Annotated in this window: 116 protein-coding genes and 1 pseudogene (2 of these 117 only partly in view); 56 read left to right on the top strand and 61 right to left on the bottom strand. The window is 63.3% G+C overall.

The features are described from left to right. The 4 genes in view from LB516_RS12985 to LB516_RS13000 are tightly spaced (at most 41 nt apart) and all read left to right on the top strand, a layout consistent with a single transcriptional unit that may run on beyond the window. A protein-coding gene (locus LB516_RS12985) for a branched-chain amino acid ABC transporter permease (RefSeq protein WP_140617461.1) crosses the window boundary here: on the top strand, nt 1–681 show its 3' portion. It extends 303 nt beyond the left edge of the window; only the last 681 of its 984 coding nucleotides appear in the window; its start codon lies off the left edge, out of view; its stop codon occupies nt 679–681. Next, entirely contained in the window at nt 681–1,385 is a 705-nt protein-coding gene (locus LB516_RS12990) for an ATP-binding cassette domain-containing protein (protein WP_140617462.1), read from the top strand. The genes LB516_RS12985 and LB516_RS12990 overlap by 1 nt, the downstream gene beginning before the upstream one ends. Before the next feature lie 2 nt (nt 1,386–1,387). Continuing rightward, the gene (locus LB516_RS12995; RefSeq protein ID WP_015319039.1) at nt 1,388–2,089 is read left to right on the top strand and encodes an ABC transporter ATP-binding protein; all 702 of its coding nucleotides are present in this window, start codon (nt 1,388–1,390) and stop codon (nt 2,087–2,089) included. A 41-nt stretch (nt 2,090–2,130) separates the two neighbouring features. Continuing rightward, nucleotides 2,131–3,300 carry a substrate-binding protein gene (locus tag LB516_RS13000; RefSeq protein WP_140661558.1) on the top strand — a complete coding sequence of 390 codons (1,170 nt, stop codon included), beginning with the start codon at nt 2,131–2,133 and terminating at the stop codon, nt 3,298–3,300. A gap of 37 nt (nt 3,301–3,337) precedes the next feature. On the opposite strand, the gene LB516_RS13005 is transcribed toward LB516_RS13000, so the two are convergent. After that, complete coding sequence (locus tag LB516_RS13005; protein WP_224719677.1) at nt 3,338–4,984, bottom strand: acetolactate synthase large subunit; 1,647 nt, start codon at nt 4,982–4,984, stop codon at nt 3,338–3,340. A gap of 93 nt (nt 4,985–5,077) precedes the next feature. After that, nucleotides 5,078–5,980 (bottom strand): LysR family transcriptional regulator, encoded by a 903-nt coding sequence (locus tag LB516_RS13010; RefSeq protein WP_224719678.1) that lies wholly within the window; start codon nt 5,978–5,980, stop codon nt 5,078–5,080. Nucleotides 5,981–6,083: 103 nt separating this feature from the next. On the opposite strand from LB516_RS13010, the gene LB516_RS13015 reads away from it, so the two are divergent. The 3 genes from LB516_RS13015 to LB516_RS13025 all read left to right on the top strand — a co-directional run bounded on the left by LB516_RS13015 (nt 6,084) and on the right by LB516_RS13025 (nt 8,625). After that, nucleotides 6,084–7,073 (top strand): zinc-dependent alcohol dehydrogenase family protein, encoded by a 990-nt coding sequence (locus LB516_RS13015; protein ID WP_140877936.1) that lies wholly within the window; start codon nt 6,084–6,086, stop codon nt 7,071–7,073. A 186-nt stretch (nt 7,074–7,259) separates the two neighbouring features. Then, complete coding sequence (locus LB516_RS13020; protein WP_140617465.1) at nt 7,260–7,559, top strand: zf-TFIIB domain-containing protein; 300 nt, start codon at nt 7,260–7,262, stop codon at nt 7,557–7,559. A gap of 73 nt (nt 7,560–7,632) precedes the next feature. Then, nucleotides 7,633–8,625, top strand: a complete 993-nt coding sequence (locus LB516_RS13025) for a Tim44 domain-containing protein (protein ID WP_140724442.1) — start codon at nt 7,633–7,635, stop codon at nt 8,623–8,625. A gap of 25 nt (nt 8,626–8,650) precedes the next feature. Here LB516_RS13025 and LB516_RS13030 read toward each other — a convergent pair whose 3' ends face one another. After that, nucleotides 8,651–9,748 (bottom strand): lactonase family protein, encoded by a 1,098-nt coding sequence (locus LB516_RS13030; RefSeq protein WP_224719679.1) that lies wholly within the window; start codon nt 9,746–9,748, stop codon nt 8,651–8,653. Between the two features lie 198 nt (nt 9,749–9,946). Here LB516_RS13030 and LB516_RS13035 point away from each other — a divergent pair, with 198 nt between their 5' ends. From LB516_RS13035 to LB516_RS13045, 3 genes are read left to right on the top strand one after another with little or no spacing between them, the layout of a single operon-like run. Further along, nucleotides 9,947–10,498 carry a MaoC family dehydratase gene (locus tag LB516_RS13035; protein ID WP_140877934.1) on the top strand — a complete coding sequence of 184 codons (552 nt, stop codon included), beginning with the start codon at nt 9,947–9,949 and terminating at the stop codon, nt 10,496–10,498. Nucleotides 10,499–10,500: 2 nt separating this feature from the next. Next, a complete protein-coding gene (locus tag LB516_RS13040) occupies nt 10,501–11,661 on the top strand; it encodes a CaiB/BaiF CoA transferase family protein (RefSeq protein ID WP_224719680.1) in 1,161 nt (386 codons plus the stop codon). After that, on the top strand, nt 11,658–12,806 hold the full coding sequence (locus LB516_RS13045) for an extracellular solute-binding protein (protein WP_224719681.1): 1,149 nt from the start codon (nt 11,658–11,660) through the stop codon (nt 12,804–12,806). Before LB516_RS13040 ends, LB516_RS13045 begins: the two co-directional genes overlap by 4 nt. A gap of 9 nt (nt 12,807–12,815) precedes the next feature. Here LB516_RS13045 and LB516_RS13050 read toward each other — a convergent pair whose 3' ends face one another. Further along, nucleotides 12,816–13,655 carry an amidohydrolase family protein gene (locus tag LB516_RS13050; protein ID WP_224595449.1) on the bottom strand — a complete coding sequence of 280 codons (840 nt, stop codon included), beginning with the start codon at nt 13,653–13,655 and terminating at the stop codon, nt 12,816–12,818. Between the two features lie 63 nt (nt 13,656–13,718). Beyond that, the gene (locus LB516_RS13055) at nt 13,719–14,504 is read right to left on the bottom strand and encodes an IclR family transcriptional regulator (RefSeq protein WP_015319051.1); all 786 of its coding nucleotides are present in this window, start codon (nt 14,502–14,504) and stop codon (nt 13,719–13,721) included. A 168-nt stretch (nt 14,505–14,672) separates the two neighbouring features. Here LB516_RS13055 and LB516_RS13060 point away from each other — a divergent pair, with 168 nt between their 5' ends. From LB516_RS13060 to LB516_RS13095, 8 genes are all read left to right on the top strand, one after another. Continuing rightward, nucleotides 14,673–15,992, top strand: coding sequence for an ABC transporter substrate-binding protein (locus tag LB516_RS13060; protein WP_140823454.1), 1,320 nt, complete (start codon nt 14,673–14,675; stop codon nt 15,990–15,992). 124 nt (nt 15,993–16,116) lie between these two features. Beyond that, nucleotides 16,117–17,013: a carbohydrate ABC transporter permease gene (locus LB516_RS13065; RefSeq protein WP_140617471.1), complete on the top strand. Its 897-nt coding sequence runs from the start codon at nt 16,117–16,119 to the stop codon at nt 17,011–17,013. 2 nt (nt 17,014–17,015) lie between these two features. Next, nucleotides 17,016–17,882 (top strand): carbohydrate ABC transporter permease, encoded by an 867-nt coding sequence (locus LB516_RS13070; RefSeq protein ID WP_140617472.1) that lies wholly within the window; start codon nt 17,016–17,018, stop codon nt 17,880–17,882. Nucleotides 17,883–17,886: 4 nt separating this feature from the next. After that, nucleotides 17,887–18,984 carry an ABC transporter ATP-binding protein gene (locus tag LB516_RS13075; protein ID WP_224719682.1) on the top strand — a complete coding sequence of 366 codons (1,098 nt, stop codon included), beginning with the start codon at nt 17,887–17,889 and terminating at the stop codon, nt 18,982–18,984. A 5-nt stretch (nt 18,985–18,989) separates the two neighbouring features. Continuing rightward, on the top strand, nt 18,990–20,102 hold the full coding sequence (locus LB516_RS13080; protein ID WP_140724418.1) for a mandelate racemase/muconate lactonizing enzyme family protein: 1,113 nt from the start codon (nt 18,990–18,992) through the stop codon (nt 20,100–20,102). 9 nt (nt 20,103–20,111) lie between these two features. Then, nucleotides 20,112–20,441: an L-rhamnose mutarotase gene (locus LB516_RS13085; RefSeq protein WP_015319057.1), complete on the top strand. Its 330-nt coding sequence runs from the start codon at nt 20,112–20,114 to the stop codon at nt 20,439–20,441. Further along, nucleotides 20,434–21,510 carry a Gfo/Idh/MocA family protein gene (locus LB516_RS13090; RefSeq protein ID WP_224719683.1) on the top strand — a complete coding sequence of 359 codons (1,077 nt, stop codon included), beginning with the start codon at nt 20,434–20,436 and terminating at the stop codon, nt 21,508–21,510. The genes LB516_RS13085 and LB516_RS13090 overlap by 8 nt, the downstream gene beginning before the upstream one ends. Then, nucleotides 21,507–21,956 (top strand): MaoC/PaaZ C-terminal domain-containing protein, encoded by a 450-nt coding sequence (locus LB516_RS13095; protein WP_181171274.1) that lies wholly within the window; start codon nt 21,507–21,509, stop codon nt 21,954–21,956. Before LB516_RS13090 ends, LB516_RS13095 begins: the two co-directional genes overlap by 4 nt. 11 nt (nt 21,957–21,967) lie before the next feature. On the opposite strand, the gene LB516_RS13100 is transcribed toward LB516_RS13095, so the two are convergent. The 9 genes from LB516_RS13100 to LB516_RS13140 form a co-directional block, all read right to left on the bottom strand. Beyond that, nucleotides 21,968–22,765, bottom strand: coding sequence for an ABC transporter permease subunit (locus LB516_RS13100; protein WP_224719684.1), 798 nt, complete (start codon nt 22,763–22,765; stop codon nt 21,968–21,970). Between the two features lie 2 nt (nt 22,766–22,767). After that, a complete protein-coding gene (locus LB516_RS13105; protein ID WP_224719685.1) occupies nt 22,768–23,628 on the bottom strand; it encodes a 2-aminoethylphosphonate ABC transporter permease subunit in 861 nt (286 codons plus the stop codon). Next, nucleotides 23,621–24,766 (bottom strand): ABC transporter ATP-binding protein, encoded by a 1,146-nt coding sequence (locus LB516_RS13110; RefSeq protein WP_140617479.1) that lies wholly within the window; start codon nt 24,764–24,766, stop codon nt 23,621–23,623. The genes LB516_RS13105 and LB516_RS13110 overlap by 8 nt, the downstream gene beginning before the upstream one ends. A 32-nt stretch (nt 24,767–24,798) precedes the next feature. Next, complete coding sequence (locus LB516_RS13115; protein WP_140724400.1) at nt 24,799–25,827, bottom strand: 2-aminoethylphosphonate ABC transporter substrate-binding protein; 1,029 nt, start codon at nt 25,825–25,827, stop codon at nt 24,799–24,801. 250 nt (nt 25,828–26,077) lie between these two features. Next, entirely contained in the window at nt 26,078–27,091 is a 1,014-nt protein-coding gene (locus LB516_RS13120) for a 2-hydroxyacid dehydrogenase (protein ID WP_224719686.1), read from the bottom strand. 2 nt (nt 27,092–27,093) lie between these two features. Beyond that, complete coding sequence (locus tag LB516_RS13125; RefSeq protein ID WP_224719687.1) at nt 27,094–28,452, bottom strand: aspartate aminotransferase family protein; 1,359 nt, start codon at nt 28,450–28,452, stop codon at nt 27,094–27,096. Nucleotides 28,453–28,525: 73 nt separating this feature from the next. Beyond that, nucleotides 28,526–29,983: a phosphonoacetaldehyde dehydrogenase gene (phnY, locus tag LB516_RS13130; protein WP_224719688.1), complete on the bottom strand. Its 1,458-nt coding sequence runs from the start codon at nt 29,981–29,983 to the stop codon at nt 28,526–28,528. Nucleotides 29,984–30,177: 194 nt separating this feature from the next. Continuing rightward, the gene (gene phnA, locus LB516_RS13135) at nt 30,178–31,434 is read right to left on the bottom strand and encodes a phosphonoacetate hydrolase (RefSeq protein ID WP_224719689.1); all 1,257 of its coding nucleotides are present in this window, start codon (nt 31,432–31,434) and stop codon (nt 30,178–30,180) included. A gap of 24 nt (nt 31,435–31,458) precedes the next feature. Beyond that, nucleotides 31,459–32,658 (bottom strand): 2-aminoethylphosphonate--pyruvate transaminase, encoded by a 1,200-nt coding sequence (locus tag LB516_RS13140; protein WP_224719690.1) that lies wholly within the window; start codon nt 32,656–32,658, stop codon nt 31,459–31,461. A gap of 264 nt (nt 32,659–32,922) precedes the next feature. Here LB516_RS13140 and LB516_RS13145 point away from each other — a divergent pair, with 264 nt between their 5' ends. Beyond that, nucleotides 32,923–33,792, top strand: a complete 870-nt coding sequence (locus LB516_RS13145; protein WP_140617485.1) for a LysR substrate-binding domain-containing protein — start codon at nt 32,923–32,925, stop codon at nt 33,790–33,792. Here the strand turns inward: LB516_RS13145 and LB516_RS13150 are convergent. From LB516_RS13150 to LB516_RS13210, 13 genes are all read right to left on the bottom strand, one after another. After that, nucleotides 33,789–36,266, bottom strand: a complete 2,478-nt coding sequence (locus tag LB516_RS13150; RefSeq protein ID WP_224719691.1) for an FAD-dependent oxidoreductase — start codon at nt 36,264–36,266, stop codon at nt 33,789–33,791. The two genes, LB516_RS13145 and LB516_RS13150, sit on opposite strands and share 4 nt — an antisense overlap. A gap of 82 nt (nt 36,267–36,348) precedes the next feature. Next, nucleotides 36,349–37,137, bottom strand: coding sequence for a DeoR/GlpR family DNA-binding transcription regulator (locus LB516_RS13155; protein ID WP_041163907.1), 789 nt, complete (start codon nt 37,135–37,137; stop codon nt 36,349–36,351). A gap of 99 nt (nt 37,138–37,236) precedes the next feature. After that, nucleotides 37,237–37,464 (bottom strand): FCD domain-containing protein, encoded by a 228-nt coding sequence (locus LB516_RS13160; protein WP_224719692.1) that lies wholly within the window; start codon nt 37,462–37,464, stop codon nt 37,237–37,239. Next, a complete protein-coding gene (doeB, locus tag LB516_RS13165) occupies nt 37,461–38,462 on the bottom strand; it encodes a N(2)-acetyl-L-2,4-diaminobutanoate deacetylase DoeB (RefSeq protein ID WP_140661585.1) in 1,002 nt (333 codons plus the stop codon). The genes LB516_RS13160 and doeB overlap by 4 nt, the downstream gene beginning before the upstream one ends. 5 nt (nt 38,463–38,467) lie before the next feature. Next, nucleotides 38,468–39,646, bottom strand: coding sequence for an ectoine hydrolase DoeA (gene doeA / locus LB516_RS13170; RefSeq protein WP_224719693.1), 1,179 nt, complete (start codon nt 39,644–39,646; stop codon nt 38,468–38,470). 137 nt (nt 39,647–39,783) lie between these two features. After that, entirely contained in the window at nt 39,784–40,776 is a 993-nt protein-coding gene (eutC, locus tag LB516_RS13175) for an ectoine utilization protein EutC (protein ID WP_015319074.1), read from the bottom strand. Further along, nucleotides 40,773–41,765, bottom strand: coding sequence for a hydroxyectoine utilization dehydratase EutB (eutB, locus tag LB516_RS13180; RefSeq protein WP_015319075.1), 993 nt, complete (start codon nt 41,763–41,765; stop codon nt 40,773–40,775). Before eutB ends, eutC begins: the two co-directional genes overlap by 4 nt. A gap of 5 nt (nt 41,766–41,770) precedes the next feature. Next, nucleotides 41,771–42,550, bottom strand: coding sequence for an ectoine utilization protein EutA (gene eutA / locus LB516_RS13185; RefSeq protein WP_015319076.1), 780 nt, complete (start codon nt 42,548–42,550; stop codon nt 41,771–41,773). A 3-nt stretch (nt 42,551–42,553) separates the two neighbouring features. After that, nucleotides 42,554–43,213 (bottom strand): ectoine/hydroxyectoine ABC transporter permease subunit EhuD, encoded by a 660-nt coding sequence (gene ehuD / locus LB516_RS13190; protein ID WP_015319077.1) that lies wholly within the window; start codon nt 43,211–43,213, stop codon nt 42,554–42,556. 34 nt (nt 43,214–43,247) lie between these two features. Beyond that, nucleotides 43,248–43,907, bottom strand: coding sequence for an ectoine/hydroxyectoine ABC transporter permease subunit EhuC (gene ehuC / locus LB516_RS13195; RefSeq protein WP_224719694.1), 660 nt, complete (start codon nt 43,905–43,907; stop codon nt 43,248–43,250). Nucleotides 43,908–44,079: 172 nt separating this feature from the next. Then, entirely contained in the window at nt 44,080–44,931 is an 852-nt protein-coding gene (gene ehuB / locus LB516_RS13200; protein ID WP_015319079.1) for an ectoine/hydroxyectoine ABC transporter substrate-binding protein EhuB, read from the bottom strand. Between the two features lie 91 nt (nt 44,932–45,022). Further along, entirely contained in the window at nt 45,023–45,814 is a 792-nt protein-coding gene (gene ehuA, locus LB516_RS13205) for an ectoine/hydroxyectoine ABC transporter ATP-binding protein EhuA (RefSeq protein ID WP_140617493.1), read from the bottom strand. A 178-nt stretch (nt 45,815–45,992) separates the two neighbouring features. Then, complete coding sequence (locus LB516_RS13210; RefSeq protein ID WP_015319081.1) at nt 45,993–47,378, bottom strand: PLP-dependent aminotransferase family protein; 1,386 nt, start codon at nt 47,376–47,378, stop codon at nt 45,993–45,995. A gap of 83 nt (nt 47,379–47,461) precedes the next feature. Here LB516_RS13210 and LB516_RS13215 point away from each other — a divergent pair, with 83 nt between their 5' ends. The 5 genes from LB516_RS13215 (at nt 47,462) to hutH (ending at nt 53,735) form a co-directional block, all read left to right on the top strand. Then, nucleotides 47,462–47,953, top strand: coding sequence for an Lrp/AsnC family transcriptional regulator (locus LB516_RS13215; RefSeq protein WP_224719695.1), 492 nt, complete (start codon nt 47,462–47,464; stop codon nt 47,951–47,953). 129 nt (nt 47,954–48,082) lie between these two features. Further along, a complete protein-coding gene (locus LB516_RS13220; protein ID WP_224719696.1) occupies nt 48,083–49,573 on the top strand; it encodes an NAD-dependent succinate-semialdehyde dehydrogenase in 1,491 nt (496 codons plus the stop codon). Nucleotides 49,574–49,607: 34 nt separating this feature from the next. After that, on the top strand, nt 49,608–50,987 hold the full coding sequence (locus tag LB516_RS13225; RefSeq protein WP_224719697.1) for an aspartate aminotransferase family protein: 1,380 nt from the start codon (nt 49,608–49,610) through the stop codon (nt 50,985–50,987). An 8-nt stretch (nt 50,988–50,995) separates the two neighbouring features. Next, nucleotides 50,996–52,090, top strand: a complete 1,095-nt coding sequence (locus LB516_RS13230) for an alcohol dehydrogenase family protein (protein WP_224719698.1) — start codon at nt 50,996–50,998, stop codon at nt 52,088–52,090. A gap of 148 nt (nt 52,091–52,238) precedes the next feature. Further along, nucleotides 52,239–53,735, top strand: a complete 1,497-nt coding sequence (hutH, locus tag LB516_RS13235) for a histidine ammonia-lyase (RefSeq protein ID WP_224719699.1) — start codon at nt 52,239–52,241, stop codon at nt 53,733–53,735. An 8-nt stretch (nt 53,736–53,743) separates the two neighbouring features. On the opposite strand, the gene LB516_RS13240 is transcribed toward hutH, so the two are convergent. After that, a complete protein-coding gene (locus LB516_RS13240) occupies nt 53,744–55,186 on the bottom strand; it encodes an NAD(P)-dependent oxidoreductase (protein WP_140661596.1) in 1,443 nt (480 codons plus the stop codon). Nucleotides 55,187–55,448: 262 nt separating this feature from the next. On the opposite strand from LB516_RS13240, the gene LB516_RS13245 reads away from it, so the two are divergent. Together LB516_RS13245 and LB516_RS13250 are read left to right on the top strand one after the other, a co-directional pair. After that, the gene (locus LB516_RS13245) at nt 55,449–57,302 is read left to right on the top strand and encodes an ABC transporter ATP-binding protein (RefSeq protein WP_140715323.1); all 1,854 of its coding nucleotides are present in this window, start codon (nt 55,449–55,451) and stop codon (nt 57,300–57,302) included. After that, nucleotides 57,302–59,191: an ABC transporter ATP-binding protein gene (locus LB516_RS13250; protein WP_181177811.1), complete on the top strand. Its 1,890-nt coding sequence runs from the start codon at nt 57,302–57,304 to the stop codon at nt 59,189–59,191. The genes LB516_RS13245 and LB516_RS13250 overlap by 1 nt, the downstream gene beginning before the upstream one ends. Nucleotides 59,192–59,244: 53 nt before the next feature. Here LB516_RS13250 and LB516_RS13255 read toward each other — a convergent pair whose 3' ends face one another. Beyond that, nucleotides 59,245–60,690, bottom strand: coding sequence for a DHA2 family efflux MFS transporter permease subunit (locus LB516_RS13255; RefSeq protein ID WP_140724334.1), 1,446 nt, complete (start codon nt 60,688–60,690; stop codon nt 59,245–59,247). A 280-nt stretch (nt 60,691–60,970) separates the two neighbouring features. Between LB516_RS13255 and LB516_RS13260 the strand changes: the two genes are divergently transcribed. Then, nucleotides 60,971–61,300, top strand: coding sequence for a hypothetical protein (locus LB516_RS13260; protein WP_015319091.1), 330 nt, complete (start codon nt 60,971–60,973; stop codon nt 61,298–61,300). Between the two features lie 35 nt (nt 61,301–61,335). On the opposite strand, the gene LB516_RS13265 is transcribed toward LB516_RS13260, so the two are convergent. From LB516_RS13265 to LB516_RS13295, 7 genes are all read right to left on the bottom strand, one after another. Next, a complete protein-coding gene (locus tag LB516_RS13265; protein WP_015319092.1) occupies nt 61,336–62,118 on the bottom strand; it encodes an ABC transporter ATP-binding protein in 783 nt (260 codons plus the stop codon). 10 nt (nt 62,119–62,128) lie between these two features. Next, the gene (locus LB516_RS13270; RefSeq protein ID WP_041163526.1) at nt 62,129–62,992 is read right to left on the bottom strand and encodes an ABC transporter permease; all 864 of its coding nucleotides are present in this window, start codon (nt 62,990–62,992) and stop codon (nt 62,129–62,131) included. Nucleotides 62,993–63,020: 28 nt separating this feature from the next. After that, nucleotides 63,021–64,031 carry an ABC transporter substrate-binding protein gene (locus LB516_RS13275; protein WP_140661601.1) on the bottom strand — a complete coding sequence of 337 codons (1,011 nt, stop codon included), beginning with the start codon at nt 64,029–64,031 and terminating at the stop codon, nt 63,021–63,023. A gap of 265 nt (nt 64,032–64,296) precedes the next feature. Continuing rightward, complete coding sequence (hutC, locus tag LB516_RS13280; RefSeq protein ID WP_224719700.1) at nt 64,297–65,028, bottom strand: histidine utilization repressor; 732 nt, start codon at nt 65,026–65,028, stop codon at nt 64,297–64,299. Between the two features lies 1 nt (nt 65,029). Then, on the bottom strand, nt 65,030–66,058 hold the full coding sequence (locus LB516_RS13285; RefSeq protein WP_224719701.1) for a zinc-dependent alcohol dehydrogenase: 1,029 nt from the start codon (nt 66,056–66,058) through the stop codon (nt 65,030–65,032). A gap of 15 nt (nt 66,059–66,073) precedes the next feature. After that, a complete protein-coding gene (hisD, locus tag LB516_RS13290; protein ID WP_224719702.1) occupies nt 66,074–67,396 on the bottom strand; it encodes a histidinol dehydrogenase in 1,323 nt (440 codons plus the stop codon). A 79-nt stretch (nt 67,397–67,475) separates the two neighbouring features. Next, complete coding sequence (locus LB516_RS13295; RefSeq protein ID WP_015319098.1) at nt 67,476–68,249, bottom strand: SDR family NAD(P)-dependent oxidoreductase; 774 nt, start codon at nt 68,247–68,249, stop codon at nt 67,476–67,478. A gap of 304 nt (nt 68,250–68,553) precedes the next feature. Here LB516_RS13295 and LB516_RS13300 point away from each other — a divergent pair, with 304 nt between their 5' ends. Next, nucleotides 68,554–69,837 carry an NAD(P)/FAD-dependent oxidoreductase gene (locus tag LB516_RS13300; RefSeq protein WP_224719703.1) on the top strand — a complete coding sequence of 428 codons (1,284 nt, stop codon included), beginning with the start codon at nt 68,554–68,556 and terminating at the stop codon, nt 69,835–69,837. A gap of 201 nt (nt 69,838–70,038) precedes the next feature. On the opposite strand, the gene msuE is transcribed toward LB516_RS13300, so the two are convergent. Beyond that, nucleotides 70,039–70,599 carry an FMN reductase gene (gene msuE / locus LB516_RS13305; RefSeq protein ID WP_140617612.1) on the bottom strand — a complete coding sequence of 187 codons (561 nt, stop codon included), beginning with the start codon at nt 70,597–70,599 and terminating at the stop codon, nt 70,039–70,041. Nucleotides 70,600–71,306: 707 nt separating this feature from the next. Between msuE and LB516_RS13310 the strand changes: the two genes are divergently transcribed. The 8 genes from LB516_RS13310 (at nt 71,307) to LB516_RS13345 (ending at nt 77,195) form a co-directional block, all read left to right on the top strand. Continuing rightward, nucleotides 71,307–72,278 (top strand): SDR family oxidoreductase, encoded by a 972-nt coding sequence (locus tag LB516_RS13310; RefSeq protein ID WP_224719704.1) that lies wholly within the window; start codon nt 71,307–71,309, stop codon nt 72,276–72,278. A 10-nt stretch (nt 72,279–72,288) separates the two neighbouring features. After that, complete coding sequence (locus tag LB516_RS13315) at nt 72,289–74,001, top strand: HAD-IIB family hydrolase (RefSeq protein WP_140661608.1); 1,713 nt, start codon at nt 72,289–72,291, stop codon at nt 73,999–74,001. Between the two features lie 20 nt (nt 74,002–74,021). After that, the gene (locus tag LB516_RS13320; RefSeq protein ID WP_140617515.1) at nt 74,022–74,207 is read left to right on the top strand and encodes a hypothetical protein; all 186 of its coding nucleotides are present in this window, start codon (nt 74,022–74,024) and stop codon (nt 74,205–74,207) included. Between the two features lie 112 nt (nt 74,208–74,319). After that, complete coding sequence (locus LB516_RS13325) at nt 74,320–74,637, top strand: hypothetical protein (RefSeq protein ID WP_015319105.1); 318 nt, start codon at nt 74,320–74,322, stop codon at nt 74,635–74,637. A gap of 26 nt (nt 74,638–74,663) precedes the next feature. Next, entirely contained in the window at nt 74,664–75,107 is a 444-nt protein-coding gene (locus LB516_RS13330) for a PPC domain-containing DNA-binding protein (protein ID WP_224719705.1), read from the top strand. A gap of 66 nt (nt 75,108–75,173) precedes the next feature. Next, nucleotides 75,174–76,175 carry an ATP-dependent DNA ligase gene (locus LB516_RS13335; RefSeq protein WP_224719706.1) on the top strand — a complete coding sequence of 334 codons (1,002 nt, stop codon included), beginning with the start codon at nt 75,174–75,176 and terminating at the stop codon, nt 76,173–76,175. A 157-nt stretch (nt 76,176–76,332) separates the two neighbouring features. Then, complete coding sequence (locus LB516_RS13340) at nt 76,333–76,851, top strand: ferritin-like domain-containing protein (protein WP_015319108.1); 519 nt, start codon at nt 76,333–76,335, stop codon at nt 76,849–76,851. Nucleotides 76,852–76,919: 68 nt separating this feature from the next. Next, nucleotides 76,920–77,195 carry a hypothetical protein gene (locus LB516_RS13345; protein WP_224719707.1) on the top strand — a complete coding sequence of 92 codons (276 nt, stop codon included), beginning with the start codon at nt 76,920–76,922 and terminating at the stop codon, nt 77,193–77,195. Nucleotides 77,196–77,217: 22 nt separating this feature from the next. On the opposite strand, the gene LB516_RS13350 is transcribed toward LB516_RS13345, so the two are convergent. The 8 genes from LB516_RS13350 to LB516_RS13385 all read right to left on the bottom strand — a co-directional run bounded on the left by LB516_RS13350 (nt 77,218) and on the right by LB516_RS13385 (nt 83,174). Continuing rightward, nucleotides 77,218–77,382 (bottom strand): hypothetical protein, encoded by a 165-nt coding sequence (locus LB516_RS13350; RefSeq protein ID WP_015319110.1) that lies wholly within the window; start codon nt 77,380–77,382, stop codon nt 77,218–77,220. 111 nt (nt 77,383–77,493) lie between these two features. Beyond that, nucleotides 77,494–77,697, bottom strand: a complete 204-nt coding sequence (locus LB516_RS13355) for a hypothetical protein (RefSeq protein ID WP_140661611.1) — start codon at nt 77,695–77,697, stop codon at nt 77,494–77,496. 119 nt (nt 77,698–77,816) lie between these two features. Then, on the bottom strand, nt 77,817–80,096 hold the full coding sequence (locus LB516_RS13360) for a xanthine dehydrogenase family protein molybdopterin-binding subunit (protein WP_224595361.1): 2,280 nt from the start codon (nt 80,094–80,096) through the stop codon (nt 77,817–77,819). Nucleotides 80,097–80,098: 2 nt separating this feature from the next. Further along, on the bottom strand, nt 80,099–81,121 hold the full coding sequence (locus LB516_RS13365; protein WP_140724296.1) for an FAD binding domain-containing protein: 1,023 nt from the start codon (nt 81,119–81,121) through the stop codon (nt 80,099–80,101). A 1-nt stretch (nt 81,122) separates the two neighbouring features. Continuing rightward, nucleotides 81,123–81,743: a (2Fe-2S)-binding protein gene (locus LB516_RS13370; RefSeq protein ID WP_015319114.1), complete on the bottom strand. Its 621-nt coding sequence runs from the start codon at nt 81,741–81,743 to the stop codon at nt 81,123–81,125. A 277-nt stretch (nt 81,744–82,020) separates the two neighbouring features. Beyond that, the gene (locus tag LB516_RS13375) at nt 82,021–82,431 is read right to left on the bottom strand and encodes a DUF427 domain-containing protein (RefSeq protein WP_015319115.1); all 411 of its coding nucleotides are present in this window, start codon (nt 82,429–82,431) and stop codon (nt 82,021–82,023) included. A gap of 213 nt (nt 82,432–82,644) precedes the next feature. Next, nucleotides 82,645–82,818, bottom strand: a complete 174-nt coding sequence (locus tag LB516_RS13380) for a hypothetical protein (protein ID WP_224719708.1) — start codon at nt 82,816–82,818, stop codon at nt 82,645–82,647. Further along, entirely contained in the window at nt 82,815–83,174 is a 360-nt protein-coding gene (locus LB516_RS13385; RefSeq protein WP_224582636.1) for a hypothetical protein, read from the bottom strand. Before LB516_RS13385 ends, LB516_RS13380 begins: the two co-directional genes overlap by 4 nt. 149 nt (nt 83,175–83,323) lie before the next feature. Here LB516_RS13385 and LB516_RS13390 point away from each other — a divergent pair, with 149 nt between their 5' ends. From LB516_RS13390 to LB516_RS13405, 4 genes and pseudogenes are all read left to right on the top strand, one after another. Beyond that, complete coding sequence (locus LB516_RS13390) at nt 83,324–84,394, top strand: YihY/virulence factor BrkB family protein (RefSeq protein ID WP_140617522.1); 1,071 nt, start codon at nt 83,324–83,326, stop codon at nt 84,392–84,394. A gap of 424 nt (nt 84,395–84,818) precedes the next feature. After that, complete coding sequence (locus LB516_RS13395) at nt 84,819–85,871, top strand: HlyD family secretion protein (protein WP_224719709.1); 1,053 nt, start codon at nt 84,819–84,821, stop codon at nt 85,869–85,871. After that, a pseudogene (locus LB516_RS13400) lies at nt 85,868–87,492 on the top strand (DHA2 family efflux MFS transporter permease subunit). The gene LB516_RS13395 and the pseudogene LB516_RS13400 overlap by 4 nt, the downstream one beginning before the upstream one ends. A 91-nt stretch (nt 87,493–87,583) precedes the next feature. After that, the gene (locus tag LB516_RS13405) at nt 87,584–87,748 is read left to right on the top strand and encodes a hypothetical protein (RefSeq protein WP_015319121.1); all 165 of its coding nucleotides are present in this window, start codon (nt 87,584–87,586) and stop codon (nt 87,746–87,748) included. A 57-nt stretch (nt 87,749–87,805) separates the two neighbouring features. On the opposite strand, the gene LB516_RS13410 is transcribed toward LB516_RS13405, so the two are convergent. The 5 genes from LB516_RS13410 to LB516_RS13430 all read right to left on the bottom strand — a co-directional run bounded on the left by LB516_RS13410 (nt 87,806) and on the right by LB516_RS13430 (nt 91,656). After that, entirely contained in the window at nt 87,806–88,237 is a 432-nt protein-coding gene (locus LB516_RS13410) for a hypothetical protein (protein ID WP_023771244.1), read from the bottom strand. 213 nt (nt 88,238–88,450) lie between these two features. Next, on the bottom strand, nt 88,451–89,200 hold the full coding sequence (locus LB516_RS13415) for a metallophosphoesterase (protein ID WP_224683400.1): 750 nt from the start codon (nt 89,198–89,200) through the stop codon (nt 88,451–88,453). Then, nucleotides 89,193–90,002, bottom strand: a complete 810-nt coding sequence (locus LB516_RS13420; RefSeq protein ID WP_015319124.1) for a hypothetical protein — start codon at nt 90,000–90,002, stop codon at nt 89,193–89,195. The genes LB516_RS13415 and LB516_RS13420 overlap by 8 nt, the downstream gene beginning before the upstream one ends. A gap of 286 nt (nt 90,003–90,288) precedes the next feature. Beyond that, a complete protein-coding gene (locus LB516_RS13425) occupies nt 90,289–90,891 on the bottom strand; it encodes a general stress protein (RefSeq protein ID WP_224719710.1) in 603 nt (200 codons plus the stop codon). Between the two features lie 21 nt (nt 90,892–90,912). Then, entirely contained in the window at nt 90,913–91,656 is a 744-nt protein-coding gene (locus tag LB516_RS13430; RefSeq protein ID WP_015319126.1) for a DUF4142 domain-containing protein, read from the bottom strand. Between the two features lie 251 nt (nt 91,657–91,907). On the opposite strand from LB516_RS13430, the gene LB516_RS13435 reads away from it, so the two are divergent. Both LB516_RS13435 and LB516_RS13440 read left to right on the top strand, forming a co-directional pair. Continuing rightward, the gene (locus LB516_RS13435) at nt 91,908–92,162 is read left to right on the top strand and encodes a DUF982 domain-containing protein (RefSeq protein WP_224719711.1); all 255 of its coding nucleotides are present in this window, start codon (nt 91,908–91,910) and stop codon (nt 92,160–92,162) included. A gap of 72 nt (nt 92,163–92,234) precedes the next feature. Next, the gene (locus LB516_RS13440) at nt 92,235–92,552 is read left to right on the top strand and encodes a hypothetical protein (protein WP_224582907.1); all 318 of its coding nucleotides are present in this window, start codon (nt 92,235–92,237) and stop codon (nt 92,550–92,552) included. Nucleotides 92,553–92,581: 29 nt separating this feature from the next. On the opposite strand, the gene LB516_RS13445 is transcribed toward LB516_RS13440, so the two are convergent. From LB516_RS13445 to LB516_RS13460, 4 genes are read right to left on the bottom strand one after another with little or no spacing between them, the layout of a single operon-like run. After that, the gene (locus LB516_RS13445; protein ID WP_140715355.1) at nt 92,582–92,914 is read right to left on the bottom strand and encodes a hypothetical protein; all 333 of its coding nucleotides are present in this window, start codon (nt 92,912–92,914) and stop codon (nt 92,582–92,584) included. 2 nt (nt 92,915–92,916) lie between these two features. After that, a complete protein-coding gene (locus LB516_RS13450) occupies nt 92,917–93,276 on the bottom strand; it encodes a hypothetical protein (RefSeq protein ID WP_140715357.1) in 360 nt (119 codons plus the stop codon). Continuing rightward, nucleotides 93,276–94,496 carry an NRAMP family divalent metal transporter gene (locus LB516_RS13455; RefSeq protein ID WP_015319131.1) on the bottom strand — a complete coding sequence of 407 codons (1,221 nt, stop codon included), beginning with the start codon at nt 94,494–94,496 and terminating at the stop codon, nt 93,276–93,278. The genes LB516_RS13450 and LB516_RS13455 overlap by 1 nt, the downstream gene beginning before the upstream one ends. Further along, a complete protein-coding gene (locus tag LB516_RS13460) occupies nt 94,493–94,897 on the bottom strand; it encodes a hypothetical protein (RefSeq protein WP_140715510.1) in 405 nt (134 codons plus the stop codon). The genes LB516_RS13455 and LB516_RS13460 overlap by 4 nt, the downstream gene beginning before the upstream one ends. 310 nt (nt 94,898–95,207) lie before the next feature. Here LB516_RS13460 and LB516_RS28855 point away from each other — a divergent pair, with 310 nt between their 5' ends. Next, entirely contained in the window at nt 95,208–95,342 is a 135-nt protein-coding gene (locus tag LB516_RS28855) for a hypothetical protein (protein ID WP_263484678.1), read from the top strand. A gap of 4 nt (nt 95,343–95,346) precedes the next feature. On the opposite strand, the gene LB516_RS13465 is transcribed toward LB516_RS28855, so the two are convergent. From LB516_RS13465 to LB516_RS13480, 4 genes are all read right to left on the bottom strand, one after another. After that, a complete protein-coding gene (locus tag LB516_RS13465; RefSeq protein ID WP_181172959.1) occupies nt 95,347–95,574 on the bottom strand; it encodes a hypothetical protein in 228 nt (75 codons plus the stop codon). A 255-nt stretch (nt 95,575–95,829) separates the two neighbouring features. Continuing rightward, nucleotides 95,830–96,048 (bottom strand): hypothetical protein, encoded by a 219-nt coding sequence (locus tag LB516_RS13470; RefSeq protein ID WP_140715361.1) that lies wholly within the window; start codon nt 96,046–96,048, stop codon nt 95,830–95,832. Nucleotides 96,049–96,300: 252 nt separating this feature from the next. Beyond that, nucleotides 96,301–96,525 (bottom strand): hypothetical protein, encoded by a 225-nt coding sequence (locus LB516_RS13475; RefSeq protein WP_015319135.1) that lies wholly within the window; start codon nt 96,523–96,525, stop codon nt 96,301–96,303. Further along, complete coding sequence (locus LB516_RS13480) at nt 96,522–96,788, bottom strand: hypothetical protein (protein ID WP_015319136.1); 267 nt, start codon at nt 96,786–96,788, stop codon at nt 96,522–96,524. The genes LB516_RS13475 and LB516_RS13480 overlap by 4 nt, the downstream gene beginning before the upstream one ends. A 355-nt stretch (nt 96,789–97,143) precedes the next feature. Here LB516_RS13480 and LB516_RS13485 point away from each other — a divergent pair, with 355 nt between their 5' ends. From LB516_RS13485 to LB516_RS13495, 3 genes are all read left to right on the top strand, one after another. Further along, nucleotides 97,144–97,929, top strand: coding sequence for an SDR family NAD(P)-dependent oxidoreductase (locus LB516_RS13485; RefSeq protein WP_224719712.1), 786 nt, complete (start codon nt 97,144–97,146; stop codon nt 97,927–97,929). 126 nt (nt 97,930–98,055) lie between these two features. Continuing rightward, entirely contained in the window at nt 98,056–99,234 is a 1,179-nt protein-coding gene (locus LB516_RS13490; protein WP_140617532.1) for a zinc-dependent alcohol dehydrogenase, read from the top strand. 126 nt (nt 99,235–99,360) lie between these two features. Further along, nucleotides 99,361–99,600: a hypothetical protein gene (locus tag LB516_RS13495; protein WP_015319139.1), complete on the top strand. Its 240-nt coding sequence runs from the start codon at nt 99,361–99,363 to the stop codon at nt 99,598–99,600. A gap of 23 nt (nt 99,601–99,623) precedes the next feature. Here LB516_RS13495 and LB516_RS13500 read toward each other — a convergent pair whose 3' ends face one another. Both LB516_RS13500 and LB516_RS13505 read right to left on the bottom strand, forming a co-directional pair. Next, the gene (locus LB516_RS13500) at nt 99,624–99,971 is read right to left on the bottom strand and encodes a response regulator (protein ID WP_245262903.1); all 348 of its coding nucleotides are present in this window, start codon (nt 99,969–99,971) and stop codon (nt 99,624–99,626) included. Nucleotides 99,972–99,991: 20 nt separating this feature from the next. Continuing rightward, on the bottom strand, nt 99,992–103,102 hold the full coding sequence (locus tag LB516_RS13505; protein ID WP_140617533.1) for a CheR family methyltransferase: 3,111 nt from the start codon (nt 103,100–103,102) through the stop codon (nt 99,992–99,994). Between the two features lie 83 nt (nt 103,103–103,185). Between LB516_RS13505 and LB516_RS13510 the strand changes: the two genes are divergently transcribed. Both LB516_RS13510 and LB516_RS13515 read left to right on the top strand, forming a co-directional pair. Then, the gene (locus LB516_RS13510; RefSeq protein WP_140617534.1) at nt 103,186–103,428 is read left to right on the top strand and encodes a hypothetical protein; all 243 of its coding nucleotides are present in this window, start codon (nt 103,186–103,188) and stop codon (nt 103,426–103,428) included. Between the two features lie 4 nt (nt 103,429–103,432). Beyond that, entirely contained in the window at nt 103,433–104,029 is a 597-nt protein-coding gene (locus tag LB516_RS13515) for a response regulator (RefSeq protein ID WP_015319142.1), read from the top strand. A gap of 144 nt (nt 104,030–104,173) precedes the next feature. Here LB516_RS13515 and LB516_RS13520 read toward each other — a convergent pair whose 3' ends face one another. Beyond that, the gene (locus tag LB516_RS13520) at nt 104,174–104,446 is read right to left on the bottom strand and encodes a hypothetical protein (protein WP_015319143.1); all 273 of its coding nucleotides are present in this window, start codon (nt 104,444–104,446) and stop codon (nt 104,174–104,176) included. A 215-nt stretch (nt 104,447–104,661) separates the two neighbouring features. On the opposite strand from LB516_RS13520, the gene LB516_RS13525 reads away from it, so the two are divergent. The 8 genes in view from LB516_RS13525 to LB516_RS13560 are tightly spaced (at most 23 nt apart) and all read left to right on the top strand, a layout consistent with a single transcriptional unit that may run on beyond the window. Beyond that, nucleotides 104,662–105,768: an NAD-dependent epimerase/dehydratase family protein gene (locus LB516_RS13525; protein WP_224719713.1), complete on the top strand. Its 1,107-nt coding sequence runs from the start codon at nt 104,662–104,664 to the stop codon at nt 105,766–105,768. Further along, on the top strand, nt 105,765–106,844 hold the full coding sequence (locus LB516_RS13530) for an NAD-dependent epimerase/dehydratase family protein (RefSeq protein ID WP_224683408.1): 1,080 nt from the start codon (nt 105,765–105,767) through the stop codon (nt 106,842–106,844). The genes LB516_RS13525 and LB516_RS13530 overlap by 4 nt, the downstream gene beginning before the upstream one ends. After that, nucleotides 106,841–108,133, top strand: a complete 1,293-nt coding sequence (locus LB516_RS13535) for a TIGR04295 family B12-binding domain-containing radical SAM protein (RefSeq protein WP_224719714.1) — start codon at nt 106,841–106,843, stop codon at nt 108,131–108,133. The genes LB516_RS13530 and LB516_RS13535 overlap by 4 nt, the downstream gene beginning before the upstream one ends. Continuing rightward, on the top strand, nt 108,118–109,218 hold the full coding sequence (locus tag LB516_RS13540) for a glycosyltransferase family 4 protein (protein WP_224683410.1): 1,101 nt from the start codon (nt 108,118–108,120) through the stop codon (nt 109,216–109,218). The genes LB516_RS13535 and LB516_RS13540 overlap by 16 nt, the downstream gene beginning before the upstream one ends. Before the next feature lie 2 nt (nt 109,219–109,220). Further along, entirely contained in the window at nt 109,221–110,351 is a 1,131-nt protein-coding gene (locus LB516_RS13545; protein WP_015319148.1) for a glycosyltransferase, read from the top strand. After that, nucleotides 110,348–111,442, top strand: a complete 1,095-nt coding sequence (locus LB516_RS13550; protein ID WP_140724269.1) for a glycosyltransferase — start codon at nt 110,348–110,350, stop codon at nt 111,440–111,442. The genes LB516_RS13545 and LB516_RS13550 overlap by 4 nt, the downstream gene beginning before the upstream one ends. After that, a complete protein-coding gene (locus tag LB516_RS13555) occupies nt 111,439–112,542 on the top strand; it encodes a glycosyltransferase (protein WP_140715380.1) in 1,104 nt (367 codons plus the stop codon). The genes LB516_RS13550 and LB516_RS13555 overlap by 4 nt, the downstream gene beginning before the upstream one ends. Before the next feature lie 23 nt (nt 112,543–112,565). Further along, on the top strand, nt 112,566–112,613 hold the 5' portion of the coding sequence (locus LB516_RS13560) for a UDP-glucuronic acid decarboxylase family protein (protein ID WP_140715382.1). 999 nt of this gene lie beyond the right edge of the window; 48 of the gene's 1,047 nt are visible here — the first part of the coding sequence; it begins with the start codon at nt 112,566–112,568; the stop codon falls past the right edge of the window.

Genomic DNA, 112,613 nt, shown 5'->3' on the forward strand with positions numbered 1-112,613 from the left:
ATCATCGGCTACTTCCTGTTCTTCGGCGGCATCCGCGGCAGCTACTTCACCATCGTCACGCTGGCCATGGGCGTCATCTGCCAGCAGGCGGCCATCTCCTGGAGTTCGGTCACCGGCGGCGACAGCGGCCTGATCGGGATCCCGCCGATCGAATTCGATCTTGGCGGCCGGCATGTCGATCTCAGCCAGGACCTGTCGAGCTATATCTTCGTCGCGGTCATCGTGGCGGTGGCCGTTCTGTCGCTGTGGTCGATCAGCCGTGGCCGCTGGGGCACGGTGCTGACCGCCATTCAGGATAATGAGGTCCGGGCGGCGGCACTCGGCCACAATGCGCCGTTACGGCTGCTCGTCACCTTCATCCTTTCGGCAGCCATCGCCGGGCTTGCCGGCGCGCTCTATGTCTGCATGGCCGGGCTGGTTGCCCCCGATCTGTCCGGACTGCTTCTGTCGACGGAGGTCATTGTCTGGGTGGCGGTCGGCGGGCGCGGCACGCTGCTTGGCCCAGTGCTGGGCGCAATCTTCATCCAGCGCGCACAGCAGACGATCAGCAGCTTCAATCCGAGCCTGTGGCCGCTGCTGCTGGGCTGCGTCTTCGTCATCATCGTCTTTGTCCTGCCGGACGGCATCCTGTCGATCTATGCGCGGCTGAAGAGCCTGTTCAAAGGCAGGAGCCAGGCCTGATGAGCGACGTCCTGCTCCAAGCCGAAAATGTCGGCATCCGCTTCGGAGGGTTGCAGGCCCTCGAAGGATTGAACCTGACGGTCCGCGACAAGGCGCTCTGCTGCATCATCGGCCCGAACGGCGCCGGCAAGAGTACCTTCCTCAACGTGCTGACCGGCACGTTGCGCCCGACCAGCGGCAGCGTCCATTTCCTCGGCCGCGACATTGCCGGCCTGCCGCTGCATCGCATCGCCCGACTCGGCATTGCCCGCAAGTTCCAGATCCCGTCGGTCTTCCCGAGCCTCTCGGTTGAGGACAACCTCAAGGTCGCACGATGGGGTGCCCCCTCCCCGGCGCGGCCAATCGGTGAATTGATGGAACTGGTCGCGCTGACCAATCGTGCTGCCACATTGGCCGGCGAACTGGCGCACGGCCAGAAGCAATGGCTGGAGATCGGCATGGCGCTGGCCATCGAGCCACGGCTGCTTTTGCTCGACGAGCCAACCGCCGGCATGACGCCGCAGGAGACGCTGGCGACGGCCGAAATGCTGCTGCGGCTGAAGGGCGAGTTCTCGATCGTCGCCGTCGAGCACGACATACGCTTCGTGCGGGCGCTGAATTGCGAAACGCTGGTGCTGCACCAGGGTCGCCGGCTTCGCAGCGGTCCCTTCCACGACATCGAGGCCGACGAGATGGTCCGCGACGTCTATCTGGGGAGGCGCTGACCATGCTGCGGACACTTGCCGTGTCGGCCGGCTACGGCCTGCTCCCGGTGCTGAACGGCATCGACCTCGGCGTCGCGGCGGGCGAAGTGGTCGGCCTGCTCGGCCGCAACGGCGCCGGGAAGACAACGCTGCTGCGCGTCATCGCCGGGGGCCTGAAGGCGAGCGGCGGTGCGGTGGTTCTCGGCGACCAGGATCTCACCAACGCCCCGGCCTTCCGCCGCGCGCGGGCGGGCATCGCCCATGTGCCGCAGGGCCGCGGTATCTTCAACCAGCTGACGGTGCGGCAGAACCTGGAAGTCGGCACGCGCGCCGCCAGGGATCGTGGCGACGGCGACATTCCAGCCGACATCTTTGGCTATTTTCCCATCCTTCGCGAGCGCGAGGCGCAGACCGCCGGTACGCTCTCGGGGGGCCAGCAGCAGATGCTGGCGATAGGCCGCGCACTGTGCGGCCTGCCGTCGGTGCTGCTGCTCGACGAGCCTTCGGAAGGCATCCAGCCGAACATCGTGCAGTCGATCGCCGAGCTGGTGCCGCGCATCGCGCGCGAGCGCGGCATCGCCATCGTCCTGGTCGAGCAGAATCTCGATCTCGTCCTTAAGGCGGCGGACCGCTGCCTGGTGATGGAGAAGGGCAGGATCGTGCATGAGGGCACGCCGGAAGCATTCGCCGACGAGACCCTGCTGAAGGACCTCTTGGCTTTGTAAGGCGTGCATGGGGCGCGCCTGGACTGGAAGGGAACACAACAATGATAAACAGAAGAACTGTTCTGAAATCCGGCGGAGCCGCGGCCGCCTTCGCAATGGTCGGCGCGCCGGGAATCCTGCGCGCCGCAGACACGGTCAAGGTCGGGCTGTCGATCCCGATCACCGGGCTGCAGGCGATCCTCGGCGAGACGCTGCTCAACTGCTACAAGCTCGCCGCCGCCGAACTCAACGCCGCCAACGGCATTGGCGGGCGCCAGGTGGAGCTCTTCATCGAGGACAACCAGACCACGACCAAGGGCTCCATCGACAAGGCCCGCAAGCTCCTCAACGAGGACAAGGTCGACGTGATCATGGGAACGATCATTTCGCCCGAGCGCAGCGCCACGCTTTCCGTCACCTCGAAGGCCAAGAAGCTGTTCTTCTACCCGACCAATTTCGAGGGCGGCGAATGCAATCGCTACTTCGTCGCCACCGGACCTATCCCGATGCAGCAGGTAGACCCGATGATGCCGTGGGTGGCCGAAAACCTCGGCAAGACCATCTACATCATGGCGTCCGACTATGCCTGGCCGCAGAAAATGACCGAGGCGATCACAGCCGCCTATGAAAAGGCCGGCGGCAAGATTGTCGGCGCCGACTATTATCCGTTCGGCACCACGGATTTCGGCCCGGCCTTCCAGAAGATCAAGTCGCTGAAGCCCGACGTCGTGTGGTCGATGGTGGTCGGCAACGACGCCGTCACGCAGCTCAAGCAGTATCGCAGCTTCGACATCAAGCAGCCTCTGATCGCACCGCTCGACGAGGTCTTCAACAAGGACGCGCTGCCGCCTGGCGTCGCCGCCGGCACCTACGCGCCGCAGCCCTACTGGATGGCGCTCGACAACCCGGTCAACAAGAAGTTCATCGCGAACTTCCGCGAAAAATTCGGCCAGGAGAAGATGGTCAATGGCATCGGCGAGGCCGGCTATAACGGCCTGCATCTCTACGCGCTGGCGGCGGAGAAGGCCGGCTCGCTGAAGGACGACGATGTGCTCAAGGCGCTGCCGACGATCGAGTTCGATGCGCCACAAGGCAAGATCCGGGTCGATGCCAGCAACAACCACACACTCTGCCATTCCTATGTCGGCAAGGCGGCGGCGGACGGCATCGGCTACGAGATCGTCAAGGATTTCGGCACGATCGCGCCGGTAACGCCTTACTGCAAGCTGTAGGCATCAACCGATCCTGACGGCGGCTTTGCCGCTGCCGTCAGGGTGCCTTTGGCGCCGGCAGTCGCTCTCGCAATTCGTCGACGAGCACCCTGGTGTTTTCGGAATAGTCGATGGGCACCACGACGAGATGCACGCCGCCGCCGGCGAAGGCCTGTTCCAACGCCGGTTGCAGGTCGGCTATCGCGCCAACCCTGGTGCCCCTGGCGCCATAGGCTTCGGCGTATTTGACGAAGTCGGGATTGCCGAAGGTCATGCCGAAATCCGGGAATTCGTCGACAGCCTGCTTCCAGCGTATCATGCCATAAGCGTGGTCTTCCAGCAGCAGGATGACGAGATTGAGCTTGAGCCGGACAGCAGTCTCCAGTTCCTGGCTGTTCATCATGAAACCGCCGTCGCCGCAAATGGCCATGACACGGCGTCGGGGATAGAGCAGTGCCGCCATCATCGCCGACGGCAGGCCGGCACCCATGGTGGCCAGCGCATTGTCGAGCAGCAGCGTGTTGGCCATGCGCGTGCGGTAGTTGCGCGCGAACCAGATCTTGTACATGCCGTTGTCCAGCGCGAGGATCCCGTCGGCCGGCATCACAGCGCGCACATCATGTACGATGCGCTGCGGCGTGAAACGGTCTTCGGTGGCGCGCGCGGCGATGCGGCTCAAAATGCCTTCGCGCAGCGGCAGCAGGGCCTGCGCGTTGGGAATCCTGCCCTCGATGCGGTCCGCCAGCAGCGCCAGCGACGGGCCGAGGTCGCCGACGATCTCGGCTTGCGGGAAATAGACCTGCTCGACATCAGCCGTCTGGTAGCCGACATGAATGACCTTCGGCCCTTTCGCGCCCATGATGAAGGGCGGCTTCTCGACCGTGTCGTGGCCGATGGTGATGATCAGATCAGCCTGCTCGATGGCCTCGTGCACGTAGTCGCGTTCCGAAAGAGCCGCCGTTCCCATGTAGAGCTCGGTGCCGCCGGGCACCGTGCCCTTGCCCATCTGCGTGGTGAAATAGGGAATCTGCGTTCGCAGCACGAACTGGGCGACATCGGGAGTCACGCGCGGCCGTGACGCCGCGGCGCCGAACATCAGCAGCGGACGCTTGGCCTCGATGATCATGCGGGCGGCGCGATCGAGCGCGCCAGCGCTGGCCAGGGGCAATTCGACCGGATGTGTCGGCACCAGCGCGATCGGCTCGCATTCCGCCGCCGCAATGTCTTCCGGCAGTTCGAGGTGCACGGGGCCGGGGCGCTCTTCCTGGGCGACGCGGAAGGCTTCGCGCACCAGCGACGGGATCATCCTGGGCGAGACGATCTGGCGCGACAGCTTGGTCAGCGGCTTCATCGCCGCGACGATGTCGACGATCTGGAAGCGCGCCTGCCGGGACGACAGGATGCCCTTCTGGCCGGTGATCATGATCATCGGCATCGCGCCGAGCAGCGCATAGGCAGAGCCGGTGGTCAAATTGAGCGCGCCGGGGCCAAGTGTTGTGATGCACACACCCGGCTTGCCGGTGAGCCTGCCATAGGTGGCGGCCATGAAGGCCGCCGCCTGCTCGTGGCGCGTCAGGATCAGCTGGATCGACGAGCGGCGGATGGATTCGACGATGTCGAGATTTTCTTCGCCCGGAATGCCGAAAATTCGTTCGACCCCTTCATTTTCGAGGGCCGCCACGAACAGATCCGAACCCTTGGTCATCAACCGTCTCTCCTGCGATGCGCACACCCATCAGCCACCTTCATATGGCACCGGAACGTCACGCCTCAAAGAGCGCAAGCCGTCTGTTGGCGATCACGCCATCATTTTCGGCAAGGCGGCCGCCAATGCGTCGACGGCCAGCCGGACCTTGAGCGACAGATGCGGCGTCCGAAGCCAGAGCGCATGGCAATCGTAGGGATAGCGCGGCTGGTCCGGCAACAGCTCGACCAGCGTGCCGGCCTGGATGCGCTCGCGAGCCAGCCAGTAAGGCAACCACGCCAGCCCCATGCCGTCGACGGCGGCATCGGCGATGGCATCCAGATCGTCGAGCCGCAGCCGGCCGTTTGGGGTTACCTCGAGCGCAGTCTGCCCCTCGCGCGGAAATAGCCACGGCTGAACGATCATGCCGAGCCGGCGGTAGACAATCGCCTGGTGATCGGCGAGGTCCTCGATCCGCCGTGGCTCGCCATGAATTTCAAGATAGGAAGGCGCGGCACAGACGACCATGTCCTGGCGTGCAAGGCGACGCGCGATCACGCCAGCCTTGTCGTTCAGACCGCCGGTCCGGATGGCGAGGTCAAAACCGTCCTCGGTGAGATCGGCGAAGCGGTCGCTGAGCGACAGGTCGAGTTCCAGCATTGGATATTGCCCTGCCAGCTTCAGCAGCACGGGGGTGACGCAGTGGCGCCCGAAATGCGCCGGCATGGTGACACGCAGTTTTCCGCGCGGTTCCGAGAGCTGGTCGGCGGCGAGCGCATCGGCCGCTTCGGCCTCGGCCAGCACCAGGCGGCACCGCTCATAATAGGCGCGGCCAAAATCGGTCAGGCTCTGGCGGCGCGTGGTCCGGTTAATCAGACGCATGCCAAGCCGCTCCTCGAGAAACCGGACATGCTTGCCGACCATCGGTCCGGATAGATCGAGCGCGGTGGCCGCCGCCGCGAACGAGCCAAGATCGACCGCCCTGACGAACACGGCCATGCTTTCCAGCCTATCCATATTCGAAACTCATGGTTTCTACTGCGTAATCCAAACAGCCATTTATCGCACAAAGCTTTCGCGTCATAGCTCATTCAGTGTCAGATATTTTGGAGTGAGCCAAATGGCCCGTATCATTCGCTTCCACCAGCATGGCGGTCCCGAGGTCCTGCGCATCGAGGAGGTCGACCTTCCGCCACCGGGTCCGGGCGAGGTTCAGATCCGCGTCAAGGCGCTCGGCCTCAACCGCGCCGAGGCGCTGCTGCGCGCGGGCAGCTACATTGAGACACCCGTCCTGCCCTCCGGGCTTGGGCTGGAAGCGGCGGGCGTCATCGAGGCAATTGGCGAAGGCGTGATGGGGCTGGCACATGGTGACGCCGTGAGCGTCATCCCGCCGCAATCGATGGTTCGCTGGCCGGCTTACGGTGAGCTTGTCACCTTTCCCGCGGGGCTCATCGTCAAGCATCCGGCGTCCCTCGACTGGCAAACCGCGGCGGCGGTCTGGATGCCGTACCTCACCGCCTACGGCGCCCTGATCGACATCGCCAGGCTGCGCCGCGAAGAGGTCGTCGTCATCACGGCGGCTTCGAGCAGCGTCGGGCTTGCAGCGATCCAGATCGCCAACAGCGTTGGTGCGATAGCAATCGCGGTGACGCGGACATCGGTGAAGAGGCAGGCTCTGCTCGACGCCGGCGCGGCGCATGTCGTGGTCCTTGAGGAAGAGGAACTTGCCGACAGACTGAGCCAGATCGCCGGGCCGCAAGGCGTGCGCGTGGTGCTGGATGCGATCGGCGGGCCGATCTTCGAGCCGCTGACTGCGGCGATGTCGCGAGGCGGCATTCTGATCGAATATGGCGGCCTCAGCAGCCAGCCGACGCCGTTCCCGTTGCCTGCGGTACTGGGCAAGACACTGACGTTGCGCGGCTATCTCGTGCATGAGATCACCGGCAACCCGGAGAAGTTGGAGCCGGCCAAGGCATTCATCCTCGAAGGCCTCGCGGACGGCGCGCTCAGGCCGATCATCGACAGGATCTTTCCCTTCGACCGGATCGTCGAGGCGCATCGCTATCTCGAATCGAACGGGCAGTTCGGCAAGATCGTGGTGACGGTTTGAGCAGCAAATCGCTCTCACCGGCAACATTGCCCCCTTGAAGGCTTCGTCCCGCATTCCTAACTCCCGTGTGCGGGCCGGGCCCCTCTGACTGTCGCTTTGGCGACCGTGATGTCGGACCGCTTCAACGGGCCCGTTTCCATTCCTTTCGGTTAAGTGGGCTCATTACTTTCTGGTTAGGAGCCCCACATGACATCTTCCCTCCTCGGCATGGTTTGCCCCTCCTGCCGCGTCGCCCTCGTGATGAGCGAACGCCAGGGGATCGAGATCGACTACTGTCCGCAGTGCCGCGGCGTCTGGCTCGATCGTGGCGAACTCGACAAGATCATCGAACGGTCCACCAGGGACGCGTCTCCCGCGCCGCAGCCACAGCCGGCGCCATTTGCCCAGCCGCAACACAGCCGGGACCGCGATGGCGACTATTCCCGCTCGCATGGCCACCGCTATCCGAAGCGGAAGAAATCATTTTTCGAAGAGCTGTTCGATTGACCATGAGGCCGGTCTTTCCAAGGCCGGCCCTTTGCCGAAAACGCCCGAAACCACAGCGATAAAGGTCACCCCGATGATTTCCCGCACAAGCCGATTTGTCACCCTCTTTGCCGGCCTGTTCCTTGCATTCTCCATGGTCGCGATCGATCATGCCGAGGCGCGGCGCGGCGGCAGTTTCGGCAGCCGCGGCACACGCACGTTCCAATCGGCACCGCCGACCCGGACCGCGCCGGCGCCGACCGCTCCGGTCGAGCGTTCGATGACACCCAACGCCGGCGTCAACAATGCTGCCCGGCAACCACAGACCGGCCTGCAGAGGCCCGGCTTCATGAGCGGCTTCGGTGGAACGATGATGCGCGGCCTGCTGATCGGCGGCCTGATCGGACTGCTCCTCGGCCAAGGTTTCGGCGGCCTCGCCGGCATGTTCGGATTCCTGCTCCAGGCCCTGCTCATCGGTGGCGCGATCATGCTGGCCATCAGGTTCTTCCGGTCGCAATCCGCGCGTGGCCCCGCGCCCGCGCTCGCCGGCATGGGCGATGCCCAAGCTTCACGGTTCGAGAACCGCGCAACGGCACAGCAGAACACGAGCAGCGCTGGCTCCTTCACAATTCCCGGGTTTGGCGGCGGATCGGGCAGAGGCTACGAGACCACCCGATCCGAAGAGATCACGCTGGCCCAGGCCGACCTTGACGCGTTCCAGCAGCTGTTGACCGATGTCCAGGAAGCGTTCGGGCGCGAAGACCATGCGGCATTGCGCCGGTCGGTCACGCCCGAGATGGTATCCTATCTCTCGGAAGAGCTGGCCGACAATGCCCGGAAAGGTCTCAGGAACGAAGTGTCCGACGTCACCCTGCTGCAGGCCGACATCGCGGAAAGCTGGCGCGAGGATGACCGCGACTACGCCACGGCGGCGTTGCGCTACGAGTCTCGCGACGTGATGCGCGAACGGGCGAGCGGCAAGGTCGTCGAGGGCGACGAAGAGCATCCGACGGAGACGACCGAGTTGTGGACGTTCACGCGCCAGAATGGCTCGACCTGGAAGCTCTCGGCCATCCAAGAGGCTTGAGCCCGGCTAGTCTGCTGGCCGGCGGTCACGCGACGATCTTGACACACATCGGCGTGCCGATCTCGATGCTGCGCCCGGTATTGGTCAGCATGCCGTTGCCGGCGTCGCGGACGAAGATCGAAATGCGGTCGGCATTCTGGTTGGCGGAGAACAGATGGCCGCCCGAAGGCGTCAGCGCCAGGTTGCGTGGCGTGGCGCCTCCGCAAGGGACATAGCCGACAAGACTTAAGCTGCCGGTCTGCTGGTCGACCGCCATGATGACGACGCTGTCGTGGCCACGGTTGCCGCCATAGACGAAACGGCCGTCCGGCGAGATCTGGATATCGGCGCAGTGATTGCTGTCGCGGGCCTCGGCCGGCACCGCCGGCTTGGTGTCGATGATCGATAGCCTGCCGGTCGCATTGTCGAGCGCCATCGACGCGACGGTCGAATCCAGCTCGTTCATGACAAAGACAAAGCGGCCGTTCGGGTGCAAGGCAATGTGACGCGGGCCGGCACCCGGAGGGAGCGCGGACTCTGCGAGCTTCACCAGACTTCCGTCCTGTCCGATCCGATAGGACACCAGCCGGTCGATGCCGAGATCGGCGACGATTGCCGTTCCACCGGCAATGGTTTCGGTGACGCTGTGGGCATGCGAGCGTTCCTGCCGCGCCGCGTTGGGGCCGGTGCCCTTGTGCGAAACGCTGGCCAATGGCGCGGACAGTGCGCCCTCCCCGTCGAAACCATACACGGCCACCGCACGGTCCGGACCACCCTCGCCCATACCGTAATTGGCGACCAGGAGTTTGGTGCCGTCGCGCGTGACGGTATTGTGCGCCGTGATGCTGCCCAGCGAAGGCTGTTTGTTCAAATAGGCGAGCGTGCCCGAGCCGCGATCGAAGCTGTAGGCCGAGACCGTGCCCTCGCGCCAGGTGAAGACTTCCGAATTGGCGTAGATGCGCGAGCCATCCGGTGTCACCGACAGGAAGGTAGGGTTGTCGACATTATTCGTCTCGGCCAGCTTTCTTGTTTGCAGCGTTTCCTCGTCGAAGCTGTAGACACCAAGGCCGACGCCTCGCGCACTCTGAAAATAAGGCGCTTCGCGGTTCAGGCTGCCGACGAAGACCAGACAGGCTTTGCGCATGTTTTCCCTCCCTGCCCGCCGGTGCTCAGTACCGTGGGACCGCCAAAATTTCGCTTGTCCTCGCTTGCAACGCAACCCCATATGTGAAAATAGTATTTACAAAAGAAGATTGACGGGAGGAGACGTCGTGCACCCAGGCGCTTTGAAGCGTGCTCGAATGGCTGGATGGGCGCTCTCGCGAGCCCGGTGGACTACGCCATGAGCGATTTCGCGCCAACCGTTGGCGTTGTCTCGACGCATCCCAGGAATATGCCTGCCGATCATGCCGCCCTCCCGGTGTGGAACGCCGAGAACTGGTTCTATGAGGACTGGCCGGTCGGCCAGAAAATCCGCTCGCTGCGTCGCACCATGGCCGAGGGCGACAGTCACCTTTTCAACGCACTGGTGCTCGACATCCATCCTTACGTGCAGGACCAGATGTTTGCCGAGAGCGAGGGCATTTTCGGCAAGCGGCTGATTGCCGGCGCGTTCGTCTTCTCGGCGGGCCTCGGGCTGGTCGCCACCAACTGCGTCAACGCTTTTTCCTATGGCTATGACAAGCTACGATTCATAAAGCCTGTCTTCATCGGCGACACGATCTATTCGATCCGTTCCAACCTCGACAAACACCCCCGCTACAAGGAGATGGGGCTGATCCGCGCCAGCTACGAGGTGTTCAAGGGCGAAGGCGAGCTCGTTCTTTATTGCGAGCATCTGCAGACGGTGAAGTACCGCAACCCTGCCGATTTCGTCGGCAAGACGGAGAAGTAGAAATGCCGGCAGCAGCCGAATTGCCGCTTGCCGGTCTCGTCGTCGTCGACATGAGCCAGTTCCTGTCTGGACCCTACTGCTCGCTCAGGCTGCTCGATCTCGGCGCCCGCGTCATCAAGATAGAGCGTCCTGACGGCGGCGACCTGTCGCGCCGGCTCTATCTCAGCGACACCGAGATCGGCGGCGATTCCACCATCTTCCATGCCATCAACCGGGCCAAGGAAAGCCTCGCCATCGATCTGAAGAACGAGGCGGACCTCAATACATTGCGCGGGCTGCTGGCCAAGGCCGATGTGCTGATCCAGAATTTCCGACCGGGCGTCATCGAGCGCCTTGGGCTCGACTACGAGACCGTCCGCCAGATCAATCCGCGCCTGGTCTATGCCTCGATCAGCGGCTATGGCGAGGATGGCCCGTGGGTGAAGCGCCCGGGCCAGGATCTGCTGGCGCAGTCGCGCTCCGGCGTGATGTGGCTGAACGGCGACGAAGACCAGGGACCGGTGCCGTTCGGCCTCGCCATCGGCGACATGCTGGCGGGTGCGGCCTGCGCGCAAGGCATCCTGGCCGCACTGGTGCGGCGCGGCATCACTGGCCAGGGCAGCCATATCGAGACCAGCCTTCTGGAAGCGCTGGTCGACTTCCAGTTCGAGGTGCTGACCACGCATCTCAATGACGGGCGCCGCCTGCCCAGGCGCTCGAGCTTCCGCAGCGCGCATGCCTATCTCTCGGCGCCTTATGGCGTCTATCCGGCCAAGGATGGTTACCTCGCCATCGCCATGACGCCGATCCCCAAGCTGGCCCACCTTTTGTCGCTCGATGAATTGGCTCCCTATCGCGACAAGCCGGCATCCTGGTTCACCGCGCGCGACGATATCAAGGCAATCATCGCCCAGAGGATCGCGACCAAGACCATCGACGACTGGCTGGCCATTCTCGAACCCGCCGACATCTGGTGCGCCAAGGTGCTGACCTGGCCGGAGATGCTGGCAAGCGAGGGTTTTCAGGCCCTCGACATGCTGCAGACGGTGACGCGCGAGGACGACGTCTCGATCCTCACCACCAGTTCGCCGCTGAGGGTCGACGGTATCAGGGCCAAGGTCGACCGCGCGGCACCCCGTATCGGCGAGCACAGCGCAAAAATCCGCGAGGAGTTCGACCTGTGAGCCTCAAGCTTAGGGGTATGACCTGGAGCCATCCGCGTGGCTATGATCCCATGGTTGCCTGCTCGGCGCTATGGCGCGAGCGGACGGGAGTTGCCATCGAATGGGACAAGCGTTCGCTGCAGGATTTCGAGTCCTTCCCTGTCGAGGAGTTGGCGCGCGCCTACGACCTCATCGTCATCGACCATCCGCATGTCGGCCAGATCACCGCGGAGCGCTGCCTCGAGCCTCTCGACGTCGCCGGCCGCGAGGCGGAACGCGCCGCGCTTGCGTCGGGGAGCGTTGGCCAGTCCTATCCGAGTTACACATGGCAAGACCGGCAATGGGCGTTTCCGATCGATGCGGCCAGCCAAGTGCAGGCCTGGCGGCCGGACGCGCTCGATGCGCCGGCAGCGACGTGGAGCGAAGTGCTCGATCTCGCCCGGCAAGGCCGCGTGCTGCTGCCGCTGCGACCGCCGCATTGCCTGATGACCTTCTACACGCTGGCCGGTAATCTCGGGCATCCCTGCGCGACCGATCCGTCGGGCGATCTCATCGCTGTCGAGACGGGCTGCGAAGTCTTCGAGACGATGCGTGAGATCGCCGCGCTGGTCGACCCGACGTGCTTCGACATGGACCCGATCGCCGTTTCGGAACGCATGGCCGAGGCTGGTTCCCGCACTGTCTGCGCGCCGCTGATCTATGGCTACGTCTCTTATGCGGCGTCGGGTTTTCGCGCCAACAGGTTGGCTTTTGCCGACATCCCGGTGGTCGGTTCCAATGGTCCGATCGGCTCGGCGCTCGGCGGCACAGGCATAGCCGTATCAGCCTTCTCCAAGGCTAAAGAGGCAGCGATCGATTTTGCCTATTGGGTCGCCAGCGGCGATGTCCAGCGTGGCATCTATGCCGCCGCCGGCGGCCAGCCGGGCCATGCGGCTGCCTGGGAAGACCAGACTATCAATGAAGTGGCCGGCAACTTCTATCGAGGCACGCGCGCGACGCTGGAGGGCGCCTGGGTGCGGCCGCGCCATGACGGCTACATGGCGTTCCAGCAGGCGGCGTCAGACCGCATCAATTCCGGCCTGACCTCCGGCCATCCTGCCGGCCGGGTCGTCGCCGATCTCATCAGCCTGTTCCGGGCCAGTTCCCCCTCGCCTGGCGAGAGCTGAGCGAGGTCGTTATTTCAACCACCAAAGCCTGCGGGCATTGCCCGACAACAGCCTGTCACGCTCCGAAACGCTGCAACCCGAAAGCAGCGCGTGGGTCGCCGCCACCCAGGTCGAGAGACCGCCACCAAGCGTGCAGACCGGCCAGTCGCTGCCCCAGACGACGCGGTCCCAGCCGAATGAATTGATGGTGTGTTCGACGTAGGGCCGCAGCGTATCGACGGTCCAATTGGCGGCGTCGGCATAGGCGACCACGCCGGAAATCTTGGCCATCACGTTCGGGCGCCGTGCGATCTCGCTCATGTGTTCGCGCCAGGGATGCTCGGCTCCGCCCTTGATGTCGGGAACGCCGCAATGGTCGAGGACGAACTGGACGTCGGGCGCCAGTTCGGCGAGCGCGATCGCCTTGGGAATCTGATGCGGCAGCACGACGAGGTCGAAGGTCAGGCCGGTGCCGCCAAGCCGCTTGATGTTGTCACGGAACAGTGCGCCCTCCGAAAGATCGTCCGGGACGACGTGAAGGACGCGGCGGAAACCCTTGACGAAGGGGTTTGTCCGCTGGCGCTCGAGATAAGCGGCAAAGTCAGCGTCTTCGGGACGGCAGGATGCTATCGCCCCAGAGAGCATGCTGCCCGCTTGCCGCGAGAGGCCCTCGACACGGGCGGTTTCCGCCTCGATGTCGGCCGGGTCGACATCGACTTCCATGTGCAGCACGCGCCCGACACCGACCCGCCGCGCCTCCGCCGCGTACTCCTCGTAAGAGAAATCGCGGTTCAGTGCCGGTACGCCGGCAAGCCAGGGGTAGCGAAGCGCCGAGCGATCGATGAGATGCAAATGGGTGTCGATGATCATGGCGGGCTCCTCCCTGTAGCTTTTTCGATCCTCTCACGGAGGAATTCTTTATTCAAATAAGAATTATGTCGATGAGCCGACGGCCGACCCGGCCAAACGCGAAAGCTTCTCACACGTTGCCAGCAGCAGCTCGATGGTGCGCGTTATGTCCGGCGCGGACGGAGCGTTGACGACGGTGATGTAAGGAATTGAAAGCGCCGCGATGGCCTTGCCGTCGGAACTGCGCACCGGTGCCGACAGATTGTAGACGCCGGCGGTCTGCATCGAGGCCATCATCTCATATCCCCGTTCCCTGATCTGGTCGAGGCGGGCAAAGAACTCGGGCGGCTGCGCCGTATTGTCGGTGCTGCGGACATGTTCGGAGATCATCATCTGGCGCTCCTCCTGCGAACGGAAGGCGAGCAGCACATGTCCCGAACCGGTGTCGAACAGGCTGATGTGGGAGCCGACCCGGATCGAAATCCCCCAGTAGTTCGGCGCCTCCTGCTGGCCTATCACCACGGCGGAACCGCGATCAAAAACAACGAGTTGATTGGCCTGCTGCGAGGTCTCGGCCAATTCGCGCATCAGCGGCGTCGCATAGGAAACCAGCCGCCGCACCGGCGCGTGCAATTGTGCCAGGCCAAACAGCTTGAGCGTCAGCGAATAGCGGTCGCCATCGAGCCGCGTGACGTAGCCGCGCCGCACCAGCCGGTCCAGCATGCGGTAGAATTCATTGGGGCTGCGGTCGAGCTTCTTGGCGATTTCCGCCTGGGTCAGGCCACCGTCCACTCCCGCTAGAAGCTCAAGGATGTCGAGCCCCTTGTCGAGCGCCGGCGCGCGATAACGCTCGTCTTCGCTGTCGTCCATGGCTCATCCCTCCAGTGAATTCAACTCTTCATATACGCAGGAACGCGGCCGGCGGAAACAAATTTCGCCTTGACGTACGGATGAATGTTTTGTTTGTATATGAATGTAGCATTTCTTGTCACGTGACGAGTTGCGGGCGCCACCGAGGCGCACCCAGGGAGGATACCAATGAACAGACTGCTTTCCGGCGTATGCGCCGGCGCATTGATGCTTGCGTCAGGCGCAGGCACCGCCCTTGCCGGCGACCTGCCCGGCAAGTTCGACGGCGTGACCGTCGACGTGAAGCTGATCGGCGGCCAGCAATATGAGAAGCTCTACGAGCGCATTCCCGAATGGGAGAAGGCGACAGGCGCCAAGGTCAACATCCTGACCAAGAAGAACGGCTTCGACATCGACAAGGAATTGAAGTCCGACATCGCCTCGGGCAGCACCAACTGGTGCGTCGGCTGGAATCATTCCTCCTTCGCGCCGCAATACACCGGCCTCTACACCGACCTCAGCAAGCTCCTGCCGAAGTCGGAGATCGACGCCTTCGTGCCGTCGACGATCAAGGCGGCAACCATCGACGGCAAGCTGGAAATGCTGCCGCGCGCGCAGTTCGACGTCTCGGCGCTCTACTACCAGAAGAGCCTGTACGAGAACGCCGACAACAAGACCAAGTTCAAGGCCAAATACGGCTATGACCTGGTGCCGCCGGACACCTGGAAGGAAGTCACCGACCAGGCTGAGTTCTTCGCCAACCCGCCCAATTTCTACGGCACGCAGTTTGCCGGCAAGGAAGAGGCGATCAATGGCCGCTTCTACGAAATGGTCGTCGCCGAGGGCGGCGAATATCTCGACAAGGACGGCAAGCCGGTCTTCAATTCCGAAGCCGGCGTCCGGGCGCTCGACTGGTTCGTCAACCTCTACAAGGCCAAGGCCGTGCCGGCCGGAACCACCAACTACCTCTGGGACGATCTCGGCCAGGGCTTTGCCTCGGGCACCGTCGCCATCAATCTGGACTGGCCGGGCTGGGCCGGCTTCTTCAACGATCCGAAATCGTCGAAGGTTGCCGGGAATGTCGGCGTGAAGGTCGCGCCGAAAGGCTCCGCCGGGGTGCGCACCGGCTGGTCGGGCTTCCATGGCTTCTCGGTGACCGAGAACTGCCCGAACAAGGAGGCAGCGGCATCGCTCGTATGGTGGCTGACCAACGAGGACAGCCAGAAGCTTGAGGCCACCGCCGGCCCGCTGCCAACGCGCACCGCGGTCTGGGATTGGGACCTGCAGCAAGCCGCCAACGACCCTTACAAGAAGGAGGTTCTGTCGGCTTTCCAGGAAGAAGCCAAGCACGCCTTCGCCGTGCCGCAGACGCCTGAGTGGATCGAGATCTCGAACGCCGTCTATCCCGAGTTGCAGGCCGCGATCCTCGGCGACAAGACCTCCAAGCAGGCACTGGACGAAGCCGCCGCCAAGGCGACGCAGATCCTGCAGGACGCCGGCAAACTGTAAGCATTGCTCCCAAGATTGCCTTCCCCATCGTGAATGGGGGAGGCGATCGCCTTTTGCCGGCGTTGCCCGTTTCATCATGTCGGGCCTCTGCCCAAATTTGAATGCCAGACACCAGAGGAGCCCGATGAAGGGCCTCAAGCCATCCGCGCCGTTCCTGCTGCTGCTTCCGGCCATCGTCGTTCTGGCGGCGGTCGTCGTGGTGCCGCTGCTTCTGTCGCTCTATTCAAGCTTCACGCCGTTCCGCCTGACCAAGCCCGAGACGTTCTTCGTCTTCATCGGCCTCAGGAATTACTTGTCGATCCTGGCCAACACCGATTTCTGGTGGGCATTCGGCCGTACCGTCCTGTTGCTGACGATCGCGCTCAATCTTGAAATGCTGCTTGGCCTTGGTCTCGCCATGCTGGTTGAGAAGGCGACGCGCGGCCAGCGCATCCTGCGCACGCTGATGATGTTTCCGATGATGTTCTCGCCGATCCTCGTCGGCTTCCAGTTCAAGTTCATGTTCAACGACAATATCGGCCTGGTGAACAATGCGCTGCAGTCGCTTGGCATCACCAGCGACGCCATTCCGTGGCTGATCGAGGGCCACCTCGCCTTCATCGCCATCTCGGTTGCCGAGATCTGGTCGTCGACGGCGATCTTCGCCATCCTGATCCTCGCCGGGCTGCTCGCCATGCCCAAGGAGCCGATCGAGGCGGCGCGCGTCGATGGCTGCACGCCTTGGCAGACCTTCCGCTATGTGACCTGGCCGTTCGTCATGCCCTTCGCCTACATCGCCATGACCATCCGCTCGCTCGACGTGGCGCGTGCCTATGACATCGTCAAGATCATGACCGATGGCGGTCCGGCCGGCCGTACCGAGCTGCTCTGGACACTCGTGGCGCGCACCGCCTACAGCGACGGGCGCATGGGCATGGCCAACGCCATGGCCTATTTCTCGATCCTGCTGTCGATCGCCTTCACCGTCTATTTCTTCAACAAGCTCGCCGCGGCGCGCACGCAAATCGGCGCGGAGTGGTGAAGATGGACGAGAATTCTTCCGCCCGCCTTAAGCGCAGGCTGCTTGATATCGTCTATCGCATCGGCCTGTTCCTGGCGATGCTGACCATCTGCCTGCCGGGCTTGTGGATCGTCCTGTCGTCGCTGCGGCCGACGGTCGAGATCATGGCCAAGCCGCCGGTGTGGATCCCGCAGGATATTTCGTTCGACGCCTATGTCGCGATGTTCTCAGGCATCGGCAAGGGCGGCATCCCTGTCATCGAATATTTCCGCAACTCGCTGATCATATCGGTGACTTCGACGGTGATCGCGGTCGCCATCGGCATGGCGGGCGGCTATGCCTTCGCGCGCTATCGCTTTCGCGGTAAATCGAGCGTCTTCCTCGGCCTGATGCTGACACGCACGGTGCCCGGTATCGCGCTGTCGCTGCCGCTGTTCTTCCTCTATGTGCGGCTCGGTATCATCGACACGCATTTCGGGCTGATCCTTGCCTATGTCGCGCTCAACGTGCCTTTCACCATCTGGCTGATCGACGGCTTCTTTCGCCAGGTGCCGAAGGATCTCGCCGAGGCAGCACAAATCGACGGCTGCACGCGCTGGCAGGCCTTTTGGCAGGTCGAGTTCCCGCTCGCCGGACCAGGCATCGCATCGGCCGCGATCTTCGCCTTCCTGACCTGCTGGAACGAGTTCGCGCTGGCCTCCCAACTGACCCGCTCGGTCAGCGCCAAGACGCTGCCGGTCGGCCTGCTCGACTACACGGCCGAGTTCACCATCGACTGGCGAGGCATGTGCGCGCTCGCCGTGGTGATGATCATTCCGGCGCTCACCCTCACTTTCATCGTCCAGAAGCACCTTGTCGGCGGCCTGACCTCCGGCGCGGTGAAAGGCTGATCTCATGGCAACGGTTTCCCTCAAAAAGCTGACCAAGCGCTACGGCAATATCGAGATCGTGCATGGCATCGACCTCGACATCACCGACCGCGAATTCATCGCGCTGGTCGGTCCTTCCGGCTGCGGCAAGTCGACGACGCTGCGCATGATCGCCGGGCTGGAAGAGATCAGCGCCGGTTCGATCGAGATTGGCGGGCGCGTCGTCAACGATTTGCCGCCGCGTTCGCGCAACATCTCGATGGTGTTCCAGTCCTATGCGCTCTACCCGCACATGACGGTGCGCGAAAACCTCGGCTTCTCCTTGAAGATCGCCGGCGCCGCCAAGGACGACATGGATCGCCGCGTCGCCGAGGCCTCGGCCATCCTGGGGCTCGATGCTTTGCTCGACCGTCGGCCATCGCAACTGTCCGGCGGCCAGCGCCAGCGCGTCGCCATGGGCCGCGCCATCGTGCGTGACCCCGACGTCTTCCTGTTCGACGAGCCGCTTTCCAATCTCGATGCCAAGCTCAGAACGCAGATGCGCACCGAGATCAAGAAGCTGCACGCCAAGGTGCAATCGACGGTGATCTACGTCACCCACGACCAGGTCGAGGCGATGACGCTTGCCGATCGTATCGTTATCATGCGCGACGGACATATCGAACAGGTTGGCACCCCAGATGAAGTGTTCCGCCGGCCAGCCACGCGCTTCGTTGCCGGCTTCATCGGCTCGCCGCCGATGAATTTGCACGAGGCGACGGTCGACGACGATCAGCTGGTTTTCGCCAGCGGCGCCAAGCTGCCCCTGCCCGGTCAGTTCAAGGCCAATGTCGCTGCCGGCAACAAAGTCGTGTTCGGGTTGCGGCCAGACGACATCTATCCGACCGGCCATGGTATCAGCTCCGGCGGCGCGGCCGACGTGCATCAGATCGAACTGCCGATCACCGTCACCGAGCCGCTCGGCAACGAGACGTTGGTGTTCGTCGAGTTCAACGGCAGTGACTGGGTGTCTCGCATGCTGAACCCCAGGCTGCTGAAGCCAGGCGAGCGCGTCGCCATGAGCCTCGACCTGTCGCAGGCGCATCTGTTTGCCGCTCAGACCGGAAAGACATTGCGGAGCTGACCGACATGGCCAAGATCGAAAAGATAGAATTGCGCATGGTCGACCTTGTGCCCAAGGTCAAACGCACCGACGCGATCCAGAGCTTCGTCAGCCAAGAGACGCCAATCGTCACCATCACCGATTCCGACGGCGCGGTCGGAACCGGTTACAGCTACACGATCGGCACCGGCGGCTCGTCGGTGATGCGGCTCCTGTCCGACCACCTGGCGCCGCGCCTGATCGGCCGCGATCCTGATATGATCGAAGCGATCTGGCACGATCTCGAATTCGCCACCCACGCCACCACGATCGGCGCCATCACGGCAATCGCCATCGCGGCGATCGACACAGCGCTCTGGGACCTCAGGGCGAAGAAACAGGGCCTGCCGCTATGGAAGCTCGCTGGCGGCGCCAAGGACCGCTGCCCGCTTTACACGACAGAAGGCGGCTGGCTGCACATCGAGACGCAGGCGCTGGTCGACGATGCGGTGGCCGCCAAGGCCAAGGGGTTTCGCGGCTCGAAAGTGAAGATCGGCAGGCCGCATGGCTCCGAGGATCTCGCGCGGCTGTCGGCGGTGCGCAAGGCGGTGGGCGACGGCTACGAGATCATGACCGACGCCAATCAGGGTTTCTCCGTCGACGAGGCGATCCGGCGTGCGGCGAGGCTTCGAGAACTCGATCTCGCCTGGATCGAGGAGCCGCTGCCGGCCGACGACATAGACGGGCATATCAGGCTGTCGAATTCGACGCCGACGCCGATCGCCATCGGCGAGTCGCTCTATTCCGTCAGGCACTTCCGCGAATACATGCAGAAAGGCGCCTGCTCGATCGTGCAGGTCGATGTCGGCCGCATCGGCGGCATCACGCCCTGGCTCAAGATCGCCCATGCGGCGGAGGCCTTCGACATTCCAGTCTGCCCGCATTTCCTGATGGAATTGCATGTCAGCCTGACCTGCGCTGTTCAGAACGGCAGGTATGTCGAGTACATTCCGCAACTCGACCAGTTGACCGGCAAGCACATGCGCATCGAGGATGGGCATGCGCTGGCGCCCGACGAGCCCGGTATCGGCATCGATTGGGACTGGGACGCGGTCAAGGCCATGAGCATCGCCGAATTCACCACGGCGATCACGACATAAGGAGCTGATATGCAGCGGATGGGATTTGTGCTTGGGCTGAAGCCGGAGAAGGTCGAGGACTATGTTCGCCTCCATGCCGCCGTCTGGCCTGACGTGCTGACCATGATTTCGGCATGCAACATCAAGAACTATTCCATTTACCTGAAGCGGCCGGAGAACCTGCTGTTCAGCACCTTCGAATACCACGGCACCGACTACGAGGCCGACATGGCCAAGATGGCGGCCGATCCGAGGACGCAGGAATGGTGGGCCGTCTGCATACCTTGCCAGGAGCCGCTTGCGACCCGCAAGGAGGGTGAATGGTGGGCTTCGATGGACGAGGTCTTCCACCATGACTGAGGCCGGTTTCGACCCTGCCTCACTCGTCCAGGCCTGGGCCAAACCCTCACAACCCCGACCGATCGTCACTTTCGGTGCAGGGTCGATTGTCGGCGACGCGCATTTCCCGGCCTACCGAAAAGCGGGGTTTCCGATCGCCGGTCTTTACGATCCGGACCAGGCCAAGGCGCGGGCCCTGGCCGATAAATGGGACGTGACGGCGTTCCGTTCGGTGCAAGAAGCCGCCGGAGTTAAGGACGCGATCTTCGATCTGGCAACCCCACCGGGGCGGCACGCCGACATCCTGAAGGCGCTGCCCGGCGGTGCGGTCGCCCTGATCCAGAAGCCGATGGGCAATTACCTCGGGGAGGCAAGCGAAATCCTCGAAATCTGCCGCGCCAAGAAGCTCAAGGCGGCGGTGAATTTCCAGCTCCGTTTCGCGCCGATGATGCTGGCGCTGAAGGACGCCATCGCCAAGGGCTGGCTCGGCGAGGTCGTCGATTTCGACGCCTGGCTGGCGCTGGCGACGCCGTGGCAGTTGTGGGAATTCCTGCTCAAGGCGCCGCGCGTCGAGATCGCCATGCACTCGATCCACTATCTCGACCTGATCCGGCAGTTGCTCGGTGACCCCAAGGGCGTGCATGCCAAGACGCTGGGCCATCCCAATCATTCCGTGGCGCAGACGCGCACCAGCGCCATTCTCGACTATGGCGACACCGTGCGCTGCGCGCTGTCGATCAACCACGACCACAAGTTCGGGCGCCGGCATCAAGCCTGCGAATTTCGTGTCTGCGGCACCGAGGGTGCCGCCTATCTCAAGCTCGGTCTCAATCTCGATTATCCCCGGGGCGAGCCGGATATTCTGGAAATCTATCCGAAGGGCGGATCGGACTGGATCGCGGTGCCCTTGGCCGGCGAGTGGTTTCCCGACGCCTTTGTCGGGCGCATGGCAAATGTCCAGCGCTTTGCATCCGGCGAAGACGCCGAACTGATCAGTTCGGTCGAGGATGCATGGAACACAATGGCGCTGGTGGAAGCCGCCTATCGTTCGAGCGCGGCGCTGGCGACGCCGATCGCGGAAAGGCCCTGATGGAACAGATCCAGTATTTCGAGGAGTACGAGATCGGCTCGACGCGGCTGACCAACGGCCGCACGATTACCGAGACCGACTTCATTGTCCATGCCGGTCACACCGGCGATTTCTTCCCGCACCACATGGACGCCGAGTTCATGAAGACAACACCGTTCGGCCAGCGCATCGCGCATGGCACGCTGGTGTTCTCGGTCGGCATCGGGCTGACGGCAACGGTCATCAATCCCGTCGCCTTTTCCTATGGCTACGACCGGCTGCGCTTCATCAAGCCCGTGTTCATCGGCGACACGATCCGCACACGCACCACCATCGCGGCCAAGGAGGACGACCCCAAGCGACCGGGTTCCGGACGCGTGATCGAGCGCTGCGAAGTGATCAACCAGCGCGGCGAGGTGGTGCTGGCGGCCGACCACATCTACATCGTCGAACGCCAGCCGGCCTGAGGCAATGTCCGCTATGCGCCGGTAGCGCGCTTGGTGATGCGCTCCAGACCGAGCAGCAGGACCAGCGTTGCCGCCACCAGGATCATGGTGAGCGCCGCCCCGGCAAAGATGTCGCCGCGATCGGTCAGTGAGAAAATCGACACCGGCAGCGTCACCCAACCCGGCGGATAGACCATCACGGTCGCGCCAAGCTCGCCCATGGACAACGCGAAGCTCAGCCCGAAGGCCGCGACCAGATAGGGTGCGAGCAAGGGCAGCGTGACATGCCGGAGCCGATAGGCAGGGCGTGCGCCAAGGCTCGACGCGACCTGCTCGAAGTCGGGCGACAGCCGCGCAAGCCCGGCCGAGACATTGCCGAAGGTGAAAGCCGAGATCAGCACGAAATGCGCGATCATGACGATTGCGATCGTGCCGTTGAGCAACAGCGGCGGATGGCTGAACGCAACCAGCAGGCCAAGGCCGACCGACACCGAAGGCACAGCGCTCGGGATGAAGAACAGCAGGCCGAGTGCCCTCGCCAGCGTGGCGCCCTGGATGCGCAGCGCAAGTGCTGCCCAGGTGCCGCTGACCAGCGCCAGCGCGCTGGCCAGGAAGCCGGTGACGAGGCTGGCCTTGACCGCGTTCCAGGCCGCGCCCTTGGCGACATCCGCGTAGTGCTCCGTGGTCAAGCCATTGGGCAGCACGCCGTTCCACTGGTCGGCGAGGCTGGACAGCAGGATCACCGCCAGCGGCGCCAGGAACAGCACGCCGAAGATCAGCGCGAAGATCACCCAGATGACGAAGCGACCGGAACGCGACCAGACCAGCATCGCTAGACTCCCAACCGGCCGGCAGCGAACCGGTAGAGACCGAACAAGCCAAGCGACAGGGCTATGTTGATCACGGCGATGATGCAGGCGACCTGGTAGGCCGATTCCTGGATGGCCTTGCCATAGATCAGCAGCGGCAGCGTGATGACGCCCTTGGCGCCGATGAACAGGACGATGCCGAATTCGTTGACGGTGAGGAGCAGGCAGAGGCTGCCGCCGGCGATGAGCGCGGGCACCGCCGCCGGCAGAATGACCTGGTGGACAATGCGGAACGGTCGCGCGCCAAGCACGCTTGCCGCTTCGATCTGACCGCGATCGACCAGCGAAAAGGCGGCAAGCAGCGGCCGCAGGATGAAGGGCGTGTAGACCGTGACCTCGGCCAGCACGACGCCCCATGTCGAATAAAGGAAGTCGACCGGCGGCAGCGGCAGCGAGAAGGCTTCCATCAGCCCGGAGTTGAGCATGCCGGCGGAGCCGTAAAGGAAGGTGAAGGCCAGCGTCACCAGGAAGGTCGGCAGGGCGATGAAAGTGTCGATCAGCCTGGCGATGAAGCCGCTGCCGGGAAACGGCACGAAGGCGAGGATTAGCGCCAGCACCAGGCCGACGACCAGGCATCCGGCCGTCGCCGTGACCGAGATCGTCACCGTGTTGACCAGCGCGTTGAGAAAGAAGCGCGAATGCAGGACGCGGACGATCTCCGCGACATTGGCGACGCCGCTGTCGTCGAGGAAGGCCTGGCGTACAATCAACGCCAGCGGATAAAAGAACAGCAGTGCCAGCAGGGCCGCCGGCGGCACGATCCACAGCCGGCCCGGCTCTCGCTTTCTGGCCGTCGGCATACCAATGGCGAGCGCTTCAGACACCGGCGTCTTCCGGGAGAAGCGACGTATCGGCCGGCGCAAAGAACAGCGGCACCTCTGTGCCGGGTTCCGGCAAGGCCATTGGCAGTTTCGTTGCCGAGACGCGCACCGGCGTGCCGTCGACATCGAGCACCAGATGCGTGAGTTCACCCTGCCAGTGCACCTCCCTGAGCGTGCCGACAATGCGATTGGTGTGCTCGCTGTCGGCCGTCAGGCTCAGATGCTGCGGCCTGATGCAAAGCAGGCTCTTGTCGCCAACCTTCTCGCCGCGACCGGCACCGGCGAGCACGGCATCGCCATGCCTGGCCATGGCAAAGCCTTTCGGGCCGGCAGCATCGGCAACCGTCACCGGCAGAAGGTTGGCACGACCGAGAAACTCGGCGGTGAAGCGGTTTGGCGGACGGCGATAGAGTTCGGTCGTCGGTCCATGCGAACAGACCCTGCCGTCGCGCATGATGGCGATCTTGTCGGCAAGCGTCAGCGCCTCGGTCTGGTCGTGGGTGACGTAGAGGATGGTCAGGCCCGGCAGGCTGCGGTGCAGACGGGCGATCTCCTCGACCATGTTGCGGCGGATCTGCGCGTCGAGCGCCGAAAGCGGTTCGTCAAGCAGCAGCACGCGCGGCCGCACGGCAAGCGCCCGCGCAATCGCGACGCGCTGCTGCTGGCCGCCCGAAAGCTCGCGCGGATAACGCCGGGCAAACGTCGCCATGCCGACGGTGGCGAGCGCATCCTTTACCCGTTCGCCGATCAGCGCCTTGTCGGCGCCTTGTGCCCTGAGGCCAAAGGCGACGTTGTCCTCGACCCGCATATGCGGGAACAGCGCGTAGTTCTGCACCACCATGCCGAGCCCACGCTCATAGGGCGGCAGATCGGTGACGTCGGTGGCGCCGATGCGGATGCGGCCGCTTGCCGGTCGCACGAAGCCGGCAACGGCACGCAGAGCGGTCGTCTTGCCGGAGCCGGACGGGCCTATCATCGCCAGGATTTCGCCAGGCGCGATGTCGAGGGTCAGCGGATGCAGGACGACATGGGCGCCATAGGCGACAACGACCTTGTCGAAGTGGACGTTCGAGCCGGCGCCGCGAACCTTCGCGGCGTCGATGTCCGTGACACTAGGGCCCGTGAAGGCGGCGGCCGACATGGCATTGTTCTCCGGATTGCTTCTCGTGCGGATCAACTTCCGGTCGCTTCGTTCCACTTCTTGACGTAGTCGGGAAGCTTGCTCAGCGCCTCGTCCCAGTTCGGCGACCAGATGGTCAGGCCTTTCATCGCCTCCTGCAGCTTGGCGAAATTGGCGTCGGACGGCGTCACGTCCTTGCGGGCCGGCATGCCGAGGGCAACGGAACTTACAGTCGACTGCGCCTCCTTGGACAGCAGGAAGTCGATCAACTTCTTGCCGTTGTCGCTATTTGGCGCACCGGTGACCAGGCCGATTTCATAGGGCAGCGCAAAGGTGGAGCGGGTGCCATCGGGGCCAGCGGGCCAGAACACCTTGATGTTGGGATTGTCTGCCATCTGCGACATGTTCATCTGCAGGTCGCCATTGGCCACATGCAGCTCGCCCTTGTTGACCAGCGCGGTCAGCTTGCCGGTCGAGGCGGACGGGCCGACATTGTTGTCCTGCAGCTTCTTCATGAATTCGAAGCCGGCATCCTCGCCGCCAAAGGCATGGATGATCTGCAGCATGACGGCCGTCCCGTCGCCAGCCTGGCCGGGGGTCGAGTACTGGATCTTGCCCTTGAACTTCGGATCGAGCAGATCGTTATAGCTCTTCGGCGCTTCGGACAGCACGGCGCTGTTGTAGATGAAATTCATGTAGTTATTGACCAGCGGCCGATACTTGTCGGTGCCGCCGTCGATCTGGGATGCGGCTTCGGGTTTGTAATCCTGCAGCAGACCGTCCGCGGCGGCGCGCTGGATGAAGGGCGGCAAGGTCACCAGCACGTCGGCCTGCGGGTTCGACTTTTCCTTGGCGACGCGCTCGACGACGCCGCCCGAGCCTGCCTCGATATACTGAACGGTGATGCCGGTGGCCTTGGTGAAGGCTGCGAATTCGGTCTCGTACCAGCTGCCATTGCCGTCATGCAGCCCATCGGCGGAGTAGACGGTGACGACGCCGTCGGCGAGTGCCGGCCCAATGAGAGCCGCCGACGCGAGCAATGCGGCGAAGGCCCCGACCATGGTTGCGTTTCTTGATTTCATAACCAGTTCCCCTTTGATTGAAGGCACATTCTGCGATGCACTAGGACCAACCGGCCTTTGGGTCTCTGGCGGACGTTGAGCCGGTTGGATGTCTTCGTTGTGACAACTCTGGGGATTGGGCATCGATAAGTAAAATCTATTTATTTTATGAGAGCCAAACTTTCTCTGATATTTGTCATGGAACTGTCGCATCGGTGTCGTGGACACAAATGTGCTGCGCCGATGGCGGCTATCGGTTTGAAAATACAGGTTATCGGCCGAACGCCACCCCTGCGGTCTGCGCCCGCAATCGCGGATCATGCGAGCGGATGGTCACTGGCCGGCCTTCGAGAATTTCGAAACAGCGCGCGAGCGTGTCGTCTTCCAGCCGGCGCATCGCCTCGTAGGTGAAGAAGGTAAGATGCGGAAACAGGATCACATTGTCGCGACCGAACAATGCGCTCATCGGATGGCCTGACCTCGCCAGCGGCTCGACCGAATAGACGTCGAGCCCGGCACCACCGATGCGACCGGCAACGATCGCCTCGACGAGCGCCGCCTCATCGATCAGCGCACCGCGCGAGACATTGACGATGATGGCCGACGGTTTCAGGCAGGCGAGCTCATGCTTGCCGATCAGGCCGCGTGTCTGGTCATTCAGCACGCAATGCAACGAAACGAAATCACAGGCACGCAACATGGCGTGTAGGTCGTCGGCTTTCTCGATGCCGGCGGCGCGCATCGTCGCGGCATCGACACCGGGATCAAAACCAACGACGCGTGCGCGAAACCCCTGGCCGGCCATGCGCGCCATGCTGCGGCCAATCTTGCCGCAGCCGACCAGCCCAAGCGTGGCGCCTGATATATCGCGTCCCAGCCAGCGCTGTTCGGGCCAGATCCAGCCGTCTCGCGTCATTGCCTGGGTGATCCCCGGCAGCCGCTTGGCGAGCGCAATCATCAGCGCGAAGGCGCCTTCGGCGACGGTTTCCTCGGCATAGTCGGGCACGTTGACCACGGGAATGCCGCGCCGCATCGCTGCGGGAATGTCGATGGCATCGATGCCGACGCCGTATTTGACGATACCCTTCAACTTGGGAGCCGCATCGATCACCCGCGCGGTGATGGGCGTGTAGCACATGAGCAGGAGATCGGCGTCGGCCACCGCGTTGGCGAGATCGGCTTCGGGAATGCCATCCGGCAGCGTCACCAGGTCGACGCCCCTCGCCCGTAGGCCGGTATCAATTTCAGGACATTCGAGTTCGCGGTCTGTGCGGACGACCTTCATGGTCAGGCCGCCAGAACCGCGTCCTCGACAATGTCGAGCGCGCGGTCGAGATCAGTTTTGGAGATAACCAACGGCGGCGAGAGCGTCAGCACATTGCCGTGGCTCACCTTGAAGCTCAGGCCTTGTTCCAGGCAGGTGTAGAAGACACGTTCGGCGAGGTCCCGCGCCGGCTGTCGCGAAGCACGGTCCTCAACGAGTTCGACGCCGACCATCAGCCCCCTGCCCCTGACGTCACCGACATGGGGCGAGCGCGCCATCAGGTCCTGCATACGTGCAAGCATATGGCCGCCAAGCTCAGCCGAACGCTCGACCAGCCCCTCCTCCAGGATGATGTCGATGGTCGTCAGCGCCGCACGCGTTGTCACGGGGTTCTTTTCGTGGGTGTAGTGACCGATGGCAAAGCCGCCGGTGACGTCGAGATCGCGGCGGGCGATGACGGCGGCGATCGGCAGGATGCCGCCGCCGAGTGATTTGCCGAGGACAACGATGTCGGGCGTTACGCCGTCATGCTCATGGGCGAAAACTTTTCCGGTCTTGCCGAGACCGGTCGGGATCTCGTCGAAGATCAGCAGCGTGCCGTGCCTATCGCAGGCCTCGCGCACGCGCTTCCAGAAACCGGGCGGAGGTGGATTGGGCGTCGCGCGCATCGGCTCGGCAACGACAGCCGCCACGTCCTGCTCGCGGCCGAGCACATAGGCGATCATGTTGGCGCAAGCGAGCCCCGATGCCTCCAGGGAATCGTGGCCATAGGGGCAACGATAGCCATCCCAGGGCGCGACGTGCTCGGTGCCGGTCATCATCGGGCCTGCGATATGCGAACGGAAGGTCGCCTCGCCGCCGACGCTTGCCGCGCCAAAACCGGCGCCATGGAAAGCATCCCAGAACGACACCGTCTTGAAACGGCCGGTGGCGGCGCGCGCGATCTTCAGCGCGACCTCGATGGCATCGGAGCCACCGGTGGTGAACAGCACCTTGCCGAGATCGCCGGGAGCCAGCGCGGCCAGCTTCTCGGCCAATTCGACGGCGGGCTCGCAGGTAAAGCGGCGCGGCGCGAAGCAGAGGTCATCGAGCTGCTTCTTGATCGCCGCCACCAATCTCGGGTGGCCGTAGCCGAGGTGATGCACGCTGTTGCCGTGGAAATCCATGAAGCGGCGGCCGGCGGTGTCCTCGATCCAGATGCCTTCCGCCCTAGCGATCGTCGAAAGACAGGGGCTGGACAGGCTCTGGTGCATGAACGCGGCGGCATCGCGATCGAGCAGGCCGCGAATGCGGGGATCGTTCTGGCCGGTATCCCAGCGGCCGCGCGCCGCCGTCGTGTTGGAATCGCCTTCGGTATGCACAAGCTCTGGTATCGCGGCCATCATTGTCTCCGAAATGCGAATGAGGGAGCGTGGGACGCTCCCTCGGTTTGTTCCGCCAGCTTATGTGATCCGGTCAGGACCAAGGCAGCGAAAATGTCTTCACGTTGGTGTAGCTCTTCATCGCCTCGATGACGCCTTCCTTGTAGCCATTGCCGCTGTCCTTGATGCCGCCGAAGGGCGACATCTCGATGCGGTAGCCCGGCACTTCCCAGATGTTCACCGTGCCGACCTGCAGGCCGGCGATGTATTTCTGCATGCGGGGGAACGAGTTTGTGCAGACGCCCGACGACAGGCCGAAGGCGGTCGAGTTGGACAACGCGATCAGTGCTTCATCGTTATCTGGCGCGCGCACGATCGGGATGATCGGCCCGAACGTTTCTTCCATCACCAGTTCGGATGTGTGCGGCACGCGGTCGACGACGATTGGCGGCAGCAGCGCACCCTGACGACCCGGGTTGTAGAGGATCTCAGCCCCCTGCTCGGCCGCCATGTGGACGCGCGCTTCGAACAATGCCGCCGCTTTCTCATGCACGACGGTGCCGAGATCGGTCGTGCGGTCCATCGGATCGCCGAAGCGGATCTTCCTGGCCCGCTCGAGAACTAGCGGCACGAAGCGGTCGGCGACGCTTTCCTGGACGAGGATGCGCTTGACCGCCGTGCAGCGCTGGCCGGAGTTTTTGGTCGCACCGGCGACCGCCAGATCGGCGGCCTTGGCCAGATCGTCGTCGGAGAGATCGTTGAGGATGATCAGCGGATCGTTGCCGCCGAGTTCCAGCACCTGGCGCCTGTAACCGGCGGTGCGGGCGATCATCTTGCCGACCGGCACGCCGCCGGTGAAGGTGATGAGATCGATATTCTCGTTGGTGATCATCTCGTTGCCGACGTCGACCGGCCAGCCGGTCACCACCGAAAGCATTTCCGGCGGCAGGCCGGCTTCATAAAGAATGTCGGCCAGCACCAGCGCCGTCATCGGCGTCAGTTCGGTCGGCTTCACCACCACGCAATTGTTGGTGGCGATGGCCGGCGCCACCTTGTGCGAGACCATGTTGAGCGGATGGTTGAATGGAGTGATCGCCGAGATAGCCTTCAGCGGCTCGCGCGTGGTGAAGATCTTGCGCGCCTTGCCGTGCGGAGTGAGGTCGCAGGAGAATATCTGGCCGTCATCCTGGATGCACATCTGCGCCGACAGCGTGAACACGTCATAGGCGCGGCCGACTTCGTAGAGCGAGTCGGCCTTGGAGATACCGAGCTCGAGCGTGATCAGATCGGATATCTCTTCCCGGCGCGACGCCAGAGCTTCCGCCGTGCGGAAGAGTATCTGCTGGCGCTCGTAGCGCGTCAGCTTCGACCTGTAGCCGGCGGCGATTTCGAACGCCTGGCGGGCGTGTTCGGCCCTACCGGCGGGGACGGTGCCGATGACGGTGTCGTTCCAGGGGTAACGCACCTCGACGACACCATCGGCATCGACCTTCCTGCCGGCAATACGCATCGGCTCGTGGCGAACTTTGATGGCAGGGTCAAGCTTGGTCATGTGCTCTGCTCCAGCAGATTTGTGAGCGTTGCGGCAGAGGGTCGACCCCCACTCCGGCCCTTCGGGCCACCTCTCCCCCGATCGACGGGGAGAGGAAATTCGGCAACGTCGGCGCCCTTCCTCTCCCCCGTCGATCGGGGGAGAGGTGTCGAGCGAAGCTCGACGGAGTGGGGGTCGACATCATCAGGCTCGGCCTACGCCAGCGCCGCCGCCATGGTGGCGTAATAAAACGCGTCGAAATTGCGCAAGGCCGGCTCGTTGGGCAGGTCCGGCAGCGCGCGGTTGACGATGAACGGCACTTCCTGCTCGGTCAGTCCGCCATGCGAGCGCAGCGGCTCGTTCAGCGCCGCCAGATCATGGCGATGTTCCGATGTGCCGATCGTCTTGTTCTCGGTCGAGACCAGCACGATGTCGCCGATGCGGTCAGCCGGCAGTTCGAAGCGCTCGCAGGCCGTCCGGCTATCGACGACCAGCATGATGCCGTCGACCTTGGCCAGCCGCGCCATGATGCCGGCCTGGTCGGCGCCATCAGGCAAATAGGCGGTGGCGAAAGAGCCCAGCGCGCCATGGTGCACGACATAGGGGTCGGTGATCGGCAGGATGACGCGGGCCGTATCCTTGCCCAGCCATTCGTCAAGCAGGTCCTGGACGTAGACGACATCGGGCGCACCGTCGGCCTTGTGCTTGGGCTTCATGCCATGGTCGGCGGTGACAACGATCGCGGCGCCCAGCGCATCGAGTTTGGTCAGGTACTTGTCGAACATCTCGTAGAAGGCGTTGGCCTGCGGCACGCCCGGTGCGTATTTGTGCTGCACGTAGTCCGTCGTCGTCAGGTACATGATGTCGGGGCGGAATTCCCTGAGCAACTGGACGCCGGCGGCGAAGACGAATTCCGACAGTTCGGCCGAATAGACTTCCGGCACAGGCAGGCCGAAATGCCTCGAGGCATTGTCGATGCCGTGCTCGCCAATCGTGGTCGTATCGGACTTCTCCGCCGAAAAGCACAGCGCGCGCCCTTCGTCGAAAGACAGACCCTTGCCGAGCAGCGCACGCAGCTTGTCTTTGGCGGTGACAACGGCAACCTTGGCACCCGCATCATAGAAGGCCTGAAAAATGGTCGGCGCGCGCAGGAAGCGCGGGTCGTTCATCATCACTTCCTTGCCGGTCTCGCGTTCGTAGAGATAGTTGCCGCAAATGCCGTGCACCGAGGGCGGGCGACCGGTGGCGATCGACAAATTATTGGGATTGGTAAAGCTCGGAATGACCGAGTGTGCGAAACGCACCGTGCCCTTCTCCTTGATCCTGACCAGGGCCGGCATCAGCCCGGCCTTGATCGCTTCATCGAGATAGGCCGGCTCGCAGCCGTCGAGGCAGATGGCGATCGCCGGCACGCGCGGCCAGGCGTAGGTGCGGCCGTTGACCGCGACGTTGATGGGAGACATCTGGTTCATCTGGTATCCTCGAAATCGGCCGCTTCAGGCGGCGAGTTTGGCGCGCTCGGCGATTGCCGCGGCGGGCGGAGCTGCGGTGTCGACGCCCATTTCATCAAGCGATTGCGCCGCCGCCTCGACGACGCGGTGCATGACATGTTCGTCCATCTGGCCGATGCAGCCGACACGGAAGGAGTCCACGACCGTCAGCTTGCCGGGGTAGATGATAAAGCCCTTGTCCTTCATCAGTTCGTAGAAGCGATCGAAGGCGAAGTTGGCGTGGGCCGGGTTGAAGAAGGTGACGATGATCGGCGACAGCCAGCGGTCCTTGAGCAATGTCTCGAAGCCGAGTTCGCGCATGCCCGACACCATGACGTCGCGGTTCCTGGTGTAGCGGGCACCACGGCCGGCAACGCCGCCTTCCGCCTCATGCTGGCGCAGCGCCTCCAGGAAAGCGGCGACGACATGCGTCGGCGGCGTGTAGCGCCACTGGCCGGTCTTGTTCATATGCGCCCACTGGGCGTGGACGTCGAGCGACAGGGAATGGCTGCGCCCCTTGGCTGCCTCGAGTTCGCTCTTGCGGGCGATGATGAAGCCGAAGCCGGGCACGCCCTCGATGCATTTATTGGCCGACGAGACCATCGCCTCATAGCGGATCTCGTTGACGTCGAGCGCGACGGCGCCGAACGCACTCATGGAATCGACCAGCAGCTTGCGGCCCTTGGCATGGACGGCCGCGGCGATCTCGGCGACCGGGTTCAAAATGCCTGAGCTGGTCTCGCAATGAATGGCGATGACGTGGGTGATGGCGTGGTCGGCTTCGAGCGCTGCCGCCACCTCGTCGCCGCGAGGCGGCAGGTAATCGCCCTTGTCGATCAGCGTATAGGGCCGGCCGAGATACTGCATGGTCTGGGCGGCACGAAGGCCGTAGGCACCATTGGCCAGCACCAGAACCTTGCCATCCCTGGGCACGAACGCCCCCAGCATCGCCTCGACGCAGAACGAGCCTGAGCCTTGCATCGGCACGCAGTCGAACTCGCCGTTGGTGTCGCCGGTCAGCGCCAGTAGGCGGCGGCGCATGTCTGATGTCATGGCGCGGAAGTCGCCGTCCCACGATCCCCAGTCGCGCAGCATCGCCTGCTTGACCGAATAGGCCGTGGTGAGCGGCCCGGGGGTCAACAGATAGGGCTCGCCCAGCGCCGGCCTGGCCAGCGGCTCCGCGGCAAATTTCGTTTCGGCGAGCATGATGTCCTCCGACAGGTCGCTGCTTTTTTATCTGGCGCCATTGTTGGCTGAGGGCACATATTTGTAAAATCGTTATTTTGTATCGATGTATCGATTTCAGTGATGATCCGATACAGACAGCAGAAGCTGCATGGCGCTCGTGACAGCTTCGTGAAACCCGGCAGGCCCATTCCAAGACATAAACCGAATCGTTTGTTTCCGGCTTTTGCATAGCAGGGCTTATGATAGGCTGCTGGTAACCAGAGAGGCTCGGGAGCGAAGAAGATGCGCTATGTTCAGTTGCGGGCCTTTCATCAGGTGGCGATCTCCGGCGGCTTTTCGCGGGCGGCCGAAGCGCTGTTCCTGACCCAGCCGGCGATATCGGACCAGGTCCGCAAGCTCGAGGAAGAGTATGATGTCCTGCTGTTCAATCGTAACAAGAAGCAGGTCACCCTGACCCATTCCGGCCAGAAACTGCTCGAAATAACCCACCGCATGTTCGACACCGAGCAGCAGGCGTTGGAGCTTCTGACCGAGTCGCGCGCGCTGCGTTCCGGCACGCTGCGCATCGTCGCCGACGCCGCGCATCATCTGCTTCACATTCTCGGCAGCTTCCGCGCCCGCTATCCCGGAGTGCAGGTCTCGGTGCGTGCCGGAAACACCGAGACGGTGATCAGCAGCCTCTACAGCTACGATGCCGATATCGGCGTGCTGGGCGAGGTGCCCGCCGGACGCGACTTCGAAGTGCTGAAACTGAACTCGACGCCCATCATCGCCTTCACCTCGATCGACCATCCGCTGTCGGGGAAGAAATCGCTGACGCTCAAGCAGCTCGCACAGGAATCCCTGGTCATGCGCGAGCGCGGTTCGAAGACGCGCCAGAAGCTCGAAGACCTGGCCGCCGCGTCGAAGGTCGAACTCAGGCCTGTGATCGAGGCAGAAGGCCGCGAAGCCGTGCGCGAAATCGTCGCCTCGGGCGCCGGTATCGGCTTTGTCTCGGCGGCCGAATTCGGCCAGGATTCGCGGCTCGTCCCAATCACCATCGACGCGCCCGAGACCTTGATGGACGAGGCGCTGATCTGCCTGCGCGAGCGCAGCGGCGGCAAACTGGTGCGCGCCTTTCTCGACATGGCGCGCTCTATGTCGACGGATTAAGCCGCGGCCCTGATCTCCATTGCATCGGCTTTCACCCGCTCCGACTTCGGATCGTAGGGGCTGCGCAGATGCACGGTAGCCGCATGGCGTACGCCGGCTAGATCGATCTCGAAATGGCCGCCGCTCAGGAACACAGCATCCACGCCGGTTTCGTTTTCGATCAAGCCGAGCGCCACTGACCGGCCAAGCGTATGGCCGTAGGCGGCCGAGCGAACCTCGCCGACCGGCTTTCCGTCGCGCAGGACCAACTCGCCGCCCCACAGCATCGGCTCGGTATCGTCGAGCGTAAGGAGCACGATACGCTTTGCCGGTGCCGACGACGACTTTGCCTCAACAAGCGCGTCATGGCCGATGAACCCACCCAGTTTGTCCATAGCAACGGCGAAGCCAAGCCCCGCCTGCCAGGGATTGATATCAGGCGTCAGTTCCCGACCCCAGGCTCGAAAACCTTTTTCGATGCGCAAGGCGTCGAGCGCGTAGTAGCCGGCGTCGGCCAAGCCGAATTCACGGCCGGCCTCGTGCAACGCCTCGTAGACGCCGACGGCGAATTCGGCCGGCACGATCAGTTCCCAGCCGAGTTCGCCGACATAGGTCATGCGGTTGGCATAGGCAGTGGCGTAGCCGATATCGATTTCGCGAATGCTGGCGAAGGGGAAGCCGGCGTTGGAAAGATCGGCCGACGACAGTTTGCCGAGGAGATCGCGCGAACGCGGCCCCATTAACGCCAGCACCGCATAGGCCGAGGTGACGTCGGTCAGGACGGCATGCGCATCCGGCGGAATGTTCTTGACGATCCAGTCGGCGTCGTGGACCGCCTGGGCGGAACCGGTAACGATGAGGAATTTTTCCGCGCCAAGCCGCATCACGGTGAGATCGCTTTCGTAGCCGCCGCGCGCATTGAGCACGCCGGTGTAGATCGATGTGCCGACCGGCACATCGATGTCGCCGGCGCAGATGCGGTTCAACACGGCACAGGCATCGCGGCCCTGGACAAGAAGCTTGGCGAAGGAGGTCTGGTCGAAGATGGCGACGGCTTCGCGCGTCGCCTTCATCTCGCGCCGCACGGCCTCGTGCCAGTTCTGGCGACCGAAGGCATAGTCGTTCCCGGCTTTCTCTCCCGGCGCCGCGAACCAGTTGGCACGCTCCCAGCCCATCTTGGAACCGAAGCAGGCGCCCTTGGCGGCGAGCCGATCATAGAGCGGCGAGCGGCGGAACGGCCGCGCGGTATCCAATTCGCGGTTTGGCCACGGCATGGCGTAATGCAGGCCGAGCGTCTCCTTGACGCGGTCATGCAGCCAGCGCGGATTGTTGTTGAAAGCGGCGAAGCGCCTGATGTCGACCGGCCACAAATCCATGGTCGGCGCGCCGTTGACGATCCATTCGGCCAGTGCCTTGCCGGCGCCACCGGCACTGGCAATGCCCATCGAATTGAAGCCGGCGCCGACATAGAAATTCTTCAACTCCGGCGCCTCGCCGAGGAGGAAATTGTTGTCCGGCGTAAAGCTCTCGGGACCGTTGTAGAATTTCTTGACTTCGGCCCGCGCCAACTGCGGCACGCGCACCAGCGCGTTTTCCATCAGGATCTCGAACTGGTCCCAGTCGTCGGGCAGCAGAGCGAATTCGAAATTTTCGGGAATGCCGTTCATGCCCCACGGCTTGGCGTGCGGCTCGAAGCCACCCATCACCAGACCGCCGACCTCCTCCTTGAAGTAGATGAAGCCATCGGGGTCGCGCATCACGGGCAGGTCCGGATGCACACCCTCGATCCGGCCGGTGACGATGTACATGTGCTCGGCCGAATGCAGCGGCACCGAGACGCCGCACATCAGCCCGACCTTGCGGGCCCATTGGCCGGCGCAGTTGACGACGATCTCGGCGGCGATGTCGCCGCGGTCCGTCTCGACGCCGCAGGCGACGCCGTTTTTCACCGTGATGCCGGTGACCTGCACCCGCTCGAAGATTTTGACGCCACCATTGCGTGCGCCCTTGGCCAGCGATTGCGTGAGATCGGTGGGATTGGCCTTGCCGTCTCCGGGCAGCCAGACGGCGCCGACCAGATCGTCTGTCGCCATCACCGGCCAGAGCTCGGCTGCCTCGCGAGGCGAGATGACGTCGATCTCGACCCCTTGGGCACGCGCCGACGCGGCCGTGCGCTTCAACACCGCCATGCGGTCGGTGGTGCGCGCGACGGATAGCGAACCGCAGTTCTTCCAGCCGGTGGCGAGGCCGGTCTCGGCCTCCAGTTCGCTGTAGAGCTGCGTGGAGTACCGGATCAGGCTGGTCATGTTGGAATGGCTGCGCAGTTGACCGACAAGACCGGCCGCGTGCCAGGTGGTGCCGCCGCTGAGCTGTCCCTGCTCAAGCAGCACCACATCGCTCCAGCCCAGCTTGGTCAGATGATAGGCGACCGAGCAGCCGATGATGCCGCCGCCGACAATGACAATTCGAGCCTGGGTGGGAAATTCATGTGCCATGAGCGTTCCGCCATTTGAGGGATGGCCGAGACATTACCATGGGAAAACCAAATATCAACTCATAATATCACAAAATATCACATCAAGCTGCAACGATGAGTTCAGGCCCCCTGTGCGAAAGCGCCTCGGCAAGCGCGAATTCGGGGTCGGTGTCGACGATTACCCCAGCGGCACGTTCGAAATTCGGAATTCTGAGCGGCGTCAGCTTGCCGAATTTGCTGCTGTCGAGCACGAAATAGGCCTTGCCGGCGAGGCTGATCATCCGGCCCCGCTGTTCGGCCCCGGCGCGGGTGAAATCGGTCACCTCGCCGACCGGAGACAGCGCTCCGCCACCCAGAAAGGCCATATCGACGCGAAAGCGCGCCATCGCATCGAGCGTGTCGATGCCGGAAGCCGCCTCCTCGCCCGGGTCGACTTCGCCGCCCAGCATGTGCACGCGCATGCCGGGAACATGGCATAGGTGCAGCGCTATCTTCAGGCTGGCCGTGCAGATCGTCAGATCGCGCAGTTCCGTCATTGCATGCGCGATGGCCAAAGTGGTGGTGCCGGAATCGAGAAAGACCACCATGCCATCCCTGACCAGCCCGGCGGCCGCCCTGCCGATCGCGGCCTTGCCTTGGGCATTTTCCTGGCTGCGCTGGCTCATCGCGGGTTCGCTCGGTTCGAAGCGGGCGGCCCCGCCATGCACGATGCCGAGCCTGCCCTGGTCGGAAAGCAGCTTCAAATCGCGGCGGATGGTTTCGCGCGAGACGTCGAAGAACCCAGCCAGTTCGGCGACGCTAACGGAACCCTGGGCCCCCAGCCGCCGCAGGATCTCGTCATGGCGGCGCGGGGCAAGGGCACGTGCCGGCAGGCGGCTGACGGGAGACATGGCATCCTCGTGTCAAGCATTGATGTTGCAATATGTGGCAGCGAACCGGCGCGATGGCAACCACGCGCCACGATTGCGGGCTGCCCCTTTCCCTCGGGCTTAGGATTTTCGCGCCAGCCCGCCGCCCTCCGTCGCGTTGACCAGCGTGTCGCTTCCCTCGCGAAGATGCTGTCTCAGAAAGCTCACCGCCTTCTTGCCGTCGCGCCGGCGGCAGGCGGCCAGCAGATCGCGGTGTTCCGTCCGCGAGCGGGTGCGATAATCCGGATTCGACATCTCGAGCAGAAGAGTGGGTCCGCCCGGCATGGTCCGGGCGGAGAAATCAGTCAATCGACCTTTACGGCGACCACGGCGGCGCAGTCGCCGGCCTTGACTAAGCCAGGGAAATGCCGCGCCGCCAGCATGCCCGACATTTTGGCCCGGATTTCCTGCGGCGCGACGCCGGTGCGGCCGGTGGAATGGATGCGGGCCACCACCGCGCCCTCCTCGACAGGTTCGCCGAGATCGACCATGGTTTCGATCATGCCGTCATCCTCGGCGAAGCAGAAGCAATCGCCCGAGGGCATGTCCAGCCACTGCGTTCCGCCCGTCTCGGCCGCCCCGGCGACGATACCCTCATGACGCAGCACGTTGAGGATGCCGCGCCGCGCGATCCGCACCGTCTCGGCTCGCGACGTACCGCCACCGCCGAGCTCGGTGGTGACGAAGACCTTGCCCATCTCTTCGGCCGCCGTGTCATACATGCCGATCGCATCGATCTCGGTCATGCGCATCGAGAATGGTGCCGAGAATGCCGCCACCGCGGCAAAGGCTTTCTGCTCCAGCGCCTTGTCGGGCAAAGTGTGGGCGGCGCAGAACGGCACGAAATCCAGCGTTCTGCCGCCGGAATGGAAGTCGAAGACGATGTCGGCGCGGGGAAGCAGCTCGCGTTGGAAATAATCGGCGATCTTCTGCGTCACCGTGCCGTCGGGCCGGCCGGGGAAACTGCGGTTCATGTTGCCCTTGTCGATCGGCGAGGTGCGCGTGCCAGCCCGAAAAGCAGGATAGTTCATCGCCGGCACGATGATGACCGTGCCGCTGACCTGGCTGGGATCGAGTGTGCGGGCGAGTTCGTAGAGCGCCAGCGGCCCTTCATACTCGTCGCCATGATTGCCGCCGGTCAGCAGCGCCGCCGGCCCCTTGCCGTTGCGGATGACGCAGATCGGGATCATCACCGAGCCCCAGGCCGAATCGTCGCGGCTGTAAGGCAAGCGCAGGAAACCATGCTGGACGCCGTCACGATCGAAATCGACGGTCGGCGTGACCGGCGACGGGCGAAGACTGGACATCGGGCTCAATCCTTTACCACCAGCTTGCGCGGCACGTTGGCAAGGCACTCCACACCGGTTTCGGTGATCAGGATCGATTCAGTGATCTCCAGCCCCATCGTCTCCAGCCACAGGCCGGTCATGAAATGGAAGGTCATGCCGGGCTTGAGTTCGGTGCGATCGCCGGGGCGCAGGCTCATCGTGCGCTCGCCCCAGTCCGGCGGATAGGAAAGCCCGATCGAATAGCCGGTGCGGTTGTCCTTGACGATGCCGTATTTCTTCAACACGGCGAAGAAGGCATTGGCGATGTCCTCGCAGGCATTACCCGGCTTTGCGGCGGCAAGGCCGGCTTCCATGCCTTCCAGCGTTGCCTTCTCGGCATCGAGGAATTCCTGCGTCGGCTTGCCGAGGAAGACGGTGCGCGACAGCGGGCAATGGTACCTGTTGTAGCAGCCGGCGATCTCGAAGAAAGTGCCCTCGCCCGACTTCATCGGCTTGTCGTCCCAGGTCAGGTGCGGCGCCGAGGCGTCGGCGCCCGAGGGCAGCAGCGGCACGATCGCGGGGTAGTCACCGCCAATGCCGTCGACGCCGCGCGTGCCGGCATCGTAGATCTCGGCGACAAGATCGTTCTTGCGCATGCCGACTTCGATCTTGTCGACGATGCGCTGGTGCATCGCCTCGACGATACGGGCGGCCTTGCGCATATAATCGATCTCGGTTGGGCTCTTCACCGCGCGCTGCCAGTTGACCAGCGCGGTGGCATCGACGAAGCGGGCGTTGGGCATATGCTTCTGCAGCGAGGCGAAGGCGGCGGCGGAGAACCAGTAATTGTCCATCTCGACGCCGACGGTGAGCTTGCCCCAGCCGCGATCGGTCAGCACACCCGACAGGAAATCCATCGGGTGGCGTTCGGTCGACTGCACATAGTGGTCGGCATAGCCGACGATGTTGTCATGTGCGAGGTAGGCGGTGCGCTTGGCGCCGTTGGCGTCCTGGCCACGGCCGTACCAGACCGGCTCGCCCGATGGCGGCACGATGACCGCCTGGTGGACGTAGAAGGACCAGCCGTCATAGCCGGTCAGCCAGGCCATGTTGGAGGGATCGCTGACGATCAAAAGATCGACGCCTTTCGCCTCCATGGCTTTCCGCGTCTTGGCGAGGCGTTCCGCATATTCGCTTCGCGAGAATTTCAGGTTTGGCAGCATTTTGTTGGTCCTCGTTTGTTGGGGCTGGAGCCCGGTTTCAACTCCGTTGAATCCGGCTCCAGGGAATTTTTTGATTGAGCATAATCTGCGGGGGAAAACCGGTTGCCATTTTCCGGATCATGCTCCTGCGGCGGGCGTCAGCTTTCAAAGATCGTTCCGGCTTTCGCGGCCAGCGCACGGTCGCGGGCGAGCGTGGCGATCGCCGTATCCTGCACGCCCGTGCCGGTCAGATCGGCGATGGTGATGTCGCCAGCCGAGCGCCGGCCATGCCTCGCGCCGGCGATGATCTGGCCGAGCTCGGTCACCTCCGCGTCTCCAGCCATCAAGCCCGCCGCGATGGCATGGTGCAATTCGCCCAGGCGCCGCGTCTGTTTCGCGCTGTCGGCGACATAGAGATCGGCCATGCGCAGGATCGCCGGCGCTATCTCGTTCTTGTGCTCGGCGTCCGAACCCATGGCGGTGATGTGCTGGCCGGCCGAGACAAACCCTGCCTTGATCAGTGGTTCGGTCGACGGGGTGGTCGTGACGATGATGTCGGCACCGGCAACAGCGTTGGCTGCGTCAGTCTCGGCGCGCACGTCGATGCCGAGCCTTTCGCGTAAGGTGGCCGCGGTCACTTCGGCCTTGGCGGCATCGCGCGCCCAGATGCGGGCCTGCGTGATCGGCCGCACCAGCATCAGCGCTTGCAGTTGCAGCCCAGCCTGCACGCCGGCGCCGAAGATCGAGGCGACCGACGAGTCCGGCCGCGACAGATGCTTGGCCGCGACGGCTCCCGCAGCAGCGGTGCGGACATCGGTGAGATAGCCGTTGTCGAGCAGCAAAGCCTCGACCAACCCTGTCTTCGACGACAGCAGCACCATCATGCCGTTGACGCTGGGCAGGCCAAGTTTGGGATTGTCGAAGAAGCCGGGGCTGATCTTGATGGCGAAGCCATCGATACCAGGCACATAGGCGGTCTTGACGTCAACCTCGCCGCGATGCTGCGGGATATCGAGCCGCAGGATCGGCGGCATCGCCACCGGCAGCGTGGCGAGCGCACGAAAAGCGTTCTCGACACAGGCGACGGCGTCGAGATCGAGCGTCACGATTGCGCGCAGTTCAGCTTCGGTGAGGATGGTCATCCTGCTCATGCGGCGCGCTCCGAAATCGATGGCATTTCCCCGCAGACAATCTTCCTGTGCAGTTGCATGTCGATGTTGCGGCCGGAAAGCAGAACCACAACCGGCCCCTCCGCCTTGACCTTGCCGGCGAGCAGCGCCGCGATGCCTACCGCACCGGCTCCCTCGACGATCTCGCGTTCCTGTTCATAGGCGTGGCGAATGCCGGCAGCGATTTCATCCTCGCTGAGCAGGACGACATCGTCGAGCAGGTCGCGGCACATGGCGAAGGTCAGCCGGTTGTCGAGGCCGATGCCGCCGCCGAGCGAATCCGCCAGCGTCGGCAGTTCCTCGACCAGCACAGGGCGGCCCGCATCGAGGCTGGCCTTCATCGCGGCGCCCCGCGCCATCGACACGCCGACGACTCTTGTTCCGGGACGGACACTTTTGACGGCCGCCGCTACACCCGAGGCCAACCCACCTCCGGACAGTTGCACCAGCACCAGAGCTGCATCCGGGACCTGGTCCATCACCTCCAGCCCGAGCGTGCCTTGACCGGCTATGATGGCCGGATGGTCGAAGGGCGGCAGCATGACAAGCCCCTCCTCCGTCACCAGCCGCTCGACCTCGTGCTGGGCATCGTCCTGGCTGTTGCCGACGATACGGATTTCCGCGCCGAGGCGGCGAATTTCGTCCAGCTTATTCCTGGGTACCAGTCGAGACATGCAGATCACAGCACGCATGCCCTCGAGCTTTGCCGCATGCGCAAGCGCACGGCCATGATTGCCGGTCGATGCCGCGACGACGCCGCGCGCCTTCTCCCTTGCGCTGAGCGAAGCGACGGCGTTGGAAGCGCCCCGCAATTTGAAGCTGCCGGTGGTCTGGCGGTGCTCGAGCTTGAGTTGAACCGGGACGCCCAGCCTTTCGGAGAGACTTGCCGAAAGCACGATCGACGTGCGCTCGATCTTGCCGGCAATTCGCTCGCCCGCGGCACGGATATCGCCAAGGGTGACGGTCGCCATGGTCGTCAACCGCGCGGCAAGGGCAGCGTCATCAGACGGCCGAATTCGGGATGGGCTGTCTCATCACCGCAAAGGCGCAGACAATTCCAGGCGGTCGCCTGGTTGCTGGTCACCACCGGGCGGCCGATCGCCTCTTCCATGCCGGTGACCGCCAGCGCGCCGCGCAGTGCCGTGCACGACACGAACAGCGCATCGGCTTGCGGATGCGTCGCCTGGCGCGCGAGATCGATGAGGGCTGCCGGGGCAATGCGCGCCATCTCGCGGTCGTCCTCGAAGCCGAGACAGGTGAAGCTTAGGACTTCGAAGCCACGTTCGGCGAAATAGGTCGCCATCGGTCTGGAGGTTTCCACGGTATAGGGCGTGAGGATGCTGATCCGGCGCACGCCGAAGGCGTTCAGCCCGCGCACGCCAGCCATCGGAGGAGTGACAACGGGTATACCTGACTTGGCGGCCTGGATCGCCGTCTCGATCTCGGCATCGCCAATCACCACCGAGGCCGACGTGCAGGAGTAGCAGATGGCGTCGAGCGGCTCGTCGGGCAGGATCAAGGCAGCGCCCGCCGTCAGCGCCGGCTGCATCTTGCGCAGGTTCTCAGGCGTCGTCGGGTTGGCGTAGGGAATGCGCGCGACATAGACGCCGATCCGTTCGCTCGCCACCATGCGGCGAAAATCCGGCTCGGTCGTGTGGTCGGTGGCCAGGATGATCAGCCCGACACGGCGTTCCAGCGGACGCTCATCGAGCGCTGGCCGGTCGGGCACAAGCTTGATCTCGGACAAGAGCTTCATCTTTTATCTTTCGATCTTGCCGTAGCGGCGTTCCAGCCAGCGCAGCAGCACGACCGAAATCAGGCTGATGGCGAGGAAGAAGGCGCCGACCAGCGTGATCGGCTCAAGGTAGCGATAATAGGTGTTGGCGACGCTTTTCGCCTGGTTCATCAGCTCCAGCACTGTGATCGCCGAGAGCAGCGGCGTCTCCTTGAACATGGCGATGAAATAGTTGGCCAGCGCCGGGATCATCGGCGGAATAGCCTGCGGGATGATGATGTGGGACCAGGTCTGCCGCGCGCTGAGATTGCACGCCTTGGCGGCTTCCCACTGACCACGCGGCACATTGTCGATGCCGGCGCGGTAGACCTCCGCCGTGTAGGTGCCGTAGTGCAGGCCAAGTCCGATGACGCCGGCGACCAGCGGCGGCAAGAGAATGCCGATGTCGGGCAAGACGTAGAAGATGAAATAGAGCTGCACCAGGAGCGGTGTGCCGCGGATGAATTCGGCCACCCAACCGACGGTGCGCGACAGCGCCTTGTTGGGCGAGCGGCGCGCCAGCGCGATGCCCAGACCGACGATCGCGGCCAGCACCGAGCCGAGCAGCGTCGCCAGGATGGTGATCTTCACCCCCTGGATCAGCGTCGGCAGGATCTGCCGGACAAAGTCCCAGTCCCAATCCATCAGCGGACCCAATTCATCAGGAATGCTCTGGCCATCAGACGCGCACTCCGTCGAGGCCGCGCGCCATGCGGCGTTCCAGCGAGCGCACACCCCACGAGATGAATAGCGCCAGGATGAAATAGATGATGAGGATGGTGGTGAACGGCACCATGGTGTTGCCGGTCTGGGCGCGCACCACCTGTGCCTGGAACGTCAGGTCGGCGAGCGAGATCAGCGAGACCACCGATGTCGCCTTGAGCAGTTCGATGGCGTTGTTGCCGAAGGTCGGCAGCATCACCAGAAACGCCTGCGGCAGGATGACGTGTCGCATGCCTTGCCAACGGCCGAGATTGAGCGCGACGCAGGCCTCATGCTGTTCGCGGCCGATCGACTGCACGGCGCCGCGCACCACCTCGGCTGCATAGGCGCCCACATTCAAGCCCAGCGCCAACACACCGGCCTGCAGCGGGGTCAGTTCGAAGCCCACCAGCGGCAACACGAAATAGGCGAAAAACAGCTGCACGAAGATCGAGGTGCCGCGGAAGAACTCGATATAGGCCGTGGCCAGGGCCCGCAGCACGAAGAAGCGCGACAGGCGCCCCATGCCGGCGAGAAAGGCCATGATCAGGGCGAGCACCGACCCCATCAGCGTCAGCTCGATGGTGACAAGCGCTCCCTGCAATATCAGGCCGAAATAGCCGGACCACTGGGTCATAGAGTTGAAGTTTCCAACGTTGGTTTCAGCTTCCTTCTCCCCGTTTATGGGGAGAAGATGCCGGCAGGCAGATGAGGGGCAGCGCTAGCTTGTCCAAATATGGCGCCGCCCCTCATCCGTCACTTCGTGACACCTTCTCCCCGTGAACGGGGAGAAGGCAAGAAAGACGCCCTTATTTCGCCGCGCAGAGCTTGTCGCGCGTGGTCGACATAGCCGCCGCCGCCGAGAAGCCGTAGGGCTCGATGATCTTTGCGAACTCACCCGACTTCTTCATCTTGGCGAGTTCGACGTCGAAGGCATCGCGCAACGCCTCGTCGCCCTTCTTGAAGGCCGCGCCGTCGCAATAGACCGGCGCGCCCTGCACCGGGGCGATGACTTCGAGGTTCGGATCGGCGGCCTTCTTCATCAGGTCGTTGATCGAAAGGACAGGCAGCGAATAGGCGTCGATGCGGCCGTCCTGCACCATCTTCAGGCCACTCTGGCCGTCCGGCACGACGATGACGCGTTCGCGTGGTACGCCGGCGTTGAGCGCAAGCTTCTCCTCGGTGCCGCCGCCCGGCGCGCCGATGGTGGCTGACGTGTCCTTGGCGACATCCTCGTAGCTCTTGAAGCCTTTCGGATTGCCCTTCTTCACCAGCATCGCTTCGGCGTCGCACAGAACCGGCTCGGAATAGGCAACCGCGGCGCAACGCTCCGGCTTCATGAACAGGCCGGCGGTGACGACGTCGAAGCGGCCGGCCTGCAGGCCGGGAATCATGGCGCCATATTCCGAGATCGAGGCGGCGACATCGGCAACGCCCAGCCGCTTGAATATCTCGCGCGCGACGTCGGGCGCGGCACCCGAAACCTTGCCGTCGGCGGCGACAGCCGTATAGGGCGGCTCATTGGCGATGGCCAAGCGAGCGAAGCCTTGCGACTTCAGCTGTTCGAGCTTGCTGTCGTCGGCCGAACCCGTGATCGAGGCGGCCAGAACCGCCGAAAGCGCGAGACCGGCGACGCCGGCCAGAGTTCCAAGTTTCTTCATTGTTCCCAACTCCTTGTTCTTGTCTTGGTTTGCGTGATCTTAGGACGGCTCAACCGCCCATAGGGACGGCATCGCCGCCTTTGGCATGCGGTCAGACACGATGTCCGGCCGCGATGATCTTCTTCAGGAACCCTTGCGTGCGCTCCTGCTTGGGATTGCGGAAAATCTCGTCGGGCTTGCCTTCCTCGACTATCCTGCCGCGATCGAAGAACAGCACCCGGTCGGCGAAGTCGTGGGCGAAACCCATCTCGTGGGTGACCAGCAGCATGGTCATGTCGGTCTCGGCGCAGAGCCGCCACAAGACGTTGAGCACCTCCTCGACCAGTTCCGGGTCGAGCGCCGACGTCACCTCATCGAACAGCATGATCTTCGGCTGCAAAGCAAGCGCACGGGCGATCGCCACGCGCTGCTTCTGACCGCCTGACAACTGCGCCGGCATCGCCTTCGCCTTGTCGGCCATGCCGACCATCTCGAGCAGTTCCATCGCCCGCTTCTGCGCCGCGGCGCGCGGCGTGCCCTTGGTCAGCATCGGCGCTAGGGTCACATTATCGATGACGCTCTTGTGCGGAAACAGGTTGAACAGCTGGAAGACCATGCCGGTTTTCTGGCGCATTCGCGCCAGGTGGCGCTCGTCGGCCGGCAGCAGCTGGCCGTTGCGCTCCATGTGGTAGAGTTGCTCGCCGTCGATCTGGATGTGACCGCCGTCGATACGCTCCAGCGTCATCAGGATGCGCAAGATCGTCGTCTTGCCCGAGCCGGAGGGGCCGATCAGCGCCAGCTTCTCACGCGGCATGACCTGCATCGACAGGCCGTCCAGAACCTTGAAGCTGCCAAAGCTCTTCGAGATGCTGTCGATCTTGATGATGGGCGCGGTTGCGGACAAATGAATTTCCCCGTGCTGGAGAAGCCTGGTGCCCTAACGATGCGGAACGCGCCAAATCATGTCAATTGGGAAAATAATATCATGACAATTATTCTGATTGCGCACATTTTCCGGTCAATCCCAGCCGGCTTTTTGGACATGCCTTTGTCAGAACGCCTTGGTGTATTGGGCGGCATGCTCAGATTGCAAGCAGCAGATGCTCCGGATCGCCAAGCAAGAGCTTGGTGACAACGCCGAGACCCGCGCGCAGTTCCCCCTCGGTGGTCGAACCCAGCGAAATGCGCACCGCCGGATGCCAGGGCGTATCCGAAATACGGAAGGAGGTGCCCGGCGCAATGGCCACGCCTTGCAGCCGAGCCTGGGCGACAAAGCTTTCCTCGGAACGGTCGGCCGGCAGTTGCAGCCAGATATGCAACCCGTCGCGACGGGCACGGTAGTCGACGCCGGCCAGCACCTCGCCCGCGATGTCCTGTCGCCGCCGCAACGCCGCGCGCTGCCAGCGCACCAGCTCCATCGCGGTGCCGTCGGTCACCCATTTGGTGGCGATCTCGGCCACCAGCGGTGTCGCCATCCAGTTCGAGACTAGATGCCGATTGGCGACAGCGGCAACGTAGCGATCGGGCGCGGCGAGATAGCCGATGCGCAGGCCGGGCACGGTGATCTTGGTGAAGGAGGTGACGTAGAGCGTCCGTTCCGGCGCGAAAGCGGCGACCGGCGGCGGTCGATCCTCGACCAAGGGACCCAGCACGTCGTTCTCGATGATGGCGATGTCGTGCTTGCGCGCCACCGCCGCGATCTGCTCGCGACGCTCCGCATCCATGAGCGTTGCCGTGGGATTGATTACCGAAGGCTGCACGAAGACGGCGCGGATGTCGGACAGCCGGCAGGCTTCGTCCAGCGCTTCCGGAATCAGGCCATTGCCATCGATCGGCAGGCCTTGAAGATTGAAGCCGAGATAGCGCGCCAGCGGCACCAGCGTGTGATGACCGATCGCCTCGGTGGCAACCGTGGAGCCGGGCGGCGCCACGCTCATCAGCGCCACCGTCATGCCGGCGGTGGCGCCATTGGTGAGGCTGATATTCTGCGCGGAGGCGTCCAGTCCGCACAGCTTCAGCCATTCGACCGCCACGGCACGGTGGCGCGGGAACACCATATTTGGCCGGAACGACAGTGCCGAACTCGACGGCAGGTTTTCGGCGAGCCAGCCCAGCGCCTGCTTCATCCGCTCCAGGTGCATCGGCTCGCAGACCGGCTTCAGGATCGACAGGTCGATGACTTCGCCCAGGCGCTCCGGCAGATAAGGCGGCTCCGGTTCGCGGCGCTGCGTCTGCACAAAGCTGCCGCGGCCGATCTCGCCCGAAATCAGGCCGCGCCGGATCAGTTCCTCATAGGCACGGCTGACCGTCTGCACTGAAAGCTTGAGGTCGTCGGCCAGGCGGCGATGGGTCGGCAACCGCGTGCCGTTGGCGAGGCGGCCGTCGTGGATGGCGCGCGCGAACTGGTCGGCCAACGATTGATAGGCCGGCCGCCGGATGAGCGCGGGATCAGGGTGCCACAATGTCATGACTTATTAGAGATCGAAATCAGTGCAATTGACAATCGAAATAATGCGCCGTCATGGTACGACCGACGAAAAAGTAGGCGCTGATGACTGCTGCGAAACTCGACGCGATCGACCTCAAAATCCTCGACGCCATCCAGCGTGATGGACGCATCACCAAGCTGGCGTTGGCCGAGCAGGTCGGGCTGTCGCCGACGCCGTGCTGGATGCGGCTGCGCAAGCTGGAAAAGGCCGGCATCGTCTCGGGTTATCATGCCCGGATCGCCATGCGCGTTGTGGCGCCAGTCGCCACCGTACTGATGGAGGTGACGCTGGCCAGCCATCGCCAGGCCGATTTCGACCGCTTCGAGCGCGTCGTCCGCGACATTCCCGAGATCGTCGCCTGCTGGTCGGTGGGCGGCGGCGTCGACTATGTGCTGAAGGTGATGGCGCGCGACATCGACGCCTATCAGCGGCTGGTCGACGGCTTGCTCGAGCGCGAGATCGGCATCGACCGCTACTTCACCTACATCGTCATCAAGACGGTGAAGGATGACATCGCGCTGCCGATAGCGGACCTGCTGCCGGCGTCGACCTAGACCGGAGAGATCGACTGCCCCCTCGCCGCAATAGAGAGACTCTCTCTACGGCCAGGCGTCCAAACAGCCTCTCTGTCTGCCGGTGATGGGTAGTCTCCCCGCATCAAACCGAACCGGGAGGCTTCGACCATGTCCGCGCATTTCGCCCGCTCGCATCGCCACGAAGCGCTCGACCGGCTCGCCGACCGCCGGCTGCTGCGCGAACTCGCCTATATCGACGGCCACTGGACGGCAAGCGAGGCGGCCGAGAGTTTCGAGGTCACCGATCCCGCGACCGGCACCACCGTGGCCTTCGTCGCAGCGCTCGATGCCGGCCAGACGACAAAAGCCATCGACGCCGCCGCGCGCGCCTTTCCGGGCTGGCGGGCGCTGCTGCCGCAGGAGCGCTCCAAAATTCTGCGAAAATGGTTCGAGCTGATCATCGCAGCGAAAGACGACCTCGCTCTGCTGATGACGCTTGAGCAAGGCAAACCGCTCAAGGAGTCGCTTGGCGAAATCGACTACGCCGCCTCTTTCGTCGAGTGGTATGCCGAGGAAGCAAAACGCCTCAACGCCGAGAGCGTCACCAGCCATCTGCCGAACGCGGAAATGATGGCGCGGCGCGAACCGCTCGGTGTCGTCGGCGTGGTCACGCCGTGGAATTTTCCTTCGGCGATGCTGACCCGCAAGGCAGCCGCCGCTCTTGCCGCCGGCTGCACCATCGTTGCCCATCCGTCTTCTGAGACGCCACTTTCGGCGCTGGCGCTGGCCGAACTCGGCGAACGCGCCGGACTGCCGGCCGGCGTTTTCAACATCGTCACCGGCAAAGCCGCGACGATCGTTGGACGCATGTGCGAAGATTCGCGCGTGCGCGCCATGAGTTTTACCGGCTCGACCGAGATCGGCCGGCTGATCGCCGCCCAAAGCGCGCCGACGATGAAGCGGCTGGTGATGGAGCTTGGTGGTCACGCGCCGCTGATCGTCTTTGCCGATGCCGATCTCGACAAAGCGGTCACCATTGCCATCGACGCCAAATTCGCCACATCAGGCCAGGACTGCCTTGCGGCCAACCGCATCTATGTCCAGCGTCCGCTCTATGACCGCTTCTGCGCCGCTTTCGCCAAGCGCGTCGAGGCGCTGCGGGCCGGCAATGGCCTCGACGACATCGACATCGGGCCGCTGATGCATGAGCGCGCCGTCAAGAAGGTCGAGGAACAGGTCGCCGACGCCGTGGTTCTCGGCGCGCGTTGCCTCGCCGGCGGCAAGCGCCATCAGGCCGGACCGCTCTTCTACCAGCCGACGCTGCTGGCCGATGTCGCCGACGACGCGCTGATCATGCGCGAAGAGACCTTTGGTCCGGTCGCCGCCGTCACGCCTTTCGACAGCGAGGACGAAGTCATCGCCCGCGCCAATGCGACCGAATATGGCCTGGTCGCCTATGTGGTGACCGAGAACGGCGCGCGCCAGCAGCGCATGGGCCGCGCGCTCGACTACGGCATGGTCGCCATCAACCGTGTGAAGATCACCGGCGCGCCGATCCCATTCGGTGGCGTCAAGCAGTCCGGCATCGGCCGCGAAGGCTCGCGCCACGGGCTGGAAGCTTTCACCGACCTCAAATACCTTTGCCTGGATGTGGCGTAGGCTCGCACCCGGATCTCTTTCAAGGAGTTAAAAAATGCTCGACCAATCCAACGAACTCGCCGCATGGGATCGCGACCATTTCTTCCATCCCTCAACGCATATGGGCACGCACGCGCGCGGTGAATCGCCGACGCGGATCATGGCCGGCGGTGAAGGCGTCACCGTCTGGGACAACAATGGCAGGAAGAGCATCGATGCCTTCGCCGGCCTCTATTGCGTCAATGTCGGCTATGGCCGCCAGAAGATATCAGATGCAATCGCGACCCAGGCGAAGAACCTGGCCTATTACCACGCCTATGTCGGGCACGGCACCGAGGCCTCGATCACATTGGCGAAGATGATCATCGACCGCGCGCCGAAGGGCATGTCGAGGGTCTATTTCGGCCTCTCCGGATCGGATGCCAACGAAACCAACATCAAGCTGATCTGGTATTACAACAACGTGCTCGGCCGGCCGGAGAAGAAGAAGATCATCTCGCGCTGGCGCGGCTATCACGGCTCGGGTGTCATGACGGGCTCGCTGACCGGGCTGGACCTCTTCCACAATGCCTTCGACCTGCCGCGCGCGCCGATCCTGCACACCGAGGCGCCCTACTATTTCCGCCGCGCCGACCGCTCGATGAGCGAGGAGCAGTTCTCGCAGCATTGCGCCGACAAGCTCGAGGAGATGATCCTCGCCGAAGGGCCCGAAACCGTCGCCGCCTTCATCGGCGAGCCGATCCTCGGCACCGGCGGCATCGTGCCGCCGCCCGCCGGCTATTGGGAAAAGATCCAGGCGGTGCTGAAGAAGTATGATGTGCTCCTGGTCGCCGACGAGGTGGTGACGGGCTTCGGCCGGCTGGGCACCATGTTCGGCTCCGACCATTACGGCATGAAGCCCGACCTTATCACCATCGCCAAGGGCCTGACCTCGGCCTATGCGCCGCTGTCGGGCGTCATCGTGGCCGATAAGATGTGGCAGGTGCTGGTGCAAGGCTCCGACAAGCTCGGCTCGCTCGGCCATGGCTGGACTTATTCGGCGCATCCGATCTGCGTTGCCGCCGGCGTCGCCAATCTTGAACTGATCGATGAGATGGACCTGGTGCGGAATGCCGGCGAGACCGGCGCTTATTTCCGTGCCGAACTGGCCAAGGCCGTCGGGGGTCACAAACACGTCGGTGAGGTGCGCGGCGACGGCATGCTGGCGGCGGTGGAATTCGTCAAAGACCGTGACGACCGTGTCTTCTTCGATGCTTCGCAGAAGATTGGGCCGCAGGTCGCCACGGCCCTTGCCGCAAGCGGCGTCATCGGCCGCGCCATGCCGCAGAGCGACATTCTTGGCTTCGCGCCGCCGCTGTGCCTGACCCGCGAGGAAGCCGACATCGTGGTGGCCAAGACCGCCGATGCCGTGAACAGCGTATTTGCCAATCTCTGAGACGACCGATGAATGCCATGACCAAAACCGTCCCCGCCACCATGGCCGCCGTGCTGCTCACCGGGCACGGCGGACCGGAAAAGCTCGTCTACCGAACCGATGTGAAAGTGCCCGCGCCTGCGTCAGGTGAAGTGCTGGTGAAAGTCACCGCTTGCGGCATGAACAATACCGATGTCTGGGTGCGCCAGGGCGCCTATGGCACGGAAGAGGACGCGGCCGCCGTTTCGACTTGGCGCCGCCAGGGCAACACGCTGACCTTCCCGCGCATCCAGGGCACCGACACTGTCGGCACCATCGTTGCCGTCGGCGAAGGCGTTTCGTCGGATCGAATCGGCGAACGGGTGATGGTCGATTTCTCCATCTACAACCGCGACGACGATTCCCTGGCCGACATCGACTATATGGGCCATGGCCGCGACGGCGGCTATGCCGAGTATCAGACCGTGCCGGCCGAGAACGCGCATGTTGTCGACACCATTTTGAGCGACGTCGAACTCGCCACCTTCTGCTGCGCCTACCTCACCGGCGAACAGATGCTGGAACGGGCCAAGCTCAAGGCAGGCGAGCGGGTGCTGGTCACCGGCGCGTCGGGCGGCGTCGGCTCCGGCATCGTGCAACTGGCGCGGGCGCGCGGCGCCATTCCCTATGCCGTCGTCGGCAAGGGCAAGGAACAGGCGGTGCTCGACATCGGCGCCGAGGCGGTCGTCACCCGTGGCGTCGCGGACCTGCCGCAAGCCGTGAGCGAGGCGACCGGCGGCCAGCCGATCGATGTGGTCGCCGATCTCGTTGGCGGCGCGATCTTCAACGATCTGCTGCGCGTCCTGAGGCCGGAGGGCCGCTACACCACGGCCGGCGCGATCGCCGGCCCGGTCGTCCAGCTCGATCTCAGGACCATGTATCTGAAACAGTTGCAGCTGCACGGATCGAGCCAGGGCACGCGCTCCGATTTCCGCCGCATCGTTCGCTATATCGAAGAGGGCAAGATCCGGCCGCTTGTCGGCGGCGTCTACAAACTCTCCGATTTCCACCGCGCACAAGCCGATTTCGTCGCCAAGGATTTCGTCGGCAAGCTGGTGGTGGTGCCCGACGCCGTCGCGAAGTGACCTGCCGAAACCTGCATTTCGCCTGAAGCTCCCCTCGCCTGCTGCCGCCACAATCGGAATGGCTTGCAGACCAGCCGGTAAGCCGCCACAAACGGCGACGCCCGCCGCGCCGTCGGCCCGGGCATACGGTCACGGATACAGGCGAGACATGACAGCCCGAATGATACTGCTCGACGCCAAGCCGCTTGGCATCGAGGATGTCGCCGAAATCGCGCGGCGCAATGCGCGGCTGATGTTGGGCGAGGAGGCGATGCGCCGCATCCGGGCGAGCCGCGCGCTCATCGAGCAGCTGACGCAACTCGGCAAGCCGATGTACGGCGTCACCACCGGCCTCGGCGCCTGCGTCGACACGCCGCTCGCGCAGGCCGATCTGATCGCCTTCCAACACAGCGTGCCGCTCAGCCACAGCATGGGCATCGGCCCGGCCCTTCCCACCGAGGCGGTCCGCGCGCTGATGGCCGCGCGCATTTCGGGAATGGCCGCCGGCGGCACCGGCACTTCCGAACGCGTGGTGATGGGCCTTGTGGCGGCACTCAACGCCGGCGTCCATCCGGTGATCCCGACCTGGGGATCGATCGGAGCGGCGGACCTTGCCCATCTCGGCCACATGGCGCGAGCGCTGCGCGGCGACGGCGAGACGGAGTTCCAGGGCAGGATCATGCCGTCGGCCGAGGCGCTCGCGCTCGCCGGGCTCGAACGGCTCGACCTGCGCGAGAAGGACGGCCATGCCATCATCGTCGCCAACAGCCTGTCGACCGGCACGGCTTGCCTCTGCCTGGAGGATGTCGCCCACCTCATCGACTGGTCGCTGGCCGCGGTGGCACTCAACCACGAAGCGTTCCGCTCGTCATTCACCGCCATCGATGAAGCTGCGCTGTCGGCGCGACCGGCGTTCGGCCAGCGGGAGATCGGGGCGCGGCTGCGGGCGGAACTCGCTGGAAGCGGGCTCTGGAGGGAGAACGCCGCGCGGCGGCTCCAGGATCCGCTCAGCTATCGTTGCGTGCCGCAGGTGTGGGGCGGCCTGTTGCATGCGTTCGAACAGGCGAAGCTGGCAACGGAGATCGAACTGGCCCATTCCGGCGACAACCCGGTGATCCTACCCGAGGACGGACGCGTCGTCTCGAACGGCAATTTCGACCTCACCGCGATGACGCTGGCCTGGGAGCAGCTCGGCCAGGCGCTTGCGCATTGCGCCGTGGGCACCGCCAATCGCTGCATGAAGCTGATGTCGCCGACGGTGGCGGAACTGCCGCGCTTCCTGTCGGCCAGGGGCGGCAGCCGCCAAGGCTACGCCGAATTGCAGAAACCGCTTGCCGCGCTGGAGGCCGAGATCCGGCATCTGGCCAACCCGATGTCGCTCAGCCCGCTTGCCGTATCGGACGGGATCGAGGACCAGTCGTCGATGGCACCACGGGTGGTGGCCAAGACAGCCGAGATTGTCGAACGCCTGCGCTATCTCGTTGCGATGGAGCTGATCTTCGCGGCGACGGGCGTGGAGTTGCGCGGCGTCGTCGACAGTATGGGCGAAGGACCACGGCGCACCTACGCCGCCGTGCGTGCGCTCGTCAGCCCGCTCGACGACGACCGCGAGATGAGCGCGGACATGACGCGGGTCGCCCGGATGGTGGCTGGTCCCCGAGACTGAGTTCCGGCTTATCGCTGGAAAGGTCCCCTGAGATTGAGGTTCTCGGCCAGAAGGCAGAAGCGGTCGATCAACCGGACAAGGTCCTCGCCCTGCTCGGCGACAACGGCGCCTCGCTCGGCAGGCGAGTTATCGGAGAGAGCCTTCCACAACCGGCCTTGCCGATCGCAGAGATCCGCCAGCTCGGAACATTCGCTAGCGGTCAGTTTCAAGAGCTGGCCGGAGGTCACCAATCCAATGCCTGGAGGCGTGGTTGCTCCAAGGGAAAGATAGGCCGGCGGCACGCTGCCTTTTGCGTTCGTCACCGACTTTCGGCAGATGACATCGAAGATCTGGTCGACGGCCTGCTTGGCGCCGGCGACGCGCGAGGGATGATCCGTATCGGCTGCCGCATGCGGCAGAAGCTCGAGTTTTCCGCTGTGCTTCTCGACGAGGCCCAGATAGGGCAGCATCGGTCCGGAAAGGCGACCGGTCGCGGCATCCTTGAACAGGTCGGCATCGATCGCGGCATGACGCACCCTGCCCGAGGACAAGGCTTCGCCGAGGGCCGCAACGTCGACAAGCTCGCCGCGATCGTAGTTGACCAGCACCGCGCCTTTGTTCACGCGCGACAGGACATCCGCGCCGATGAGCCCGGCATTGGCGTAGCGGCCGGTCTGCGCATCCTGCTTGCCCAGGCCGACATGAACACTCAACACATCGGCACCATCAGCCGCATCGAGGAGATCCGCCGCATAGACAAAGCCTTCGGCCTCTATCCAGTCCCGATGCCGGGGCCGTGCGTGGATCACCACGCGCATGCCGAAGGCCTGGGCAAGTTTGGCCACCTCCCTGCCGATATTGCCGTAGCCGACGATCGCGATCGTCTTGCCTTCGAGCTTTTCGGTCGGGAAATCGCGCAGCTCCCTGCCGGTGTCGAAGGCGCCGCGCGCCACCCGGTTGTGAAGCAAGTCCACCGGGAGATCCGGCAGCACTTTCAGGATCGCCTTCATCACCATCTGCGCCGTGGCGCGGCTGTTGATGCCGGGCGTATTCATCAGCACGGCCGTACCGCCTTCGCCGCTGCCGCCGCCCCAGGAGTGCGAACCCATATTGCCGGTGCCGGCGCCGATGCGGACGCCGGCGAGCGGAAAGACGGTTTCGGCGGGCAGGAAGGTCGCGGCGGCAATGACGGCATCATAGCGTCCATCGCCGGCGACTTCGATCAGCTCTTCGCGGGTGCTGAGGTCCGGCTGATAGAAGAAATGCACGCGGCCAGATTCGAGAGCGGCCTTGTCGCCAAGCGCAGCCGTATGAAAGCGGCCGCCCTTGGCTTCGATATGCGCACGCACCTCCGACGGGTCGGGCTTTCCGTCGGCGTCGAAGCGCAGGCCGATCAGATCGCAGACCAGCACGGTGTAGGCGCGTTGCGGATCGACCGGTTCAACGGCGCGGGTGTCGGCATTTGCGATCACGTCGGTTTCCTTCGTGCAAGAGCGGAGTCCTGCTGGTCCGGCAGGCTTTGAATAATCAGAACCTATCCGCCGGGAACGGCGCGAGATCGATCACCGGCGGCAGACCAGCGGCGAGTTGCGACACGATCTTGCCGGTTTCAGGTACAGTGCGATGCCGCCATTGGTCCCTTGAACGGGCAGGTCGGACGCGCGTAAAATCGCGCTATCTGATTGAGTCTGCTACATTCGTTCGGGCTAATGTCCGGATTGGTCTGGTATTTCCTTGCACACTGATGCGACCAGCGCTGCCAAGCGCGGCAAATCATTTGCCCATGTGGCGGAAGCCTCCTGGGGCAAGGGCCTCAGCACCTTGCTGCGCATCGTGCGCATGACGCTGCGCCATCCCTGGCAGGTTGCCATCACCCTCATCTCGACCTTTATCGCGGCGACGCTGCAGCTTTTCATTCCGCGTCTCCTGGGGCGCGCCATCGACCAGGCGCAAGGGGTGATGGCGGCGGGCGCCGGCACCGCGGCCGAGCGGGCGCTGTGGAATACGGCGCTGACGCTGTTGGTCGTCAGCATCCTGCGCGGCCTCTTCACCATGGCGCAGAATTACTATGGCGAAGCCGTCGGCCACCGGACAGGCTATGAGCTGCGGCTCGCCTTCTACGAGAAGATCCAGCGGCTGAGCTTTTCCTTCCACGACAAGGTCCATACCGGCGATCTCATCACCCTCGGGCTGCTCGACCTCGACGGCGTGCGCATGTTCTTTTCGACCGGTATCCTGCGCGTGGTGCTGCTTGGCGTCCTGATCGGTGTCGGCGCCTATCTGTTGATCAGCACCGATCTCGTGCTCGGATTGTTGAGCCTCAGCTTCGTGCCATTTGTTGCCTGGCGCTCGTCAGTGACGCAGCTCCGACTGCGCAGCACCTGGCTGACGCTGCAGGAGCGGCTGTCGGTGCTGAGCCGGGTGATGGACGAGAATCTCGGCGGCATCCGTGTCGTGCGCGCCTTCGCGGCTCAACGGCATGAGCTGGCAAAATTCGACCGTGCCAAACGGGACGCATTGGACCTAGCCAATGAGCGCGTCGACATCCGCGTCTCGAACACCAGCGCCATGAATTTTTCCTTCCTCGCCGCCATGGGCCTGGTGCTGTGGTTCGGCGGACAGAAGGTGATCGCGGGTCAGATCAGCGTCGGCACGCTGGCCCAGTTCCTCACCTTCATGACCATATTGCAGATGCCGGTGCGCCAGCTCGGCCTGATGGTCAACTCCTTCGCGCGCGCCTCGACCTGCGGCACGCGGCTGTTCGAACTGCTCGACGCTGAGCTCGACATCAAGGACGCGCCCGACGCCAGGGAGCTCGTCATCACCGAGGGCGTGCTGCGCTTCGACGATGTCGGTTTCCGCTATCAGGGCGCGGGCGAGCGTCCGACGCTTTCCGGCGTTTCCTTCGAAGCCAGGCCCGGCGAGACCGTCGGCATCGTCGGGCCGCCAGGCAGCGGCAAGTCGACCATCGCGCACCTGATCCCGCGCTTCTACGACGTGACCTCGGGCGCGATCACCATCGACGGACAGGACATCCGCAATGTCACGCTGCAATCGCTGCGCAAGGCGGTCGGCGTCGTGCAGCAGGATGCGTTCCTGTTTACCACCTCGATCGAGAACAACATCGCCTACGGCAATCCCTGGGCGCGCGAGACCCGCATCGGCCAGGCCGCTGAGTATGCCCAGCTGCACAATTACATTATCGGGCTTCCGGCCGGCTACACCACGGTCGTGGGGGAACGCGGCGCCTCGCTTTCCGGCGGCCAGCGGCAGCGCCTGACCATCGCGCGCAGCCTGATGTTAAGACCATCGGTGCTGGTCTTCGACGATTCCACGGCCGCGGTCGACGCCGGCACCGAGCAGCGGATCCGGGCGGCGATGAAGCGCTTCGCCAGGGATCGCGTGACGCTCATCATTTCGCATCGGCTGAGTTCGCTGATGCATGCCGACCAGATCCTGTTCGTCGAGGGCGGCCGGATCGTGGAGCGCGGCACGCATGAGGAATTGCTGGCGCTCGGCGGACGCTACCGCGCGCTTTACGACCTGCAGTTGCGGCCGGACGACGATCGGCTCGAGGGAGCCGCCTGATGTCGACGCAGGACGACGAGAAGGAAGACACAAGCCGACGCCCGACCAAGGCCGTCGTCGGCTCGCACCGCGATGAGGAAGAGGTCTTCGGCAAGGCCTACGATCCGCGCATCGTCAGGCGCATCTGGAGCTTCGTCAGACCATATCGGGGCCGGATCTTCATCTCGGTCGCGGCGGTGCTGGTGTTCACGCTGACGCAGTTGGCGATCCCGCTGGTCATCCGCTACGCCATCGATCACGGCATGGCGCCAGGCAGGCTCGACCGTTCGGTGATGACCACCGCGGTCGCCGCTTTTGCCGTGATCATCCTCATCAACTACGCCGCCAGCCATGTCCAGGAGAGCGTCGTCGGCAAGGTGGCGGAGAACGTGCTGTCCGACCTGCGCCGTGCAATGTTCAGCCACCTGCAGCGTGTCTCTCTGGGCTTCATGGACAAGACCGAGGTCGGCCGGCTGATGTCGCGCCTGCAGGGCGACGTCAATTCGATGCAGGAATTCCTCGAGACGTCCGTGATGTCGGTTGGCGACATCGTGCTTCTGTTCGGCATCGTCACCGTCCTGCTGTGGCTGGACTTCCGGCTCGGGCTGCTGACGCTGTCGACCATGCCGGCGCTGTTCATCGTGCGCCTGTTCTGGCTGCCGCGCGCCAAGGTCGCCTTCATGGCCGCGCACGAGACCAACTCCATCGCCAACGGGGCGCTGGCCGAAGGCATCCACGGCGTGCGTACGGTGCAGAGCCTGGAACGCCAGCACGTCAATTTCGATCTCTATGACGAGAAGGTGCTGGCCAATCTCAACGCCCATCTGCGGTCGGCGAGATATGCGCAGGTGATGGTGCCGATCGTCGACACACTGACGGGCATCGCCATGGCGACCGTGATCGTCGTCGGCGGGTCGATGGTGCTGTCGCACAGTCTCGATATCGGCGTGATGGTGGCGTTCCTGTTCTACATCCAGCGCTTCTTCGACCCGATCCGCTCGCTCACCATGCAATACAGCGTCATGCAGCGCGCCATGGCGTCGGGCCAGCGCATTTCCGAAGTGCTCGACGTGCCCGTGGATGTCAGCGACAAGGAAAATGCGGTGGCGCTGTCGCGCGACATGGACGGTTCGGTCGAGTTCCGGAATGTCACCTTCGGCTACCGGCCGAACCAGCCGGTGCTGAAGAACATCTCCTTCCGCGTCAATCCGGGCGAGACGGTCGCGCTTGTCGGGCCGACCGGATCAGGCAAGTCGAGTTCGATGGCGCTGGTGCACCGCTTCTACGATGTCTGGTCGGGTGAGGTCCTGGTCGGCGGCCATGACGTGCGCGACCTGACGCAGGATTCGCTCGGCGATCAGGTAGCCATGGTGCTGCAGGAGCCGTTCCTGTTCTCCGGCACGGTGCTGGAGAACATCCGCTATCACAAGACCGGCGCCAGCCGCGAAGAGGTGGTCCGCGCCGCACAAGCCGTCGGCGCGCACGACTTCATCGAGCAACTGCCTGACGGCTACGACACCGAACTCGAGCAGCGCGGCGGCAATCTCTCGCTCGGTCAGCGCCAGCTGATCAGCTTCGCGCGGGCGCTGGTGGCCGACGCCAAGATCCTGGTGCTCGACGAAGCTACCGCCAGCATCGATTCCTACACCGAGATGCTGATCCAGAAGGCATTGATCAAGCTGCTCGAAGGGCGCACCGGGTTGGTCATCGCGCACCGGCTGGCGACCATAAGGGGCGCCGACCGCATCATCGTGCTGCAGAATGGCGATATCGTCGAAAGCGGCAACCATGAACAGTTGATGAAGAGAAAAGGTCTTTACGCCCGCCTCTACAACATGAACTACGCTTCCTTCGACGACATTTCCGAGGAAGCCATGGGAATGGACGCTTCGGTCGGCGAAGCGACGTGAGCCGGTGCTGGCAGGGTGCGAGCCGACGGATTGCCTGATGCCTCCGACAAGACCTATTTGCGAGATCCCCTGACGTGGCCGCTAACTTGAACGCCGTCTTCGGCGCGCAGGTACAGGAAGCCCGGAATCGAGAGCAGCGGGATGATCGCGGTCAGCAGGAACACTTGGTGAAAGCGTTCCGGCGTGAGGAGATGGCTTTCGCCCGCAATCAGGCCCAGCAGCATCGCGGCGATCGAGACGCCAAGCGACACGCTGAGCTGCTGCAGCACACCGCCAAGGCTAGTGGCGCGGCTGAGCTTGTCGGCCGGAAGATCGGCGTAGGACAGGGTGTTGGATGTCATGAACTGCGCCGAGCGGACGATGCCGAACAGAAAGACATAGAAACCGATCAGCCAATGCGGCGTATCGGGACCCATCAGGGCGAAGCCCGCCACGGTGGCGGAGCCGACGAGCGCGCTGCCGACCAGCACCACACCGAAGCCAAAGCGCCGCAGCAGCGGCGACAGCAGCGGCCGCATGAGCAGCGCCCCAAAGCTGCCGACGAATGTCAGCGAGCCTGATGTGACCGGGCTCATGCCGAAGCCGACCTGCAGCATCAGCGGCACCAGGAAAGGCACGCCGTTGAGACCGACGCGGCACAGGCCGCCCGCCAGCGTGCCGACCCAGAACGAGCGGAACCGAAACAGCGTCAGGTCGACAGCCGGCGCCACGACGCGGCGTGCATAGCGCCCGAAGGCAAGCAGCAGCAACGCGGCCGCGGCCAACACCAGCACCGTCGCGGACCCGGGAATGACCGGCCGGCCGATATTCTCCAGCCCGAACTGCAGTAGTGCCACGCCAAACCCCACCATCAGGAAGCCCGGGACATCGAAATGCTGCACCGCCTCGCCATGGAAGTCGTCGACGAAGCGCAGCGCGGCAACGATACCAAGGCAGCCGAACGGCACGTTGACATAGAATATCCAGCGCCACGACGCGTAGGTGGTCAGCAGGCCGCCGAGCAGCGGCCCGATGACCGGCCCCATGATGGCCGGCAGGGTCATATAGGTCATGGCGGTGATCAGGCCGCTGCGCGGAAAGCTGCGCAGCAGGATCAGCCGGCCGACCGGCGTCATCATGGCGCCGCCCAGCCCCTGCAGGGCACGCATCGCCAGCAGCATGCCGAAACTGTCGGCCATGCCGCACAGCGCCGAGCCAAGGGTGAAGGTGAAAAGCGCCAGCGCGAACACCCTGCGCGCGCCGAACCTGTCGGCAAACCAACCGCTGACCGGGATGAACACGGCGAGCGTCAAGATGTAGGTGGTGATCGCAAGGTTCAGACGGACCGGCGTCGTGTCGAGACTTTGCGCTATTGCCGGGATCGCGGTGGTGATGATGGTGGAATCGAGCTGCTCCATCAAAAACGCGATGGCGACGATGATCGGAATGATCAGCCGCAGCCTCGGGTCGCGCTCGGTGGCAAATTGAGGCTGTTCCAATGCTCTGGTCAATTCCGTCATGCAGATGGCTTCTATCGGCCAAAGTGGCTTGTCCCGGTTCAAAGGCAAGATTGCCTTGCCGGCCAGCCGGGCCTGATCGCAGGCCCTCTTGTGATCCGGCAAATCGGCGAGCGGTAGTCATTTCCGCTTCGCTGGAAGTCAACAAATCTTGACCGGCACCGCGAGTGCCGCGGACAAACACTGCCCATTTCAGCGGGCGCCGTCCCGATTTCGTGACGGAACGTGTGCAGCGAGGCGGGCGTTCTTTCCCATATGTCTCGAATGGCAAGGAGACATGCTGATGAGAAAGCGAAGCGTATTCCTCGGCTCCCTCGTGGTGCTGTTGGCCGCGAGCGCCGTCCCGTTTGCCGCTGTGGCCGATGCCGCCGTCACCAGGCACCATTATGTCCGCGTCAACGCCGCCCATAATGACCACGCGCACGCCGCGAACCGCAGACGCGGCCACCGTGACGGTTGGGTCGGCAGGGGCTGGACCGGCGAGAATTCGGCCGACAATAACGACTGGATGGACAGCTACTACAATGGCTACGGCAGTTACCGGGGCCGTGCCGACGACTTCTGTGGAACCATCCAGTGGACGCTCGGCCTGTGCGGTCCCCACGGCCCCTAACGCCTGACCGCCGGAGCCGACGAAGGTTGCTGGCATCACGCCATTTCGGGACGTCTCGACGCCTCGCGGATGGCCTTATGCACGCCGCGCTGCAAGTCCATGAAGGCCGGGGTCTCCATGACCTCTTCCCGGCGCGGGCGCTCGATGTCGACGTTGAAGGTCTGCATGATGCGTCCCGGGCCGATCCCCATGACGACGATGCGGTCCGATAGATAAACGGCCTCCTCCACGTCATGCGTGACGAACAGCACCGTGAGCCGGTGCTCCTCCCAGATCTGGGTCAGCAGTTCCTGCATCTGGTGTCGGGTCAAGGCATCGAGCGCGCCGAAGGGTTCGTCCATCAGCAGCATTTTGGGGCGATAGGAGAGAGCGCGCGCGATGGCGACGCGCTGCTTCATGCCGCCCGACAGTTCGGACGGGAAGCGATCGGCGCTTTGCGTGAGCTTGACGAGGTCGAGATGCTCGAGCGCGATCTCGCGGCAGGCGGCGCGATCATAGCCGGCGGCCTTGAGAGCAAACTCGATGTTCTGCCGCGCCGTCAGCCAGGGGAGCAGCGTATAGGACTGGAAGACAACACCACGGTCGAGGCCCGGCTGCAGGATCGGCGCGCCATCGATGCTGAGATCGCCGGCGTCGAAATCCTGCAGTCCAGCGACGATCGACAGCAGCGTGCTCTTGCCGCAGCCCGACGTGCCGACGAGGGAGACGAACTCGTTGTCGGCGAGGTCGAGATTGATGTCCCGCAGCACTTGCGTGCGCCGCTCGCCGGTGCCGAAGCTCTTGTCGAGACCGGCGATGCGCAATTTGGGAACAGTCACCGGCGGTTCCTCATTGCTGGTGGCCTTCCTGCCGAAACAGCACCTTCTCCAGGGCCTTCATGACCTGATCGGTGATGAGGCCAAGCACGCCAAGCAGCAGGATGTAGCCGATGATGGTGTTTGTCTGGAAATAGCGCTGCGACACGGTGATGCGATAGCCGAGGCCGGATGTCGCCGCGACGAGCTCGGCCAGCACCAGCCAGGTCCATGCCCAGCCGAGGCTGATGCGCAGCGTGTCCCAGATGCCCGGCAAGGCGCTGGGAACGACGATGCGCGTCAGGATCTTGCGGTCCGGCAGGCCGAGCGTGCGCCCAAGGCCGATGAAGTCGGCGGGAACCCGTTTCACATTGTCCATGATCATCAGCACCTGCTGGAAGAAAGTGCCGATGAAGATGATCAGGAATTTCTGGGTATCTCCGGTGCCGGCCCACAGGATGGAGAGCGGCACGAAGGCGACAACCGGCATGTAGCGGATGAAATCGACCAGCGGCTCGATGGCCGCCTCCCAGGAACGGAAACTGCCGATCAGCACGCCGATCGGTATGGACAGTGCCGAGGCGAGGAGGAAGCCGATGGAAATGCGGTACATCGAAGCCCTGAGGTCGAGCCACAAGGTGCCGTCGGCGGCGAGCTTGGCGATCTGGGTCGCAACGCTGCCCGGCGACGGCAGGAAGATGGGTTTCACCCATCCCAGCCCGGTCGCTGCCCACCAGGCAAGGCCAAGGCCAACAAAGACGGCCACCGCTATCGCAAGGAAACGCGACCGGGCGATGGGCACGCCGATCCCGGAGGATCGGCGTCGCCTTGCCTGTGTTGCGGCGGGCGCTCGTGCCGGGCGGGCCAAGCCGGTTTTCGCGGGAGGCTCCCCGGACATCCGCGTTACCACCGCGATCCGGATCTCGTCACTGCGCCGCCTTGACGAAGGACGGATCGATCATCTGCTCCGGCGTCACATCGGCCTGCAGAAGCTTGGCGTTCTTGGCGGCCGCTTCGACATCGGCGAATGTCTTGGTGGTAAACTCGCCGGTGAGCGCCGTCTTGTTTTCGGCGAGCGAATAGTAGCGCACCCCGTCGAAAGCGGTGTTGAGGTCCTTGACGTCGGAACCGACCGCCTTGGCGATGATGGCGCGGCCGCCGGCGGTGTCGGCGTTATAATCCTTGAGCGCGGCGTCCCAGCTCTTGATCATGGCCAGCACCTGGCCGGGTCGCGATTTGATCACCTCGTCACGCACCACCAGCACGTCGCTGATCAGGCCGGGATCCTCGCCGGCGGTGAACAGCAGCTTGACGTCCTTGTTCTGCGCCATGGCGACAGTGAGGTACGGCTCGTAGGTGACCGCGACCGGCACCTGGCCCGCGATCAGGGCGCCGCCGGCGTCGGCGGCAGGCATCGGAACCGGCTGGATATCGGCGACCGACATGCCGTTCCTGGCGAGCGCGTATTTGAGCAGGATGTCGCTCGTCGTGCCTTCCTCGAAAGCGACCTGCTTGCCCTTGAGATCGGCGATGGAGGTGACATCCTTGCCGGCGACGATGGCGTCGGCGGTCATGGAGACATCGAGCAGCAGCACGATCTTCACCGGCAGACCGGCCGCAACCATGCCCATCGCCGTGTGGGTGGCGATGTTGGCGGCGTCGAGCTGGCCGCTTGCGAGCGCCGCGTTGATGTCCTTGTCCTCGGCAAAGTTGACGATCTGGACGTCCGACAGACCGTTTGTCTTGAACAGTCCCTTGGCCTCGGCGACGTGCCATTGACCATATCCAAGCCAGGGCTCGATGCCTATCTTGAACGATCCAGCTTCAGGTGTCGTCGGGATGGCAGCATCGGCTGCGTGGGCCACCGGGGCGGTGGCGAGCCCGATCGCGGCGGCCATCACGAGCGCGCGAAATTGTCCTGCTAGGTTAAGCGTCATCTTTCGTTCCCCTTGATGATCAGACCGCTTTTTACCCAGGCATCCGGTCTGGTGAGACTGCGGGGTTCTGCTCTTGCGGCACTGTGCCTCGGCGTCTTGCCCGCCACTTCATGGTTGAAGCGCTGACATATTTCAGCGGCAGCGGCAGCGGATGTCAAGGCTGAAATACATACATGCATATACAAGTTGGAGAGACTCAAATTCCAGGTTGATCCAGCTCGGCGGCTTGCATTGGCCCGTCGCCTTCAGCTCGCTCCCGTCGCCTTCAGCTCGCTTTGGAAGGCGAGTAGCGGCTGCCGAGCGAGTAGCGGCTGCCGGCATAGGTCAGCTTGCTGATCGTGGCCACGATGGCCCCCGTCCATGTCCGGCGATGCAGGAGAAGGCAGCAACTGCCGACATCGATGCCGAGATGCTGTGCGGCCTCCTTGTCGGCCGGGATGGCGGAGATGATATGCTCGACCTCGGTCACCGGCGTCTTCTGCATCAGGTAGTCATAGGTCGCTGTCTTGGTGAAGTCCTGCTTGTCGTAGTCGGGGATCAGGCCCGGATTGACGAAACGCTCCTCCAGTTGCACCGGCAAGTCGTTCTCGAAATTGACGACGACGGAGTGATAGATCGAAACCCGCTTCGCAAACTCGAACGACAGTGCCAATTCCTTGCTCGGCATCATCGTTTCGAGAACGAGGACTTCGGAGCGGTGGCTGTTGCCGCGCTCGACGATCTCCGCAGCGATATTGTTGATCTCGATCAGCGTCGACTGCGGCCGGGGCGGCGCGATGAATGTTCCCACACCCTGCAGCCGGATCAGGAATCCCGCCGAGGTCAGCTCCCGCAGAGCCCGGTGGACCGTCATCCGCGACACGCCCAGTGACGCCACCAGCTCATTCTCGGACGGCAGCTTGCTGTCCTTGCCCCACCGGCCCGTCCCGATGTTGGTCAGGATGTAGTCCTTCACCTTCTCGTAGAGGGGGCTTGCCGTGTCGGGCAAATCGATCATTTCAAAAACCCTTTCCGGCAGGTTGCCGCATGCGGATGATTGTTTTCAAGCCATCGCTGCTTCCCGCCAACAGCCGCTCATAGGCAGCTGGGATGTCGTCCAGACCGATCTCGCAATCGACCAGGGCCAGCAGCGGTTCACTCAGCTCACCCAGCATCCGGACAGCGTCTGGCAATTCGTCCGCGAAAGCATGGCAGCCAAGCAACGCGATCTCGCGTTCGACAAGAACATTGGGGTCGATGTCGAGGCGGCCATGGAAGATGCCGACCATCGCCATCGCGCCACCAGGATCGAGAACGCCGAGCAACTGGCTGAACGCCGCGATGCTGCCGGTCGCCTCGACGGCCGCCAGCAGCGGGGCGCTGGCGGTCGCGGCTGCAATGGCCTCGCGGTCGAGATCGACGATCGTGGCGCCCGTCACTCGCGCCACGCGGGCGCAGCGCGCCTGGTTGAGGTCGGCGACAAGCACGGTGCCGGCGAAGGTTCGCGAAAGCAACAGCGCGGCTAGACCGCCGATCGGCCCGCAGCCGACGACCAGAACCGAACCCGCCGTCTTCGGCAGACGCCGCACCGCGTGCAGCGCGACGGCAAGCGGCTCGGCCATCGCCGCGACGCGCTCGTCAAGGCTCGCATCGATGACATGCAGCAGACGTGCGGGCAACACCGCCTGTTCGGCAAAGCCGCCGTCGCAGATTTCGCCGACGAAGCCCAGCGCAGCGCAGAGATGCCGCTTGCCGGCACGGCATTGCGCGCAGTCTCCGCACCAGAAACGGGAATCGGCGACGACCCTGTGGCCGACGGCAATGGTATCGACGCCCTCGCCCAGCGCGATCACCGTGCCGGTCAACTCGTGGCCCGCCGTCGAGGGCGCCCGGCTTATCCATTGGCCGGTGCGGAAATTGTGCAGGTCCGAACCGCAGATGCCGGCGGCATCGACCCTGAGCTTTACCCAGCCGGCATCGGGAATGCCTGGCGCGGCGATGTCCTCGACGCGCAGGTCGCCCGGTCCATAAAGTCGTGCCGCCTTCATCGCGATCGTCTCCGCTCAGCCGGCGAGATAGCGGTCGCGGATCTCCGAGACCGCGTTTTCGTGCGAGCTGAAGCCCTCGTAGCGGGCGAGCCGGCGGGCATGCTGCGCCAGTTCCGGATAGGCGGCCGAGGTGACATAGCCGACCGAGGAGCGCTTGACGAAATCCGTCACCGAAAGCGGTCCATAGGTTCGCGCCCAGCGGCTGGTCGGCAGCACCGCATTCGGCCCGAGGACGAAGTTGGCAATGGTTACCGGCGTATGCGGACCCATGAGGATTTCGGCCGCCTCGGTGATGTGGCCGAGATGCGCGAACGGCTCCTTCGACAGGATTTCCAGATGTTCGGGCGCGTAGTCGTTGATGAAGCGATAGCTTTCCTCCAGCGACGCCGTCAGCACGATGCCGCCGCGCTTTCCGGTCAGCACCGCGCGCGAGAATTCCACACGCTGTTCGGTCATCCGCGACCAGTGGTCGGGAAGTGCAGCAAGGGCTGCCTCGGCGACCTTTCGGCTGTGCGTCACCAGATAGGCTGAAGAATCCGGCCCGTGCTCGGCTTCAATCAGCAGGTCGAGCGCGGCAAGGCCCCCGTCGACGCTGTCGTCGGCAAAGATGATGGCCTCCGATGGTCCGGCAGGCAGGCCCGTATTGATGATCGAGGACAGCACGCTCTTGGCCGCCACCACCCACGGGCTGCCCGGGCCGACGATCTTGAGCGCCGGCTTCACCGTCTCGGTGCCGTAGGCGACGGCGGCAACGGCTTGCGCGCCGCCGCATTTGTAGACGGTCCCGACGCCGGCAAGGCGAGCGGCGACCAGCGTGGCCGCGTCCACCGAACCATCCGAGGTTGGCGGCGTCACGATCGCGATCCGCGGCACGCCGGCAATCACAGCCGGAACCGACGTCATCATCGTCACCGATGGAAAGGCGCCCTTGCCGCGCGGCACGTAGAGCGCGACCGATGCGATGGGCGTATACCGGTCGCCGGCATAGGCGCCCGGCCGGATCTCCTTGAGCCACATGGTCTCCGGCTTCTGCTCCTCATGAAAATGCCTGATATTCTCGATGCCGAACCTGATGCTCTCCACGACTTCCTTCTCGACCTTGTCGAAGGCCGCATCGAACTCCGCTTCCGACACTTTCAGTCCGCCCTCCCTCACATTGGCCTTGTCGAACTCCCTGGCGAAACGGATCAGGGCGGCGTCACCCTCTTCCCTGACGGCCTGGATGATCGGGCGGACCTTTTCGACGAAGGCCGACAGATCGCCTTCGGCGCGTTTCAGCAGACCGGCCCGTTGCGTGGCATCGAGGGATGACAGATCGTGGAAGCTGATGTCGGACATGGGTGCTCCTTCTGTTCAGAGCAATGCGCCGGCCGGTCACATTGCGGAAGACTTTGTTCTCTAACCTGGGCGAGCCGCCTCAGATCGATGCAAGGAAACCGCCATCCACCGGAATGGACTGGCCGGTAATGTAGGCTGAGGCATCCGAAGCAAGGAACACGGCGACGCCGTGCAAGTCGCGCAGATCGCCGAAACGATGCTGCGGGATTTTGGCGAGCATGGATTGCCGCCACGCTTCGTCGGCGTAGAACACCTCCGTCATCGCCGTCCTGAAATAGCCCGGGGCGATGGCGTTGACCCTGATGCCAAGCTGCGCCCATTCCGCTGCCAGCGCCCGGGTCATGCCGAGCAGGCCCGACTTGGACGAGCCGTATGGCACCGCCGTCGGAATGCCGACTTCTGAAGTCAACGAGCAGAGGTTGATGATGGCGCCGGGCCGCCCGGCGTCCCGCATCTGCCGTGCCGCCGCCTGGGCGCAGAAGAACGCCCCTTTGAGATTGGTATCGACGATCCGGTCCCACAGCGGCTCGTCAACGTCGAGCGAGGGCCGGACCTCTTCCACTCCGGCATTGTTGACGAGAATGTCGAAGCCGCCAAGCAGGCGGGCTGCCTCGGCGATAACCGTGCGGCACTGGTCGACATCGGTCACGTCAAGCGCAATGGCGTGCGCAACCCCGCCGGCCGCGCGGATGGCCGCCGTCGTCTCGTCAAGCGAGTCCAGGCTACGCGCCGTGACCGCGACGTCGGCGCCGGCCGCGCTCAGCGCCCCGGCGATGCTGCGGCCAATGCCACGGCTGGCGCCGGTGACAAGCGCCTTCCTGCCGGAGAGGTCGAAAAGAGAAGCGTCGCGCATGTGATCCTCCTTGGCCGCTCCATAGCCCAGAGACTACCAGATCGACTTACATATACAAGCATATACAAACAAAGCTGATTGCGATAACGTGACGTCAGCCGCCGCACCAGGATCGCGTAGTTGGCTCTTCATACGAGATGCCACGGGCGGGAGCCCTGTCGCAAATGTCGTAACCTCCCGAAAGCAAGCAGAATTGCCTGGCGTACCCGACACGAAAGTCTGGGTCTGCCGCGCGTGCGGGATATCGGCCATTGAAAGCTATCGTGCCCCTCGAGCCGGCCGCCTTGTCGTGAGAGCCTCGTCCATGAACGAAAGCAGCCCGCCCCGGAGCCTCTATCGCGATACGGCTGGCGGCACCGGCAACTACCCCTCCCTTGCCGGCGCGCAGCGGGCAAGGGTCGCCATTGTCGGCGCTGGCTTGACCGGCCTGTCGACTGCCTTGCATCTGGCGGAAGCCGGCGACGACGTCTGCGTGCTCGAGGCCTATCAGCCGGGATGGGGAGCCTCGGGCAGGAATGGCGGCCAGGTCAATCCCGGCCTCAAATACGATCCCGACACGATCGAAGCCATGTTCGGCCCCGAGCTGGGGTCGCGGATGATCGACTTCTCCTACGGTGCTCCGGATTTCACCTTCAGCCTCATCAAGCGCCTGTCGATCGATTGCGAGGTCCGGCAGAACGGCACCATACGCGCGGCCATCCGGCCGCAGCCGGCAGCCGCGGTGCGGGCCACGGCCAACCAATGCGAGCGGCGGGGGATGCCGGTCGGCTTGCTTGACGCAAAAGCGATGGCGGCGCGAACCGGCACGGACAGATACATGTTCGGCATGTTCGATGCTCGCGGCGGCGACCTCCATCCCTTGAAATACGCGCGTGGCCTGGCGGCCGCCGCGCGGAAGGCCGGCGCGCGGACATTTGGCGGCAGCGAGGTTCTCTCGCTCAGCAGGCAGGCCGGGCGCTGGCTCCTCGAGACCGCAAACGGATCCGTCAGCGCCGAGAAGGTCCTTGTGGCGACAAACGGCTACACGGGAAACTTGTGGCCTGGCCTGGAGCAGTCGCTGGTTCCGGTGTTCAGCGCCATCGCGGCGACCGAACCGCTGTCGCCCACGGTCGCGGCCGCAATTCTTCCCGAAAGGCCGGTCGTCTACGAAGCCGGCAACATCACCGTCTATTACCGCATCGACGTCCAGAACCGGCTCCTCATGGGCGGACGGGGACCGATGAGGCCCATCGGCGATGCTTCCGCCATCCGCTATCTCACCGACTATGCGCTACGGCTCTGGCCGGCGCTTGCTGGAGCTGGGTGGACACATGGCTGGAACGGCCGGGTCGCGGTCACCAAGGACCATCTTCTACACGTTCACGAGCCGGAAGACGGCGTGCTGATCTGCCTTGGCTATAATGGCCGCGGTGTTGCCATGGCCTCGGCGATGGGCAATGCGCTGGCAAACCGCCTTCGCGGCGACGAGACCATTCCCTTCCCGATGCCGATATCGGGGCTGAAGCCGATCCGGCTCCACCGCTTCTGGCCGCTTGGCGTCAGAGCGGCGATCCTTTCGGGCCGGGTGAAGGACCGGTTCGGCCGGTAACGGAAAAGCACGCCGCTATGCTCCGGTCTTGGCAGCGGACAATCTTCGGGCGTGGTCGTCCATGCATGCGGAGCATCAGCGCCCGCTGATTTGCGACCGTGCACTGCAAGTCGCCCTGCGGCGCGCAGGCGCGTTCAACGGCCGGCTTCAGCCAAGCGCCTCAGCGCGCCAGCGGTCGGAGCGGGATATGTTCCGAGCACGCTACTCGGCGGCTATCCTGGCGTGCTGCCGGCCGAAGAGCGCCAGACCGACATCGTCCACGGCGAGGCCAATGCGGGCCTGGATCGCTTCGGATGCCAGCACGCCATCAGCGAAATCTTTCTCCGAGGCGTATATGGCCGTCGGCAGCGCAAAGGCTTCGAAAAAGCCGAACAGCGGCCGCAGCTGATGCTCGACGATCAATGCATGGCGATCGCCGCCGCCGGTCGCCGCCAGCAGCACCGGCTTGCCCCTGAGGGCCGCCGGATCGACGAGATCGAAGAAATGCTTGAACAGCCCGGTATAGCTGCCTTTGTAGGTGGGCGAGCCGACCACCAGGACATCGGCGGTCAGGATCCGCTCGAGGACGGCGCGGGCCTGCTCGTCCAGGTCCCGAGTGGCTTTGGCATTGCCAAGGCTGGGACCGAGATCGACGATGTCATGGGTACTGGCGGCGAGGCCGTATCGCCCGGCGATCTCCGTCACGATATGGTCCACGAAGCCACGGGTCTTGGAGGGCCGCGTGAAATTGCCGGAGAAGCCGACAATGGCCGGATTGGTCATGATGGATGCCCTGTGATCTTTTCGAACCAGTTTGCCAATGTCCATAGTTTTTATAGACATTGCTGCCGAACAAAAGGAATTCACGGTCGCCGTGGGACGAAATCGGAAAAGATTTTTCTCCCGGGGAGCCAGATCGCCCGCCTGCATGCCGGATGATGACGTCACCCGATCCAGATGCACTTGGCAGCCGTCGCACGCGAAGGGCGATGCGACCGGTGGCGAAAAGGGGGACCATCACCGTTTGTTCGGAACCTGATCGCCCGGCGGCTGTTTTCCGTTCAGCCAAATACGGAGGAAGCCATGGCACGCGACAGAACCGAATATGAAACCGGCGCACGGAAGTATCCCGCCAGGACCGGCCCGGATCCGAACGATGATTTCTCGGTTGACGCAGCGGGCAACAAGCCGCCGGCAGGCGGAATGGGGCTTACGCGACCGGCGGATCAGACAAATGAAGAGACACACCAGTCAGAAGGACAGAACCCGCCTCGCAAGGCGACGCCCAGCCCCGCAACGGAGAAGACATCCGGCGCGGGCCCGGCGATCTCCGAGCACTCGAAGGACGCGAAGGCTCCAAGGTCGGGCCGCCAACCCGGCGCCTATGTCAAGGACTGACGCGGACGGGGGCGATACCTTCTGACAAGCCATGCGCCGCGCAGACCGCCGGTCTGCCGCGCGTTGAACTTTCTTCAGCCGAGGAGACGACCATGCAGACGAAGTCACAAACGGCCGGTGAAGTCGCCAAGCAGCGCCATATCCAGCGCGGCATCGATGCCAAGGACAAATCGAAGCGCAACGGAAAGGCGGAGCACGCCATGCAGGCAGGCGCGCGCCCCTATCCCGAGCCGCCCTTCCCCAAGCAACATCAGGCGAAACCCGGGCATGAAGCGGCGATCGAGCCTGCTCCGCTCTACGATGCACCCTACTATGTCGGATCAAAGAAACTCGAAGGGAAGGTGGCTCTCATCACTGGTGGCGATTCGGGTATCGGCCGCGCGGTCGCGGTTTTGTTCGCTCGCGAAGGCGCCGACATCGCAGTCGTCTACCTGGCCGAGGACAGGGATGCCGAGGAGACAAAATCCGCTGTCGAAAAAGAAGGCCGACGCTGCATCCTGTTGAAGGCCGACGTCAGTGAACGCCAGGACTGCCACGATGCCGTGGCGACCACGGTCGAAACATTCGGCCGCATCGACGTGCTGGTCAACAACGCCGCCTTCCAGATCCATTCCAGCGACTTCGGCGACCTGACCGAAGAACATTTCGACACGACGCTGAAGACCAATCTCTATGGCTATTTCCATATGGCGCAGGAAGCCGTGCCCCACATGAAGCCGGGCTCGGCGATCGTCAACACGGGTTCGGTTACCGGCATAGAAGGCTCGAAGCAGCTGGTCGACTATTCGATGACCAAGGGCGGCATCCATGCCTTCACGCGCGCGCTTTCGGGCAACCTCATCGCCAAGGGCATCAGGGTGAACGCGGTCGCGCCTGGTCCGGTGTGGACGCCGCTCAATCCGTCCGACAACGAAGCCGACGACGTCTCGAAATTTGGCGCCGACACGCCGATGAAACGGCCGGCCCAACCGGAGGAACTGGCTCCCGCCTATGTCTTCCTCGCCTCCCCGCACTGCTCGAGTTACATCACCGGCGAGATCCTGCCGATCGTCGGCGGCTACTGAGGTCAGCGCAATGTATTTCATTGCCCTGGCGACCGACTATGACGGGACGCTCGCACATGACGGGACGGTCTCCAACAAGACGCTCGCGGCACTGGAGCGGTTCAAGAAAAGTGGCCGCAAACTGCTTCTGGTCACTGGCCGCGAGTTGCCCGACCTCAAGCGCGTGTTTCCCGATGTCGGCCTGTTCGACAAGGTCGTCGCCGAAAACGGCGCCTTGATCTACACACCGGCTAGCGAGGAAGAGCGGGCGATCTCACCATCGCCGGAGCCCGAATTCGTCGCCAGGCTGAAAAAGCAGGGGGTGAAGCCACTTTCCGTGGGACGGTCGATCGTCGCCACCTGGGAACCGCATCAGGCGACCGTGCTCGAGGTCATCAAGAAGATGGGGCTCGAACTCGAAATCATCTTCAACAAGGGCGCGGTGATGATCCTGCCGAGCGGCGTCAACAAGGCCACCGGTCTGGCGGCCGCGCTCGAGGACCTTCACCTGTCGCCGCACAATGTTGTGGGTATCGGCGACGCCGAGAACGATCACGCCTTCCTGAAGGCCTGCGGCTGCAGCGTTGCGGTCGACAATGCCATTCCCGCGGTCAAAAGCACCGCGGACCTGGTCACGCGCGGCGCACGCGGCAAAGGCGTCGAGGAACTGATCGCCAAGCTGATAAAAAGCGACCACGGGATCGTGCCGAAGCGTCATGGCGGGATTGTTCTGGGATCGTCCGGTGGCGATGACATCTATCTGTCGCCGACCGAAAGCGTGCTCATCGCCGGCAGTTCGGGCATCGGCAAATCCACTTTGGCCACCGCACTGACGGAACGCTTCGTCGACAGCCAATTTCAGTTTTGCGTCTTCGACCCGGAGGGTGACTATGACGGCCTCGAGGGCGCCGTTCGGCTGGGGGATGCATCGAGCGCGCCGACAAAGGCGCAGGTGCTCGACCTGATCGCCAAGGCCGACAGCAATGTCGTCGTCAACGGGCTGGCGCTGCGTGTCAACGAACGGCCAGACTTCTTTGCCGACCTGCTGCCTGGCCTTGGCAGTTTCCGTCGCCGCACCGCAAGGCCGCATTGGCTGGTCATCGACGAAGCGCACCATCTTCTTCCGAAGCGGCGCGACGACACCCGCGCCGTGCTCTCCCTGGAACTGCCGGGCACGATCCTGATCACCGTCCATCCCGAGGCGATTTCGACCGACGCCCTGCGCCTGATGACGGCCGTCATCGCCCTTGGCCCGAAGGCGAAGGACGTGGTGAAGACCTTCTGCCATGAGACCGGCATCGAGCCGCCGAAGGACATTCCCACGCCCAAGGGCGATCGGGTTCTGTTCTGGCGGCCGGGGGCGCGCAAAAAACTCACGACGGTCAAGGTCATAGAACCTCGCCAGTCGCTCAAGCGCCACAGCCGCAAATATGCCGAGGGTCAACTCGATGAGACAGGCAGCTTCTATTTCCGCGGTCCCGACGACGCGATGAACCTCAGGGCCCATAATCTGATGATCTTTGCTCAGATGGCCGAAGGCATAGACGACAAGACCTGGGAGTTCCATTTGCGCGCGGGCGACTATTCGAAATGGTTCCGCCACCAGATCAGGGACAAGGACCTCGCCCGCGAAACCGCCGAGGCGGAAAAGGACAGCAAGCTTTCGGCGGACGAGAGCCGCAAACGGGTGCTCGATGCCGTTCGGCGGCGCTACACGGCACCCGCGACGGCGCCAGAGGCGTAACAGCCCGACAGGAGGCGGTCATGAGCGACGACCGGCATGGCAAAGACGACAAAGACGGACGCGGCGAAAATGGACCTGTCTTCTCCGCGCGCCAGGCTTCGCAAGGCGAGATCATCCTGCGAACCCGCACGCGCCGGATCATCTTCGTGGCAGGACTGGTCGGCATCCTGATCCTGGCGGCGGTGGTCAGGTTCGCGATCGGTTAAACCTGCCTGGTTGCAACAGCCGCCGCGACAGGGTGTGTCGGGCAAGGCTGACCGCGATTGGAACCCGGGCGCCGACTTGGCGTTCAACCTCCATCGAGAAGGAGAAACGATCATGCCCCGAGGCGATAAATCCAAATACACCGACAAGCAGGAACGCAAGGCCGACCATATTGCCGAAGGCTACGAGAAGCGTGGCGTCTCCGACAAGGAAGCCGAGCGGCGCGCATGGGCGACGGTCAACAAGGACGATGGTGGCGGCAAGAAGGAAGGCGGCTCCGGGCGTGGCAAGCACACGGGTCACCCAGCGGCGCACAAGGGCGGCAAAAGCGGCGGAAAGGCGTCCGCTTCCCGATCGGCCGCCAGCCGGTCCGAATCGGCAAAGAAGGCGGCGGCGACCCGCAAGAGGAACGCCGAACACCACGCCCACTGACCGACCGCGAGGATTGGAACGCCGGCATGAAATCGCGACTCGTCAACGAGGCCAATGGCCAACGGACATTTGTCGTGGTGCTCGACCCAAGCGAGGAAGCGTTCGCTGCACTGACCAGCTTCGCGGTCGAGCAGAAGATCGGCAGCGCCTCCCTGACGGCGATCGGCGCGTTCCAACGGGCCACTGTCGGTTGGTTCGACCTGGAGGCGAAGAGCTATCGAAAAATCCCGATCGATGAACAATGCGAGGTCCTGAGCGCGATCGGTGATGTCGCGACGGACGATGATGGCAAGCCAAGCCTTCATGTCCACGCGGTGCTTGGCTTGAGCGACGGCACGACCAAAGGCGGCCATCTGCTCGAAGGCACCGTTCGGCCGACATTGGAAATCACCGTGGTGGAAGCGCCGGGTCACCTGCGCCGCCGCAAGAGAGCCGAATTCGGCGTGGCTTTGATCGATCTCGGGGCCTGAAGCTGCCGCGGGTGTCGGTTGGCGGGCTTCGCCGCCGGCGCGTGCCCCAGAAAGCGACGTAAGGCAATGACGGACAGCTTTGCCCTACCTCCGGACACGCCCCCCATGGAGGCCAAGGCAGCCGACGCCCTGCCGGATGGGGAGGGCTTTTGGCAATACGAGCCCAAATGGGACGGGTTTCGCTGCCTCGCCTTCAAAGGCGACACGGATGTCGACTTGCGCGCCAAATCCGGCAAACCGCTCGGTCGTTACTTCCCGGAGCTCGTCGCCATGCTGCGGCAAGTCGAGGCCCGCAATTTCGTGGTCGATGGCGAGATCGTCATAGAGATCGAAGGCCAGCTTTCTTTCGACGCGCTGCAGATGCGGCTTCACCCAGCCGAAAGCCGCATCCGCAAGCTGAGCGCGCAAACGCCTGCCCGGCTGATCCTGTTCGACATGCCGGTCGCGCCGGGCGGCACGATCCTGCTCGGTGAGCCGTTGTCGCAACGACGCCGGGCGGTCGAGGGCTTCGTTCAGGACTGCGCCGAGCCTGGCTTGCGGCTCTCGCCCAGCACGACCGATCCGGCGGCCGCCAGACGCTGGCTTGAGGAAGCCGGCCATGGTTCCACCGACGGCGTGGTCGCCAAATTGCTGGCCGACCCCTACCGCCCCGGGGAACGCGCGATGGTCAAGGTCAAACGATTGCGTACGGCCGACTGCGTGGTTGGAGGATTCCGCTATCTGACCGGCAGCAAGGAGGTCGGCTCGCTCCTGCTCGGCCTTTACGACGATAGGGGCAAGCTCGACCATGTCGGCTTTACCTCGACCATCGGCAGGGATGACCGGGCTGGCGTCACCCGAAAGCTGGAAAAGCTGCGTGGCGGACCCGGCTTCACCGGCAAGGCGCCGGGCGGGCCTAGCCGCTGGAGCACGCAGCGCAGCGGCGAATGGGAGCCCCTGCGGCCGGAACTGGTGGTCGAGGTCCGCTTCGACCATGTCACCGGCGACAGGTTCCGGCATGGCACCAAACTGGTGCGCTGGCGGCCGGACAAGGCGCCGCGTCAATGCACCATGCAACAGATCCAGTGACGGAGTTCGTGCCGCGGACGCGCTTGCGAAGCCCGGTCGCGATGAGAGCCGACGCAGCGGTCGCCTCTTTGCGAGATGGCTGGAACAACCGTCCTCACGGCAAGTTGTGCTCCAGCTACACCGCTGGTGGGCTTCACGACAATTGGAGATGACAATCATGGCGACTGCGAAGAAAGCGGCAACGAAAGGGCTTGAAGCCCTGTTTCTCGACGGGCTGAAGGACATCTACTACGCCGAGAAGAAAATCCTGAAGGCGCTGCCGAAAATGGCAAAAGGCGCCGAATCCGAAGATGTTTCGGCAGCATTCGAGAAACACCTGCAGGAAACCGAGGGCCAGGTCGACCGCCTCGAACAGATCTTCGAACTCCTCGACAAGCCGGCCCGGGGCAAGACCTGTCCGGCCATCGACGGCATCATCGAGGAGGGTTCGGAAATCCTTCAGGAATACAAGGGCGACCCCGCGCTGGATGCTGGGCTGGTCGGGGCGGCGCAGGCCGTCGAACACTACGAGATCGCGCGCTACGGGACGCTGATCGCCTGGGCTGAACAGCTCGGCAAGAGCGACGTGGTCAAACTCCTCAACGAGACCCTCGAGGAGGAGACGGCGACCGACGAGGCACTTTCCAGCCTTGGCGAGGGCGGCGTCAACGAGCGTGCCCTGGAACAGGCCGCCTAGCTGGCGAGCTGTTGCCCCGGGCGCTTCAGGCGATCCGGGGCAAACTCCCCGGATTTCGGAGAACGACAATGGACCCCCGCAAAAGAGAGCAACCCGCAGTTCAGACGGAAGACCCGACGGAGACTGAAGGTCCCACGGTAGAGCAGCAGGACTGGGACGCGCTAGCAGGCGCGAAAATCCTTCCGGATGACGTCGAGGTGGAAGACGAGGCCGACGGCGAATTGCCCGAGGAAGATGACGACAACGCCTACCAGGAAAGCGGCGAGGCATTGCCCGACGATGTCGAGGAAGCGGTGCTGTCACGCGATCCTTCAAGGGAAGGCGGCCGCTTCGACGAGGAGTGACCAAACTACGGGCGGATTCCGCTCAGCCGACCGCGTGCATTGGGGGCTCTTCGTTCTCGTCAGGATTGGGTAACGGCGCCTCATCGGGCAATCCTTCCGGCTCCGGTTCGCCGATCGGCTTGGGCTTCCAATTGGGAGCCGGCATGGGTACGTCGCGGTTGGGGTCGGGTTCTCTCGGATCGGGCATCAAATCTGTCTCTCTTTCTTTCGGCGAACTGTGCGGGTCGGCTCTGCCCAGCACGGTCGCATGCAGAGCCCGTCCCGAGCGCTCGGGACGGGCACGGAGCCACACAGGTTGCTAGCGATTCTTGTGGCTTTGCTCGCCAGCTCTCACATGCTGTTCATGGGTTCCGCCACGCGTCGTGCCGGCGCTGTCGCCGCCTTGTTGGCGATGGTTGTCACCGGCCGCCTGCTGCTGACGGCGGTTCTTATCGTCCATGTTCTTGTGGCTCTGCTGGCCTGCTTTCACATGTTGCTCATGGCTACCACCTTGATTGGGCATCTTCTTCTCCTTTGAGTTATGCGAGGCGATCAACCGCCTCAAGGGTCAAAGACGCTGGCGGCCCGGACGTTCCCTCACGTAATATTTCGTGAATCGGACCGCCCATGGGGTAGGCCAGATCAGACGATAAGCTGCTCGATCCTGATCGGAAGATCGCGGATGCGTTTGCCAGTCGCATGGTAGACCGCGCTGGCAACGGCGGCCGCCGTGCCGACATTGCCCAGTTCTCCGAGGCCTTTGACGCCGGCCGGATTGACCTCGTGGTCAATCTCCGGAACCAGAATCACCTGGAGATCCTTGATGTCGGCATTGACCGGCACGAGGTAGTCCTGCAGATCTCGATTGACGTAGCGGGCATAGCGGCTGTCGACCTCGGTCGCCTCATGCAGCGCCTGGCCGATGCCCCAGATCATTCCGCCCATCAGCTGGCTGCGCGCCGTGCGCGTGTTCATGATGCGGCCGGCGGCAAAGGCCCCGACAATGCGCGGCACGCGGATTTCCCTGGTAAGGCGATTGATGCGAACTTCGACGAATTCCGCGCCGAATGCATATTTCACCGAATCCTCGTCCTGCTCGCCGCCGTGAAACTCCGGCTGGCCGGCATAGAGCTTCTTGAGCGCTTCGGGGCTCGCCCCCTTGGGCGCATACTCGGCATACTCCTCGATCGCCCCCACCCGCATGGCTTTCAAGACGTCCCCGACTTTTGCCGAAGCGCCGCCCTTGGCAATGATTTTGCCATCGAGGATATCCAGTTCCTCATTGTGGGCGCCGGCAAGCGCACCACCTTCGCCGCTCGCCGCGGCAAACAGCTTCGTCCTGATCGCGTTGCAGGCCTTGAGCACCGCCGAACAGACGCTTGCCGTGGAGATAGACCCTCCCGACACGGGCGCCGGGGGCAAGGTGCTGTCGCCCATCTCGACGCTCACCCTGTCCATGGCGACACCGAGGCGCTCTGCTGCCATCTGGCCGGCGACCGTGCGCACGCCGGTGCCGATTTCATGCGAGCCGCTCTGGACGCGCACATCGCCGTCGACGGTCAGCCATACGCGCGCAGCGCAGGGAGCCGACGAGGTCGGATAGACTGCCGTCGCGCAACCCATGCCGATCAACCAGTCGCCGTCGTGCATCGATCCGACCTTGGCGTCCCGTTTCGTCCAGCCGAACGCGTCCGCCGCCTGATCGTAGCATTGCATCAGCGAGCGGCTCGAGAACGGCTTTCTCCCGATCGGCTCGGCTTTTGGCTCGTTCACCCTCCGGAACTCCACCGGGTCCATGGCCAGGGCCACCGCCATCTCGTCCATGGCGTTCTCCAGCGCATAGACGTAAGGCGTCTCGGGAGGCGAACGCATGTAGCCGGGCGTGTTGCGGTCCGCCTGGACCAGCGACACGTGCGTAAGCACCGCGCCGTAATCATACATGCGGCCGGTCGCCGACGTTCCCCCGACCACGTAGGGATCGGGGCGCGATGTCACCTCCCAGCCCTCATGCGCGAAAGCGGTTATGCGGCCGTCCTTGTCGGCGCCCATGCGGATCCGGTGCCTGGTCTCGGCGCGATAGGTCTGTGTACCAAACGCCTGCATGCGGCTGACCACGCAACGCACCGGCCGGCCGAGACGCCTTGCCGCAACCGCGACGATCGCCGTGCGGGCCGTCATCGGTCCCTTCGAGCCGAATGCGCCGCCGATGTATGGGCTGACAATGCGAACCTTCGCCGGATCGATCTTCAACTGCCTGGCAAGTTCGGCCTTCCAGCCGGTGACGTTCTGGGACGGCTCATGAATGGTGAGTTGATCGCCCTGCCACATTGCCGTCGTCGAAAACAGTTCGATCGGATTGTGGTGCTGCGTTGGTGTCGAATAGCGTGCATCGATCCTGACCGGAGCAGCGGCATAGGCAACATCGAAATCGCCGACCTTGACGTCTTCCTTGAACATCGGGCTTTTGCCCGCGGCGGCAATGGTCGTTGCTCCAGGGCTGTCGAAGCCCGCACTCGGTTTCTCCTCGGCGTAGTCGGCACGGATCAGCAGCGCAGCCTCCTCCGCCGCCTCGAAGGTCTCGGCGACCACCAAGGCAATGATCTGCCCATCGTGAAAGACCTTCCGGTCATGCAGCGGCGCGATCGAGGCGGCGGCGGTATTGCCGAATTTCGGCTTGTCCACCGCGTCCATGTCGCCATAGGTCACGATGTCGAGCACGCCCGGCACCGCTCGGGCATTGTCCAGGTGAAGTGCCGTCACCGTGCCCCTGGCGATACTGCTGGTGGCCAGCACGCCATAGGCGACATTGGCCGCCGCGAGGTCCGCCGGATAACTCGCCTGGCCGGTCACCTTCAGCCGCCCGTCGATGCGCGGCAGCGGGGCACCCATGTTCTCCTTGGGCTGCGGAGCGGCTGCGTTCATGATCACACCTTCATGTCACGGGTTTCGAGGAGCGCCCGCACCAGCGTCCGTTTGCCAAGCTCGATCTTGAACGCATTGTGGCCGCGCGGCCTGGCATCGGCGAAAGCCGTCTCCGCGGCCGCCCGCGCCATTGCCTCGTCCAGCATCTTGCCGTGCAGGACCGCTTCCGCTTCCCTCGCCCGCCACGGGACCGTGGCGACGCCGCCAAGGGCTATGCGTGCCTCGCGGACGCTGTTGCCGTCGAGGTCGAGAGCGACCGCCGCGGAAGCCAGGGCGAAGGCATAGGATTCGCGGTCACGAACCTTAAGGTAGCGGGAACGCCGGGTCCAAGGACCCGCGGGCACATCGATGGCGGTGATGATCTCGTCAGCGGCGAGGCCGGTCTCGACATGAGGGGTATCGCCGGGCAGGCGATGCAGGTTGGCGAACCGGATTTCGCGCGCGCCGCCAGAACCCTCGACATGGAGGTTGGCGTCAAGGGCAATCAGTGCCTGGGCGAAATCACCATGATAGGTGGCGATGCAGGCGTCACTGACGCCCAGCACCGCGTGTTGCCTATTGAAACCGTCCATTGCCGCGCAGCCCGAACCCGGCTGGCGCTTGTTGCAGGCCCATGAGATCTCCCTGAAATACTCGCACCGCGTCCGTTGCAGCACGTTGCCGGCAAGGCTGGCCATGTTGCGGAGTTGGCCGCTGGCTGCCAGCCTGAGGCTGTCGGCAATGACCGGATAGTGGAGCTTGACGTCTTTATCGTCAGCCGCCTCGCCCATCCGCACCAGCGCGCCGAAACGAACCCCTTCGGTGGTGACGCGGATTTGCCGAAGCGCCGGCTCGGAGAGACGATTGAGATCGAGCAGGCGGTTCGGCCGGGCAACGTCGAGCTTCATGTAGTCGGCCAGATTGGTGCCGCCAGCGATGAATTGCATGTCTGACTGGGTCGGCGGCCGATCCGGCGCGGCAAAGTTCGAAGCGAGGGCGATAGCCGCCGGGATGTTGGCCGGTTGCTCGAGAACGAAAGGACGCATGTCAGGCTCTCCCGGTTTCGTCGCGAGCCTGCACGATCGCGGCCACGATGTTGGGGTATGCGGCGCACCGGCAGATGTTGCCGCTCATGTATTCCCGGATATCGGCCTCGGAACCGGCGTGGCCTTCGTTGACACAGCCGATGGCCGACAGAATCTGGCCCGGCGTGCAATAGCCGCACTGGAAGGCGTCATGGTCGATAAAGGCCTGCTGCATCGGATGCAGGGCGCCGTCGCGCGAGGCGAGCCCCTCCACGGTCGTCACATCCTTGCCCTGCATCATCACCGCGAAGCTCAGGCAGGAGAGGACCCGTTTTCCGTCGACGAGCACGGTGCATGCACCGCATTGCCCATGGTCGCAGCCCTTTTTCGTCCCGGTCAGCCCAACGTGGTCACGCAAGGCGTCGAGCAGGCTGGTCCTGGTGTCGAGCGAAAGCTCGTAAGCTTGCCTGTTGATACGAAGCGAGGTGACGACCGGCTCCCGGAGCTTGGAACGGGACGCGGCCACTTCCTCCGCCTTGGCCTCAGGAGACAGGAGCGGTGCGACCGCAGCGGCCGAAACCGTGCCCGTCATGAAACGTCTCCGGCTGAGGCTAATTGGCTTTGGGACGAGGGTTTCGGACATGGCTCGCTCCTGGGCTGGCTTTCGCCGCTAACCTTTCACTCCGGGCATTGTTCCGAATGCAGTGCGACAAAACCCTGCCTGATCGCGAAAGAGTGATTTTGCTCCGGCATGGCGGTGAGGCGCGGCTAAACCCGATCGAAGCGGCCGCAACGAGGCTTCTTGGTGGAGGGTGGATCGATGAGGGGAAGGCTCGGACTCGCACCGGTGCCGCTGACCCTGGCGGCGGCCACTTGCCGGCATGCCGGCAAGCAAGAAGAACGACGGTCGAGGCGGCATCCTACTCCATGACATGTGGAGTGTGCCGCTTATCCTCCTTCGGATCGACGTCAATACGTGCCTTTTTCGGATCGAAGGCGCCATGACGCGCGATGGCCAGGGCCGCGGTATCCGGCGTCTCATACGCCCACATGAAGTCATCGGCCGAGCCGCCGACAGCATGAACACGCCAATAGCTCGCTGTTCCCTTCAACGGGCACTCGCTGGTGGTGTTGGTCTTCTCGAGGAGGTCGAAATAGATATCCTCGAAGGGGATATAGAAGACCGGCTCATGGCCCTCCTCCCGAAGAATTTTCGCACGGTCGCTTGCGGCGACTATCGCGTCGGAGAACCGGACCGTCACCGTGCCGAGGAATGGTTCTATGCTCATGCCGCCGATAGGGCGCCTGGAAATCGCTTCTGAACCTTGCATCTGAATTCTCCTTGGCCAGCGTCTTGATGGTTGGATGACATTTGTCTTCCACGCGTGAAGTCGAAATGCGCGGCAGTGGATTGAGGTTCCGGTCCCTCCGGAAATCCTGGCGTCCGCAGTCATCAGCCTAGCCGCGCCAGGGGAATGACCGGAGCCTCATCCGTCAGGTCAGCCACGCAAGCGGCAGCGGCGTATAGCAATAGGAAATCACGTTCATTTGGTCGCCGGGGCAGTTGGCTGATCGCCACCGGTCGTCGACTTCGGTCTGGCGTCCTGGTCGACTGGTGGGTTCTTGGTGACGGTGTCGGTGTTGGCCTTCGTCGGCTCGGTGTTGTTGTCACATGCGGTGAGCGCAAGACCCGTTAGAAAGGATAGGAACCTCGTCATCGCCATCTCCTCGGGTTGACACTCGACAAACGAGGTTCCGCGATTTTGGTTGCCGCCGTGGCCACCCCTTCCAAGGGGGAGCCGTTCCCTTCATCGATCGTTTCCGCGATGTATTCAGTAAGATCGCCCACCTCATCCTGGATGTCCTGCGCCGCGATCCCCTCATCTTGCGCATCCGCCACGCACTGATTTGCGAGTTCCTCCGCGGCATCGATGCCGGACATAGGGGTAGGCTCGTCAACGACGTGTTCTTCGATCCAATCCGAAATGAAGTGGGCTGTTCGATTGACGATCAGGTCGGCGTCCTCGGACAACTCCGCTTCGCCCCTGAGCTTATCCCTGGTTGTCGTTCTCATCGGACACACCCGTTCACTTGACCAATTTCAAACGCCGATCGGCCGCAAAAGATGCAGGGAAGGAGGAAAATCGTGATCGGCCGCGCATCGGGAACGGGTGTCTTCATCCCGCGTTGTCAGCCACGCTTTGGACATCAGCGAACCCGGTAATGGCTTTGAAACCACAACGAGGCTCTCCGCCGAACGACAAGCAGCCCTCGCTGATCGATGAGGAAGCAGCCGGCCGCGCGGCCTCGACAACGAAGGACAGCAACGCCGCGGCAGGGCGGGAGCCAGGAAGCCGTGGGCGCGACGCCACGTGGCCATCTCAAATCACTGGGCTGGGGTGGAAGGACATCTTCTGGCGACTTTGGGAAGAGTTCAACAAGGACCGGGTTCTGCTGGTGGCTGCCGGCGCGACCTTCTATCTCCTGCTCGCCTTGTTTCCCGCCCTGGCAGCCTTCATCTCGATCTATGGCTTCGTCGCGGACCCGGTAACGGTCGCCGACCATGTCGCTTACCTCCAGGGATTGCTACCGCAGGGCGGGCTCGATCTTATCCGCGATCAGTTGCAGGCCTTGGCCCGCCAGAAAGCAGGCGCTCTCGGCACAGGCTTTTTCATAGGCCTGACAATCGCCCTCTGGAGCGCCAACAGCGGCATGAAGGCGCTCTTCGACGCGATGAACATCGCCTACGAAGAGCGTGAGAAACGCTCGTTCATTACCCTCAATCTGATGTCGATCCTGTTCACGGTCGGAGCCCTGCTCATCGGCATCGTGCTGCTGCTTACGGTGGGTGTTGTCCCGGCGCTGTTGCGCTTTTTCTACCTTGATGCCTGGACAGAAACCGTGGTTGCGGTATCCCGGTGGCCCATCCTGGTGGTGTCGATCCTGACCGGCATTTCCTTGCTCTACCGTTTCGGGCCAAGCCGGGAACATGCGAAATGGCGATGGTTGAGCTGGGGAGCGCTTGCGGCAACCGCGGCATGGATCATCGCGTCGTGGCTGTTCTCGTTCTACCTCCAGCATTTTGCCAACTATAACGCGACATACGGCTCGCTCGGTGCCGTGGTCGGCCTGATGATGTGGACATGGATTTCAGTCATCATCCTGATCGCCGGCGCCGCCATCAACGCGGAAATGGAACATCAGACGGCCTGTGACTCGACCACAGGCCCGGCGGTTCCCATGGGTGAGCGCGGCGCGGTCGTCGCCGACACATTGGGCAAGACTGCGGACTGATGAAACTTTCAGGTAGATGTCCCATCGTCACCTGCACGAGCGACAAGGTTCGAGCCACTCTCACCAAGTGCGGCTATCGTCTATAAAACGGGAATGCTGGTATTCGGCGCTCCAGGTTGATGGGAGGGCGGTCCTATTGCCCAATCGGGCAGGCCAAAGAGGATGAGCAGCCACACACCGACTGGCTGAAGGGCGTCGCTGCCCATGGCGCTGGCGGGAAGTCAAAACAGGAACCTTTGCCAAGGCTTTGCCGTTGAAACCGCGTTCGCCATCGCGGACATCACCCTTCAGTCTGCTGAAAGCCAGTTCCGTGGATACGAAGCCTCAGAAAAGCGAGCCGGACCCATCCGACGACAGGGCTGGACAAAGCAAGCGTCTCGCCAGCCAGCCAAGTTCGCGGCACGACAAATCGGACGATCGGCAAATGGACGACAGGCCGCAGAAATCGAACCTGCTGGGCTTTCCCAGGCGCCATCCCTATTGGACAGCGGCAATTGTCCTCCTGCTTCTGCTTGTTGCGATGGGTGTAGCGATCTGGTGGCTGAATACGCGTCAGTATGAATCCACCGATGATGCCTTCATCGATGCCCGCACGGTAACGGTGAGCGCCGAGATTGCCGGGCGTATCACCGATGTGGCCGTCACCGACAACCAGCCGGTGCGCAAGGGTGACGTTCTCTTGCGCATCGACGACAGCGACTACCGGGCATCGCTCAGCCAAGCGGATGCCGGCGTAGCCGCCGCTCAGGCCGACATCACCAATGTGGCGGCCCAGATCGAGGCGCAAAATGCCAAGATCGACGCCGCCCAGAAGCAGGTGGCGCTGGCCCAGGCAGCGCTCGACTTCGCCAAGGCCGAAGACCAGCGCAATCGCGAATTGCTGACGAAGGGCACGGTCACGCAGCAGCAGGCGCAGCAGGCTGCATCGACCCTTCGACAGGACCAGGCAACCCTGGACAGCGCCGAGGCGGACGTGGCCGCGGCGAAGAGCCAGGTGACAGTGCTGCAGGCACAGACCAAAAGCGGCGAAGCCAAGCTTCACCAGGCACAGGCCAGCCGGGATCAAGCCCGCACGGCACTGACCCGTACCACTATTACAGCCCCTGTCGCCGGCCGCGCGACAAGCATTTCGGCCGCCATCGGCACCTACACCCAGCCGGGTCAGGTGCTCATGATGTTCGTTCCCAATGAAGTCTGGGTGAAGGCGAACTTCAAGGAAACCCAACTCGACAGGATGCGAACCGGACAGCCGGTCGACATCGATATCGACGCCTATCCGGACAAGACCTTTCATGGCCATGTCGACAGCCTGCAGGCCGGCAGCGGCACCGCCTTCAGCCTGCTGCCCGCCGAAAATGCCACCGGCAATTTCGTCAAGCTGGTGCAGCGTGTGCCGGTCAAGATCGTCTTCGACAACCCGCCCGATGTGCTGCTCGGCCCAGGCCTGTCGGTGGTGCCGACGGTCAAGGTGCGATGAGCCGCGACAACGCCAGCGACCAGGGCGAAAGCCGATCCGCGGCCGGTGAGCGCAATCCCTGGCTCATCGCCATCATTGTCTCCATTGCCACCTTCATGCTGGTGCTCGACACCTCGATCGCCAATGTGGCGCTGCCCAACATCGCCGGCAGCCTGGCTGCCGGCATGGATGAAAGTACCTGGGTCATCACCACCTATCTGGTCGCCAACTCCGTGATCATTCCAATCAGTGGGTGGCTGGCCAGCGTGATCGGCCGCAAGCGCTACTACATGCTTTGCGTCGCGACGTTTACCCTGGCATCGCTGCTGTGCGGGCTGGCGCCCAATCTCGAGATGCTCATCGTCTTCAGGATCCTGCAGGGCCTCGGCGGCGGCGGCATGGCGCCAAGCGAGCAATCCATCCTGGCCGACACCTTTCCGCCTGAAAAGCGCTCGCAGGCATTTGCCCTCTACGGCATCGCCGTCATCGTCGCGCCGACGGTCGGGCCGACCATCGGCGGCTGGCTGACCGACAATTTTTCGTGGCACTGGATCTTCTTCATCAACGTGCCGTTCGGCATCATGTCACTGGCGTTGGTGCAGTGGCTGCTGGTCGAACCGGAGGTACTCGAACGCGAACGCCAGCAGCGGCTGAAAGGAGGTCTCAGGATCGACTGGGTCGGATTCATCCTGGTGGCGACCGCGCTCGGCTGCCTCGAAATCTTTCTCGACGAGGCCAGCGCAACGACTGGTTCGCGTCGAGCTTCATCACGACTTTCGCCATTATCTCGGCGATCTCCTTCGCCCTGCTGATCCCATGGGAATTCCGCCACCGCGATCCGATCGTCGACATGCGCCTGCTGTTCACCCGCCAGTTCGGTACATCCTTCCTAGTGATGATGGCGGTCGGTGCGGTGCTGTTCAGCACCACGCAGCTGATGCCCCAGCTGCAGCAGACCGCCTTCGACTACACGGCGACGCTATCGGGCCTGTCGATGATGCCGGGCGGCATCGCCATGCTGATGCTCATGCCGATTTCGGGATTTGCCGCCGGCATCGTCCAGCCAAAATACCTGATCATGGCGGGCATGGCGGTGGTGGCGATCGGCCTGTGGCATATGACTTCGCTTACGCCCGACGCCAGCTTCAGCTTCTTTGCCTTTGCCCGCATCTTCCTGATGATCGGATTGCCGTTCCTGTTTATCCCGATTTCGACCGCGGCATATGTCGGTCTGGCGCCGCAAAAGACCAACCAGGCCTCGGCCTTGATCAATGTTGCCCGCAATATCGGCGGCAGCATCGGCGTGTCGCTCTCCAACACTGTGATCGCCCAGAACGCACAACTCCATCAGGCGAACCTTGTCGGCCACACCGCGCAATCGTCGCCCGCCTACCAGCAGGTGGTACGGCAGGCGACCGAGCACTTCGTCGCCGAGGGTTCCTCGATGCTCCAGGCCAAGCAGCAGGCCATTGGCTGGATCGGGCAGTTGATCGCCCGCCAGGCTTCACTGCTCGCCTATATCGACGTCTTTCGTTACTGCGCGGTGGCAACGGCGCTGCTGGTTCCTCTCGCCCTTCTGCTGCGGTCTTCGCAAGGAAACCCGACCGGCAATAGCCGGGAGGCGTCTGGACCTCCTGGATGACAGGAACCGATCGCCGGCCGGTCCGCACCGCGAACCGCTCCAAGCGGAACGGATCGTCTTCTTGCCGGTTGTGAAGGAAAGGAGATTTCCCATGTCAGACGGTATCATGTGGCTAATCGTCGTCGCCGGCGGGCCAGCGTTGCTGGTCATACTGATTGCCTATGTCCTGGTAACCCGCCGTAACCGTGGTCCGGTTGAACGCAGGGAAAGCGACCGCGCTACCGACCAGCTCTATCGCGAGGACGATCGGCGATAGCTTGCGCATTGGCGGTGTAGGAGGTCGTCGCTGACATGCAACGACCTCCCCTTGGTCTCACCGCATCAAGCACCGCCTCAGGAACGCAAAGAGCCTGTTCCCGCTGATCGTTGCACGGACCCGAGCTGCGGCCCATCGGGCTTTCATGGTGGCACCGACGTGGCAATCACAGACAATGTCGTGGAGTTGCCAGTCGCTCAATTCGAAGAAGCGCTTTGCCTCGCCGTATGTGTCGTCCCCCAGCCCCGATGCACGCAAGATCGGGTCTTCGAAGGCAACCGCGAGTGCCGATCCTTCCCCACGTGCGATGGCCCGTGCTTCAGGACGCAAATGTTCCGTGCCGGTTAGCGCACCGAGGCATCGTTCGGGATTTTGCTCGAGAAGTTCAGCCCAACGCGCGATGCGTTCATTACGTGTCATTACCGAAAACGGCGCCAGCGGCTCAATCCTGGCGACGGTTTGGAGCTGGTCGAGTGTCTGATGTTTCATGGTCGGCTCCTGTCTGAGAGGGAGAAGCACCCACGCCTTCTGAAGAAATTATCGCCCGGCAGGGCTTCGACAAGACGGAGGTTTGACGAATTCGCCGCTGGCGACGAACTCCAAAAATAATGTCGCGGGCAAACAACCGTGATCAGCTCGCACTATCGCGCCGCCACTTCCTGGCAGAGCGTTCCAACTGAATGCTCGCACGATGCCGTGGCGTCAGAGTTCCAGCAGGGCATAGGGGCGGCCGTTCGGTTTGGCCACGTGCATGGCGACGTTGTAAACCTTGGCGCCGCCGGGCGTTTGGCCTTCATAGGAGCCGCGATGCGCGTGACCGTGCACAACGGCGCTGACCTTGAACCGATCGATCGTCTCGGCAAGGCGTGAAGAGCCAAGAAACGGAAATATCTCCAGCGGTTCTCCCTCGACGGTCTCAGCGATCGGCGCGTAGTGGAGGACCACGAGCGTCCGCTTCGCCCGTACCTGGCGCATCGCGTTTTCGAGGCGCATTGCCTCGTTGACACTTTCCGAGACCATCGCCTTGATCGCGGGTTCGCCGAAGGAGCCGAGCATGCGCGATCCGAAGCCACCGACGAACCCTTTCACGCCGACGAAGCCGACCTCCTCGATTTCGACCGCATGGCCATCGAGAAGGTGAACATGCGCCTGGCGTAGGATGTTTGCGACGTCGTCCACCGCGCCGGATTCGTAGTCGTGGTTGCCGAGCACCGCCACCACGGGGATCGAGCAGTTGCGCAGGTCCTCGGCGAGCATCTCCGCCTCACGAGGCTTGCCGAGATTGGTGAGATCTCCCGTCAGGACGAGAATCTCGGCTTCCCTCGATATCTCGCCGAAGAGATCGCGATACGAGGTTCGGGGATCTTCCCTGACATGCAAATCCCCCATGGCAGCAACTCTGAGCGTCCCTGCGTTATCCTTCGGCGCGGCGTTCTCCAGGCGGTCAGGCATCACGAAAATCTCCCACGCCGCCGACGCCGGCGAAGCCCCATTCCTTGACATCGATCTCGTAGTCGGTTTGCGACAGCAGCCGCCCGCGGCAGATCTTCATCCTGGGGGACGGCAATTGCCGTTGCTTGGCGAGGCGGTCGAGGAGTTCATCGAGGAGCCATGCCGGGATGTGATCGCGCTCGCTTGGGTAAATCCATCTGAAGTTGATGAGCTGCATCAGCAGGACCTCCCAATGAACCTCCAGATAGGAAAGCAGCCGGTGCCAATCTATCTGGTCGTGTGCCTTGAGGATCGTGTGGGCGATATCGGCGCCGTCGTGCCGGCCCCTGTCTTGGATGAAGCATTTGGACCAGATGAGTTCGGTCGGGCCGATGATCCGTACACGGCTGCCCAGCAACTCGGTCTGTCTGGCGTGCTCCAGCCATCGATCGCCAACAGGCATCATGCCGTTGGCCGATCCGAAGATGACGTCGAAGAAATGCCTGCCCTTGAACACCTTGCCAAGCCACCGGTCGTCCACGATTTCGACGGCATATCCAAGCTCCTTGAAATGGGCGAGGATCCGCGCGTAGTCACCGGCCTTGCAGAAGATATCGAGATCCTTAGTCTGGCGAGTGACGCCGGTATAGGCGCTTACCGCATAGGTTCCAGCGACCAGAAAGGGAATGTCCGTGGCGGTGAGCTCGCGGACGGCTTCCATGTAGAACACCTCCGCCCCGGCGTGCTTAAGCGTCGGCGCCGCCTTTGCATTGATCAACGGGAGCGAAACCAGGACGTCTTCGCGTGATCGATCGGTGGTCATCAATGATGGCTCCTAGCCGCCAACCGACAAGTCGGCCGCTGGGACAACAACGTCGACCCCTCCATGGTTCCGCCTTGCGGGCGGGGTCGGTTTCGTCATGGAGCGATCCGTTCCGAGCGGCGGAGATTCCGCAGGCAACATGGCTTCAAACGCGATCGAACCCAGCCCGATACCCTCGAGATGGATTCGATGGTGCTTAAACGCCGCAAAGCGCCCCTGCATGCGCGGCAAGATCGATTTCCGCGACCTCGTCGCTGCGTGCCAGTCAGAGGAACGTGAGCCGCTTTCAGGGCCGATTGATTGCACGTCCGCCGTCGCGATCGATCTCGCCCGGCACGTATTCGCCTGCATTGGCATCGAAGCCGGTCCAGCCGTCGGCCTCGTACGATCTGCGGCGTTCGGCCAGGTCCACCGATCGGGATTGCCCCAAAATCTGCTCGGCATTCGGCACGAGTTCGTCCTCCACCTTGGCCGTCACCAAGGTACCGCCGCGGCGTACACCTTCCGCATAGACGTGCGCATCGCGCTCGGGCACGCCCGATTCCGTCAGAGCGCCAACGATGCCGCCGGCCGCTCCACCGGCCACGGCACCGGCAACCGCACCGGCGGCGGTGGCGGCGAGCCATCCGGCCGCGACCACCGGGCCAACACCCGGGATGGCCATGACGCCAAGTCCCGTGAGCAACCCCCCGGCGCCGCCGATCACGGCTCCGATTCCGGCACCGCTGCCAGCGTCTTCAGCGGCCTCGGAACGATTTGCGTCGTACCAGTCATCCGAGTTGTTGGCGACGATGCTAATGTTGGAATGCGGGACTCCCGTTGCCTCAAGCTCGCCGACCGCATCGGCCGCGTCGTCATAATTGTCGAACAGTCCAGTTACGGTTTTCATGTGATTTCTCCTGATCCACGCTCACTTGCTTGCGGCAACCACGTTGCCCTGGTAGTCGACGCCAACGTTGAGGTTTTCGCCTCCCTTGGCCGCCTGGCCGCGCCAGATGCCCTGATCGTCCTTGGTCAGCTTCGACACGTTCGAATATCCGGCGTTCTCGATACGGCTCTTGGCCTGGGCTTCGGTGAAGCTGTTTGCACCAGGAACGAGGGCGGCGGCGTTGGGAGTATTGTCGGTCTTCACCGCCGGCGTTGTCGCTCCCGTAACGGAATCTTGCCCGGCGGCGATCTTTTCGATCGCCTGCTGGTGCATCTTCAGCGTGCCGACCGTTTGCTGGGCAAAAGTCTTGAGCGCGGCGTTGTCACCCCCGCTGGCATAATCCTCGAACAGCTTGACGGCTTCGTCATGCGCCTTGCGCTGCGCGTCGACATAGGCCGGATCAATCGGCCCCTGCGCGTTCTTGAGTTTATCCAGATCGCCCTGATGCTGAGCGTCGAGCGCTGAGGGCACCTTCAGTTTTTGTTCGCCGGCGACCGCTTGCAGCTTGGTGTTGGCGGCGCCGTGGTCCCGGATCATCATCTGGGCAAAATCCTTGATGCGCTGGTCCTGGGCCTTGCCCAAGGCAATCTGACTCGAGTCCACTTCGAACTTGCCGCCGACGGCAGCCTTGTCGACAAAATCCTGGGCGCTGTCGGCCGCGAAGGCAGGCATTGCGAGAACCGTGGAAGCAACCGCGAGGGATGCGAGAAGGTGTCGTGTTTTCATCGGCTTTGTCCTTGTCGGTGAGCGAATTTGCGCTGCGTCCTAACAAGCCAAGATGCGCTTTGTTCCGCTCTCCAGGCCCCATGCCGCTAGACCCGGCAGCGCCAGAAAACCATGGGTGGAGACGAGTGGCTCAGGCGTCGTTATTCCAAATTCCAAACGCCAGGTGCACTGGAACAAATCGACTGTCGCGGCGTTAGAGGCCGTCCGCGGAAGGCTCCGTGGAGCAACAGGCGAAGGTCTTGGAGGGGCGGGTGCGTACAGGCCATTTCAGAAAACCGATCGTTATTCAACCTGGCCGCATAGACCGCGACAGGGTTGTGGTCTCTGTGTCCGATGCCGCCGAAGTGCTGCTGCGGGACTGGCCAAAGCCGACGTCGGAAAGGCGTCTTGCCGCGATCAAGGCCTGCCTTGCGGTGTTGCGTGGCGAAAAGCCTCCAAGGGTTGCACGGCAGGCGTTCATCGTTGCGGCCAAGGACGCCAGGATTCTGCTCGGCGATCAAATCTAGTCGTTGGCGCTATGCGCACCACCGCTGCGGATTTGGCAGAGCCTGGTTCGAACGAGAGAGGTCAGTGCCAAGATGTCAATTCCTACACCGGCCTCTGCCAGAGGCGAGATCCAGGGGGGAGAGACGCAGGACAAAACGCCGGGCTTCGATCCTGCCGTTGCTCCGATGGAGACCGACGCCGAGGCGGCGGACACACAAAATCCGATCCCTACGGAGCCGCCACCTTCCCGCCGGCCGAAATTCGAAAATGACGCCAGCTTCGCCAATGCGATGCGGCCGGTCGAAGGCGAGCCGGAACTACGACCTCGCAGCAACTGGCCGCTGTTGGTCGTTGCAGCCGTCGTTTTGGTAGCGGCCGCGGTTTTTCTGGCGGCGAGCATGCTTCGGTGAAGACGTCTGCGAGAAAGCGCGGCGACGGCCTATTCGCGAAGATCGGGTGCGCTCTTCATGCCCGAAAGTTCGGTCATCGGACACAGCAGCCGCGGCCGCGCCGGGTTAGAAATGTCGAGCTTGTCCCAAGGGATGCGGTATAGGCCATCGCGGCGGCGCAGCCGAAAGAGATCGAGCACGGCCACGCCTATGGCCGAGGCCGAAAGACGTTCGAAAGCGGCGTAGACGCCGACATGGAATTCGGTAACGACAAAATCGTCGCCATCCGGTTCGGCGCGGATTTCCTCGATGTAGCCGATGCTCTTGCCCCGCTGCGAAAGCACGCGTCGCCCAGCCAGATGTTCAAGATTGACGATGGTCATCATCAAGCTCCCGGAATGCGTCCGATGACATGATCGCGCAACCAGTCCTGCCAGGCGAAGATCGTCGTGCGACGCACATCGATATCGAACTCGACGTCGACGCCGATATCTTTCACCTTGTGCCAGGCGATCCGATGCGGCTCGCCATGGCGCTTGCCACCCAGCTTTGCCGCGAGTTGCGCCATCCATCGCCCCGGCCACGTGCCAAGGCGACGCGCCAAGGTGATGGAGCCGAGTTCGATCGCGACGATCCTTGGGGGCTTGCCCTGCCGCAATTCGGCCACCAGCCCGTCGACCTTGCCGATTTTGACCTGGCGGCGGTCGACCACCTGCTTGTCCAGGAGATCACGCAGCAACTCCATCATGTGCCTCCGAATATCTGCAGCGGGATCGTCACCACGGCCAGCACAAAGCCGAGCGCGATGATGAAGATGACCGCGGCATTCGAGAGAATGCCGTTGCGATGCTCGCCGACGTAGCGTTCGTCGTTCAGCAGAAACAGGAATGGAACCACCGTCAACGGCAGGCTGGCCGCCGTCAGCGCCATGGAAAATATGGTGAGCCTCAACGGATCGACACCAAGCATGATCGGGATGGCCGCAAGCAACAACGATACCGTATACACGGCGCTGAAGCCTGGATTGTCGCGCGGCTTGCGGTCCTCGCCCCAAGTCCAGCCGAAACCTTGCGCCACGAGGTAAGCCTGTTGCAGCGCGACTTCGAGTGCAGCGCCGAAGCAGGCAATGGCGAGAGAGGCTACGAACAGGATGAAACCCCAGAAGCCGAATACCGGGATCAGCATCAATGGCATTTGGTGATAGTCGTCGACCTGGTTGATGCCGTGCGTGGCCAGCACGAGAGCGGCCACGATCAACACGCCGATCGAAATAGTGCCGCCGAAGGTCATCCCCAGTCCCGCTATGGCCCGGTTGGCGCCGAGGTAGCTCTTGTCCCACTGGTCCTCGATAGCCCCCGAGGAATAGAACATGAACAGGTAGGGCGATATCGAGGCGCCGAGAATGCTGACCGCCATGAACCAGTAATTGGCGGTATCGTGGGCTGGCAGCGAAGGCACTGCGCCAGCCGCGACCGCCGTCCAATCGGGTTTCAGCATCACGGCCGCGACGACGAAACACAACGTCACCAAGCCGAGCATCGACACGCCTTTCTCGATGAAACCGAACGTGCCTTTCCAGAGCAGCAGCCATGCCAGAAAAGCCACCGGCAGAGCCCACCACTGGAAGCCTATGCCGGTGGCAAGTTCGAGTGCGATGGCAACGCCGCCGATCTCGGCGGAGAGCACCATGAGACTGAGCAGCAAGGTGGCAAGCAACGGCCACACAAAGACGTTGAAACCAAATCTCTCGCGGATGCCGTCGCAGATCGTGTGATGGCTCACCGCGGCGAACCGGCCGGCCATTTCCACCAGAAAGATGATGCAGATGGTGCCGAGGACCACGGCCCAGATCAACTGGAAGCCGAAGGTTGCGCCCGCTTGGGCCGCCGTCGCCATCGATCCGACTTCGAGGAAGCCGCCAACGCTGGTAACCACGCCGAGCGATATTTCCACGAGCTTCTTCATGGCTTCGGCGCGAAATATCTGGCATAGGCGGTCGCCAGCGTGCGCGAGCCCCGTCGAAGATCCTGCTTTGCGTTTTGGACCTCCGCTCGATTGTCCGCCTGCAATCCCGCTTCGGCGCGAGCCACCGCGGCTGACAGATCCTTGACCGCTGCCGCCAAAGCAGATTGCTCGGCGGGTTCAGCCGTTCCGGCCGATCGGATTTGTGCCTCGGCGTCGGCCAGAGTCTTGCCGGTCGACCGCAGCGTGCCGGCTGTGTATGCGAACGGCGCTGCCCCATCCATCCAGGCATCGAGCATTACCGATACGGTCTGTGCCGCGGAGGCCGCCGTTTGTGATTGCTGCTCGATCTGGTCGGAGGACGAGCATCCCGCCAAGACGCTCGTGAGCAACAGCACGCACATACAACTCAGCCTGGGATAAGGGCCACTAAAGGTCAAAGCCGGCGTTTGGTGCGCCACGAGAATGATCTCCCCGAGCCGATGGAAGTCGCGGTCGGCGTGAATTGATCTAGAGCGCCCGGTGTGCCCGTCAATCAAACGCCACCGCTCGGACAGGCGCCGACCACGAGACATAAGAACCAACGACAGAGGCCCGCCGGCCACGAGACCCAATTCAAGCGGAACAAAGCATCGATTGTGGGATTGGGACACGGGAAGGTGGCGACCCGTCCTGATCATCGACGTGATGGACTGCTGCACAGAGGATTCGGCAATGCCTCGTCTCATAGTCTGGATAGCCATCGTGGCGGTCGTCATCATCGCGGCTTGGTTGTGGCTCGGCAGCCATAGAACGAGCAACGATAGCGGCAGCCAGCCCGCGCCCCACGCGATCGACCAGAACGGCTAGGTGTTCAATCCTGCTCTGTTGGGTCTGCAGGGTTCTCGATCCGGTATTCGTGAACCAGGCCAAGAACCTGATTTCTCACTGTCTCGCGCGCTTCGGGCTGAATGAAAAGCATCAGCCGGTCGACGGTTTCAACGACCGGCCGCGGCAGGTCCGCTACCGCGTCGGTGAGCTCACTGCCGTGTTCATACAGGTTGTCCGTCAGCTTCTTGTCCAGATCGGAAAGGATACCCATCACCAAGCTCCATAGCTTTGCTCTCCATCCTGATAATGGTCAGTCCAGCGGAGATGTTCCGAGAAGCACGCAAGCGCCCGGCGCCGTTTCGATATTCGAAGCGCGATGGCAGAGCCAGTCGGGAAACCAGCGACCAACCAGGCCGGGAGCAGAAGGAACGTCAGGCATAACACGGTGGAGGACAGACAACGCCCTCGGCTGAAATTAAAGACGGCGCCACTGGTGACCAAGTTGCGGCTGTTGGCGAGCCGAGAATCACTGCTGCCCCGGCATCTCGGTATTTTCCTTGGGGTCTTTCTTGACCCCTGCAGCCGGTGAGGTGTCCGCCGGAGCGTTGCCGCCCTGGTTCTGCTCAGGCGCTCGTTTCAGGGGCGAGGTGCGCCACCCCACATCGACGTAGAGAAAGCCGATCAGGAAACCGACGATGATGACAACGGCTATCACCAGCGAGAGTAGTGCGTTGCGTCGTTCCATCCTGCGGCTCCCTTCGCCTGCCGAACAGCCAATGACGAAAATAGTTCCACAGCCAGGTGGCACCGGTGCCGGGCGCCGGGCGTCCCACAGCAGCGTGGCAACCGCAACGGATCGAGCGCGACCGGGTCGCGCCAGCGCCGTGCGCCCTTGCTGTTGCGATCATATCGAAACCAGACGCGGCGTCACTTTGCAACTCATGCGCGTCTCACGATTCTCGCCGGCGTCACTACCCGGGCAAGCAACGGCAAAACCCTAACCACCAGATGGCTTCGGTGATGCCGGCTGTGTCGGCTGCGTGCCTTGCTGGTCCCCGCCGGTGCTGGACTGCGGTGTCGGATTGGTATCCGTCGTTGGATTCTTGTTCACCGGCTGGCTGTTCATCGTATCCGTCTTGGATTTGACGGGGTCGGCATTGTTGTTGCACGCCGCCAGGGCGAGCAACGCCGATGCCGACCAAATCAACCACATCGCTTTCATACTGACTTTTCCTGGATGAGTTCGGGTGAAGCAACCTGCAAGGGACCTATTCGATCGAACCGGATGGAAAGCCCTTGTTTGACGGCACTTTTAGCCAGCAAATGATCCAGCTCGCTATCGTCGATGGGGCTGCGAACCAGCTGACGAATGGCCTTGCACGCCAACTCGGTCGAGACGAAGTCATATCTCCTGCTTCTGGCGGATACATATTGTTCGACCAGCATCTTCACGCGCCTGAGCGCGATTTCATCGGCATATTGCATTTTCGTTTCTCCTGCGCGCCGAACTGCCGAGTGTGTGGGTTGTTCCCAGCTGAACTCGAAACACGACCGCCAAGCTCATGAGAAAGCCCGCGCCTCCCGGCCGGGGAGCGCGCGGGCTGATCAGGCTGAGGGGAACCCGATCGCGCGGCGCCAAACAAGGGGAGCGACGACGCCGCACGACACCGAACCTGGATCGGCCTCAGTTGTTCCACTTCGTCATCTTCGCGTTGTTCGTGCCTGAACGCGCCAAGGGGGTCGACTGGCATGGCCCTTCGGCAGCCCGGCATTCGATCCGGTCCACGCGGAACAATCAGGGACCCCGCTGGTTCGGCCGGAACGAACTTCGGAGGACATGATGACCAACGCAAAGCTGGCCGTGGTGACGGGCGCATCGAGCGGCATCGGGAGGGAACTTGCCAAACTATGCGCCAAGGACGGCTATAACCTGGTCATAGCCGCCGACGAGCCCGCGGTCCAACAGGCGGCCGAGGCTCTGGCTTCGCATGATGTGACCGTTGAAGCCGTCGAGGCAGATCTGGCATCCGTCGAAGGCGTCGATCAACTCATTGCGCGGGTCGGCGATCGCGACATCGACCTTCTGTTCCTGAACGCCGGACGCGGCCTCGGCGACGGCTTTCTCGACCAGGACTGGCAGAAGGTTCGCCGGGTCATCGACACCAACATCACCGGCACGGTCTACCTTGCGCATGAGCTCGGCGCCAGGATGGCACGCCGCGGCCGTGGCCGAATTCTGTTCACCGGATCGATTGCCGGCTTCATGCCCGGCACTTTCCAGGCCGTCTACAACGGCACCAAGGCGTTCATCGATTCCTTCTCGATCGCGCTGCGCCATGAGATGCGGGACACCGGCGTCACAGTCACGGTGCTGATGCCAGGGGCGACGCAGACGCGGTTCTTCGAACGCGCCGAAATGATGGATACCAAGGTCGGCACCGACGAGAAGGACGATCCGGCAGATGTCGCCAGAACCGGTTATGAGGCGATGATGGCGGGAGAGGAACAAGTGATCAGCGGCTGGAAGAACAAGCTGCAGGTCGCCGCCGCGCATATCGCTCCGGCAGGTACGCTGGCCGAACAGCACCGCAAAATGGCCGAGCCGGGTTCAGCGTCCAGGGACTGATCTCTTCCTGTCTGCGGACGCAGACCCTTTGCGAGTATCGCAAGGTAATCGTCGGTGGCGCCCACTTCGGCTGAATGAAAGCTGCATTTGCCGATACCTCAAAATAGTCAACGCAGGAGCAACAGGATGAAAGCCCTCACATGGCACGGCAAAGGCGATATACGCTGCGATCAGGTGCAGGATCCGGCCATCGAGGATGACCGTGACGTCATCATCAAGGTCACCTGCTGCGCCATTTGCGGCTCGGACCTGCATCTGATGGACGGCTACATGCCGACCATGGAATCGGGCGACGTGCTTGGACACGAGACCATGGGAGAGGTCGTGGAGGTCGGCCGCGGTCATTCCAAGTTCAAGAAGGGCGACCGCATCGTGGTGCCGTTCAACATTTCGTGCGGCGAATGCTGGTTTTGCCAGAAGGGGCTGTTCTCGCTTTGCGACCGGTCCAATCCCAATGCCAAGCAAGCGGCCGAGGTGATGGGACAATCGCCGGCCGGCCTGTTCGGCTATTCGCATCTGGTTGGCGGCTATTGGGGCGGCCAGGCCGAATATCTGCGCGTACCATTCGCCGATGTCGGCCCGATCAAGGTGCCGGAAGGCATGGATGACGAGCAGGTGCTGTTTCTTTCCGACATCTTTCCGACCGGCTACATGGCAGCGGAAAACGCCGGCATCGAGCCCGGCGACACGGTCGCGATCTGGGGCTGCGGTCCGGTCGGCCAGTTCGCCATCCAGAGCGCATGGATGCTCGGCGCCGGTCGCGTCATCGCGATCGACAAGGTTCCGGAACGACTGGCCATGGCTCGCGAACATGGCAAGGCCGAGACACTCGATTTCAGCAATTCAAATATCTACGACGCCCTGATGGCGATGACCGATGGCCGAGGGCCGGATCGCTGCATCGATTGCGTGGGTACCGAAGCCGATGCCGGCGCCAGTGCAGACTCCATGCTCGACAAGGTCAAGGCGGCTGCCTTCCTCGGCACCGACAGGCCACATGTGCTGCGCGAAGCAATCTACTGTTGCCGCAAGGGCGGCACCATTTCGATCCCCGGCGTGTATATCGGCCTCGTCGATCATATCCCCTTTGGCGCCGCGATGAACAAGGGCCTGACGTTCCGTATGGGCCAGACCCACACGCAGCGGTATCTCGAACCGCTTTTGGCCAAGGTCCAGACCGGCGAGATCGACCCGTCCTTCGTGATCACGCACAGGGCCGGCCTTGAAGCCGGGCCCGATCTCTACAAGACGTTTCGCGACAAGCAGGACGGCTGCATCAAGGTGGTCATGCGGCCGCATGGGTGAGCCGTTCATCGGCACGAGAACCGTTTCGTCTTCGCTCGTGCCTTCCCCTTCATGGCGCCGTCGCGGTCGCGGAACTTTCAATCGTGCCGATGATTGAAATCGTTTCGTGCAAGGAAAGGAACCATCATGGCCAAGGAAGATTCTGCCTCGAAACCCGCCGTCCGGTCACCCAACGCCGAGGGCCTGCCGCACCCAAGGAGGGATGCCAGCGACACGGATGCCGGTGCAAAACCGCTGACGCCAAAGACCGCGGGCGCGTCGCGCCCGTCAAGCGTTCCATTGGACAATCCGGTCGCCAACCGAAATGCCGGTCGGCCACGCCAGGCGAGCACCACGCCCCGGCCCACCGACAAGCCGCTGGATTGATCGCGACAGGCTAGCTCTTTGGATCACGGTTTCTTGGCGCGAAGCGATGCCAGGTCGGCCACGGCAGTGAGGATGGCCGCTTCGCTTGCGGGTTTTGCCACGAATTTGCAGTTTCGGAACCGGGCGGGAAGATCGCCCCGCCCATATCCCGTTACGAACGCGAAAGGAGTGCCGCGAGTCAGCAATATCTCCGCGATCGGCAGGCTCGTTTCGGCGTTCAGTTGAACGTCCAGCAACGCCATGTCGACCTTATCGGCCTCGACCAGCCGAAGTGCTGCGGCAACGGACGAAACAGGCCCGACCACGGGATAGCCCGCCGCACGCAGATCAGACGCGACGTCCTCCGCGATCAGCCACTCGTCCTCAACCACCAGAACGCGCGGTCTGTCGCTCACGGCGCGTCCTTGTGGTTTGCCGAAAAAGCGATCTGGACCTCAAGACCTTCCTTGTGGAAGGAGGTGTCGACCTGGCCCCCGAGCCTGTAGCCGATTTCCCCCTTCAACAGGTTCAGGCCAAAGCCGTTGTTCAACGGCTCCTTGACCGGAGGGCCGTCCTTTTCGCGCCAGCCAAGCGTGAAATTATCGCCGTCCATCGCCCATCTGACACCAATCCTGCCTCGAGGCTTGGACAGGGCGCCATACTTGGCCGCGTTGGTTGCCAGTTCATGGATGGCCATACTGAGGGAAAGCCCCTGTTGCGGGCCGAGTCTAACGTCGTCGCCATCGAGTTCGATCCGTTCGATGCCGAACGGCTCGAGTTCCTGGTGGAGCAGTTCCTTGACCGAAGCTTCTTTCCACCTCTCGCGGGTCAGCAGTCCGTAGGCCCGGGACATGGCATGCAACCGGCCGATCAAGGCCTCCGCGAACTCTTCTTTCGTATCCGAACTGTCCCGCGTCCGGTTGGCGATGCTGGCGATCACCGCCAGCATGTTCTTGACGCGATGGTTGAGCTCCGAGATGAGCACCTGCTGATGCTCTTCCGCCCGCGCCAGGGTGGTGACGTCGACCAGTGTCACCACGACGCCCTGTATCCTGTTGCCCTTGTCCCGATAGGGATTGATGCGGACCATGTGAAACAGGCCCCTGGAATCGCGCGCAAGATGGTGGTTCAGGGTCTCGCCTGTCTCGAACACCTTGTCGATGTGCTGCTTCAACTCGGGATAATCGAGTTGGCTCGACAGATCCGTCAGCGGTCGGCCGACGTCGGAGGGGCGCAGACTGAAGAAGGATGAGGCCGCCGGCGTGAAGGTCCGCACCACAAGACTGCGGTCGAGAAAAATGGTCGCGATGTCGGTGCTTTCGAACAGATTGCGCAGATCGCTGTTGGCGTGATCGAGCTCTTCTATCTTGCTGGTCAACTCCGCGTTGATCGTGTTGAGCTCTTCGTTGAGCGACTGCATCTCTTCCTTGGACGCTTCAAGTTCCTCGTTGGTGGATTGCGCCTCTTCGTTGACGGAGACGAGTTCCTCGTTCGACGATTTCACCTCTTCGAGGGCCGTCTCGTATTCCTCTATGGTGGATTGAAGGCGCTCTCTTGTGTCGCGCAGTTCCCGCTCAAGATCGGCGGTGCTGTCGCTGTCACGGCCGCCCCCGTCCTCATCGGATCGGGCCTGGGTCGGGCCCGACGGCTCGAAGAGGACAAGGTAAAGCGGCTCACCATTGCCCCTCTCGGCCAGGGGTTCGATGGTCAGCCTGATCGGTTGGACGCGTTCGTCGTCTTCCTCGACGGCGAGATTGTCCCGCACAACAGTGCGGCGTGTCGTCGTCGCCTCCCTCAATGCGGCGCGCAGGTCCAGGCGAAGCCCGCGGCGCGCCATCGTCAGCAACTGCCGGCTGGGGATGCCTTGCGGCGCTTCGAGGTATCTTCCGGTCCTCGCCGAATAGTAGACGACGTCGCCTTCGGCGTTGACGAGGACATGCGGCGGCGCGAACCGCTCCAGCACCTGCGCCTCGACAGCCTGGCGCAGCGGATAGCCGACCGTGCCCTTCTTTAAGCCGGCGGTTTCGGCGGGAAAGACGCCGGAATGGACATCCCCGATCAGCGCCGGCAGCCTGATATGTGGCGAGGCATGCTCCCGTGCTTGGAAGAGGCGATGTTTCTTGTCGACGGTGGCGAACAGATTTTCGTGCTGCCCGACGCTTTCGGACGTGCCGAGGAAAAGATAGCCACCCGGCTTCAGCGAATAGTGGAAGACAGGAAGAACGCGGCTTTGAATGGCTGGGCCGAAATAGATCAGCAGATTGCGGCACGAAACCAGATCCATGCGCGAGAAGGGCGGATCGCGGATGACGCTGTGCGGCGAGAAGATGCACAGTTCCCGGATCTCGTTGCTGATGACGTAGCTTTCGCCATCGCCGTTGAAAAACCGCTGTTTGCGCTCCGGGGAAAGACCCTGCATCAAGGCCTCGGGATAGCGTGCGGCGCGCGCCACGGCCAGGGCCGGCTCGTCTATGTCGGTGGCGAATATCTGGACGCGCGGAACGGCTGAAAGCGTTTCCATGTGTTCACGCAGCAGGATGCCGATGGAGAACACCTCCTCGCCGGTGGCGCAGCCGGGAACCCAGACCCTGACCGTATCGGTCGCGGTCTTGCCCTCGAACAGCCGCGGGATGATCTTTTGCTCCAGCAATTCGAAGGCATCGGGATCGCGGAAGAAGTTGGTGACATTGATCAGCAGATCGCGAAACAGGTTCATCACCTCGCGAGGGTCCTTCTTCAGCCAGTCGATATAGCCATTGATGGACTGTATCTGGGCGATCTGCATGCGCCGCTTGATGCGGCGCAGGAATGTCTTGGTTTTATAGCCTGAAAAGTCGTGGCCGGAGTGGCTGCGCAAAATGCCGTATATCTGTTCGCGGACCTTATCTATGTCGGCCGCATGGTCGTCCTCTTCGTTCTTCAGCCCGTCCAGCGTGTCGAAGCCCCTGGCGTAAGCCTCGAGCTTCGCCCCAATCTCCTCGGCGGGCACGGCAACATCGATGAGCCCGCTGGCAATGGCGCTCTGCGGCATGTCGGGGTTGCGCGGACCGTAGCCGTCCGGCGCTTGCGCGACGGTGAGCCCGCCCCGCTCCTTGATCGCCTTCACGCCCAGGGTGCCATCGGAATCACCGCCCGACAGAATCACGCCGACCGAGTATTCGCCCTGGTCGTCGGCCAGTGCGCTGAAGAAGATATCGACAGGTTTGCGCTCCTGGGTAAGCCCATTGGGGCGCCGCAGGTGCAGCACGCCATTCTCGATGACCAGAGTGACGTTTTCCGGCATCACATAGACGTGGTCGGGTTCGACGGCCACGCCGTCCTCGACCACCACGACAGGCATGGCGGTGTAGCGGTCGATGACCTCGTGCAGCAGGCTGTTGCGCTTGGGACTGAGGTGCGTGATGATCACGAACGCCATGCCGGGCCGGTCGGTGATGCCCTTGAAAAGCCCTTCCATTGCGGGAATGCCACCAGCGGACGCACCGATGCCGACGATGGGGAACTTGATTGATCGGGCTGTCACGGCTTGTCCCCCTTTCGCCCGACCGACATGAAGCCTCTCAACGTCGGATCGGACAGGACACAACCATATAGCGCGCAGGGAGGATGGAACAAGTCAGCAAGGATGACGTTGAACCCGATATCCATGGTGGTTCAATGACAAAACGCTCTGCTGGCCTGAAACTCCTGGCGCCAATGGTGCCGGGGGCGCCTGAATTAATCGAAGGTCTCGATGGGCCCATCCCGGATCGCATGCTGGTGCTTGCGAAACGGTTGCAAGCGGCGCTGGATGACAGGAAAGTGGAAGTGCCTTCTTTGCATCCTAAACTCCGTTCGAAGAAAGGATGACGACGTGCGCGATCTGCGGGGGTTGCATCTTCTGATTGTCGAAGACGAATGGTCGATGGCTGGAGATCTTGCGAGGTTTTTCAGCAACATGGGTGCTATCATTCTCGGGCCCGCCGCTACCGTCGAGCAGGCGTCTGAACATACCGATCAAGCCGAAGCTGCAATCCTGGACGTCAATCTCAACGGCCGACGTGTGTTTCCGATCGCCGACAAGTTGATGCGCCGCGGTATCCCCTTCGTATTCTTCAGCGGCGACAACGACATCGCCATCCCCGAGCATCTCCGTTACGCCAGCAATTTGCGGAAATCCTCGGGCAGCAAGGCTGTGTTCAATGCCCTTTTTCCGCCGCAGGCGTCCGAACAAGCGGACATCTCCGTGCCCTCCCCGCCAGACGACGTTTTCACCCTTTTGCCCAAACTGCGCCTCGCGGCGCGTCTTCTGCTGGGAGACGTCAACGCATCGGACCGGCTGGTCGAGAGGACACTCGAGCAAGCGATCCGGGACGTCGACCACCGGCAGCTTGGCCAGTCCACCGAAAACTGGCTCAACGACGTCATGCGAGAAGTGGCCAAAGCCCGCGGCGCAAAGCTGATGCATTGAATTCTCCTGGGCCGAGGCCAAGGCGCTTCCCTTGGGGGCTGCTGGATCACCTTTCTGGATCAGCGCCCGAAGCAATAGGGCAGTCGATTGTTCCAGCGACTTTCGAGATTTTCTGGGGCCCGCTGCATCGGCCGCCAGGCCTTCTTAACCTTTGCGATCGCGCTCGACGAATTTGTTGAAACGGCTGGATTTTCCGTCGCTGGTCTTGGCCTGATAAAGGAAGGCCAGATCGTTCTCGTCGAATATCCGGAAGAACTCGTCCCAATCGATGGGGTCGAATGCTTCCTCGGGCTCGCCAAAGTCGATCCGCAGGATGCCGCCCTCGCCCTTGGTGCGGACCACCGCCGGCCGGCCCTGCCGCTCCTCGGCCCATTTGCGAATTTCGTCGTGATTGGTGGTCGTCTGGGACTGCGACATTGAAATCTCCCTTGATCATCGGCTTCGCCTTTCGGCGTCACGGCGGCTGTCGAGCGCCCTAACAGCATACCGGCGGCAATGTTCCCGCATCGCGGGCCGATGGTGTTGCGCTTGCTTTCAGGCGAAGCCCGCGAAGGGAACTTTGTTGAAGCACAGGGAACAAACCTTTTGCCGAAAAGTTCGGGGCGCCGAGGTCATTTGTCCGAGGAGTCGTCGTGAAACGCATATTGGTTACAGGAGGCTGCGGCTTCATCGGCCGCCACGTCACACAAGAACTCATCGCTCAGGATTATTCAGTTCGCATTCTCGACGCCCTGCTGGAGCAGGTGCATGCGGGTGAAGCGGTCGCCCTTCCCGCAGGTGCCGAACTGATCAAGGGCGACATTCGCGACCGCGAAGCCGTTGCCGAGGCGCTGGAAGGCGTCGACGCCGTCATTCATCTGGCGTCGGAAGTCGGCGTCGGACAATCAATGTACGAGATCGCGCGCTATGTCGGCACCAACGATCTCGGCACGGCGACATTGCTTGAAGCGCTGATCAAGCATCCGGTCGAACGGATCGTCGTCGCCTCCTCGATGAGCGTCTATGGCGAGGGCCTCTATGCCACGCCCGACGGCCGGCGCATCGACAATGCAAGGCGCAAGTCAAGCGACATCAAAAGCGGACAGTGGAATCCGCTGTCGCCGGAAGGCGAACCCCTTTCGCCGCTGCCGACGGATGAAGAAAAGCCGGTCGACCTCGCCTCGATCTACGCGCTGACGAAATACGCCCAGGAACGCGCCGTGCTGATCTTTGGCGAAGCGTACAACATCGATGCGGTCGCGTTGCGCCTGTTCAATGTCTTCGGTGCCGGCCAGGCGCTATCAAATCCCTATACCGGCGTGCTGGCCAATTTCGCTTCACGTCTCGCCAATGGCCAACGGCCGATGATCTTCGAGGATGGCGAACAGAAGCGCGATTTCGTTCATGTGCATGACGTCGCCCGCGCCTTTCGCCTTGCGCTGCAGCAACGTCAGGCAAAGGGCCACGTCATCAACATCGGCAGCGGCCGCGCCTATGCGATCAGCGAAGTCGCGCGATTGCTGGCCGAAGCCATGGGAACCCCGAACCGTTCGCCCGAGCTGCTCGGCAAGGCGCGCTCCGGCGACATTCGCAACTGCTTCGCCGATATCTCCAAGGCTCGTGAGCTGCTCGGCTTCGAACCCGGCCTGCAATTGGAGAACTCTCTCGGGGATTTCGTTTCCTGGGTGCGCAACACGGCCGCCGTCGATCGCGGCGCCGAAATGAAGCGCGAACTCGAAGAGCGCGGGTTGGTGTCATGAGCCCGGGCGCACGCAACCGACGCCAAGCGCCGGTCGCCATCGTCGGCGGCAGCGGCTTCATAGGATCAAACCTGGCCGACAGCCTGTTGTCGGATGGCGAGCCGGTGCTGGTGGTCGACAATCTCAGCCGTCCCGGCGTCGAACAGAACCTGCAATGGCTTGCCCAGAAACACGGTGGCCGCCTTACGGTCGAGACCATCGATGTGCGGGACGCCAATGCCTTGGCGCCGGCCCTGATGAGATGCAAGGCGATTTTCCATCTGGCCGCGCAGACGGCCGTCACCACGAGCCTGGTCCGGCCGGACGAGGATTTCGACATCAATCTTCGCGGAACGTTCAACGTGCTGGAAGCGGCGCGGCTGAGCGGCGAGCGCATCCCGGTGATTTTCGCCAGCACCAACAAGGTTTACGGCAGCCTCCCCGACGTCGCGGTTCGCGCGGACGACGACCGCTACATACCTTGCGATAGCGCGATCCAGGCCGGCGGGATCGACGAGGCTCGCGGCCTCGATTTCTGCACACCCTATGGCTGCTCCAAGGGCGCGGCGGACCAATATGTGCTCGATTATGCCAAGTCCTACGGCATGCCGACGGCGGTGCTGCGGATGAGCTGCATCTACGGACCGCGCCAGTTTGGAACCGAGGACCAGGGTTGGGTAGCGCACTTCCTGCTCAGCGCCCTGACGGGACGGGAAATCACCATCTACGGCGACGGCAGGCAGGTGCGCGACATCCTGCACGTCTCCGATGCGGTCGCCGCCTACAGGGCCGTGCTGGACGAGATCGAGATCACCAAGGGCCAGGCATTCAATCTTGGCGGCGGACCTGAAAACGCGCTCAGCCTGCGTATGCTGTTGAGCGAGATCGGCGGCCTGACCGGTCGCGAGCTCTCGGTCCGCCATGATGGGGAACGGACCGGCGACCAGCCCTTCTTCGTCGCCGATACCCGCAAGATCGAAACCGCGCTTGGCTGGAAGGCGCAGGTTGCGTGGCGTGAGGGCATTCGCGATCTCGCCGACTGGCTGCAGCGCCACCGGCTCGAGCCCCGCCCCGAAGCCGTGAGGTACGTCGCATGAGAATAGCCCTGGTCAACCCGTCCTGGACATATGACGACAGCATCTATTTCGGCTGCCGCCAACCGCATCTGCCCCTGGAACTCGGCTATTCGAAAGCCCTGATCGAGGCGACCGGGCATGAGGTGCTCATGCTGGACGGACAATTGCAGAAACTCGATAATTCCGGGCTCTGCGAACGCGTGGTTGATTTCGCGCCGGCAATGACGGTTGTCAGCACCGCGCCAACCTATCTGTTCTGGCGCTGCGCACCGCCGGAATTGCGGGTGCCGGCCGATTTCCTCAATCGCCTGGCCGGGCGTGGCGGACGCACGGTCGCGGTCGGGCCACATGGTTCGGCGACGCCGGCGCCGACCTTGCGCAAGCTGGGCGTCGACATTGTCGTGCGCGGCGAATGCGAGGAAGTCGTCGCGGAACTTGCACGACGCGACGATTGGAGCGCGGTACCCTCAACCGCCTATCTGCGGGATGCCAAGCTGGTTTCGAACGGCGGCGTCCATTCCAGTTCGTTTGTCGATCACCCGCCGCTGGAATGGCCATCCGACTGGATTGCCGCCCATTCACACCACCATCACCGGTTCGATGACCAACAGCTTGGATTCGGCGCCGAGGTCGAGGCGTCGCGCGGCTGTCCCTACAATTGCAGCTTCTGCGCCAAGATCGATTTCCGCGATGCCTATCGCCGCCGCAACCACGAAGCGGTGGTGACTGAAATCGATGGGCTGATCGCCCAAGGTGTCGGCTACATCTACTTCATCGACGAAATCTTCCTGCCCCAAAAAGCGTTGCTGGAGGCGTTGGTCGGCCGCGATGTGAAATTCGGCGTCCAGACCCGCATCGATCTCTGGAAACCCGAGCTGCTGGAACTGCTGGGCGCGGCTGGCTGCGTATCCATCGAAGCCGGCCTCGAAAGCCTGACGGTGGAAGGGCGGGCCATGCTGGCGAAGCGCTGCCGGCTGGGCACCGAGGAGCTTGCCGCGCTGCTGGTCAAGGCCAGACGCCACGTTCCCTTCGTCCAGGCCAATCTGATCGGCGTCGTCGAGGACGATCCTGCCCTTGTCGATCACTGGCGCGCCCACCTGATCGACAATGGCGTGTGGGCCAATGAACCCGTACCGCTTTATCCATATCCGAGTTCGCCCAGCTATCGCGAGCTTTGGGGCGAACCCGACGACCTCGCCTGGGAGCGCGCCCATGATCATTACCTCGCATCGTTCCAGAAGTTCAGCGACATCCAGGAAAAGCGCCCGCGCCCGCTGGCGGAACTGGAGGCGGCATGTTGCGGACACTGACGCCACGCAAGCGCCGCATCCTGATGACCGTCGACGCCATGGGCGGAGTATGGCGCTATGCGCTTGATCTCGGCCGGGAACTGGTCAATGGCGGCGACAGCGTTGTGTTCGCCGGCCTGGGGCCGCAACCATCAAGGCAACAGGCCGAAGAGGCACGCTCCTTCGCGACGCTCATCTGGCTGAATACGCCACTGGACTGGATGACCCGCAGCGCCGGCGAGCTCGACCGTCTGCCGCTGGAATTGCGTGCGCCGATACGCGACTACGCCATCGACCTTGTCCATCTCAACGGACCGACGCAGGCGGTGGGGTTGGACGCGCCTTGCCCAGTCATAGTCGTCTCGCATTCATGCGTGACGACATGGTTCCATTCCGTCAAGGGACAGGCGTTGGATAGCGCATGGAGCTGGCAGAAAGAGCGCAACAGGCGCGGCTTCGACAGGGCCGACGCAGTCATCGCCCCAAGCCGCAGCCATGCCGAGATGCTCGAGACCTGCTATGGCCCGATCGCACGCCTTCACGTCGTCGGAAATGCCGCACGCCCCGTCCCGACAGCAGAAACCCGCCAGCCGCTCGTCTTCGCCGCCGCCCGCTGGTGGGACGAGGGAAAGAATGTGGTGGTGGTCGACCAGGCCGCCTCGTTGACGCAATGGCCTCTCTTTACAGCCGGTTCGCTTCACGGCCCGAACGGCGAGCGCGCCACCGTCAACCATGCCGTTCCTCTCGGAGCACTGCCGCATGGCGAGGTGCGCTCCCTGATGGCCCGCGCCGGTATTTTCGTGTCTCCGTCGCTCTACGAACCGTTCGGTCTGGCGGCTCTGGAAGCGGCCATGTCGGCAACGCCCCTGGTGCTCTCGGACATCCCGACCTATCGCGAGTTATGGGACGGGGCCGCGATGTTCTTTGACGGTCGCGACCCGCATGATCTCGCTGCCTGCATCAATCGTCTTTCCAGCGATGCGGGGCATAGGCGGGAGCTCGGCCACGCCGCCCTCCGCCGAAGCCGCAGGTTCACCCTGGGGAGACAGGCAGCGGCCATGCGCGATGTCTACGAAAAGGCGGCGCTGGCCGTGGCGGAGCGCTGATCATGCGCTTCTTGTTCTACACCCACTCGCTCGTCTCCGACTGGAACCACGGCAATGCCCATTTCCTTCGCGGCGTCATGCGCGAACTGGTGGCGCGCCGGCATCAGGCCATCGCTCTGGAGCCGGCGGACGGCTGGAGCCGATCGAACCTACTGGCCGAGAGGGGATCCTTCGCGATCGAACGTTTTCGCAAGGATTTCCCCGAATTGATGCCGGTGACCTACGATGCCGGGTTCGACCATGAAGCCTGGATCGCCGAGGCCGACGTGGTGATCGTCCACGAATGGACCGACCCGGAGCTTGTCGCTCGCATCGGCCGTGCCCGGGCCGATGGCGGCAAATTCACCTTGCTGTTTCACGACACCCATCACCGCGCCGTGTCGGCCACCGAGGCAATCTCGGCGCTCCGCCTGGAACATTATGATGGCGTTCTCGCCTTTGGCGAAGCGCTGCGCGAGAGCTATCTGCGCGCCGGGTGGGGCAAGCGTGTCTTCACCTGGCATGAAGCGGCGGACGATCGGCTGTTCAAACCGCACCCGGAAATCCACGCGACGTCCGACCTGGTCTGGATCGGAAACTGGGGCGATGACGAGCGGACGGCCGAAATCCAGGAATTCCTGATCGAACCCGTGCGCGATCTCGGTCTTCAGGCCACTGTTCACGGGGTTCGCTATCCCGAGCCGGCACTTGCCGATCTGGCAGCCGCCGGTCTGCGCTACGAAGGGTGGATCGCCAATGCCGACGTGCCGAAGGTGTTCGCCGCGCATCGTGTCACCGTGCACATCCCGCGGCGTCCTTATCGTGAAGGCTTGCCCGGAATTCCGACGATCCGCATGTTCGAGGCACTTGCCTGCGGCATCCCGCTGATTTCAGCGCCTTGGTCCGACGTCGAGCAGCTTTTCAGGCCCGGCATCGACTTCCTGTTTGCCGAGGATGGATCGCAAATGCGGCAACACCTCCAGGCGGTGTTGGCCGATCCCGATTTTGCGGCCTCCCTGGTGACCTCGGGTCTTGAGACCATCCGCTCGCGGCACACCTGCCGTCACCGCGTCGACGAGTTGTTCGACGTGCTCTGGCAATGCACGACCCTGCACACCGCCGAGCTGACCGCCGCAAAGGAAGCCGCAGCATGAAGATCGCATTCTATGGATCGAGCCTCTTGTCGTCCTACTGGAACGGCGCCGCGACCTATTACCGAGGATTGCTGAAGGCGCTTTCGCAACTGGGCTACGAAATCACCTTCTACGAACCTGACGTTTATGACCGGCAGAAGAACCGTGACATCGAGGCGCCGGACTGGTGCTCTGTCGTCGTCTACGAGGCAACCCACCATGCCCTGATGCAGGTGGCGGCGCGTGCCGCCGAGGCCGATATCGTCGTCAAGGCGAGTGGCGTCGGCTTCGAGGACGAGGCGCTGCTTCGCGCCGTGCTCGACCACGCCCGCAGTGATGCGCTCATCGTATTCTGGGATGTCGACGCGCCGGCGACGCTCGCCCAGCTGCGCGACGAGCCGGACCACCCGCTGCATCGTGCGCTGCAAGAAATCGACCTTGTGCTGACCTATGGCGGCGGCGATCCCGTAGTCTGGGCCTATCGTGCCATGGGCGCGAACGAGTGCGTGCCAATCTACAATGCGCTCGATCCCGAAACGCACCACCCGGTCGCCAGCAATGCGCGTTTTGCCTGCGATCTGGCGTTTCTCGGAAACAGGCTGCCGGATCGTGAAGCGCGTGTGGGATCGTTCTTCCTCGATCCTGCGAGCCAGCTGCCGGAACAACGTTTTCTGCTCGGCGGATCTGGGTGGGGCGACAAGCCGCTCCCCGCCAATGTCGGCTGGCTCGGCCATGTCGGCACCCGCGATCACAACGCCTTCAATGTCACGCCGAAGGCGGTGCTGAACATCAGCCGCGACAGCATGGCCGCGAACGGTTTTTCACCCGCCACGCGTGTCTTCGAGGCGGCCGGCGCCGGCGCTTGCCTGATCACCGATGCCTGGCTCGGCGTCGAGCTGTTCCTGAAGCCCGACGAGGAGATCCTTGTGGCGCGCGACGGCGGCGATGTCGCCGAAATCATGCAGGCGCTGACCCCAGTTCGGGCAAAGGCGATCGGCCAGGCCGCACTTCGACGCGTTCTCGCCGATCATACCTACGCATTGCGGGCGGCCGTGGCTGATGCGGTCTTCAAACGGCATTTGACGCACGGGACCGTGGAGGCAGCCGAATGACCAGGCAGTTGGACATCGTCTTTCTCGGCCTGTCGCTTTCCTCGTCCTGGGGAAACGGCCATGCCACCACTTTTCGAGGTCTGTTGAAAGGCCTCCACCAACTCGGCCATCGCGTAACTTTTCTGGAGCGCGATGTGCCATGGTACGCCAATCACCGCGATTTGCGCGATCCGGATTTCTGCGCCTTGCGCTACTACGAAACCGTGCAGGAACTGCAACGCGACTACGCGCGGTGTCTGCAACAGGCCGATGTCGTGGTGATCGGCTCCTTCGTACCGGAAGGGCGCGCGGTGATCGACACCGTCGCTTCACTTTGCAAAGGACAACTCTGCTTTTACGACATCGACACGCCGGTGACCCTGGCGAAGCTGTCGGCGGACGATTGCGACTATCTGAGCTGGCGCCAAATCCCCTACTTCGACATCTATTTCTCTTTTGCCGGCGGCCCGATGCTTGCCGATCTGACGCAGACCTTCGGCGCACGCCGCGCCGAGCCGCTCTACTGTTCGGTCGATCCGGAACGGCATCACCGCACCGCCGATCCGATCGGCTGGGATCTCGGTTATCTCGGCACCTACAGCGCCGACCGGCAAGCCACACTCAACGCGCTTCTGCTCGAGCCTGCACGGCGCATGCCGGATCGGCGTTTCGTCGTGGCCGGCTCGCAATATCCGTCCGACATCGACTGGCCCGACAATGTCGAGCGCATCGAACACTTGCCGCCGGCCGATCATGCCGCATTCTATAGCCGTCAGCGCTACACCCTGAACGTCACACGCAGTTCCATGATTGCCGCGGGATGGTCCCCCAGCGTGCGCCTTTTCGAAGCCGCGGCTTGCGGCACGCCGATCATCAGCGACCGCTGGCCAGGCCTCGACAGCTTCTTTCCCGCATCGACGATCCACACGGCCAGGATGGCGGACGAGGTCGTCGCGATCCTGTCCCGGGAATCGGCTCGTACACGTCTCGCGATGGCCGACCGGGCACGCGAACTCGTCCTTGCCTCCCACACCGGTGCGGCCAGGGCTCGCGAATTCATCACGGCGCTTACGCAAAAGGGGGCGGTGGTCCTCGATCTCGATATCGGAAGTGCAGCATGACTGGCAGACAGGAGAAAATCGCGATGCGACAAACAAAAAAAGCGCAAAGGGCAAAGACGGTGCTCGTCGCC

The organism is Mesorhizobium sp. CO1-1-7 (assembly GCF_020164885.1).
Classification (GTDB): Bacteria; Pseudomonadota; Alphaproteobacteria; order Rhizobiales; family Rhizobiaceae; genus Mesorhizobium; species Mesorhizobium australicum.

Coding starts and splice junctions, on each gene's coding strand:
- LB516_RS13510 (WP_140617534.1), top strand. CDS start 103,186: ATGGAACAAGTCAGCAAGGATGACGTTGAACCCGATATCCATGGTGGT.
- eutA (WP_015319076.1), bottom strand. CDS start 42,550: ATGAAGCTCTTGTCCGAGATCAAGCTTGTGCCCGACCGGCCAGCGCTC.
- LB516_RS13410 (WP_023771244.1), bottom strand. CDS start 88,237: ATGAAACATCAGACACTCGACCAGCTCCAAACCGTCGCCAGGATTGAG.
- phnY (WP_224719688.1), bottom strand. CDS start 29,983: ATGACCAAGCTTGACCCTGCCATCAAAGTTCGCCACGAGCCGATGCGT.
- LB516_RS13555 (WP_140715380.1), top strand. CDS start 111,439: ATGACCAGGCAGTTGGACATCGTCTTTCTCGGCCTGTCGCTTTCCTCG.
- LB516_RS13455 (WP_015319131.1), bottom strand. CDS start 94,496: ATGAAGAAGCTCGTGGAAATATCGCTCGGCGTGGTTACCAGCGTTGGC.
- LB516_RS13530 (WP_224683408.1), top strand. CDS start 105,765: ATGAGCCCGGGCGCACGCAACCGACGCCAAGCGCCGGTCGCCATCGTC.
- LB516_RS13055 (WP_015319051.1), bottom strand. CDS start 14,504: ATGGACGACAGCGAAGACGAGCGTTATCGCGCGCCGGCGCTCGACAAG.
- LB516_RS13000 (WP_140661558.1), top strand. CDS start 2,131: ATGATAAACAGAAGAACTGTTCTGAAATCCGGCGGAGCCGCGGCCGCC.
- LB516_RS13005 (WP_224719677.1), bottom strand. CDS start 4,984: ATGACCAAGGGTTCGGATCTGTTCGTGGCGGCCCTCGAAAATGAAGGG.
- LB516_RS13220 (WP_224719696.1), top strand. CDS start 48,083: ATGTCCGCGCATTTCGCCCGCTCGCATCGCCACGAAGCGCTCGACCGG.
- LB516_RS13360 (WP_224595361.1), bottom strand. CDS start 80,096: ATGAACGCAGCCGCTCCGCAGCCCAAGGAGAACATGGGTGCCCCGCTG.
- LB516_RS13350 (WP_015319110.1), bottom strand. CDS start 77,382: ATGCCCGATCCGAGAGAACCCGACCCCAACCGCGACGTACCCATGCCG.
- LB516_RS12990 (WP_140617462.1), top strand. CDS start 681: ATGAGCGACGTCCTGCTCCAAGCCGAAAATGTCGGCATCCGCTTCGGA.
- LB516_RS13495 (WP_015319139.1), top strand. CDS start 99,361: ATGGCCAAGGAAGATTCTGCCTCGAAACCCGCCGTCCGGTCACCCAAC.
- LB516_RS13450 (WP_140715357.1), bottom strand. CDS start 93,276: ATGGAGTTGCTGCGTGATCTCCTGGACAAGCAGGTGGTCGACCGCCGC.
- LB516_RS13285 (WP_224719701.1), bottom strand. CDS start 66,058: ATGAAGGCGGCACGACTTTATGGACCGGGCGACCTGCGCGTCGAGGAC.
- LB516_RS13025 (WP_140724442.1), top strand. CDS start 7,633: ATGATTTCCCGCACAAGCCGATTTGTCACCCTCTTTGCCGGCCTGTTC.
- doeB (WP_140661585.1), bottom strand. CDS start 38,462: ATGTCCAGTCTTCGCCCGTCGCCGGTCACGCCGACCGTCGATTTCGAT.
- LB516_RS13295 (WP_015319098.1), bottom strand. CDS start 68,249: ATGCGCGACGCTTCTCTTTTCGACCTCTCCGGCAGGAAGGCGCTTGTC.
- LB516_RS13315 (WP_140661608.1), top strand. CDS start 72,289: ATGTATTTCATTGCCCTGGCGACCGACTATGACGGGACGCTCGCACAT.
- LB516_RS13145 (WP_140617485.1), top strand. CDS start 32,923: ATGCGCTATGTTCAGTTGCGGGCCTTTCATCAGGTGGCGATCTCCGGC.
- LB516_RS13355 (WP_140661611.1), bottom strand. CDS start 77,697: ATGCCCAATCAAGGTGGTAGCCATGAGCAACATGTGAAAGCAGGCCAG.
- LB516_RS13065 (WP_140617471.1), top strand. CDS start 16,117: ATGAAGGGCCTCAAGCCATCCGCGCCGTTCCTGCTGCTGCTTCCGGCC.
- ehuD (WP_015319077.1), bottom strand. CDS start 43,213: ATGGATTGGGACTGGGACTTTGTCCGGCAGATCCTGCCGACGCTGATC.
- LB516_RS13250 (WP_181177811.1), top strand. CDS start 57,302: ATGTCGACGCAGGACGACGAGAAGGAAGACACAAGCCGACGCCCGACC.
- LB516_RS13540 (WP_224683410.1), top strand. CDS start 108,118: ATGTTGCGGACACTGACGCCACGCAAGCGCCGCATCCTGATGACCGTC.
- LB516_RS13150 (WP_224719691.1), bottom strand. CDS start 36,266: ATGGCACATGAATTTCCCACCCAGGCTCGAATTGTCATTGTCGGCGGC.
- LB516_RS13225 (WP_224719697.1), top strand. CDS start 49,608: ATGCTCGACCAATCCAACGAACTCGCCGCATGGGATCGCGACCATTTC.
- ehuB (WP_015319079.1), bottom strand. CDS start 44,931: ATGAAGAAACTTGGAACTCTGGCCGGCGTCGCCGGTCTCGCGCTTTCG.
- LB516_RS13375 (WP_015319115.1), bottom strand. CDS start 82,431: ATGCAAGGTTCAGAAGCGATTTCCAGGCGCCCTATCGGCGGCATGAGC.
- LB516_RS13125 (WP_224719687.1), bottom strand. CDS start 28,452: ATGGCCGCGATACCAGAGCTTGTGCATACCGAAGGCGATTCCAACACG.
- LB516_RS13520 (WP_015319143.1), bottom strand. CDS start 104,446: ATGTCGCAGTCCCAGACGACCACCAATCACGACGAAATTCGCAAATGG.
- LB516_RS13215 (WP_224719695.1), top strand. CDS start 47,462: ATGACTGCTGCGAAACTCGACGCGATCGACCTCAAAATCCTCGACGCC.
- hutH (WP_224719699.1), top strand. CDS start 52,239: ATGACAGCCCGAATGATACTGCTCGACGCCAAGCCGCTTGGCATCGAG.
- LB516_RS13440 (WP_224582907.1), top strand. CDS start 92,235: ATGTCAATTCCTACACCGGCCTCTGCCAGAGGCGAGATCCAGGGGGGA.
- LB516_RS13380 (WP_224719708.1), bottom strand. CDS start 82,818: ATGACGAGGTTCCTATCCTTTCTAACGGGTCTTGCGCTCACCGCATGT.
- LB516_RS13210 (WP_015319081.1), bottom strand. CDS start 47,378: ATGACATTGTGGCACCCTGATCCCGCGCTCATCCGGCGGCCGGCCTAT.
- LB516_RS13090 (WP_224719683.1), top strand. CDS start 20,434: ATGACTGAGGCCGGTTTCGACCCTGCCTCACTCGTCCAGGCCTGGGCC.
- LB516_RS13310 (WP_224719704.1), top strand. CDS start 71,307: ATGCAGACGAAGTCACAAACGGCCGGTGAAGTCGCCAAGCAGCGCCAT.
- LB516_RS13015 (WP_140877936.1), top strand. CDS start 6,084: ATGGCCCGTATCATTCGCTTCCACCAGCATGGCGGTCCCGAGGTCCTG.
- LB516_RS13255 (WP_140724334.1), bottom strand. CDS start 60,690: ATGACGGAATTGACCAGAGCATTGGAACAGCCTCAATTTGCCACCGAG.
- LB516_RS13340 (WP_015319108.1), top strand. CDS start 76,333: ATGGCGACTGCGAAGAAAGCGGCAACGAAAGGGCTTGAAGCCCTGTTT.
- LB516_RS13075 (WP_224719682.1), top strand. CDS start 17,887: ATGGCAACGGTTTCCCTCAAAAAGCTGACCAAGCGCTACGGCAATATC.
- LB516_RS13330 (WP_224719705.1), top strand. CDS start 74,664: ATGAAATCGCGACTCGTCAACGAGGCCAATGGCCAACGGACATTTGTC.
- LB516_RS13550 (WP_140724269.1), top strand. CDS start 110,348: ATGAAGATCGCATTCTATGGATCGAGCCTCTTGTCGTCCTACTGGAAC.
- doeA (WP_224719693.1), bottom strand. CDS start 39,646: ATGCTGCCAAACCTGAAATTCTCGCGAAGCGAATATGCGGAACGCCTC.
- LB516_RS13445 (WP_140715355.1), bottom strand. CDS start 92,914: ATGACCATCGTCAATCTTGAACATCTGGCTGGGCGACGCGTGCTTTCG.
- LB516_RS28855 (WP_263484678.1), top strand. CDS start 95,208: ATGCCTCGTCTCATAGTCTGGATAGCCATCGTGGCGGTCGTCATCATC.
- LB516_RS13270 (WP_041163526.1), bottom strand. CDS start 62,992: ATGTCCGGGGAGCCTCCCGCGAAAACCGGCTTGGCCCGCCCGGCACGA.
- LB516_RS13020 (WP_140617465.1), top strand. CDS start 7,260: ATGACATCTTCCCTCCTCGGCATGGTTTGCCCCTCCTGCCGCGTCGCC.
- LB516_RS13385 (WP_224582636.1), bottom strand. CDS start 83,174: ATGAGAACGACAACCAGGGATAAGCTCAGGGGCGAAGCGGAGTTGTCC.
- LB516_RS13485 (WP_224719712.1), top strand. CDS start 97,144: ATGACCAACGCAAAGCTGGCCGTGGTGACGGGCGCATCGAGCGGCATC.
- LB516_RS13140 (WP_224719690.1), bottom strand. CDS start 32,658: ATGCTCGCCGAAACGAAATTTGCCGCGGAGCCGCTGGCCAGGCCGGCG.
- LB516_RS13115 (WP_140724400.1), bottom strand. CDS start 25,827: ATGAAATCAAGAAACGCAACCATGGTCGGGGCCTTCGCCGCATTGCTC.
- LB516_RS13545 (WP_015319148.1), top strand. CDS start 109,221: ATGCGCTTCTTGTTCTACACCCACTCGCTCGTCTCCGACTGGAACCAC.
- LB516_RS13035 (WP_140877934.1), top strand. CDS start 9,947: ATGAGCGATTTCGCGCCAACCGTTGGCGTTGTCTCGACGCATCCCAGG.
- LB516_RS13460 (WP_140715510.1), bottom strand. CDS start 94,897: ATGTGCGTGCTGTTGCTCACGAGCGTCTTGGCGGGATGCTCGTCCTCC.
- LB516_RS13120 (WP_224719686.1), bottom strand. CDS start 27,091: ATGAAGGTCGTCCGCACAGACCGCGAACTCGAATGTCCTGAAATTGAT.
- LB516_RS13010 (WP_224719678.1), bottom strand. CDS start 5,980: ATGGATAGGCTGGAAAGCATGGCCGTGTTCGTCAGGGCGGTCGATCTT.
- LB516_RS13085 (WP_015319057.1), top strand. CDS start 20,112: ATGCAGCGGATGGGATTTGTGCTTGGGCTGAAGCCGGAGAAGGTCGAG.
- LB516_RS13345 (WP_224719707.1), top strand. CDS start 76,920: ATGGACCCCCGCAAAAGAGAGCAACCCGCAGTTCAGACGGAAGACCCG.
- eutB (WP_015319075.1), bottom strand. CDS start 41,765: ATGGCGACCGTCACCCTTGGCGATATCCGTGCCGCGGGCGAGCGAATT.
- LB516_RS13300 (WP_224719703.1), top strand. CDS start 68,554: ATGAACGAAAGCAGCCCGCCCCGGAGCCTCTATCGCGATACGGCTGGC.
- ehuC (WP_224719694.1), bottom strand. CDS start 43,907: ATGACCCAGTGGTCCGGCTATTTCGGCCTGATATTGCAGGGAGCGCTT.
- LB516_RS13480 (WP_015319136.1), bottom strand. CDS start 96,788: ATGCAATATGCCGATGAAATCGCGCTCAGGCGCGTGAAGATGCTGGTC.
- LB516_RS13425 (WP_224719710.1), bottom strand. CDS start 90,891: ATGAAAACCGTAACTGGACTGTTCGACAATTATGACGACGCGGCCGAT.
- LB516_RS13395 (WP_224719709.1), top strand. CDS start 84,819: ATGGACGACAGGCCGCAGAAATCGAACCTGCTGGGCTTTCCCAGGCGC.
- LB516_RS13320 (WP_140617515.1), top strand. CDS start 74,022: ATGAGCGACGACCGGCATGGCAAAGACGACAAAGACGGACGCGGCGAA.
- LB516_RS13060 (WP_140823454.1), top strand. CDS start 14,673: ATGAACAGACTGCTTTCCGGCGTATGCGCCGGCGCATTGATGCTTGCG.
- LB516_RS13030 (WP_224719679.1), bottom strand. CDS start 9,748: ATGCGCAAAGCCTGTCTGGTCTTCGTCGGCAGCCTGAACCGCGAAGCG.
- phnA (WP_224719689.1), bottom strand. CDS start 31,434: ATGAACCAGATGTCTCCCATCAACGTCGCGGTCAACGGCCGCACCTAC.
- LB516_RS13155 (WP_041163907.1), bottom strand. CDS start 37,137: ATGTCTCCCGTCAGCCGCCTGCCGGCACGTGCCCTTGCCCCGCGCCGC.
- LB516_RS13415 (WP_224683400.1), bottom strand. CDS start 89,200: ATGCCTGACCGCCTGGAGAACGCCGCGCCGAAGGATAACGCAGGGACG.
- LB516_RS13420 (WP_015319124.1), bottom strand. CDS start 90,002: ATGACCACCGATCGATCACGCGAAGACGTCCTGGTTTCGCTCCCGTTG.
- LB516_RS13040 (WP_224719680.1), top strand. CDS start 10,501: ATGCCGGCAGCAGCCGAATTGCCGCTTGCCGGTCTCGTCGTCGTCGAC.
- LB516_RS13260 (WP_015319091.1), top strand. CDS start 60,971: ATGAGAAAGCGAAGCGTATTCCTCGGCTCCCTCGTGGTGCTGTTGGCC.
- LB516_RS13050 (WP_224595449.1), bottom strand. CDS start 13,655: ATGATCATCGACACCCATTTGCATCTCATCGATCGCTCGGCGCTTCGC.
- LB516_RS13475 (WP_015319135.1), bottom strand. CDS start 96,525: ATGAAAGCGATGTGGTTGATTTGGTCGGCATCGGCGTTGCTCGCCCTG.
- LB516_RS13100 (WP_224719684.1), bottom strand. CDS start 22,765: ATGCTGGTCTGGTCGCGTTCCGGTCGCTTCGTCATCTGGGTGATCTTC.
- LB516_RS13365 (WP_140724296.1), bottom strand. CDS start 81,121: ATGCGTCCTTTCGTTCTCGAGCAACCGGCCAACATCCCGGCGGCTATC.
- LB516_RS13390 (WP_140617522.1), top strand. CDS start 83,324: ATGGCTTTGAAACCACAACGAGGCTCTCCGCCGAACGACAAGCAGCCC.
- LB516_RS13080 (WP_140724418.1), top strand. CDS start 18,990: ATGGCCAAGATCGAAAAGATAGAATTGCGCATGGTCGACCTTGTGCCC.
- LB516_RS13470 (WP_140715361.1), bottom strand. CDS start 96,048: ATGGAACGACGCAACGCACTACTCTCGCTGGTGATAGCCGTTGTCATC.
- LB516_RS13110 (WP_140617479.1), bottom strand. CDS start 24,766: ATGTCGGCCGCCGCCTTCACGGGCCCTAGTGTCACGGACATCGACGCC.
- LB516_RS13230 (WP_224719698.1), top strand. CDS start 50,996: ATGAATGCCATGACCAAAACCGTCCCCGCCACCATGGCCGCCGTGCTG.
- LB516_RS13275 (WP_140661601.1), bottom strand. CDS start 64,031: ATGACGCTTAACCTAGCAGGACAATTTCGCGCGCTCGTGATGGCCGCC.
- LB516_RS13490 (WP_140617532.1), top strand. CDS start 98,056: ATGAAAGCCCTCACATGGCACGGCAAAGGCGATATACGCTGCGATCAG.
- eutC (WP_015319074.1), bottom strand. CDS start 40,776: ATGAGCAGGATGACCATCCTCACCGAAGCTGAACTGCGCGCAATCGTG.
- hisD (WP_224719702.1), bottom strand. CDS start 67,396: ATGTCCGACATCAGCTTCCACGATCTGTCATCCCTCGATGCCACGCAA.
- LB516_RS13430 (WP_015319126.1), bottom strand. CDS start 91,656: ATGAAAACACGACACCTTCTCGCATCCCTCGCGGTTGCTTCCACGGTT.
- LB516_RS13405 (WP_015319121.1), top strand. CDS start 87,584: ATGTCAGACGGTATCATGTGGCTAATCGTCGTCGCCGGCGGGCCAGCG.
- LB516_RS13370 (WP_015319114.1), bottom strand. CDS start 81,743: ATGTCCGAAACCCTCGTCCCAAAGCCAATTAGCCTCAGCCGGAGACGT.
- LB516_RS13325 (WP_015319105.1), top strand. CDS start 74,320: ATGCCCCGAGGCGATAAATCCAAATACACCGACAAGCAGGAACGCAAG.
- LB516_RS13465 (WP_181172959.1), bottom strand. CDS start 95,574: ATGGGTATCCTTTCCGATCTGGACAAGAAGCTGACGGACAACCTGTAT.
- hutC (WP_224719700.1), bottom strand. CDS start 65,028: ATGATCGATTTGCCCGACACGGCAAGCCCCCTCTACGAGAAGGTGAAG.
- LB516_RS12995 (WP_015319039.1), top strand. CDS start 1,388: ATGCTGCGGACACTTGCCGTGTCGGCCGGCTACGGCCTGCTCCCGGTG.
- LB516_RS13335 (WP_224719706.1), top strand. CDS start 75,174: ATGACGGACAGCTTTGCCCTACCTCCGGACACGCCCCCCATGGAGGCC.
- LB516_RS13070 (WP_140617472.1), top strand. CDS start 17,016: ATGGACGAGAATTCTTCCGCCCGCCTTAAGCGCAGGCTGCTTGATATC.
- LB516_RS13535 (WP_224719714.1), top strand. CDS start 106,841: ATGAGAATAGCCCTGGTCAACCCGTCCTGGACATATGACGACAGCATC.
- msuE (WP_140617612.1), bottom strand. CDS start 70,599: ATGACCAATCCGGCCATTGTCGGCTTCTCCGGCAATTTCACGCGGCCC.